Raw genomic sequence first — 114,227 nt, 5'->3', positions numbered from 1 at the left:
GGGTCCTCTCCCACAGGCCTGGAGGCCAGGTGGAGGCCCAGGGCGTACGAGAGGGCCTTCACGCCCTTCGCCACCCAGGACGTCCAGCGCGGCTCAGTGCCGATGCGCGCGCGCAACACCACCCGCTCCAGGTCGACCTGGTTCCTCTGCCTCGTCAGATCGACCTGATTGCGTCTGGCGGAAGCAATGAACGTATGGGTTTGCTTCATGAATCCCCCCGGCTCAGTGCATTGCAACCACCAAGCCGGAGTGGAATCCCCTGAAAGGCCAGCAAAGGGGTGCCACGCTGGGCAAAGCATTCCCAAACGTTGCCCTGGCGCTACCCGGAGAGGAGTGAGCGCGTCCCCCACAATCGCGAGCCATTGGATGATGGCCCGGCACTCCAGGGCAGAGCGCCGGGAGCGCACGTCCAGGTGTCACGAACGGAGCACGAACTCGCCTCGAAGGGCGAGGTTCTCAGCGTGAAGCGGACTTCGTCGGTCCCACCCAACCCGGGAGAACGGCCTCGTCGATTCCCGTCGCTCCATCCTGCTCCAGCCGGGCCTTCACCTTCGGAGGAGCCCCGACGAGCACGTCCCGCCCGCGCTCGAACCGTTGGGCCTTCACCAGCGCCAGGGTGGCTCGGTTCAACAGGAGCGCCCGGCGTGGAGACGGAACGAGCAGGACGGAGATGTCCTTCGTCAGCGCCTTCACCGCATCAGGCTTGAGCGTCCCATCGCTCCGGAAGAAGCGCGCCTGGACCTCGTCGTTGCTCCTGTAGTCGTCTCCTCCTCCCACCTGCTCGAGCCAGTGAGCGTATTCGCCCTGCCCATCGGCGCGCCTCGGCTCCGGGATGCCCTTCAGGCCCCCCTGTCCCCAATGGTACCAGCCAGCATGGAGGGCCGAGCCCGCGTCGAGCTTGCGCGCGAAGCTGAAGGTGCTGTCCGTGGTCGCGCCCACGCCGCCATGGCAGCCAATACAGGCAGTCGTCTCCTCGACGTTCTGGGGACGCAGCTCCCCACTCGCGTCCTCGATGAAGCCTTGCATCAACCAACCAGAGCCCGTGCCCACCCCGCGCTCCGCGTCCGCGAGCACCGTCTTCAGCTTGTCGGGGTGCTTCATCTTCTCCCGGACTTCCGCCTCGGCCGCCAATTGGAGATCGCTGTACGTCAGCCAGCGCGTCTTCCGCATGTAGCGCAGCTCCTTCATCCGAGCGGCCATGCGCACCTGCTCCCCGTCCACATCAAGGTAGCGCAGGCTGTGGAGGAACTCGGTGCCTCGCGGGTAGAGGCCGGCGGCGGGCCAGCCCTCCCGCGTCCGGTCCAGCGCGGACGCCTGTCCCACGTAGCCGAAGGGACGCTCGGGCTTCGGCGGCCACACAAAGGCCACGCGCGTCGCCGTTCCGAGCACGCCATCTCCGTCGAGGTCGGAGCCGAGCTCACGCTCGTCCGTGGGCGGCAGCGGCACGTCCACCCGGCGGATGAAGGCCTCCAGGATGGCGAGGTTGATGCGATATACGGCCGTGCTCTCGCGCCCCTCCCGGTCCCTACGGAACGCGTCGGGAAGCCGGATGAACACGTCTCCCGCGCTCCCGTTGGTGGGCCAGAACATGCCTGGGAACGGGGCATAGGCAAACGCGCGCCAGCCCGTCATGCGCCCGTCGGGTGAATGATCGAAGCCCTCGGTGTCTGGCTGGAACCAGCAGTCCGGAGTGTACCCCTCCCACTGGCCATTCCCGTTCACATCCCAGGCCGCGGGCGGATGCGCCAGCGCCGCGGCCAGCCGGAGCCCACCGCGCTCATCCACGTAGTTGCTCGACCGCACCCAGGCCAACAGCTCGGCCTCTGGCAGCTCGACGGGTGGCAGCGGCTGGAGCACGTTCGTCCAGCGATTCTCCTCGGCGGAACGCGCCACCGAGAGGACCGTCTGCACCTCGGCGTCGTCGACGAAGTTGGGCGCGCGGGGCGTCTGGTGACACGCGAAGCAGCCATTGTGCGTGCGGCCTCCGGGTTCATCCTGGGTGGCCGCGTAGCACTGCGCCGGCAGGTAGGCCGCCGGATTGGAGAGCCGGGGCGGCACGCGTGCATTCGCCGGCAGGGTGGCCGCGAGCGCCTCCTGTACCTGGACGACCGGGGTCGGCCCAGGCGCGGGCGTGGGAGCACGCGAATCACCCGAACGCCACACCACGGCCGCTCCCACCCCGAGCAACCCAGTCACCAGCACAATCCCTGTCGCCCTTCGGCGGCTCATGTCCTGCTCCCACGATGAACGCCGCGGGGCATTCCCAGGAGTCTCCTCCCGGAAATGCCCCACGACTGTCTGTGATACGGATGCGCGTGCTCAGTCCATCGCCGGGAACGGGCCGATGTACCCGGTATACGACTGCGTCACGTTCCTATCCTTCCCCACCTTGTCCGTGTCGGACTCGGCGTAGGGATGCTGCACCTGCGCCTTGATGTACGCGTAGCCGTTGATGTTCGGATAGAAGTAGACGCCCGTCGTCTCCGAGCCGTAGGGCGCGGAGAAGATGCGGGTCAGCTCACGCGTGACGACGTTGTAGGCCCACACCATGTCGTTCTGGTGGCCGTCGACGGTGTCCTCGCCGATGAGCAGCGTGTCATACCCGTTGATGAAGGACAGGTTGTCGGGATTGGCGATGCCATTCACGCTGCACACGTTCACGGTCGCCGGTTGGGCGACACCGAAGCTGTCCGGGAGCGTGAAGGTGGGATCGTAGTAGGGGCTGTTGTTCGGGTAGAGGCTGGCGCCAGGCGCCTTCAGCCAGATGCCCTCGATGAGCGGCGCGGCGGACTCGACGACGTAGTCACTCCCGATGGTCACGTTGGGCGAGACGACCATCTCGTAGACCGCGCCACAGTCGTTGCGGGCGACCTGGATGTGATTGGGCCCGCCGCGATCCTTGTTCTCCGGATCGCTGACCATCCCATGGTTCAACTCGCTGAAGGACACGTAGAGCCGGTGGGCGGTGGGGTTGAACGTGATGCCCTCCGTCTTCCGGAACTCGGTGGTGGCCCCGACGTAGGCCGCATACCGACGGCTCTCCAGGCGGGAGGCCGCCAGCTCCTGACCGGGCATCAGCCTCAGGCACTCGCGACCGGTCTCGGTGTTGATGGCGCGGAACCCAGAGGCCGCGCTCGGACAGGTGCCATCGGCGGCCTGGGGCTCCGTCTCGAAGATGTGGGAGAACTGGATGCCGCTGTCGATCAGCGCCTTCACCTCCGCGTCCGTTGCGCTGGGGCCCAGCGGCAGCCAGTAGATGTCCGCACGCCCTGAGGGCAGGCCCGAAGCGGTGGTCTGGAACCACCGCGCCGCGTAGAGCTGCCCCTCGGACAGGTCCCCCGGCCGCGTCGCCACGAACATGTAGAAGCCGTCGTTGCTGCCGTCATCGCTCAGGTAGACCGTCTTCTTATCCGGCATCACATACGCGAGCTCGAGCGCGCGCCGACCCGCCGCGTAGTGCTTCGCGACGGTGGTGGCGCCCGACTCGTCGACCGCGACCTCGATCACGTAGCCATAGCGGTACGGAGAGAAGACGGCCTTCGCCTCCTCGATGGAGGCCGTGGTTGGATCCAACCCCCAGTAACGCAGCATCGAGCGCTCCGCCGAGGTGAGGGCACTCACCGAGGTCGCGTTCTCATACACGCGCGCATCCGTCGGGTACTCCTCGCTGCTCAGGTTCGTGTTCCAGGGGGACACGCTGCCAGCGCAGGGCGTCCAGTAGCCCTCCACTCCCGAGAAGTCGATGGGCCGGGTATTGAGGACCGTGAGCTTGCCGTTGGACTCCTGGCGGAGCTCGGAGAGGTACATCGCCGCGGGTGTGGTCTCGAACTGGGTGAGCTCGAAGAGCTTGTTGCCCACCGGGATGAGCGCCGAGAAGTCGTTGGACGGGGAGATGAAGTCCGAGCCGTCCGTGTTCTTCACCGGCTTGCCGTCCTTCTGGACCATCCGGCCGAAGATGTGCTCCCCGATGGCCTGACCCGAGCGCATCACGGTCTCGTACTGGATGGCGACTTCCTGGCCGTTCACGTTTGCCTTCGGGCTGGCGTAGACGGCCCGCTTCTCGTCCTGCGTACGCGCGGTATTGACCGGCGTGAAGCTGAGCGACTTGCCCGTGCCAGGCGGGCCCTGCGGACCCGGTGCTCCCGGTGATCCATCCTCACCACTGCACGCGGAAAGAGCGAGCGCCGTCAACGACGCCCACGCCAGGCGCCCCGTGCGGCGCCCCCACCTCGAATGAACCAATCGCATCCTGTCCCCTCGTCTTGGAATGCTCTCGGGGCCGCTGTCGCCAGGCTGGCTCCGATGGCCGGCGGATGCTCCGGCGGCGAGTGACCTCCCTGCAAGAGGAAGCGTGACCTGTTCGTTACAAATGCATCCGTCCGCTCGGCGGCTCGCACTCGGAGTTCAATCGCCTTCTTCTCGCGGCTGGCCCATGACGCGGGGCGCAATCCATTGCAGCCCCAATTCTTTCCCCATCCTGTGAGTGACACGTCCATCGGATGGATTAGACAGGTGCCATGAGCACGCCCGTCCCCGAGTTGGAGCTCCTCCCCTCGCACGTCATCGCCGCTCGCCGCGGCATCTCGCCGTTCATCCGCCACACCCCGCTCGAACCCAACTCCACCCTCTCGAAGCTCGCGGGCGCCCCCGTGCTGCTCAAGCTGGAGAACCTCCAGGTCACCGGCAGCTTCAAGCCGCGCGGCTCGCTCCACAAGGTGCTCTCCGAGCGCGCCTCCCGGCCCGACACCGAGTTCATCGCCCCTACCGCTGGCGGTCATGGCATCGGGCTCGCCTACGCCGCCGCCACGCTCGGCGTGAAGGCCCATATCTACCTGCCTCGCTCGGCGGACCCCGACAAGCTGCGCATGATTCAGGAGTACGGTGCGCACCTCGAGTACTTCGACAGCGTGCCCCAGGCCCGTGAGGCCGCTCTCCGCGTCGCCTCCGAGAAGGGCTACACCTTCCTCTCCGCCTACAACGACCGTCACATGATGGAGGGCGGCGGCACCGTGGCGCTCGAAATCCTCGAAGACTGCCCCCACGTGGACACCGTCCTCGTCGGCGTGGGCGGCGGCGGGCTGCTCGCCGGCATGAGCGTTGTCTTCAAGGCCGTGAACCCGCGCATCCGCCTCATCGGCGTCCAGCCCGAGTCCTCCGCCGTGCTCGCACACTGGCACCGCGAGGGCCAGCCCGTGGACGTGAAGGACGTGCGGCCCTCCATCGCAGAGGGCATCGGCGCCCAGGTGGAGCGAGAGCTGCTCCCCTGGCCCTACCTCCAGCGCCACGTGGATGAGTTCGTGCTCGTCTCCGATGACGAGCTGCGCGAGGCGCTGCGCTGGTGCGTGGCCGACACGAAGTACATCCTCGAGCCCTCGGCCGCGGCGGGACTCGCCGCCCTGCGCAAGCTGTTGCCTCGCTCGCTCGGGACCACGGTGGTGGTGCTCACCGGGCGCAACGTCTCGTGGCGCCGCTTCGAGGAGCTGGTGCGGCCGTAGTGACTACGGCTGGGGCGGCTGCGGCTGCGGCTCCGCCTGGGGCGACGGTTGCGGTTGCGGCTGCGCCCGGCGGTACTCCTCGTAGCCCTTGGAGTAGGTGCCGCCGAAGAGCTTGTCCAGGTAGGAGAAGAAGCCGGCGTAGTTGCCGAAGAAACGCCGGTGGTGGAAGTCGTGGTAGACGGGCCCCTTGTAGAAGGGGACGAGCAGCGCCGGGTTCCACGGCACGTCGTAGCCCGAGTGCCCATCCGCCGCCTCGAGCTGCCGGAACACAATCCACGCCCACAGCGTCACCACATGCGCCCCCACCAGCGCGGGCCCCGTCATCACCAGCGCCGAGGTCAGCATGAACTCGACCGCGTGCATGTAATTGCCGGTGAGCGCGAAGGGCGTGGTGATGCGGTGGTGCACCGAGTGGATGTGTTTGTAGAGCCAGCGCGTGTGCAGCGTCCGATGCATCCAGTAATAGAGGAAGTCGTCCAGGACGATGAAGAAGGCAATCTGCCCGACGATGACGTACCAGGGCGGCAGCTCGCCAAAGTGGATGCCCGACATGCGGAGCAGCGGCCACGAGACCAGCACACTCATGAAGGACAACAGGTTGTTGAAGGCGAACCTTTGCAGCGAGGGCATAAACCAACGCTGCACAGGAAAATCCCTGCCCTGTACGCGGTACTTCTTCAGAGACTCGGGGTTCTTGTAGGCCACCCACGTCCAAGGTAGGGCAAACGCCAGGAACGCGGTGATGCTCAACAACGTGGAGCAGACGGCGATAAGGAAGAAACGCTCTTCCTGATACATCGCCAGGATTGTCTCGAGCGTGGTGTTTGAGCCGTCCATGCCGCCCTCCCGCGGTGACGCACACGGGAAGCGGGCGAGTTAGACATGCCGTGAAGCCTCCCTGTCGAAGGCCCCAGCTTAGCGGGTGAACGGACGGTCGGCGAGACGCTGACTCCACCTCCCCTCAAAAAAAGACTCAACCCGCCGCGGCACGCAGGGAGAAGCTCACCGGGATGACAAACTCGGCCGACTCCCGGGCAAGCGCCGAGGGCAGTGGGGAGAAGGGAGCGGCGGCCTCCACCATGCGCAGGGCCTCGGCATCCAGCACCCGGAAGCGAGAGGAGTCCTCCAGTCGAGGAGGCGCCGCCAGCGAGCCATCCCGGTTGATGCGGACGCGGACCCGCGCGGTGCCCTCCATCCCCAGTCGCACCGCCTGCGCCGGGTAGCGCCGCTGCCGGGTGACGTGGCGCGAGAGCCGCTCTCGGTAGGCCAGCAACTCCGAGTCCACCCCCACCCCCGACACGCCGCCTCCCGAGGAGGGGCCTCCTCCTGGGATAGTCCCTCCTGGAGCTACCTCGGAGGTCTCCACCGAGCCACTCCCCGGCGAGCCCTCCTCAGCGCCAACCGGGGCCGCCAGGACCGGAGCCTGAGAAGGCTCTCCAGCGGACGCAGGTCCCGGCGCCTCCGGTGTCGAAGGCGCGGGAGCCTCCACCCGGGCCTCCGACGGCGGTGGAGGCCCTGCCCTCTCTGAACGGGAGGTCGTCGCCTCCGTGCCCTTCCCGGGTGCCTTGCCCACCCGGCGCGACACACGCTCGGGCGGACGGGCTGGCGCGAGCACCTCCGGGGAGGTCTGCCCCGTCCCCTCGGCCCCGGCACTCCGCGCCGCCTCGCGCCAGACGAGCTCCACCTCGAGCGGCCCCGCCGGCCGGGAGCGCTTCGGCTCCGGCTCCGACGCACCGCGCCACAGGGCTCCCATGCCCAGCACGTGCAACACCAGTGAGGCCCCAAGGGCCAGGGAGACGCGCGACAGAGAGCCTCCGGGTCCCGCCCCTCGCGAGGCGACCCGCTGCGTGGCTCTGTCCCTGGCTCCCGGCGTCATCTCCCCGCAGCCTGTATGTCATGGCGCTCCGCCCATCAACCACCCCCGGAAGGCAGGTGAGCAGGCGAGCGTCAGAGGTACTTGCCGAAGAGCACCGTCACTCGCTCCGACAGCCGCTTGAAGAGGCCGCGCCGGCGCCATGAGTCCCAGCGGATCTCCACCGAGTGGCGCATGTCCTCCTCGAAGGCCACGGCGAGCTGCGAGGCCAGCGTCGCATCGTCCACCACCAGCGAGCCCTCCTCGGCGCTGAACGCCAGCGGATCCAGGTTCGTCGAGCCCACCATCGACAGCCGGTCATCCACCAGCAGCGTCTTGGAGTGCATCATGGATATCTCGTACTCCCAGATGCGCACCCCGTTCTCCAGCAGCCGCGCGTAGGTGGCCCGCTGGCCCTCGTGCACCGGGGGGATGTCGTGGTGTCGCCCGGGCGTGAGCACCCGCACGTCCACGCCGGCCTTCGCCTTGGCGATGAGCATGTCTTGGATAGGGCCGGTGGGGATGAAGTACGAGTTGGAGATCCACAGCCTCTTCTTCGCCGAGGCAATCGCGAGCAGCGTCATCCGCTCGGCATTGGTGAGCACGGGCGCGCCGGTGTGGGTGACGAAGCCCGCGCGGGCCTCGCCCGAGGGTGGGATGGGGTCCGGGAAGGCCTCGTCCGGGAGCATGCCGCCTCCAGCCTCCTGCCAGTTCTGCGCGAAGGCGAGCTGGATGCCGCGCACCGCCGGCCCTTGCACCCAGATGTTGGCGTCGCGCCACTCGCCCGGCTTCTTCCCGTTGCCCTCCCAGCTCTTCCAGATGCCCCAGCCCCCGGTGAGCCCGGACACGCCATCGCGCACGGCGAGCTTGCGGTGCAGCCGCGACTGGAGGCGCTTGAGGTTGAAGGAGGCGATGGTGCCCCGCAGCGGGCGGAACACGCGCACCTCGCAGCCGGCCGCCACGAGCTCGGGCCCCACATCCGCCTGAAAGCGCATGCTGCCCAGCGGGTCTACCAAGATGCGGCAGGCCACTCCGGGATGGCGCTCGCGCAGGGCCTTGATGAGCCGATCCGACGGGTCTCCCGCACGCCAGATGTAGACGAGGATGTGGATGCTGGAGCGAGCGGCGCGGATCTCCTGCTCGAGGATGTCGAAGACGTGGCCGTTGTGGACGAGCTGCACCTGGTTTCCCGGCTCCAGCTCCACGCCCACCGTTTGATACCAGGCGAGCGACAAGCCCTCGTGTGTCTCCGGCACGTCGTCGCGGATACGCAGCGCGAGCCGATGGTTCGGCAGGGGACAGCCCGCCAGCACAAGGGCGAGCACCAGCAGCGGCCAACAGTTCCTCACGCGCGCAAAGCTAGTCACGCTCCCGAAGACTGCCTTCCGGCACGCGCGCGCCGTCCACCTGTCGACAGGGAGGACCGCTCACTGTCCGCTGGGACAGGGCCGTTGGGGTGCACGGGTGGACGAAATGGGGGGGAGTCCCCATCCCTCCGCGACACACGGGTCTGTTCTCAAAACACCATGCGCTTGCCTGTTCGCCTACCCTTCTGTCTGCTCTCCCTCGTGCTCCTGGGAGCCCTGCTCGCGTCGCCACCAGCGTCCGGCCGGCCTCTCACGGACTCACACGAGGGGCTCCTGGCGGCGCGGGCCCGGGGAGTCCCCGTGGCGCTCTCCCTGCTCCCGGACCAGGGCGTCGAGTCCACTCCCCTCCCGGTCGTGGAGTCCGAATCACCCGCCGATGCTCCGCGACGCGAGCCACCCCAGAAGCACGCAAGCGCGCTGCCTCCGCGCCTGGAGAAGGATGCGCCTGTTACCGCCGGAGCCTGGGTGGCTTACGGCACGTTCGCGCTGGTACCGCTCGGGGGGGTGTATGGGGCGAGCCGCCTGGAGGGAGAACGGCTCTGGGTGACGGCGGCGGAGACAGCGGCCGGGGGCCTCACGGGCTCATTGGTCGGAGGGCTGCTGTTCCTGCAGCCGGCGGAGGCGGGCGGACGCTGGTCCGAGCTGGATGTGGCGGCCTTCGGCACGGGCCTGGTGCTGACCCCTCCCCTCGCGGCGCTGGGCACCTGGGGACTCGGCGAGCTGGCCTTCGGCGGCAGTCGGGACCGGGGACAGGCCTTCCTGGGCGCCTTGGGCGGGGCGGCCGCGGGCACGCTGCTCGGTGTGATTGCGCACGGGGTCCTCGAAGAAGTTGTGGGTAACCGCAGCACGCTCAGCTGGTTTCGGAAGACGATTGCCCTGGGCTTTGTCGGCTCGGGTGCCACCGTGGGCTACCAGTGGGCGGGCGGCGGCCCGCGCGGTCGCTCGCGTTGAAGCGCCTGGATGCGCGCCTCCACTGGTAGGCTCGCGCGCCATGAACCGACTGCTCCTGCTCGTCTCTACCAGCCTGCTCCTCCTCACGTCCGCGTGCGGCACGGACACGGGAGACCCCACGAAGGTGAAGTACGCGGCCTCGCTGGGCGTGGACCTCAACGCCATGAACCGCAGCACCTCCGGCCTCTACACCCAGGACCTGGTGGTGGGCACCGGCACCGAGGCCACGAATGGCCGCATCGTCTATGTGCACTACACCGGCTGGCTCCCGGATGGGTCCAGGTTCGACACCAGCCGTGACACCCCCGACAAGCCCATCGACTTCACGCTCGGCAAGGGCACGGTCATCGATGGCTGGGAGGAGGGCGTCGTCGGCATGAAGGTGGGAGGCCAGCGCCGGCTCGTCATCCCGTCCGAGCTCGGTTACGGCGAGGCGGGCTACCCCGGCGTCATTCCCGGGAACTCGGTGCTCGTCTTCGACGTGGAGCTGGTCAGCGTCCGCTGAGGCCCGACACCGCCATGACCGACTTCATCGAAGTCCACGACGGCGTCCTGTCGCCCGCGCTGTGCCAGGAAATCATCCAGCTCTTCGAGAAGAGCCCCCACAAGCACCGGGGCCAGACCGGAGGCGGCGTCGACCTGGCCAAGAAGGACAGCTACGACCTGCTGCTCAACACCCACCCCGAGTACCAGGACCTGCTGCGCCGCCTGCTGGACCACGCCTTCCCGCCGCTGCGGAGCTACCTGCGCAAGTACCTGTACTCGCTGATTGGCGCCGTCTCGCTCGCGATGAAGCACCCCACGACGGGCCAGGTGGTGACACTCACGCGGGAGAACTTCGCTGAAATCGGGGACCCGAACCTCGACCAGCTCATCGGCATGCTCTACCGCTACGGCAACCTCCAGGTGCAGAAATACCTGAAGGGCTCCGGCGGCTATCCGCACTGGCACTCCGAGGTGTTTCCGAAGGACGCCAGCTGCGAGCCGCTGCACCGGGTGCTCGCGTTCCAGTTCTACCTGAACGACGTGAGCGAGGGCGGCGAGACCGAGTTCTTCTACCAGGAGAAGAAGGTCGAATCGAAGGCCGGCCGCATGCTCATCTTCCCCTCGGGCTTCACCCACACCCACCGAGGCAACGTTCCGCGCTCGGGTGACAAGTACATCATCACCTCGTGGGTGATGTTCCACCGCGCCGAGACGATGTACGGCGGACGCCCTGGCCCGTGAGGCCCGGGCGCGCTGGCGGGCGGCTCAGGGCTTGGGCTTCCAGGAGGCGCGAAACGTCACGCCCTTCGGGTCGGTCTGGAGGAGCTCCACCTGGGGCTCCTCCGCGCCGCCAGCGCGCATGCCCGCGAGCACCAAGCCCGCGGTGAAGTGGCGCAGCACATCGTCCGTCTCGTTGAACCACAGGTCCATCGCCGTGGGCGAGACGTCCGTGGCGCGCACCTCCGAGTAGTTGTTGCCCGTCCGGAAGTTCTTCTGGGCGCGCTGCAGCATCCGCCGTGGTCCGAGGATGCGCAGCATGGAGAACATGGCGCCGCCGATCATCGAGTCCTGGTAGCCATCAATCATCCGCTCGCCCAGCATGCGCCAGGCCACCTCGCGGCGCTCATGCGGGAAGGCAAACGGGGCGCTGAACTCAATGCAGCGCGCCCACGTGTGCACCGGATAGGCGGGCAGCAGCGGCTTACTCAGGTCCACCCCCACCGTGAGCAGCTTCGCCTTCAGCTCGGCGGGGACCCCCGCCGGAAACGCGCGCGACAGCAGCCCCTGGAGCGAGTGATTGAAAATCAGCGGTGTGTCCGACATGCAGCGTCACCCTAGCGCGATGACCTGGGGAGTGGGAGGGAATCGTGGGCTCACGGCTCCCCCCCAGCCGAGACAGACGGCGCCTCCTCCTGGGAGGGCTCCGGATGCGGCTCCGGAGACGGGCCCCGGGCGCCCGAAGGCGCGTCCCACAGCGGCGGCGGCTCCGCCTCCAGGAACGCCGAGAGGTCCGCCAGCGCCTGGTCCGCCAGCGGGTGGCGGTTGGTGACATAGCAGCGGGCGCGCGCTTCCAGGAAGGACCGGTTCCAGTTGGGGTGGGGCTCGTAGGGCGCGAACGCCTCGGCGCACAGCCGAGGGGAGTCGAGCCGCTCGGCGAGTTGCAACCGGATGTCCATGCGCCGGCTATCCCCCGCCCGGTTGGAGAAGGGCCTGGCCAGCGCGGCGTAGAGGCGCTGCCCCAGCGCCGCGTCCTGACGGGCGATCTCCAAGCTCATCTGCATCGCGCTCTCGAGCAGCGGCTGGTGGGTCCACGGCGTGGTGTGGAGGCGGGCAAAGGCCCGCTCGAGCACCTCCGTCGCCTCGGCATACTTCGCCTGCTTCAACCGCAAACGCGCCAGCAGGGCCTCGGCATCGAAGGGCGACGTATCCCGGAGCTGCTCGATGAAGGGCCTGGCCGCCTCGTCACCCGTCTCCGCCAGCGCATGCGCCACCATGCGCGACTCGAGCAGGCCCCGGGGCTGCCATCCCCCCTCGCGCCACACACGCGCGGCGTCCTCAACGTTCCGGGAGTAGGCCTTCGCGAAGGCGGCTCGCTGCCGCAGGGAGAGCTCGGCCTCCCGGCTGTCCGGGCGACGGAAGGTGGGCTGGAGCGAGAGCGCCCGCAGCTGCTCCACCCGCCACCAGTCCGCCTCGCCGCGCTCCACCTCTGGGCGGTCCGCCTTCAGGTCCACTCCGGCGCGCTGCATCTCGGCGAGGGAGAAGCCCCTCTTCGTGCGCCCCACGCTGCGGGCGAAGGCGAACTCCAGATAGGACAGGTCATCCGTATTGACGAGCTCCTCCTGACCCTCGGCCAACGCCTTGCCCAAGACGGGGCCACCCACGTAGTGCGTGAGGACTCCTTCCAGCTCGCTCGTTGACCAGGCGGCAGCCAGGGCTCTCCGGTAGGGCTCCTGCGCCACCCGTGCCCGCATCCGCTCCAGGTCGTGCCGCAGCGGTGCCTCGGTCGCCACGAGGATGTAGTCCCCGCCCTGCGTCCGCCACGTCTCCACCGCGCCGAACTCGGTGGCCAGCGTGGCATAGACGCTGCGCACCGTGCGCGCGTCCACCTCGTACGTCTGCAGCCACTGGAGGAAGACCCCCCCGGGCGCCAGGCGCTGCTTCACCGCGTGGTAGAACTCGCGGGAGAAGAGGCTGGAGATGCCGGCCCGATAGGGATTGGAGGGCTCGGAGAAGATGATGTCGTAGGAGGCCTTGGAGGCGAGCAGCACCTCGCGAGCATCATCGAGGTGGACGTGCACCTTCGGGTTGTCGAGCACCCGCTCATTGACGTCCGCGCACTGACGCGCCACCTCCAGGATGGCGGGCTCGATTTCCACCACGTCCACCCGCTCCATCTCCGGCACGGCCGCGAGCCACCCAGCGGTGCTGCCCGTGCCCAGACCGATGACGAGCGAGCTGTGCGGCCGCGGGTGCACGAGCGCACCGATGAGCCCGCCCATGATTTGCGTGCCCGCATCCGCCAGGCTGTTGCCGTCCGACTTGCCGTTGACGAAGAACGACAGGCCATGGCCGCCGATGAGCCCCACGGAGCTCTCCACGCCGTCCACCTCCCACAGCAGCCAGCGTCGTGCGTCGAGGAACCAGTCACGCATGTCATTGGTGCTGGAGGGGGCCTGGCTGCGTCCGGCGCCGATGGGGTTGTGGCGCCAGGCGGCCGTGGGCCCCACCGCCCCGAGCAGCAGGACGGCCACCACGGCCGCGCTCACGGGAGCCAGCATCCCGCCCAGGGAGGGACGCGCCAGGCGTGCCGACAGCAGCAGCGTGACCACGCCCAACCCCACCAACACCGCGCCGACCAGTCGCCACACGCCGGGCGCGGTGAGCAGCGGCAACAGCCCGAAGCCTCCCGCCAGAGAGCCCACGATGGAGCCCACCGTGTTCCACGCGTACGCCTGGCCCACCTGGCGGCCCACGTCCTGGCCCCCACGCCCGAGCAGCGCCAGCAACAGGGGGAACTGCACGCCGGAGACGAACGCGGCCGGCAGCACCACCAGTGCGGCGATGAGCGACCAGCTCAGCACCATGCCCCCGAAGCCGAAGACGGACAGGGGCCGCGCCAGCAGCGTCAGCAACGCCACCTTGTCCCCCAGCGCCAGGGGCACGGCGAGCAGCAGCGCCTCCAGGAGGCACGTGAGCGCGAAGCCGCGCAGGGTGGCCGGACGCTTCTCGCCCCACGCCGCGTAGGCCGCGCCGCCCAGGCCAATGCCCGCCAGCGCCACCATCAGGATGAGGCCAAAAGTGAAGGTGGAGCCGCCCAGCAGGGGCCCCAACATCCGGTACCACACCATCTCCATGAGGAAGAAGGCGAAGCCCACCAGCGCCGCGGCACCCAGCACGAAGCCGCGCGGAGGCAGTGCGGCCGGTGCGGACACCGTCTCGGGCGCGGGCGTGGCCCCGGTCTCGGAAGCCGGAGCGGCGGAGCCCTCCTGCTCGGGGAGCCCGCGCGCCACCGTGCGCGCCACCAGGGCCACCAGGATGTTGACGAGGCACGCCAGCCACAGCGTGGTGCGGGTACCGAACACCTCGAAGAGGAAGAAGGTGGAGGCAGTCGCGCCCGCCACCGCGCCCAGCGTGTTGACGCCATAGAGGACCGCGAGCGCCCGGCGCCTCACGTCCTCGGGCGTCTCCGCCGCGCGCGCCGCCGCCGGCAGGGTGCCGCCCATGAGCAGCGTGGGCACCGCCAGCACCAGCGCGGAGAGCACCAGCCGCACCGCGGAGCCCAACCCCAGCCCCAGCGCCACCGTGCCGCCCAGGGCCACATAGAGGGTGCGCGCCAGCCACACCAGCAGCGGCGTCACGGCCGCGCTCACCGACACCAGCAACTCCAGGTTCGCGTAAAAAGCCAGCGGGCGCCGATCCCGGTCCACGCGCGAGCCCAGCAGCGCCCCGCCCAGCCCCAGCCCTCCCATGAAGATGGCCAGCACCGCCGCCGAGGCCGCCGTCGAGGCCCCGAAGATGAGCCGCAGCTCGCGTTGCCACGCCGTCTGGTACACCAACGCGCAGAACCCCGACCCGAACAGCAGGGGGGCGATTCTCCAGACGCGAGCGTTCATCGACACCTCGGTGGGTTGCGCGACAAGGGCGCGGATTGAAGCAGCGCCCCTCTCGGAGAGCCAGTTCCACCGCCGAGAGCGTTCCTAGACCAGGCGGGCCGACGGGCACTCTCCAGCCCCAACCCCCCCGCGCCACGAATCCGTCACGCTCTTCTTGACACGATGCGCTGGCACACAGCGTCGTGGGCTGAATGCATGGGAGACCCGAGCCTCCCCTTATGCCTGCCTGGTAGGGGGCCTTGTTGGGGCGAGGGGCAAGCCGTTAAGGGAGCGCCCCCCCAAACAAAGACGAAGCTTTCCCCCATGAAACAGTACGAGAAGAAGTTCGACGCGAACGGCCGCCCCTTCCTGGAGACGCACCTCACGGGGCTGGTGCTCACCCGCCTGCCCCTGCTCAACAAGGGCACCTCCTTCACGCTGGAGGAGCGGCGCGAGTTCGGGCTGATGGGCCTGCTGCCCCCGCACGTGTCCTCGCTGGATGAGCAAATCGAGCGCTCCTACGCCAACTTCCGCTCCTTCCGCTCGGACCTGGAGAAGCACGTCTTCCTGCGTGCCCTGCAGGACCGCAGCGAGGTGCTCTTCTACGCGCTGCTCAATCGGCACATCGAGGAGATGATGCCCATCATCTACACGCCCACGGTGGCGCAGGCGGTGGAGCAGTTCAGCCGCATCTACCGCTATCCGCGTGGGTTGGTGGTGAGCCCGGAGAACATCGGCGACATCGACGCGATGCTGGAGAACACGCCCTTCCCGGACGTGCAGCTGATTGTGGCCACGGACAACGAGGGGATTCTGGGCATCGGCGACCAGGGCTTTGGCGGCCTGGCCATCTGCATTGGCAAGCTGTCGCTGTACACGGCCGCTGCGGGCATCGACCCGGCGGTGACGCTGCCGGTGGAGCTGGACGTGGGCACCAACCGCAAGGAGCTGCTCGATGATCCGCTCTACCTGGGCGTGAAGCGCCCGCGCATGGAGGGCAAGGAGTACGACGACTTCATCCACACCTTCGTGACGGCGCTCAAGAAGCGCTTCCCCAACGTGCTGGTGCAGTGGGAGGACTTCAGCAAGCAGAAGGCCTTCGACGTGCTGGACCGGTACCGGGACGTGCTGCCCTCGCTCAATGACGACGTGCAGGGCACGGGCGCGGTGGTGCTGGCGGGCCTGCTGTCGGCCACGCGACGCAGCCAGACGACGCTCGGGCAGCAGGTGTACGTGGTGCACGGCGCGGGCGCGGGCGGCGTGGGCGTGGCGCGGCAGATCGTCCGCGGCATGGAGCGCGAGGGCCTGAGCACGAAGGAGGCGCGCGAGCGCATCTTCCTCATCGACTCCAAGGGCCTCATCCTCAAGGACCGCAAGGGACTGGAGCCGTACAAGCTGGAGTTCGCGCACGAGCCGTCGCGCGTGGCGGGCTGGAAGCTCCAGGGCGCGATTCCGAGCCTGCTGGAGACGGCGCGGGAGGCGAAGGTGACGGTGCTGCTGGGCCTGAGCGGCCAGCGCGCGGCGTTCGGCGAGGACGTGGTGAAGGCGGTGGCGGCCAACACGCCGTACCCGGTGGTGTTCGCGCTGAGCAACCCCACGGCTAACAGCGAGGCGGTGCCGGAGGACATCTACCGGTGGACGCAAGGCAAGGCGCTGGTGGCCACGGGCAGCCCCTTCCCGGACGTGGAGTGGGACGGGGCGCCGCACCCGGTGGGCCAGGGAAACAACGCCTTCATCTTCCCGGGCCTCGGGCTGGGTGTGCTGCTGACGCGGGCCAGGCGGGTGACGGACGGCATGCTGACGGCGGCGTCGCTCGCGCTGGCGGACTACACGGACGGCGCACGGCTGGCGCAGGGCGCGCTCTACCCGCGCATGGACCGGCTGCGCGCGGCGAGCCGGCAGGTGGCCATCGCGGTGATGCGCCAGGCGGTGAAGGAAGAAGTGGCCACACGCACGCTGCCCGAGGACCTCGAGGGCCTGCTCGAGGCCGAGATGTGGCGACCCGAGTTCCTCCCCCTGCGGCGCGTGCCGGGGAAGTAAAGCACCGGCTCGACCCGAGAAGCTCCGCGCTCCAGCCGCGCGTCAGTGGCTGGAGCCAGACCCGCAGGGCAGGCATACGGTGAAGGTGGTGCCCGCCTCGCCGGTGCCCACCTCCACCCGCCCTCCGTGCCCCTCCACCACCTGGCGCACGATGTAGAGCCCCAGCCCCAGGCTCCCTGCCGGCCGGAACTTCGACATCCCCCGGCGGAACGGCTCGAAGAGCACCGGCAGCAGCTCCTCTGGGATGGGCGCGCCCTCGTTGAACACCGACAACTCCACCTCTCCCTCCCGCGCGAGCACCCTCACGCGCACCGCCGTCCTCTCCCGTGCGTGCCTCAGCGCATTGGACAGCAGGTTGGAGAGCACCTGCCTCATGCGCGGCCCATCCCACAGCCCCTCGCACGAGCCATCGCCCTCCAGCCGGATGTCGCTGCTCGGGTGCGTCACGGAGAACTCGTCGATGACCTCGTGGCACAGCCGCACCAGGTCATTCGCCGTGCGCTCCAGGGGGATACCTCCGCCCAGCCGCCCCCGGGTGAAGTCGAGCAGGTCCGAAATCATCCTCCCCATGTTGTCCGCGCTGTTCGCGATGCGCCCCGTCATGCGCATCAACGCTTCCGGCGAGGGCCGCTCCATGCGCTGCAGCGTGCGCGCCCCCAGGGAGATGGCCTGCAAGGGATTGCGCAGGTCATGGCTCACCATCCCGAGGAACTGCTGCTCCAGCTCCGCCCGCTGCCGTGCCTCCTCATAGAGCCGCGCCCGTTCCAGGGCCTGGGCTCCCAGTTGGCAGAGCGACTCCAGATTCGCCCTCTCTTGGGGGCTGATGCGGCGCTGCGAGAGAAAGCTCAACCCCAGGACGCCCACCACCCGCTCGCCGTCCTTCAACGGCATGACCCCCCAAGAGCGGCGCGGACTCTCACTCAACCGCCGGGCAACGTCGGGAAAGCCTCGATCGAGGGACTCACGCGATTCGATCCACACCGAGCGTCCCGTGCGCACCGACTCCGCGAGGGGCGTGGGGTCCGTGATGGACATGACCTGGTACGCGCGAAGCAATTCCTCCGGGTAGCCCACGGCCCCGAGGATGAGCAGCTTCCTGCCCACCACCACGCAGACGGAGCCCGCCTCGGCATCCAACGACTTCAGGCCGTGCTCCACCAGCGCATCGGCCACCTGCTTCTGGGTCAGCGCGTGCGCGAAGGCAGCCGTGGTGGCCTGGAGGGCCGCGGCATGCTGCTCGGCCAGCTTGCGCTCGGTGATGTCCAGTACGGTGCCCAGAATGTGGACCCGGCCATCCGCGCGCACATGCACCCGGCCCCGCGAGGCCACCCACCGCAGCACGCCGTCCTGGAGCCCCACCGCCCGGTACTCGGCCTCATAGAGGCCGCCATCCTGGCCGGCGAACGCGCGACCGGAGCTTTCCGCCACCCACGCACGGTCGTCAGGGTGCACGCTCTCCATCCACATGTCGAAGGTCGCTCGCGCATCGGGCGGCAGCCCGAACAACTCCCGGGTGCGCGCGTCCCACTCCAGCTCCTGCACCCCTGGCGTGTAGCTCCAGACCCCGAGCGCGGCGGACTCCATCGCCAGGCGCAACCGCTCCTCGCTTCCCCGCAGCGACTCCTGGGTGGCCATCTGCTCGGTGATGTCCTCCACCGTCAGCACGCCGGCGACGATGGCGCCCTCCGCGTCGCGCACGGGCGCGGCACACGCCCGGGTGAGCCGGGTCGAGCCATCCTCGTGGCGGATGACGAACTCCTCCGACACCGTCTCGCCTCCGCGCAGCGAGCGCACCAGCGGCAACTCCTCCAACTGATAGGGCCGCCCATCCAGGTGCAGGACGCGCTGCGCGCGGTACTCCGCCGACATCTGATGCACGGGCGACCCCACCAGGGAGACCAGCCGCTCATTGCTCAGCAACGTCTGGCCCGAGGGCGCCTCGGCGATGAGGACACCCGTGGGCATCTGCTGCAACACGGCGTTGAGCAACCGCTCCTTGGATTCCAGCTCGGCCATGAGCTGCTTCAACTGGCGCTCGACCTGCCGACGCGCGGTGATGTCCACCACCACCGTCACGCCCCGGCGCGACTCGCTCTCGAACAGCGCGGAGCCGCGAATCACATCCACCCGCGTACCGTCCTTGCGCAGGTACTGCTTCTCCATCAGCTCGGACACGCCCGTCTCGAGCAGGGCCTGGACGTTGCGGTGATCCTGCTCGTGCCAATCGGAGGGCGTCAGCTTCCGCCAGTTGAGCAGGCCCTGCTCCAGCTCCTCGCGCGTGGCGCCCACCATCTCCAGGAAGGTGTCGTTGGCATCGAGGATGGTGCCATCCAGGTCCCAGTAGAAGGTGCCCACCACGCCGGACTCGGTGAGCCGCCGCGCGCGCGCTTGGGACCTCTCCAACTCGCGCTGGAGCCGCTGCTGCTCCGCCAGCGCCGTCTCGTGCTCACGCTGGCGGGCCAGCTCGCCCCGGCGCATGCGCACCAGGGCCCACGTCTGCGCCACCAGGTGCTTGGGTTCGATGGGTTGGGGAATGTAACCGTCCGCCCCATCATCGAAGAGCCGCGCCTCCAGCTCCTCGTCCCGCAGCAACGAGGAGACGTAGAGCACGGGGATGGCGGAGGTGGTGGGATTCTCCTTGATGCGTCGGCAGACGTCGAAGCCGCTGATGTCCGGCAGGCGCACGTCCAGCACCACCACGTCTGGCCCAAGCGCCACCGCCGTCAGGGCCTCCTGACCACTGGCCGCCTCCAGCACTTCCATCCCCGCCCGGCGCAGCGTCTTGACGACGAAGTACCGCTTGGCTTCCGTGTCATCCACCACCAGCACCCGTCCTTCGATCCGGGGGGTGGAGACCGGCTCCTCACGCGACACCCGCTGCGGAGAAAGCTCGGAGTTGCTGCTGCTCGACAAGATGAGGACTCCTCTTCGCCTGGGGGCAGGCGTGTACCCAAAAGTTCTGCCACGGACCGCCTCGGCGAGTCCTAACAGCCCGATCAGGGCTGTCCACCACCTTACGCGGCTGAGCCAGCCTCCTGCACCAGGAAGCGAGCAGGCAGCTAACAGCCCTTCGGGAGCCACACGGTGAAGGTGGTGCCCGCCTCGCCGGTGCCCACCTCCATCCTCCCCCCGTGCCCTTCCACCACCTGGCGCACGATGTAGAGCCCCAGCCCCAGGCTGCCCGACGGCCGGAACTTCGCCATCCCCCGGCGGAACGGCTCGAAGAGCACCGGCAGCAGCTCCTCCGGAATGGGCGCGCCCTCGTTGAACACCGACAGCTCCACCTCGTCCGGCAACTCCCTCGCCCGCACACACACCGCCGTCCCCTCCCTCGCATGCCTGAGCGCGTTGGACAGCAGGTTGGAGAGCACCTGCCGCATGCGCGGGCCGTCCCACTGCCCCTCGCAATGGGAGTCTCCCTCCAGGCGGATGTCCCGGCCTGGGTGCGTCACCGAGAACTCGTCGAGGACCTCCCGGCACAGCCGCACCAGCTCGTTGCGCTCGCGGACCAGGGGAATGCCTCCGCCCAGCCGCCCTCGGGTGAAGTCGAGCAGGTCGGAGATCATCCTCCCCATGTTGTCCGCGCTGCTCGCGATGCGCCCCGCCGTACGCATCAGCACTTCCTGCGTGGGCTTCTCCATCCGCTGCAACGTGCGCGCGCCCAGGGAGATGGCCTGCAAGGGATTGCGCAGGTCATGGCTCACGACCCCGAGGAACTGCTGCTCCAGCTCCGCCCGCTGCCGTGCCTCCTCCTTCGCCCGGCGCTCCTCGTCGTAGAGCCAGGCGCGCGCCAGGGCCTGGGCACACAGCGCACAGAGCGACTCCAGGTGCGCCATGTCGTGCGCACTGAAGCGGCGCAGCGAGGAGAAGCTCAGCCCCAGCACGCCCACCACCCGCTCGCCATCTTTCAGCGGAATGCTCAGCCAGGTGCGGCTGCGGCTCCCCTGGATGGTCTTGAAGAACTCGGGCCACTCCCACTCCAGGGACTCGGAGGCCTGGAGCCAGAAGGTCCGCCCCTCGAGCGCCGCCAGGGAGGAGGGGGCGCGGATGCCGAGCGGGAAGTGGCCGTAGTTCTGGGGAATGTGGGGGGGGTAGCCGAAGTGGCTGATCATCCGCAGCTTCCCGTCTTCCACCTGGCTGACGGCGCCCGCGTAGGCATCCAGCGACTTCAGCCCATGCTCCACCAGGGCCTCGGCCACCTGCCGCGGGGTGAGCGCATTGGCGAAGGCGGCCGTGGTGGCCTGGAGAGCCACGGCGCGCTGCTCGTTCAACTTGCGCTCGGTGATGTCCAGCCAGATGCCTGAGAAGCTAAGCGCCCGCCCCTCCTCATCGAAGCGCACCCGGCCCCGCGCGGACACCCAGCGCAGCATTCCGTCCTGCAGTCCCACCACCCGGAACTCGGTCGCGAAGAAGCCCCCATTTCCGCCCGACAGCGAGCGATCAACCGCCGCCATCACCTGTTCGATATCCTCCGGGTGAACCCCCGTCTGCCACACCTCCGGGCGCACGGAGGCATCAGGCGGCAGACCAAACATCTCCTTGGCGCGCGCGTCCCAGCGCACCTCCCCCGTGGGGATTTCATAGATCCACGTGCCGAGCTCGGCGGCCTCGAGCGCCATCCGCAACCGCGACCGGCTGGACTCCAGCTCCGACATGAGATGCTTCAGCTGGCGCTCGGCCTCCCGGCGCTCGGTGAGGTCCACCACCATCGTCACGCCCCGGTTGGACTCGCCCTCGAGCGAGGCGACCCCCAACATCACATCCACCCGCGTGCCGTCCTTGCGCAGGTACTGCTTCTCGTACAGCACGCTGACGCCCTGGGCCTGGAGCTCCTCGAATGCCCGGACGTCCGCCGCTTCCCATTCGGGGGGCGTCATCTTCCGCCAGTCGAGCGGGCCCCGCGCCATGTCCTCGCGCGTGTAGCCCACCAGCGACAGGAAGGTGTCGTTGGCATCGAGGATGGTGCCATCCAGGTCCCAATAGACGATGCCCACCATGCCAGACTCGGTGAGCCGCCGCGCGCGCGTCTGGGACTTCTCCAGCTCGCGCTGAAGCCGCTGCCGCTCGGCCTCTGCCTCCTCGCGCTCGCGCTGACGGGCCAGCTCCGCGCGGCGCATGCGCACCAGGGCCCACGTCTGCGCCACCAGGTGCTTGGGCTCAATGGGCTGGGGGATGTAGCCGTCCGCCCCGTCCGCGAAGAGCCGCTCCTCCAGCTCCTCATCCCGGAGCAGGGCGGAGATGTAGAGCACGGGAATGGCGGCGGTGGCGGGATTCTGCTTGAGCCGGCGGCAGACATCGAAGCCGTTCATGTCCGACAGGCGCACATCCAGCACCACCACGTCCGGCTGCGAGGCCGCCACCGCGAGCGCCTCGCCTCCGCTGAACGCCTCCAACACCTCCATGCCGGCGAGGCGCAACGTCTGCGCGATGAGGTAGCGCTTGGCCTCCGTGTCATCGACGACCAGCACCCGCCCGTCCAAACGGGGGGCGGAGACCAGTTTCGCGGACGACCCCCGTCGCGAGGAGGAGGCGTGGCTGCTGCTCGACAAGACGGGGGCTCCTCATTGCCTGGGGGGAGGCAGGCATCTGCAGATGGATTTCTGCCATGACCCGCCCGGGCCAGTCCCGAACACACCGGCCTGGGAGGAAACAGGTGTCGACCACCTTACGCGTCCCACGGTCGGCCACTCCCCCTCCAGGAGAGGGAGCCCCCCACAGGGAACACGTCACCCCGAGTGACGGGAGGAGCCTCCAGGCGTGTCATCCCCCAGGCCGGGCAGCTCCAGCTGGGCCCGAGCACGAGGCGCACGCCGCCAGCCGGGACGTCCCGAGGGCCTGCGAGGAGGAGCCTCCGTGGGCAGCAACTCCGTAGCATCCTTCCAACCGGCTTGGACCAGCTCCTCAAAGGAGGGGCCGGTGGTGACGGCCTCGAGCCTGCGTGCCTGCCGATCCAACTCGCGCAGGGCCTGGAGCTTCTCGTCATTGCCGAGCCTCGCCGCGTCCACCGCCGCGCGCAGGACACGCAGGGTCTCGTCGTAGACGTCGAGCCGCACCGGGAAGGGCTGCCGGTCCTTGCCGCCCTGGGCGAAGGCGAAGCGCGCCGGATCCGTGAAGCGCGCGGGCGAGCCATGGAGCACCTCCGCGACGGTGGCCAGCGCCGCCACCGTGCGAGCGCCTACGCCGGAGGTGAGGAGCAGCTCGGAGAAGTCCTTGGGGCCCTGCTCGGCCGCGGCGGCGAGCGTGCCGTGGAGCCTGCGCAGCAACACATCACCGGGCGCCACCTCCTCGTGCACGGGCATCTGCAGGTGGGGTAGCGGCGGGGTGTAGGGCTCGGGGGCGGGCTGGGGACGCAGCTTGCGCAGCGCGCCCAGGACCACGTCCGGCCCCTGGGACACGAGCTCCACCTGCGCGGCCCGAGCCATCGCGGCGCGCTTGTCCGTGAGGTTGAGGATGACACCCTGGTTGGGCCCGTGGATGGCGGCGTGAGGCGAGTCCACGAAGCTGCCGAGCCCCTCGGACAACCAGTGGTAGCGCCGGGCCTGCCGGGCCTCGGGGTTCATCCCCTGCTGCACCACGGCCCACGCGTTGTCGTCCGAGAGGATGAGGCTGTGGGCGTACAGCTCGAAGCCGTCCTGGACGGCGGCGCTGTCCACCTTGGCGGCCAGGCGGCTGGCTCGGATGAGGGCGTCGGCGTCGATGCCCACCCGGTCACCGATGATGCGCAGCTCGTCGGGGGTGCGGCGCGCCTGCACGCCCTTGCCGCCCACCACGTACAACCCGAGCTGACGGCCACCCGGGGTGAGCCCGCGCTTGAGCGCGCCGAGCACCGTGGTGGTGACGCCCGAGGAGTGCCAGTCCATGCCCATGACAGCGCCGAGCGACTGGAACCAGAAGGGGTGCGCGAGCCGGCGCAGCACCTCGTGACGGCCGTAGTGGAGGACGAGCGCCTCCACCAGCACGCGGCTCATGCGCGCCATGCGCTCGGCGAGCCAGTCCGGCACGCGGCCAGAATGGAGGGGAAGGTCTGCACTGCCCGTACGGTCCATGGTGACTCCAGAGGTAACCTCCAGAAGTCAACCTCTGGACTCGGGTGCTTCTTCACGAGCGGGCCCCTGTCGGCTCGGGGCAGGCCGCAGGGCGAGCGGGCACACGGCTCGGATGACGGGAGGGACCATCTGGAGTAGAGACACCGACGCCATGCCGCTCGTCGTTCATCCGCACTTCCACCGTCGCCGCACTGGAGTCACGGCGCACACCGAGCTCATCGTCCCCGAGCTGGCGCGCCTCATGGAGACGAGGGCGCTGGGCAAGCACCTGGCAGCGGACGTGCCGAGGATTCCGTGGGGCGAGCTGTGGAGGCGCCTGCGCGAGGAGCCGGTGGTGTGGCACGCGCACCGAAACAACGAGCTGCTCTTCGGCTTCCTGTTGAGGCTGCTGGGGAGGCAGGTGCGGCTGGTGTACACGCGCCACGGCCCGTACCCGCCGAGCTGGTTCACCCGCTTCATCGCGCGCTACGCCGAGCAGCTCGTCACGCTCAACCCGCAGGGCGCCGAGTGGATGGGGATTCCCTCGCGAATCGTGACGCACGGGGTGAACCTGGAGCGCTTCGTGCCTCCGGCGGACCGAGCGGCGGCGTGGAGCGCGCTGGGGCTGGGTGGGCGCTATGGCGTGGGGGTGGTGGGTCGGGTGCGCCCCAACAAGGGCCAGGGTGACTTCGTGGAGGCCATCCGCCCGCTGCTCTCCGAGTTCCCCGAGTGGAAGTCCGTGCTGGTGGGGCTGGCGAAGGGCAAGGACGCGGCGTGGGCGGAGAAGCTGCGCGAGTCCACGGGCGGAGAGCTGGTGCTCGCGGGCGAGCACAAGAACGTGGTGCCCTGGTACCAGGGGATGAGCATCCTGGTGCACCCCTCGTACGGCGAGGCCTTCTCCATGGTGCTGGTGGAGGCGATGGCGTGCGGGTGCTGCCCGGTGGTGACGCGGCTGCCGCATGTGCCGGCGGTCATCGAGCACGGACGCACGGGCTTCATGTACGAGCCCGGAGACGTGGCCACGCTGCGAGAGCTGCTGCGGATGCTCTTCCGCGAGCCCGAGCGCGTGCGACAGGTGGGGCTCAACGCGGCCGAGGAGGCCCGCGCGCGCTTCGGCGTGGCGCACGAGGCGCGAGCGCTGGCCGGGGTGTACCAGGCAGCGCTCGGGGGCTGAGCCAAGCCCCGCGCCTACTTCTTCGAGCGCGACGCGCTGCTCGACTTGCGCGAACGCGACGCGCTGCTCGACTTGCGTGAACGCGACGCGCTGCTCGACTTGCGCCCGGTGCGGCCACTCGCCGAGGTACGGCCACGGGACTTGCTGCCCGCGCTGCTACGCGAGCTACGAGCCGGCTTCGCCCGGCGCGACGCGCTCTTCGACGCACTCTTCGTCGAGCGCTTCGAGGTGCTCTTCGACGAGCCCTTGGTCTCACCGGCCTTCCGGCGCTGCTTGTTCACGACACGGGCCGCGAGCTCCTCGGCGCGCCCCTCGCTCGCCCCACGCTTGCGCGCGGACTGTTTGATTTTCGCGTACTGGCGCTGGCGCTTCGGGTTCTTCACTCCACGCGGTGGCATTCGTTCCTCCTCCATGTGTCGGCTGGCTTGCGACAACATGATGGGGATGCCCGCTTCCCGACGCTGGGGGCGTGCGGAATTTTACGAGGCCGAGCGTTGAACATCGTGCGCTCGCAAAGCCCTTGCCTCGCGCCAATGTCAGGCGGCTGACTGCTCGGGCGTGCCGGAGCCCTCGGCGACGAGCAGCGTGATGAAGAAGCTCGTGCCCTTGCCCTTCTCACTCTCCACGCGGATGTCCCCACCGAGCGAGGTGATGATCTGATGGCACACCGACAGGCCCAGCCCCGTCCCCACGCCAATGGGCTTGGTGGTGAAGAACGGATCAAAGATGCGCCGCAGGTGCTCGGGGGAAATGCCAGAACCGGTGTCGCGCACCTCCACGGTGACCTTGCCGGGGGTGGAGACCCGGGCCAGTACGCGAATCTCGTTCTCTGCCGCTCGGCCCGGCTCAATCGCATGCGCCGCGTTGATGAACAGGTTGAGGAACACCTGCCCCAGGCGCGCCGCATTGGCCTTCACCAGAGGCACGCCAGAGCACTCCTCCACCAGGTTCGCGCGATCCCGAAGCTCATGCCGGGCCATCTTGGCCGAGCCCCGAACCACCGCCGCCAGGTCCACAGGGCCGAGCGCCACGTCATCCGGCCTCGACAGCGCCTTGAGGTCCTGCACGATGAGGCGCACGCGCTCGGCGCCCTCGCTGGCCTCGGAGAGCGCCGCCAGCATCTCCTGCCGGGCCTCCTCTGACGGAGGGCCATTCGCATCTCCCAGCTCCTGCTGGACGTAGCGCAGGTTGCTGAGGATGTAGGCGAGCGGGTTGTTGATTTCATGTCCCACGCCCGCGGCGAGCCTTCCCACGGACGCGAGCCGATCCGCGAAGAGCAGCTGCTCCTGCGCGGCCTGGAGCTGATAGAGGCTGTCCTTCAAACGGTCATTGGTCTCAGCGAGCTCGACGGTGCGCGCGAGCACCGTCTTCTCCAGCAAGGACTGGTAGCGGAGGGCCTCACGCTCGGCGGTCTCGGCCTCGGCCTTGATGAGCCGCTGCTTCTCCTCGAGCAGGTCGCGCAGCTCGCGGGCCATCCGGTCAAAGGCGTGCGCCAGCATGCTCAGCTCGTCGAGCCCCGTGGCGGAGGTGCGGATGTCGAAGTCGCCCCGCCCGATGCGCTCCGCCACGGAGGAGAGCTCCTTGAGCGAGCGTTGCATGGGCGTGACAATGGCGAAGGCGAGCACCAGCACGAGCATGAGGCACAGGAGGGGGAAGAACATCGCCAGCAGCTGGCCGAACCGCACGCTCTCGTCCCACCGGCTCCGCAGCGCCTGCAGCTCGCCATGCTCCGCCCGCTGGAGGTCCTCGATGAGTGGGCCCACGCTCTGCTCGAACCGTGTGTACAGCAACCACTCCACCGTGGAGCCCACCGACGTGCCCTCCGGGAGGGCGCGCACCCGGGACTCCGCCCACGTCGCCCAGGCCAGCAGGGCGTCGCTCAGCGCCTGGAATTCCATGCGCTCTTGCTCGACGGTCCGGTCCTCCTCCCACCGGTACTGCCGGGACGAGCTGTCCTCGAGCCGCACCATCTCCAGCTCCACTCGCTTCGCCAGCTCGCTCCGCACGAGCGAGGTGTCCGCTCGCGTCAACCGCGCCTGGGCCAGCTGGTTCAGGTAGGGCCAGGCGAGCGCGTGCAACCGGTTGTAGCTATCGAGCTGCTCCTGGAGGGTGGTCACCTGCTCGCGCATCAACTGGCTCTGGTGGGCGCCAGTGAAGAGATGGAGCCCCATGAGGCAGACGAGCACGACCGCCATCAATGCGAACAGAAACACCTTGGCGCGAATCGTCATGGCCCAGCCCTGGGTCGACCCAACAACACCCGCGCATGCTCTCACGACCCCCGCCCCGGCGCGAGAGGCAGGGGACTTGCCGGGCCCGCGCCGCTTCGGCCTGCCTGGACAGGGGCCCTCAGGCTATCCTCCCACCCACATGCGGTGCGACCTTTGCTATCAGTCCGAGCCGACAACCTATGTCGAGCTCCATCACAACGTGGGGATGCTCCTCCTGCGCCGGGAGTACACGACCCAGGGAGAGCTGTGCCGCGGCTGCCTGGGCCGGGCCTTCTGGCACCACACCCTGCGGAACCTGACGCTCGGTTGGTGGGGGGCCATCTCCTTCTTCATGACGTGGTACTTCCTCGCCTCGAACCTCGTCTCGTACGTGCAGGCGCGTGGCGAGCTGGCGAAGGCCGCACCTCGACGGGCCGCGCCGAAGCCGGTGGCCTCGGGGGAGGAGGCCCAGCGCCTCCTCGAGCCGTTCGAGCACAACGTACGCATGCGGCTGCGCGACGGAGAGACGCCCGACTCAGTGGCCCAGGATCTCTCCCGCTACCACGGTGTCGAGCTCGTCTCCGCCCAGCGCTTCGTCGAGCAACTCCGCGAAGCCGCCTGAGCCCTCGGTCAAGGCGTTCGAGGCTTGGGCTCCCGGCGAGAGATCCGCCCCTGTAGGCGCTTGTAGATGTCGAGCACGAGCCGCAGCTCGTCCGCGGTCCGCTGCTCGATGGCGCCGTAATCACGACCCTCGTAGCTGTCCCAAACGCTCTTGCTGGAGCCCTTCCGCTCTCGCAATCCCAGACGCCCGGCCATCTCCCGAGTCGTCTTGGGATAGAGCACGGGCTCCTCGGGGAACAGGAAGCTGGCCTCGTTGGCGAGATCGATGGGACGCGCCTTGAAGAAGACCTCGAACAGCTCGGCCGGACTGGCAATCTCGTTGAAGAGGGAGCGGCAGTAGAGCGCCGGGAGATCAAACTTGGCGATCCCCGCGCCGCAGACGACGAGGTCCACCGCCGGCTTGCCAAGAATCCGGACGTTCTCCTCGCGCTGCCGCCGCCACTCGTCCTCGAAGCGCGCTTTGATGGCCTTGAGCAGGGCGGCCTCGGAGCCGAAGTTCCAGAGCCACAGCCCCTCGAGCGCCGGAGCCTCCGGGAGAGGGTCCGCGAAGCGCTTGCTGAAGAAACACCCGCCCAGCAACACGTGCCCCGGCCGAGCGGGATTGACGATGAGCGAGCTCAGGCTCGCGGTCCGCTCATCCGGAGGAGCATAGGCTTCCAGGTCGAGGAACAGCATGAGCCAGAAGGCTACCACCGCTCGTCAGGCGCCGCCGTGCGACGGACGACACTCGCGACGGTGGAGAGTTCCTGACATGGACACTCCCCCTGTCGAGCATGCGGCACCCGCGCCTGGAGCGCCGACCGTGCGGACCGAGAGGTGCTTGGATGGTCCCACGCGGAACCGCATTCCCAGGAGGGCTCCCGTGCCGACCCCCAAGCAGCTGTTCCATGTCGCTCTGGCGGCAGGGTGTTTCCTCAGCACCACTCCGGCCGAGGCCCGCTTCGGTAAATCGAGAGGCTCCAGCGGCTCCAGCTCCTCGGGCTCTCGCTCTTCCGGCGGCTCAGGCTCTCGCGCATCTGGGGGCTCTAGCAGCGGCTCCGGCTCTCGCGCGTCCGGCCGCTACACCGAGTGGAAGGAGCACGCCCACGGAGCCAGCAGCCAGGGCCAGCGGGTCCATGACGCCACACCGGTGGGCCAGGACTCCGATGACGACGACTCTCCGAACCCTGGAGGAGGGCGTCCGGACAAGGGTCCCCGGAGGCCCGTCATCGTTCCGGTCCCCGGGTGGATCGCCATCGACGGAACCTACATCCCATACCACCGTTACCGCCCGTATCCCGTGGCGACGCAGGAGCCAGACGAGCCGAGCCACCCGGTCATGGTGCGGATGGGCGTGGAGGGACACGCCGTGCGAGACGGTGGGTCGGTGGGCTTCAACCTGGGCTTCGAGGAGCGGCACTGGGGCATCTCCACACGCTTCACCGGGCTGTCGTTGAACACGGACGACGGCACGCCAGGACAGGACCACATCCACCTGGCGGAGGCACACGTGACGTTCGCCCCAGTCGTGGGCGAACGAGGCCGCTTGCGCATGGAGGGAGGCGTGGCCGCGGCGCGAGCGCCGGACGTCACCTTCATCGGACCAAGCCTGGCCCTGTCCTTCGAGCGCTGTCTGCTGGGGCCGCTGGATTTGGAAGGCCGGCTCCAGTGGGTGCCGGTACCGCACCTGCAGTTGGACGGACAGGCCGCGCTGGCGGTGCACCTGGGCGTGCTGACCCTGCGCGCCGGTTGGCGTGGGCTGCTGCTGGATGACCGCGGCCATGTGGACGGAGTGGTGCACCGGGACAGGATGGGCGGACCGTTCGCGGGCCTCGGCCTGAGCTTCTGACACTGCCCTCCGAACAGGGAACATCCTGGCGAGCGGCCAGAGGGCCAGAGCCCCTGCTGGAAGGGGAACTCCCGGAGCGGGGGCTTTCACGATATGTGAGGCGGAGCTCAGGAGTTCTGCCATGACGACCCACCGTCCCCCCTGTCGCCCGCTCCCCGCGGATGGTCGCTTCATCCAGGCGATCGGTCCCACGCCGCTGGTCCCCGTCCGCCTGGAGGCGGAGGGCCCGACCATCTGGTGCAAGCTGGAGTTCCTCAACCCGAGCGGCTCCACGAAGGACCGCATCGCGCGCTACATGCTGGAGAAGGCGTGGCGGTTGGGGGAGCTGTGCCCGGGTGGCGAGGTGGTGGAGGCCTCCAGCGGCTCGACGAGCATCGCGCTGGCGCTGGCCTCTGCGCAGATGGGCCTGAAGTTCACCGCGGTGATGCCCGAGGGCGTCACGGGCGAGCGCGTGCTCACCATCCGCGCCTACGGTGGCAACGTGGAGCTGGTGCCGCGCGAGGCGGGCATCCGAGGCGCCATCGCACGGGCGGAGGAGATCGCACGCGAGCGCAAGGCCTTCGCGCCGCGCCAGTTCGAGAACCCGGACAACGCGGAAGCGCACCGGGTGTGGACGGGGCAGGAGATTCTGTCCCAGGTGCCAGGCGGACTCGTGCACGCGGTGGTGAGCGGGGTGGGCACGGGCGGCACGGTGGTGGGGCTGTACCAGGCCTTCGCGGAGGCGGGCTGTCCGGTGAGCCCCTTCGTGGCGCGGCCCATCTCCGGGCTGGGCAGTGACATGGAGTGCTGCAGCTTCAGCTCACGCGTGCCGGGCGTGGTGGACGGCCTGTCGAAGCTGTACCGCGAGGCGGACCTGCCAGGGCTGGTGGAGCTGAACATCTCGGACGAGGTGGCGATGCGCACCGCGCGGGAGCTCCTGCGCCGAGGCTTCCCGGTGGGTCCCTCGTCGGGGCTCAACTACGCGGCGGCGGTAGAGGCGGCGAAGCGGCTGGGCCCCCATGCCCAGGTGGTGACGCTCTTCCCGGACCGGATGGAGCGCTACTTCTCCACCGAGCTCCTCCAGCCCAAGAGCACCCCCTGAGCGCAGCGCCACTACCGCGAGCGCACAGCGTCTGGCGGCACGTGCTGGCGGATGAGCTTCGTGGCCAGGCGAGGCACGCGGTGCAGGGGCAGGAGAATCACCGTCAACTGCACCCACACGAAGAACAGGGGCACGAGGCTCGCCAGGCTGGAGCCCTGCCGGTGCAACACGATGGCGCTCGCAACGAGGGCCACCGCGAGCCCCGCCACCACGAGCCACATCGACCTGGAGTCCCGCTTCGTCATCACTGACCTCATCGAAAGCACGGTCAGGAGCATTGCGATCCACGTGCCACCCGGCCCTGCCTTGGGAGGAAGAGGCCCCGAGGGACTTCCGAGGCGTTCCGCCACAGAGGCCGGTGTGGCGTTCTGGGAGGCTGTGGCGATACGCCACAGTCCCCCGAAGCAGGCCTGTCTGCCCTACGTGCGGAAGGGCCCGGTCACCTCGAAGGTGATGCCGCCGCTGCTGGAGCCCGAGGTGCCGCGCTGCGAGCTGAAATACAGCCGCTTCCCATCCGGGCTGAAGGCCGGGCCGGTGATCTCCGAGCTGTTGTGACCCACGAGCTGGAGGAGCGGGGCCACGATCCGATTGGGGGTGATGATGCAGATTTGGAGATCTCCCCCGTCCTCGGCCACGAAGATGTCGCCGGAGGAGGAGACAGTGACGTTGTCCACGCCCTTGAGGGGCGAGTTCGGATAGATGTTGTCGTCGTAGATGATCTCCAAGCGCGAGGTCTCCGGGGTGTAGGCCCAGACGCGGTTGTCGCCCTTGGTGGTGAAGTAGACGGTGCCGCGGTCATACCAGCAGCCCTCGCCGCCGTTGAAGACGGTGGTCTGCGAGGCATTGGACTGCTGGGAGGCGGGCTTGGAGGCGGACACGGGCACCCACGTCACGGTGGCGCCGGTCAGCGGATCGCCGGAGACGCGAGCGGCCTCGAGCGTGCCCGAGGCGAGCGAGGGATAGGAGGACGGGGTGAAGCGGTAGAAGCGACCGCTGGTGCTGTCCTCGGTGAGGTAGAGACGGTAGTCATCCGAGTCCACCGCGACGGCCTCGTGAGAGAAGGTGCCGAGCGCGGCGCGCAGCACGCCCTGGGAGGACTTGGTGGGGTCGCACTCCCAGACGCGACCACCGGAGTACTCCTCGCAGGAGAGCCAGGTGCCCCAGGGGGTGGGACCGCCGGCGCAGTTGGAGGTGGTGTTGGAGAGGATGCGGTAGGCGCCGACGATGGTGCCGCCGGCGTCGAACTTGATGGCCGAGGCGCCGCCGGTGCCCAGGGCCTTCTCGGAGTTGGAGGTGTAGATCCACCCGCCGCCCGAGACGGGGAAGCAGGCGCCCCCATCCGGAGCGCCGTGCCAGGTGTAGCCGGTGCTGGCCACCTTGGAGCCGGAGCGCGCGATGATGCGAGAGGAGAAGCCCGCGGGCAGGCGCACGCCGTTGGCATCGGCGGAGCCGGAGATAGCACCGTAGGGGCTGTTGCCAGGCTGAGCGGGAGCGGCGTAGGCATTGCGCCAGAAGGCCGGACCCAGGGCGAGCGCCGTTCCGCTCACGGCGGAGAGACGCAGGAAGTTGCGGCGGTTGAACGACATACGTGCCTCCGGTTGGACGAGGACGCGCACACTCACACGAGCCCGAGGAAAGTTCGGGTCAACTCCCCGCAAGCACTGGCTGACGGGAACGTCACGAGCACACGAGCAAGAGCCATGGCACCTGTATGGGAAGCGGACATCACCCTGACGCGAGAGGACGCCACCGGGCTCGTGGAGCGACAGTTCCCAGAGCTGGCGCCCGCGAGGATGGAGCCCCTGGGGACAGGCTGGGACAATACGGCCTACACGGTGAACGGACGCTGGGTGTTTCGCTTCCCACGCCGGAAGGTTGCCGTGAGGCTGTTGGAGCACGAGTCACGACTCCTGCCCCGGCTGGCGTCCCACCTACCGCTGCGCATCCCCGAGCCGGTGTGGCTCGGCCGCCCCGAGGAGAGCTACCCCTACCCCTTCGCCGGGTACGAGTTGCTGCCCGGAGTCACCGCGTGCGCGGTGACATGGACGCCCGAGGAGCGCCTGCGCAACGCCGCGACGCTCGGTAGCTTCCTAGCGGCGCTGCACGGAATCCCGGTGGACGACGAAACGCTGGCGAGAGGCCCGGGAGACGAGCTCGACCGCGCGAACCTGAAGAAACGCGCGCCGATGATTCTCGAGCGGCTCGCGAAGCTGGAGGAGGAAGGAGCGGAGGTAGACGGAGCAGCGGTGCGCGCCTGGATATCGAGGCTGGTGGATACGCCGCCCTGGAAGAGGCGGGCCTGCTGGGTGCACGGAGACCTCTATGCGAGGCACCTGCTGGTGGACGAGCACCACACGGTGACGGGGGTGATCGACTGGGGAGACGTGCACCTGGGGGATCCGGCGATCGACCTGACGATCGCCTTCACCTTCCTGCCGCCGGAGGCGCGAGGAGCATTCCGGGAGGCCTACGGGGAGATCGACGAGGCCACCTGGGACCGAGCGCGCTTCCGAGCCTTCCACTACGGAGTGGCGCTGGTGCAGTACGGGAGGAGTGAGGGAGACGAAGCCATCACGAGGGTAGGCCACGACGCGCTCCGTTTCGGAGCCACCCCCACCCCCTCTCCCTCCGGGAGAGGGCCGGGGTGAGGGTATCGAGAACCCCGAGCCCCCACCGAGCGCCCTCGAGCCTCACCCCTCCGAGCGCTGCATCTTCACCAGGTGGTCGCCATAGTCCTCGCGCAACTTCGTCTTCAAGAACTTGCCGGTGGAGGTGCGAGGAATCTGGGGGATGAAGACATAGTCATCCGGCAACCACCACTTCACGAAGCGCTGCTCCAGATGAGCGGTGAGCTCCTGCTTCGAGACAGCCTGACCCGGCTTGAGCACCACAGCGGCGAGAGGACGCTCGTCCCACTTGGGGTCCTTCGCGGCGAACACAGCAGCCTCGAGCACGGCGGGATGAGCCATGAGGGCGTTCTCCAGGGCCACGGAGCTGATCCACTCGCCGCCGGACTTGATGACGTCCTTGGAGCGGTCGGTGATGCGCACATAACCCTCGGCGTCGAGCGTGACGACATCGCCGGTCTTGAACCAACCATCCGGGGTGAACCGGTCGGCGCCCTCGCTACTGTAGTACGAGGAGGCGACCCAGGGCCCACGCACCTCCAACTCGCCCATGGTCTCGCCATCCCAGGGGAGCACCTGGCCCGAGTCGCTCACATGACGAACCTCGACGAGCGGGAGGGCATAACCCTGAGTGGAGCGGATAGCGAGCCGCTCAGCCTGAGGCAGGTGCTCATGCTGCCGACGCGGACGCGCGAGCGTGCCGACGGGGTTCATCTCGGTCATGCCCCAGGCGTGCGTGACGACGAGACCATGGCGGTGGAGGAACCCCTCAATCATCGCGGGAGGAGCAGCGGAGCCGCCGATGGCCATGGTGCGCACGCTGCGCAAATCCCAGCGCTGCGGCTCCTGGTCGAGCAGGGCGAGGATACCGAGCCAGATGGTGGGGACACCGGCGGCGAGGGTGACGCGCTCGCCGGCCATGAGGTCCAGGAGGGACTGCGGGTCGAGGTGAGGCCCGGGGAAGACGAGCTTCGCGCCGGTGAACACCCCTCCATGGGGTAGCCCCCAGGCAGCGGCATGGAACATGGGCACTACGGGGAGGACAGCGTCGGGCTCGCTGATGCCGAACGTGTCATTCATGCACAAGGTGAGCGCATGCAGCACGCAGGAGCGGTGGCTGTAGAGAACGCCCTTGGGATTACCGGTGGTGCCGGAGGTGTAGCAGAGCATCGCCGCGGAGCGCTCGTCGAGCGTGGGCCAGACGAAGGAGTCCTGCTCGGGCGCGAGCAGCGCCTCGTAATCAAGACGTCCCTGGGGGGTGGGGCCATCATCGGGGATGACGATGACGTGCTCGACAGAGGGCACGGCGGCGATGAACTTCTCGAGGAGCGGCAGGAGCGAGCGATCCACGACGATGATGCGATCCTCGGCGTGGCGAGCGATATAGGCGAGGTCGTTGGGGTGGAGGCGGAGGTTGAGGGTGTGGATGACCGCGCCCATGGAGGGGACGGCGAAGTAGAGCTCCAGGTGGCGGTGGTGGTTCCAGCAGAGCGAGGCCACGCGGTCACCGGGCTTCACACCAAGCCGGGTGAGGGCGTGAGCGAGCTTGCAGGAGCGCCGGTAGAAGTCGGCGTAGGTGTAGCGGTGGAAGGACTTGTCCGGCTGACGGCTGACGATCTCCGAGCGGCCGAAGTAGGTGCGGGCTCGCTCGAGGAAGTGAGTGAGCGTGAGCGGGAAGTCCATCATGCGTCCGGTGAGCATCGGTACGTCCCCCTATGCGTGGAGGGGGAGGATGCTAGCGAGTCCGCTCACCGGAGCGCACGAAGGGAAGTGGCCATGCGTGGGCACGGCGCACTGAGTCAAACACACGCGGCCTACGCCTGCCGCACGCGCAGCACCACCTTGCCCGTGGCCTTGCGCGAGTCCAGCTCACGCAGCGCCTGCCCCGCCTGTTCCAGAGGAAACACCTGGCCCACGAGCGGCTCCACGAAGCCCTTATCCGCCAGGGCCGCCAGGTCCTTGGCGATCTCCGCGGTGAGCTGGGGCTCCTGCATCACGAAGGCGCCCCATGCCACGCCTACGACGTCCACGTTCTTGAGCAGCAGCCGGTTCACCTTCACCTCGGGGATGCGCCCGCCCGCGAAGCCCACCACGAGCAGCCGGCCCTCGGGAGCGAGGCACTTGAGGCTCAGGTCGAAGATGTCCCCACCCACAGGGTCCATCACCACGTCCACGCCCCAGCCGCCGGTCGCCTCCTTCACCTGCGACACCCAGTCGCCTGTGGACAGGAACGCCTTGTCCGCGCCCGCGCTGCGAGCCACCTCCGCCTTCTCTTCGCTGCTCACGACGGCGAGCACCCGCGCCCCCGCGCCGCGCGCCACCTGAATGGTCGCCGTGCCCACGCCCCCCGCGGCGCCGTGCACCAGCAGCGTCTCGCCCTCCTTGAGCCGGCCCCGCCGGTGCAGCGCGAAGTGCGCCGTGTGGTAGTTCATCACCGTCCCCGCGGCGGCCTCGAAGCTCCAGCCCTCGGGCACGCGGAACGTCATCCCCGGAGGCGCCGCCACCACGTCGGCCCAGCCTCCAAACATGGTGAAGGCCATGACCCGGTCTCCCGCCTTCACCGCCGCGCCCGCCGGAGCGCTGCGCACCACGCCCGCCACCTCCACGCCCGGCACGAAGGGTAGCGGCGGCTTCATCTGGTACTGCCCCTTGGTCAGCAGCAGGTCCGGGAAGCTCACTCCGGCCGCCACCACGTCGATGAGCACCGCGTCTCCCGCCTCGGGCTCTGGCATGTCCACCAGCTTGAGACCCTCGGGACCCTCCAACCGCTCGAGCTGCAAAGCGCGCATGGTGATTCTCCTCGGCCCACCGACTCACGGGGCGCCTGAGTGTGGACTGAAGACGCTACACGGCACCGCGTTCGCGCAGAACTGCGCAGTGCACCGTTTCACTGTCATCCAGCCAACGTCTCAGCCGTCACGGTGGCCTTCTCGTGCATAGAGAAGAGGCCTCCCCTGCCCAGTCTCCAGGGGAGAGGGACACACAGGGGGACCCTCACGGATGGCACCGCCCACCCACGCCCACGAGCTCACCCGAGCCCAGAAGGTCGTCACGATGACGGGCGTGCTGCTCGCCCTGCTACTCGCGGCGCTCGACCAGACCATCGTCGCCACCGCGGGCCCCGCCATGCAGGCGGACCTCCACATTGACGCGGCCCACTACCCGTGGCTCGCCACCTCGTACATGGTGGCCTCCACGGTGATGCTCCCCATCTACGGGAAGCTGTCCGACATCTTCGGCCGCAAGCCCATCCTCGTCATCGGCATCCTCATCTTCGTCACGGGCAGCGTGCTGTGCGGGCTGTCGCGCACCAGCCTCCAGGTCATCCTCGCCCGCGTGGTGCAGGGCCTGGGCAGTGCCTCGCTCTTCACCTCGGCCTTCACCGTCGTGGCGGACCTGTTTCCCCCTGCCGTGCGAGGCAAGTACCAGGGCCTGATCGGCGGCGTCTTCGCCCTCTCCAGCGTGGTGGGCCCGCTGCTCGGCGGCTTCCTCACCGACGCGTTCAGCTGGCACTGGGTCTTCTTCATCAACCTCCCGATCGGCGTGGTGGCGCTCGTCTTCATCCTCCTCAAGATGCCCTCGCTGCGGCAGAGCATGGGGGGGACGCGCCCTCGGATCGACCTGGTCGGCGCCTTCGTGCTGGTGCTCGCCGTGGTGCCACTGCTGGTCGCGCTCAGCCTGGGCCGAGGCGGCTCCGCACCCGCGGGCGCAGGCGGCTACCCGTGGGGCTCGGCGCCCATCCTTGGCCTCTTCGCACTGTCGCTCGTGGGCTTCGTGCTCTTCGTCCTCATCGAGCGCCGGGTCGGCCATCCGCTGCTCGACCTGGGCCTGTTCCGCAACCGCATCTTCGCCGTGGGAAACGCCACCGTGTGCATCCTCGGGGCGGGGTTCCTGTCGGCGGTCGTCTTCCTGCCGCTCTTCATGGTGAACGTGGTGGGCCTGTCCGCCACGCGCTCGGGGCTCACGCTCACCCCGCTCACCCTGGGCGTCGTGGCGGGCAACGTGATGGCGGGGCAGCTCGTCTCGCGCATCGGCCGCTACCGGATGCTGATGCTCGGCGCGCTGGTGGTGCTCACCGTGGGCTACGCCATCATGGGCTTCACCCTCACGCCCGAGTCCACGCAGACCGAGGTCACGGTGAAGATGGTGCTGGTGGGCCTGGGAATGGGACCCACGCTGCCGCTGTACACGCTGGCCATCCAGAACGCGGTGCCGCCGGCGCAGGTGGGCGTGGCCACGTCGGCCGTCACCTTCTTCCGGCAGATGGGGTCCACCATCGGGGTGGCGCTGATGGGCACGGTGTTCGCCGCGACCCTGGCCTCGTCGATGATCGGAGGCACCACCGCCCGGCTTCCCCCCGAGGTGCGCGAGCGACTCCCGGCACCTGGCACGGGAGGGAGCGGCGGCGAGGAAATGGGAGCCGGACAGGCCTTCCCGGCGAAGCAGCTCGAAGCGGACCTGCGAGAAGACTTCGCGGCACGGCAGCGCGAGGTGGAGGCGAGGCTCGAGGGCTCCGCGAGGGCCGAGGCGCTCTCCCAGCTCCAGGCGGAAGAAGCGCGAGCGGTGGCCGCGGTGGGCGAGGTGGAGCAGACGCTGAAGGAGGGCTTCACCGAGGCCATCTCGGCCATCTACCGCATCGCCATCCTCATCTCGGTGTTGGGCTTCCTCCTGACGCTGTTCCTGCCGGAACAGCCCCTGCGCCGCACCAACGCGCCCGCCCCCTCGGAGTAAACCTCCACGGACAGGCAGCCAGGCGATCGGGCATACGTATGGGGCAGAGGGGTGCTCATCGCAGCTCTGGAAGAAGCACGCATTCAGGTCTATCTTCGGGTCATCCGGATGACCATTAGGGTGACCATGAAGCCGCTCCATATTTCAGAGGACATCCTGCCGATCGCCGACTTCAAGGCCCGTGCATCCGAGGTCGTCCGCCGCCTGCGGGAACACCGACGGCCGGTGGTCATCACCCAGAGCGGCAAACCCGCTGCGGTGCTCCTCTCTCCGGAAGAGTTCGACCGGCTCACCTACCGGGCACGGTTCCTTGATGCAGTCGGCGAAGGGCTTGCCGACGCCGACGCGGGTCGAGTGGTTTCCGATGAAACGCTCGGCACCTTGCTGGATGACGAGTTCGGGAAGCATGAGCCGTAGGGCTCGCGTCCGGTGGACCCACCGAGCGGTCGAGGACCTACGCGCTATCGGCCGCTATATCGCTGAGGATGATCCGCGTGCGGCACGACAGTGGATCGAGCGCCTACGCCAGCGAGCGCACGAGGCAGCCTCTACACCCAAGGCAGGACGCCGAGTACCCGAGGTCGACAGGGAGGACATCCGTGAGGTTCTCCTTCGCTCGTATCGCATCGTGTACCGGGTGGCCCGAGATGGCATCGAAGTGCTGACAGTCTTCGAGGGGCATCGGCTCCTGCCGGGTGGGGCCGTTCCAGAGGAAGACAAGGGCTGATGGCAAGAAGGGCTCACAGCGCCACGCGCTTCTTGCCGCGCACGAGCACGTCCCACCATTTGAAGGTCATGGCGAGGAGGCAGTCCAGCTCGCGCGTCTCGTTCGAGGGTGTGAGCGTCTTCGCGCCGGGCAGGCAGTAGGCCGCGATGGGAGACGCGGAGAGGATGTGCAGAATGCCCTGCGAGAAGCCGTCCCCCGCGTAGGAGATGCAGACGGGGATCCGCATGCTCTCCAGGTCCTGCAGGGCGAAGGGAATCTTCTCATCCACGGAGCCGACACTACCCTGGTACTTGCACTCGATGGCGAGCGCGGTGCGCGTGGCGGGCTCGAGCACGAAGACGTCGACGCGCCGCCCCCGTCCCGTGAGCGTCTTGCCAACGTGCACCTCGCGGTACACCTTCACCCCGCGCGAGGCGTAGTTCTTCACGATGTATCTGGCCACCAGGTCCGCGTATTCGTGTCCAGTCATCCGTGCCTCCCACGGCAGCTCGTTCACCCGCTTCGGGCCAAGAGCACCTCTCGCGTCTCCCCTGTCTCCTCGGACACCGCGCCCTCGGCACGCAGGCGTGCCTCCGTCACCGTCAGCGCCTCGTCACAGATGTCAGTGCCTCGAAAGTCGCGCCCGAGCCGCACCGCCGCCACGCCCACCGAACCCGAGCCCAGGAACGGATCCACCACCACGTCTCCGGGCGCACTGCTCTGCCGGATGAGCACCTCGCTCACGCCGGTGGGCTTCTCCGCCGGGTAGCCCCTGTAGACGCGCGGCACGGGGAGCACGTCCGCCACCCCCAGGTCGCTCAACCGCCGCCGGCCCTTCTCGAAGAAGAGGATGAGCTCGTAGCGGGAGCGGTAGTGGTAGCCCATCCCGATGTGCATCTTGTCCCAGATGATGGGCTTCCAGAACCGGAAGCCCGCCGCCTCCGCGAGCGGCTTGGCGATGAACATCGTCTCCGGATCGCAGAACAGATAGAAGTGCGAGTCACGCTTGAGCACCCGCCAGACCTGCTCGAACAGCTCGGGGAAGCGCGCGTTGGGGAAGATGCGGAACCACTGGTTGCTGGACGCCTTGCTGTGCTTGAGGCGCGTGGTGGTGCCGATGGCGCGGTGCTTCTCGAGCGACTCATAGGCAGGGTCGGTGATGACGAGATCCACCGAGGCGTCCGGAAGGCTCCGGAGCCACTCGACAGCATCGCTCTGCGAAAGGCGGTAGCGGGGCATGAGGGTGGGGCCAACCTACCCCGGCATTCTGACGCCCGCCGCGCCCGCCCGCCCCTGCGGGTCGGGTGAGATATCCAGGAACGAGCAGATGGGGCGGCTCAGCCCCCCGCCGCCACCCGGACCGGAGAGAGCCGCTGCGCGTTGCGCTCGAGCCACTCCGTCGTGGCGAGCACACCATTGTCCACCAACTGCTGCATCCGCTCATCCGACAGCGTGAAGTCCGTGGTGCCCACACCCGCGTTATCGATGAACACCGTGCGGCCCAGCGTCGCCTCGTCCACGTGCAGGAGACTGGCCGTGTGCAGCATGAAGCTGAACAGCGCCTGGGTGTAGCTCTTCATCCCCGTGATGGAGACCGGCAGCGGCCTCCAGTCCTGCCGTGCAGCGGAGATCTGCTCCTGGGTCCCCAGGAAGAAGCCCAGCGTCTCGGCAGACACGCCCACCTCGGGCGACACGGATGGGAGCCCTATCACGGGCTGGCGCTTCACCCCGTCGAACAAATCAATGGGGTAGTTCCACGAGACGCCCCCGTCCACGTACACGCCCTGCTCGAACTGAACCGCCTCGAAGAAGAGGGGGATGCTCATGGACATGCGCACCGCTCGCCACAGCGGCACATCCGGACGCGTGCTCGCGGAGAACACCTCTGGAAGCTGACGGCTCAGGTTCGTCGTCACCACGAACAGCTTGCGAAAGCGACCCGGCTCGCGCCGAGCCAAGGCCTCGAGCTGCGCGAAGGTGAGATCCGGCTGGGCCTCACCCAGCATCCGCTGGGTGATGTGGCCAATCTGCTGCCGGCACCACTGCTCGAACGCGTCGCCCTTGTTGACGCCGTAGTGCTCGAAGAGCCGGGCCGCGTCGCGGAAGATCCACCCGGGCCCATCCATGAAGGAGGCGAAGTCGGTGCTTCCCAGAACGGAGCGCAGCTCGTCTGCCGTTGCCCCCACCGCCACGAGCGCCGCGGTGATGGCACCCGCCGAGGTCCCCGCCACGTTCTCCACGTCGCGCATCAGGTCCCTCGCTTCCAGCACCTGGAGGGCGCCCACATAGGCAATGCCCTTCACACCCCCACCTTCGAACACGAGATTGCGCAGCATCATGGATGGCCCCCCACATCGGTCCGTGGAACGGAACACGAGTGGGGCCATGCTGCCTTGTGCACAAGCCCGGAGCAAACGAGCCCCGGAAAAGAGAAACGCCCCGAGCGGACAGCGAACAAGCGCCGCTCGAGGCGTTCAACTCCAGGAACGACAGGCCAACGCGTTCAGTAGGTGGTCGCGCGCACCGTCAGGCCCGAGAAGGCGGAGTAGCCCTGGACCGAGATGTACCAGGTCCCCGCCGCCGGGCTAGGGATGCTGCAGGACTCGTTGTTGCCACCCGCGTACGGCCGGCAGGTGTAGCTGCTGGTCGTCGGCTGGGCGCCCTGACGGACGTAGAGGTCGGCGTCACCGGTGCCGCCGGAGGTGTGCACGTTGAGCACCGTGGTGCCGGCCGGCACGCTCACCGTGTAGTGCTTCCAAGCGCCCTTGCTGGCCGACTGGCTGGTCGAGCTCAGGCGCGTGGTGGGCGCCTTGCTCAGGAAGGGGGTAATCCACGACTCGAAGGAGGAGACGCGCGCGTACAGGCCGGGGTAGTTGGGCTCCGCGCACCCCTCGCCCCAGCTCACCACGCCCGCGAGAATCTTGCCGCTGCCCTTGCTCACCACGAGCGGGCCGCCGCTGTCACCCTGGCACGAGTCCTTGCCACCCACGCCCATGAGGCCCGCGGCGAGCTGATCCGCGGTGATGGTCTGCCCGTACGCGGCGGTGGCGTCCGCGTTGGAGACGATGGGCACGTTCACGGTCTGCAGCGTGTCCGGCGACGAGCCGTTGGAGGAGAGCGCGCCCCAGCCCGTCACGGTGGAGACGACGCCCGCGTTCGTCAGGCCCGCGGAGGCATCGGCCGCGGTCGCCAGCGCGATGGCGGCCACGTTGCTGTTGAGGGTGAGCGGCGTGGACAGGTGCAGCAGCGCCACGTCCTTGCCGAGCGTCACATCGCTGTAGCCCGGGAAGGGGATGATGTCATCGACGGTGCGGATCTGCCCCGAGCTGCTCATGGTGCTCAGCTTGGAGCTGCCCGCGGCGATGCGCACGGTGGCCGGAGAGCTCGTGGCGTAGGCGGCCGACTCGGCCACGCAGTGCTGGGCGGTGAGGATCCAGTTCGCGTTCAGGATGGAACCACCGCAGAAGTGGAAGCCCGTCGAGTCCTGGAAGGAGATCTGCCAGGGATAGGTGGAGATGTTGGCATTGGTACCGCCGACGATCTCCTGGGTCTCCGCGCCGAGCTGCTGCTCGGGAGCGGCGACGTCCTCGGGACCGCAGCCGGCGAGCAGGGCCGTGCTGGCGGTGCCGAGAAGGAAGAACTTCCGGACGAAGTGACGCTGCGACATGGGGGACTCTCCTCTCACGGGGGTGAGCATCCGGGTGGGTTTGCCCGGTCGAAACGTGCTCCTCGCGGAGCACGAAGGAATCACGAGAGAAATGCCGACCCCGCCGGCACCTTCGCCGGTTGGTGACTGCCGAACCATTTCAGGGGTCCTGCCTCGAGCTGCAACCCACCATGCAACTCTTTCTCTCGGTCAGGAACGCGATACAGATAAACGTTTCCCTTTCAGGTTGTCAAGGAAGTCTCCGCCAGACACGCTCTCATGCCTCGGTATCCCCGACTCTGATGCAACCTGGTTGCAAATCAACACCTCATGGAGATGACGACATGACCCGTCCCCACACCGTGCTGCGTAGCTGCCTGATGGCGCTCACCCTGTCCGCGTGCGCCACAACCCCGCGCCCGAAGGACGACGCACCCGCGGACCCCGTCGAGGCCCCCGCCGAGACCCCCACCGAGACTCCCGCTGAGGCGCCCACCACGCCCCCCGCCGAGGTCCGCGCCGAGACCCAGGTGACGGGGAGCGTGACCTACCGCGAGCGCATCGCCCTCACCCCGGACGCCGTCGTCCAGGTGGAGGTGGTGGAATCCACGCAGGGAGGGGGCTCGGAGGCTGTGGTCGGAGAGCAGACCCTCCAGAGCCCCGGGCAGGTACCCATCCGCTTCTCTGTCTCAGTGCCCTCCGAGCGCATCCGCCCTGACGCCACCTACGTCGTCCGGGCGCGCATCTCGGATGCCGGCCGCGTCTACACCACGCCCACGCCCGTCCCCGTGCTCACCCAGGGCCACGCGAGCCAGGACGTGCAGGTGCGCGTGCGCGTGGGCGGCTGACACGCCCCGAGCCTCAGCCCTCGAAGCATGGGGAAGAGGGTGAGACGTGACCCGCTGGGTCCGCGTGCACTCCACCGGCATTGACCGAAAGTGGTCCGATCCAACGGTCGGGCCCACCCGTCCCTACCCAAGAAGTGAGCCCCTGCCCGTAGCTTTTCACTCTCACTGCGTCGGCCAATGGCTTGCATTGAGCTGAGGGCAGCAAAGCAAATCAGCTCAAGACAAGACGGTTATCGTCGATTATCTTGTCAAAACCGTGCACCCAGGCGATCCATCCGAGGAAGGGCCCCCTATGGCGAGCGCAGCCCGCACGCTCCAGTTCAATCTCGTCGCGCCGGAGAACCTGCTGGATCCGGTTCCCCTCTACAGGGAGCTGAGGAAGCACGACCCGGTGCACTGGTCGGACACGGTGCAGGCCTGGTTCATCACTCGCTATGACGACGTGTTCAACTGTTTCCGGGATCCGCGCCTGAGCGCCAACCGGCTGAAGTTCTTCGAGATGGTGGCCCAGGGTCTCGGAGGTCCGGAGGTGGTCAAGGACTTCATCAAGATGATCTCCGACCAGCTCAGCCAGCGTGACGGCCGCGAGCACATCCAGATGCGCCGGCAGGCCGCCGCGGGCTTCTCGCCGCAGGCGCTCGATGCCTGGCGCCCGAGCGTCCGCCGCATCACGGAGCAACTGGTGGCGGACGTGAAGGCCCAGGGCCGGATGAACACCGTGGAGACGCTGTCGAGCCAGCTGCCTCCGCTCGTCATCGCCGAGGTGCTCGGCATCCCCAAGGAGGACCGGGAGCGCTTCCTCGCGTGGGCCCGGCCGCTGGCGGACTTCAGCGCGCCCACGGCCGGTATGGATCTGCTGGACCTGGGGCGCCGAGCCAACGCGGCCACGCGCGAGCTCTACGAGTACCTGGGCGGCATCATCGAGGCGCGGCGCCGCGCCCCTGGCGAGGACCTGCTCAGCCAGATGATTCACTACCAGGAAGCGGGGCAGATGACCCCGGAGCAGCTGGTGTCCAACGCGGGCCTCATCCTCATCGCCGGCTACACCACCACGGCGGATCAGATCAACAACGGCCTGCATGATCTGCTGACGCACCCGGATCAGCTCCAGAAGCTCCAGGAGGACCGCACCCTGGTGAGGTCGGCGGTGGAGGAGATGATCCGCTACACGTCAGCGGTGCCCGTCACGCACCGTGTCGCCGCGGAGACCTTCCAGCTGCGCGGGAAGACCATCCGCAAGGGGGATGTGGTGTTCCTGGGCCTGGCGGCCGCCAACCGGGATCCCGACGCCTTCCCCGACCCGGACCGCTTCGACATCACCCGCGACGCCAACCACCAGAAGCACATGAGCTTCGGCTTCGGGCCGCACCACTGCCTGGGCTCGGGGCTGGCCCGCCGCGAACTGGAGATCGCCTTCGAGGTGCTGCTGGAGCGCCTGCCTGGCCTGCGCCTGGACGAGACGCAGCTCCCGCAGATCAAGTGTCACAGCCTCATGTTCCGCGGCTTCGAGTCGCTGCACGTCCGGTGGTGACACGGCGCGAGGCGCGAGCGTAGGCGGGAGCCCGTCGGCGCGTGAGGAGCACGACCGCGGCCAGCGCGAGGACTCCGGCCAGCGCGCTCGTGCCTCCGCTCGCGCTGCAGCCACCCGCCGTCGCCCCGTCTGCACCAAGGTGAAGCGCCTCGGGCCCCGTCTGTGACTCCTCCGGAGAGACCAGCGTCTCTGGCGCCTCAGGTGCAGCCCCTCGGCCGGTGAGCTCCTGGTAGCGCTGGATGAGGCGCAGGCGGGCACGCTCGAAGGCGGCACCGTCATCCGTCACCCGGGAAACGGTGGGGATGAGCGCCCGGGCCACCTGGCGCGCGAAGGCCGGCTCTCCCGCATCGCTCACCAGCTTCAGCCACTCGTAGTCCTGCACGCCCTGGCGGATCTGCATGGAGCTCTCACCCCAGATGGAAGGGCCAGCGGCCATGGCCGGAAGGGTGGTGAGGAGCAGGGCCAGCGAGCCGAGAAGGCGAATGGGGAGGTGCATACCCCGGTTGAACTGGTGCGTCGCGCCTGGGACTTCCCCGATGAAGTGAAGGCCTGTCAATGGCCTGCCCGCTCCCCTGCTATCGTCTCGCACCCCCTCATGAGAGTTCCGCTCGAGCTTCGCCGCGCCTACAAGTTGCTCAACCACGGCCCCACCACACTCGTCACGAGCGCCGCCCACGGTCGCACCAACGTGATGGCCGCTGCCTGGGCCATGCCGCTCGACTTCGATCCGCCCAAGGTCGCCGTCGTCATCGCCGAGGCCACCTTCACCCGAGAACTGGTGGAGGCCTCGGGTGAGTTCACCCTCTGCGTCCCCACGCGTGCGCAGTTGGAGCAGGTGTACGCGGTGGGTTCAGCGTCTGGCCGCGAGGAGGACAAGTGGGCGCTGTACAGGCTGCACTCCTCGCCCGCCTCGCGCGTGCAGGCCCCGCTCGTGGAGGGCTGCGTGGGCTGGCTGGAGTGCCGGGTACTCTCCGAGCCAGACGTGCAGCGCAAGTATGACCTGTTCATCGCCGAGGTCGTGGCGGCGTGGGTCGAGGACTCGGTGTGGAAGGGCACGGGGTGGGACTTCGGTGGCGCGGAGGAGCTCCGCTCCGTGCACCACATGGCCGGGGGTGTGTTCTTCACCACCGGAGAACGCGTTCAGGCACTGAAGCCCGAGAGGAAGTAGACCTTCACCCCAGCCCTCTCCCAGAGGGAGAGGGAGCTTCTCACGGGCCCGCGCTGTCCAGCGTTCCCTCCGCCGTCACCTCCGGTCTCTTGATGGGGAACTCTCGTGTCTCGCAGGGCTGGAGCAGGTAGCGCTCGCCTCGTAGCTCGAACTCCAGCGGCGTCGCGGAGCGCCACCGGCTGTTGAGCACCAGCTTGTCCTGGGTGATCTCCACCTCCACCAGGCTCTTGCGGTAGCGCAGCGAGAACTTCAGCCGCTTCATCCCCTCGGGCAGGTTCGGGTTGAAGTGCAGCACGTCCCCGCGCACCTCGATGCCCGTGTACGCCCGCTGCATCAAATCCACCGTGCCCGACATGGCGCCCAGGTGGATGCCCTCCGGCGTCGTCCCGCCCTGCACGTCCGCGATGTCGCTCTTCAACGCCTCGGTGAACAGCTTCCACGAGCGCGGCCGGTCACTGCGCGCCAGCACCCACGAGTGCACCACCCCGCTCAGCGTCGAGCCGTGTGAGGTACGCTGCAGGTAGTACTCCACCGTCCTTGGAATCATCCCCGCGTCGAACGGGTACCCCAGCCGCTCGAAGAGCTCCCGCATCTCCTCCGCCGAGAACAGGTAGAAGAGCATCAGCACATCCGCCTGCTTCGACAGCTTGTAGCGGTTGGGCGTGTCCCCTTCCGCCTCGAGGATTCGATCCAACCGATGAATGTCCGCGTAGCGCTTGCGGTACACCTCCCAGTCGAACTCCTCGAGCTGCTCGTAGCCCTCGAACTGGCTCAGCACACCGTCCTCGTGGAACACCAGCCGCATCTTCCGGCTGACGTCATCCCAGTGCGCCAGCTCCGCCGGGCTCAGTGACAGCGTCTCGAGCAGCTCGTCACGACGATCGCCGGGCAGCAGCTTCAGCACCTCCAATCCCTTGCACAACACCCACACCGCCATGAGGTTCGTGTAGGAGTTGTTGTCCAGCCCCGGTTCGGTCCGGTAGGGGTACCCCGTGTGGTACTCGTCTGGCCCCATCACGCCCTTGATTTCGTAACGCCGCAGCGACGGGTTCCACTGGGCCATGCTCGCCCAGAAGCGGGCCAGCTCCAGCAGCATCTCCGCCCCGTAGAAGTACAGGAACTCCGAGTCCGCCGTGGCCTGGTAGTACTGCCAGACGTTATAGGCGACGGCCGCGTTGATATGTCTTTGCAGCCACGTCACGTCCGGGACCCACCGCCCCGAGCGAGGGTTGAGGTGCAGTCGCTGGCTCTCCTCGCGGCCGTCACTGCCGCTCTGCCAGGGGAACAGCGCCCCGCGGAAGCCCTCCGCCCGGGCCGCCTCGCGCGCGCGCCGCAGCCGCCGGTAGCGGTAGCGCAGGAGTGCTCGCGTCAGGTCCGGCAACCGCAGGTTGAGGAAGGGAAAGACGAACAGCTCGTCCCAGAAGACGTGGCCCCGGTACGCCTCGCCGTGCCACCCGCGCGCCGGCACGCCCACGTCCTGGTCGATGGTATGCGGCGACACCGTCTGCAGCAGGTGGAAGATGTGCAGCCGCAGGGCCGTGTGGATGTGGTCCGTCTCGGTCAGCTCCAGGTCCAGGTCGCTGCGGCGCCACAGCTGGGACCAGGCCTGCACGTGGGTCGCCACCAGCTCATCAAAGCGCTCGGGAGCCACCCCCACCGCGTGCCGAGCCTCCATCGCGGCCTCTGACACCGCGTGGTCCCTCGACGAGTACAGCGCCACCACCTTCTCCACCGCCAGCCGTTGCCCTTCACGCAGCTCCAGCTCGAACTCGTGGGAGAGATAGCCCTCCTCCACGGCGAGCCCTCGCCTTACCCGCGCGGGCAGCCCGTCCACGTACAGCCGCGTGCGCGCCGCCTCCGCCACCTCCAGGCGCGACTGCACCGTCTCCACCTCCAGCAGCAGCGTCTCCGCGTCCACCTCCTCCGTCACCAACGTGCGCAGGTGCTTGCAGTTGAGCTGCCGGTAGCGCGGCACACCTCCGTTCACCACCCGCCCATCCAGCGCCGAGCGCACGTGAATCCGCCCGCTCCAGTTCTCTGGCACCAGCACCAGCTCCTGCCCCGCCAGGTGCTTGTCGCGCATGTGAACGAAGCGCCGCTGCTCCACCCGCGTGCGCCGTCCCCGCCGATCTTCAAAGCGTACCGTGCGCAGCAGCAGCCCCTGCGCCATATCCAGCACCTGCCGGTACTCCAGCAGCGTCACCGCGCGTGGGTTGAACCAGTCGCCGCCCTCGAGCCGGAAGGTGAGCGGCAACCAGTTGGGCATGTTGACCAGGTCCTCGTTCTCCACCACGCGTCCGACGAGGTCTGTCTTCAGCCGGTTGTACCCGCCTGCCAGATACGTCCCCGGGTAGTGCGTGTCGTCCGCCTCGGACTCCGGCGCCGCCCCGCGCGTGGCGAAGTAGCCGTTGCCGAGCGTGCAGAGCGCCTCGCGTAGGCCCTCCTTCGCTGGCTCGAAGCCCTCGTAGGTAAAGAGCCAGTGCTCCGGCTTCATCGGCTTGTGCCTCCGGCTCGGGCAATGAGCAGCTCCAAGAACCGGCGCACCTCCTCCACGTCCTTCAGCGCGAAGTCCGCCTCGGTGGGCCGCTCCACCTCACCTCGCACCACCAGACTCAGGCCCCGTCCCTTCAGTGTCTGGAAGGCGTCCTCGTCCGTGAGGTCATCCCCCGCGTACACCGGCAGCACGCCCTCGCGCGCCAGCCCCAGGGCATTCAACACCCACTCCACCGCCCGGCCCTTGTGCCAGTCGATGTCCGGCTGGCACTCGAACACCTTCTTCCCGCCGCCCTTGCGCAGCCGCGGATGGCGAGCGAGCACCGCGTCCACCACGCGCTCCACCTCCGGCCCCCGCGCCTCCTCCACGTGCCGCCAGTGCACCGCCACGCTGAAGCGCTTGCGCTCCAACCGGGAGCCCGGAATCCCCGCGAGCCCTACCGACAGCTCCCGCTCCGCCGCGTCCAGCTCGGGCAGCAGCGCCTTGCCTTCCTCCAGCTGGAAGCCACGCCCGTCTGGCCCCTCGATGTCGAAGCCGTGGCTGCCCGCGTAGGACACGCCCTCCAGCCGCACGAAGCCCTTGAGCACGGGCAGGTCCCGCCCGCTCACGATGGCCACCGGATAGCGCCGGGCCAGCTCCAGCAGCGTGGCCCGCATGGCGTCCGACAGCCGCGCTTCGTCCGGATTGGGCACGATGGGTGACAGCGTGCCGTCGTAGTCCAGGAAGATGGCCACCTGCCGGCCCTCCATCCGCCGCGACAGCGCCTCCCACTGAGCCAGCGCCAGGGGCACGTCCCGCATCGACCGCATTCAAGGCCTTCCTTCCTCCACCTGCACGGTGGACAGGTCCGTCACCTCCACGTCCGCGCCGGCCTCAACCAGCGCCCCCACCGGCCCCGCACGGCGCACGCCGATGACGTACCCGAAGTGCCCTCGCCTGCCCGCCTGCACTCCAGCCTGCGCGTCCTCCAGCACCACCGCGCGCTCCGGCGGCACTCCCAACCGCCGCCCCGCTTCCAGGAACGTGTCCGGGGCCGGCTTGCCCGGCAACCCAAGCTTCCCCGCCTCCACCCCATCCACCCGAGCGTCGAACAGGTGCTCCAGCCCGGCCGCTCGCAGCACCGCCACGCAGTTACGACTGGCTGAGACCACCGCCGTGCGGAAGCCCGCTGCCCTCAGTCGCTCCAGCAATTCCACCGCGTGCGCGAAGACAGTCACTCCCCGTTGCTCGAGCGTCTCGAGGAAGTAGCCGTTCTTGCGCTTCCCCAGTCCCTGCACCGTCTCCGCCTCGGGGCCATCCTCCAGCGCGCCCTCGGACAACGTGAGGCCCCGACTCTTCAGGAAGCAGCGGATGCCATCGAAGCGAGGCCGGCCATCCACGTACCGCTGGTAATCCTCCGCCGTGAAGGGCTGGAAGGGCTCGCCCGTGCGCCGCGCGTGCGCCTCCAGGTACGCGTCAAACAGGCGCTTCCACGCGGCGGCATGCACCTCCGCCGTCCGCGTCACCACGCCGTCTAAATCGAACAGGACCGCGTCGAAGTCGCGGCGGGACAACACGAGCGGGGTGAACCCGGGTGACTGGAGCGAGGGCATGACGGAGACTCCCGTGGAGGACCCATTACGTCCTACCTAGCGCCCTGCACACGCCATGCCCCTACAGTTGCAGCGCGTGTGCGCCTGGACTCCGGGGCAAACCCGTGTCACTTCCTGTTTACATCGGAAGTGTAGAAATTCACGGAGGGTTGACGGATTTCAGGACAACCCTCTACGCTGCACACTGTCGAATCAGGGGGATACGTCGTCTGAACAGTTGGTCATCCCCGGCTTCGTGCTGGCGCGAGGGTTCCCCTATCATGAGGGTCAGTCGGATGTCGATTCAGGGAGGGTCTGCATGAGGCCCGCATCTCAAGTAGACGTGACATCCAGCGAACCGCCCACCACCCCTTCGCAGACGCGCGCGGACACCCCACCCAATGGGTTGGCTCCGGCCGAGACTCCGCCTCCGATGCTGTCGGCGGGCGCGCTGACGACCACGGAGAAGCCGCTGGCGGTGGTGAGCCCCAAGGCGCCCGAGGGGCCGGTTTCGCGCTTCGCCCCGGGGTTCGCCGCGAAGATGAACATGGTGGCGGACCTGGCGCTGGTGGTGGCGGCGCTGCTCATCTCGACGACGATGATGGGTCACGATCTCCACCTGGAGCGCACGGACGTCTGGGTGCTACTGGGCGTGGGCGTGGTGTCGTGGCTGGTGGTGGGTACGGCGCTGTGTCTCTATGACGTGCGCTTCGCGGACCGGGAGCGGCTGGATGACCTGGCGCTCATCTCCATCCAGGTGATGGTTGTCACGGTGGTGCTCTTCCTCACACGTCTGGTGATGGGCACCGAGTCGTGGATTGTCGCGCTCAGTCTCTTTCCTCCGCTGTTGTGGCCCTCGGTGGCGCTGCTGCGCCTGAACTTCTTCCGGAAGCTGTCCGTGCAGGAGCAGCCGCTGGACGAAGTGCTCATCATCGGCGTGGGAGCCATGGGCCGGCTGACGGGCGAGGACCTGGGCTCCAAGAACCGTCGCAAGGTCATCGGCTACCTGGGCTTCAGCAACGAGTCGGCCTCGGCGACGCCGCCGGCGCCCGTGCTGGGGAGCGTGAAGGACCTGGAGCACATCCTGTGCACGGTGCCGGTGGACGAGGTCTACATCGCCGGCAACATGATGAAGCACTCGGCGGAGATGCAGGCCGCGGTGAAGCTGTGTGAGAACTTCGGCATCCCCTTCGCGCTGCCGGCGTACCACTTCCGGTTCGATCGGGCGCGGCCGGTGGATGACCATGCGGTCTCGGACGGCTACCTGCACTTCATGACGCACGCCTTCCAGCCGCACCAGATGGCGCTCAAGCGGCTCTTCGACATCGTGAGCTCGGCGGCGGCGCTGGCGGTGCTCTCGCCGCTGCTCATCGGAGTGGCGTTGGCGGTGAAGTTCACCAGCCGCGGGCCCATCTTCTTCAAGCAGAAGCGCGTGGGCCTGCACGGCAAGCCCTTCCACATGCTCAAGTTCCGCTCCATGGTGGTCAACGCCGAGGAGCTGAAGGCGAAGCTGGAGGCGCTGAACGAGCAGACGGGTCCGGTCTTCAAGATGAAGAATGACCCGCGCATCACCCGGGTGGGGCGCTTCATCCGCAAGTACTCCATCGACGAGCTGCCGCAGCTCATCAACGTGCTGCGCGGGGAGATGAGCGTGGTGGGGCCGCGGCCGCCGATTCCCAGCGAGGTGGAGAAGTACGCCGCCTGGCAGCGCCGCCGGCTGTCGGTGCGCCCGGGCCTCACCTGCATCTGGCAGGTCTCCGGCCGCAACCAGATTTCGTTCGAGGACTGGATGTACCTGGACATGCAGTACATCGACCACTGGAGCCTCAAGAACGACATCAATCTCATTCTCAAGACGGTGCCGGTGGTGATTACCGGCAGCGGCGCGAGCTGACGCGAGCCAGGCGCTGGGCCCCATGCTGGGGGCTCAGCGCACGGGCAGCTCGCGCAGGGAGAACTCCTCGAAGTTGAGTCGTCGCAGCGTGTCCGCGAAGCGCTCGCTGATCACGATGACGCTGGTGAAGTTGCGCAGCCGGAACACGTCCAGGTGCTCCGGCAGCGAGGCCCCGTCGAGCAGCGGCTTCTTGGGCATGGAGAAGTCATAGCCACTGCACGTCTCGCATGGCTCGGCCTTGCCCGGTGGCAGGCAGTCCGGATGGAACAGGCCGTACCTCACCACATCGAGCTCCATCAACTCGGGCGCGTTCCTCTGCCGGAAGCGCAGACCGGTGCGGCATCCCTTCAGGCCTCGTAGACCCTCTGACTGGAGCTGCTCCAGCGCATCACGCCGGATGATCACCCGATCTCCATACAGCATGTGGAGCTGCGCGAAGTTGCCGCGGGCAGAGCCCACGAGCGGACCGAAGCCGGCACCCGCCAACAGTGGAGCACCCACTGGCACCAGGGGCCGCACCATCTCTCGAAGACGCTTGAATCTTTCGAGATCCTCTTCCAACCAGGCTTTTTCGAGCTGCCTCGCCTCCGGCAGGCTCGACAGATCTACTTCTGGGTAGACCTCCGAGTCATCGACGACGCACCCGCCGCACGTGGGGCATTGAAGTCCGGGCAAGCCCCACTTGCGGTTGGCGCTGTACTCCCCCGAGTAGCGCAAACTCTCATAGGGGGCGGAATCCAACCTATAGAACCGCATTGCTCCTCAAAACTCGATGGGCGGTGGCAGCTGTGTCCGACCATAGTACGGCCGCAAAGGTGCCATCAGTCCGAAGCGAACGCACAGTTCCCCAGCGTACTTCCACATCTCTTCTTTCGTTACATTGGGGCCCCTCTCCTTTCTGAACTGCCTCCAAGCCGCATTCCAAGGGCCGCCGCTTGGCCCACGATGAATGCGTCTGTGCTGAGCTGTTTCGATGAGCATCGTCCATTGATGGATGTCGATGCCATTGCGCGTGAACCAGGCCCTGAACTCCTGCGGGAAGATGTGGTGCTTCTCGTGAGGCCGGCGCATCCGCAGCTCGGCCTCCTGGAGGAGCTGCTTCTGGCTGGGCAGCAGGTTGCGCAGGTGGTGGTTCTTCCAGGGGATGACGAAGATGGGCTCGCGGTCCTCCGGTAGGCGCAGCGGCCAGCCCCGGTAACGCATGGGCGTGACAGGCGAGGGCAGGCGGATGCCCACCGTTCCCGTGCGCGTGCGCACCACGCTCCCGGATTCGTCCTCCGCCTCGTCCGCGTCCTCGCTCGCGGCCACCGCCGCCGACACGTCCTCGCAGCGGAAGAAGCCGCACGCCTCCTCGTCGCACAGCAAGCTGAGGCACGAGCCCGTCTCTTCCCGCTCCGCCTCCACACAGGTCGTAGCGAGCGGCCCCTCCTCACGAAGCAAGGGGCTCGAGGCCGTACACCCAGACAGCACCACTGCGAGCAGCAGCCCCCAGAGTCTCCACGTCTTCATGAGGCGCATCCCCCCTCCAGCTTTCAGCTGGAGTCTTTCCGCGCAACCCGCGCTTTGCCTGAAGAATAGGAGACACGCCCGGCTGCCCTACAGACCTGTAGCCGTTTGTTTGACGGGGAAGCACCGCTGTCGTTCACTGCACACCGCCATACCAGTCGAGGACTTCGTCATCGAAACGCCCCCCACGAGCGCGGCGGCACCGCGGGCCGAGCCCGCCCAGGTGGACGCCCACACCTCTCTGCGCAACGCCCTCAAGCTGGGCGGGTCGCTGATGGTGACGTACGGCATCGCGCTCGCCATGCGCGTGGTGTTGCCGCGCTACCTGGGGCCGGAGAGCTTCGGTCGCTACAACTGGGCGGATGGCTTCTCCGGCGCGTTCTTCGTGCTGAGCGCGATGGGCCTGGACGTCTACATCCGCAAGGAAGTGGCCGTCCGGCGCGAGCACGCCAGTGAGTTCTTCGGCGGCACGCTGCTCTTGCAGGTGGGACTCGCGCTGGGGCTGACTGGCGCGATGCTGTGGGTGATGCGCGCCGGGGGCGAGCCGCCCGAGGTGCAAACCCTGGCGCTGCTCATGGGCGGCTACCAGTTCTTCTTCCGCCTCAACGCCATCCTCGCCGCGGTGCTGCACGCACGCGAGAAGGTGGACGGCCTGTCGGTGGCGCACGTCGCAATGAAGTGCATCTGGGGTGGCGGGCTGGTGCTGGTGCTGCTGTTGCGAGCGCCGCTGCCGTGGCTGGCCGCGCCCTTCATCGGCGCTGAGATCTTCAAGGCCGCGTTCCTCTTCCACCTCACGCGCAAGCACGCCGGGCTGAAGATGCGGCTGGACGTGCGCTCCACCGTCACTGCGCTGCTGGCCGCCCTGCCCTTCTTCATCAACGAGGCGGCGCTGGCCACCAATGGCCGCGTGGACGTGAGCATCCTCGGCCTGGTCGCCAACAAGACAGAGGTGGGCTACTACGGCGCCGTTTGGGGCATCGCCGGCATGACGATGCTGCTCTCGCCCATCCTCGGCTGGGTGCTGCTGCCGATGATGTCGCGCGCGGCAGCCAGCTCGCAGGAGGAGTTCACCCGCATCCTCCGCCGGGGGCTCGAGGGCGTCGTCTCTGTCTCCATCCCCGTGACGCTCGCGATGGCGCTCGGGGCGGAGACGTGGGTGAAGCTGCTCATTGGCGAGGCCTACCTGCCGGCCGCGCCGGTGCTGCGACTGCTCGCGCCCATCTTCGTGCTCACCTACGTGGCCACCGTGTGCGGCAGCTGGCTGATGGCCGCCGATCGCACCTGGACGGTGACTCGCACCTCGCTGATGGCCGCGGTGCTCAACCCGGCGCTCAACCTGTTGCTCATTCCGCTCTTCCTGCGCTGGCTGGGCCCGGCGGGCGGCGCGAGCGCCACCGCCATCTCGCTGGCCACCTGCGAGGTCCTCGTCACCCTCATCCTTGTCTCCGCCATCGGCTCGCGCGCCTGGGATGCGCGGGGGCTCGCCGTGCTGGGCAAGACGCTCGGCACGTGCGCCGCCGTCACCGCCCTCCACCTGCTGCTGGGCCACCTGGGGCTGGACTCGCGCGACCTGGTGCGCGGGCTCGCCCGCATGGTGCTGGATGGCGCCGCCTATCTCGCCCTCATCCTCCTCACCGGCGCGGTGCGCAAGGACGAGGTGCTCGGGCTGGTGCGCATGGTGCGCAACCGCCGCAAGCCTCAGTCCGCCACCGCAACGCCTCCCTCCGAGGCCCGCGCCGCATGAAGCACGCCCTGTCCGCCATGAGCCGAAACACCCTCCGCTCCCGCTCCCCGCTCCGCTGGCCCCTGCTGGCCACGCTCCTGCTGCTGTCCGCCTGCTACAAGCCGGGCCGCTTCGTCTGGGTGGACGACTACCGCGAGCCCCAGGTGCAGGGCGACGAGAACTACCTCATCCGCAAGGGCGACATCCTCAGCGTCAACGTGTGGAACCAGCGCGACATCTCCTCGCGCATCCGCGTGCGCGATGATGGCCGCATCAGCCTGCCGCTCCTCAACGACGTGGACGCCGCCGGTCAGACGCCTGCCGCGCTCGCCCGCGCCATGGAGCAGAAGCTCAAGGACCTGGTGGCCAACCCCGTCGTCACCGTCATGGTGGACGAGCCCCAGCCCATCAAGATCGCCGTGCTGGGCGAGGTGCGCAACCCGGGCAAGAAGCTGCTCGACCCGGGCGCCGGGCTGCTGCAGGCGCTGTCAGAGGCCGGCGGCTTCACCGACTACGCCCGCGACGATGCCCTCTACGTGCTGCGCCAGGAGCCTGGCTACCAGACCCCGGCGCGCATCCGCTTCACCTGGGAGGCGCTCACCCGCAATGAGGGCACGGCCTCCACCTTCCGTCTGAAGACAGGCGACGTCGTGGTGGTGGAGTAGCCGCATGGCGCTGCCCGCACTGGCCCTCGGCTGGCTGCTGGTGGCCTCCGCACCAGCCGTCAAATACAAGGCCTCGGCTCGCATCGAGACGATCACCCGCTCGAAGCTGCTCACCGAGCAGGTGTTCCCCGCTTCGACCAAGGTGCTCAACGACATCATCCTCGCGCCGCGCCTGGAGAGCACCCTCTACACCAACCTGCTCGAGGTGAAGTTCGTCTACGAGTCGCAGTTCCTCCTGCGTCAGGTGACCAAGTCGAACCGCGCACTCGAGTTCCAGCAGTCCGTCTACACCCGTACCGACTACAAGATCCGCCGCGACCTCACCCTGCTGGCCGTCCACACCACCACCCTGGGCAAGTTCCCCTTCGAGGCCTACGGCGGCGCGGGGCAGATCAATCTCCCCGTCAACCAGCCGACCACCAACGCCAATGCGCTCAGCTCGGGCAGCGCCTACATCTACACGGAGACCGCGGCGGGCTTCCTGACGTCGCTCGGCATCAAGCGCCTGACCATCGTCGGGACGCTCGGTTGGATCGTCAACGGTCTGTTGGATCCTCCGGTGCGCCCGCTGCGGCGAGGCAGCGCGGCCTACCCCCAGCAGCGCTACCCCGAGCTGCGCTTCCAGACCATCTACGGCGCCACGCGTCGCGACTACCTCTCGTTCTCGGTGTACGGCAAGGACGTGTCCTTCTCCACCGGCAACCGCGACGCCTACCTCCAGTTCGCACCGGGCCTCCTGCACCAGTTCTCCCCCCTGGTGGACCTGACCGTCGAGCCCGGCATCGCCCTGGGTAGGGTTTACCCCAGACGACCGGACGAGTTGCCGGAAAATCGGGTCATGCCGACCCTGGAAACCACGCTCAACGCGCCAGTCCCGATCGGTCACCACTGGCCGGTGAAGGCCAAAGTCCGCGCGCGTTACGTGCCCTACATGGATCCGCTCTCGACACAACTCATCCCTCGGGCCGATATCGGTCTAGACCTCGAGTGGAAGGGCCGACGTGAGGCCAAGATTCTCGGAAAGCTCCGTTACGCCCGTCCGCTCACTTCGGGCATCCACAGCGACGACGAGGAGACCAAGATGGAAGTCGAGCCGCTCTACCCGCTGCCGCTCTCTCGCTACCTCTTCTTGCAGGGGAAGGGCACATTCTCCTGGATCAATCACGCGGTCGTTGGCACCCAACCTGTCGTCCAGTGGTACACAAGCGTCGGATTGGTGGTGCGGTATGATCGTGGTAGGCTTTAGGCGTACCAGGCCATGAAGAAGTTCATCCTGATGTCGGTACTGTACGCCGCGATCGTGTTGCCCATCCTGGCGGCGCGAGAGCGCAACGCGGTCCGAGGCGTAAAACGGGCGGTGGCGATGTTCGTGGCATACAACTTCCTCTATGCCTTCCTCGTCCTGGTGGTCTGGACGTCGATGGAAGACTGAGAAAAGGCCTGAGAGATTTTATGGCGCAGCAACAGGGAACCGTCCTCGTCGTCGAGGACTCGCCCATGTTCCGCAGGATGCTGAGTGACATGCTCCAAGCGCTGGGCTTCACGACCATCCAGGAGGCCTCCAGCGGTCAGGCGGCCCTGGAGCGCCTGCAGCAACAGTCACCGGATCTCGTGTGCCTGGACCTCACGCTGCCGGACATCTCCGGCTACGAGGTGTGCGAGCACATCCGCGCCACGGAGTCCCTCCGGGACGTGCCGGTGCTGATGATCTCCGCGCGCACGCAGACCATGGACCGGGCGCAGGCCGAGGAGGCGGGCGCGAGCGGTTATCTCATCAAGCCATTCACCCCCGAGGAGCTCCGCCAGCAGGTGGAGCGGGTGATGGCGGCACGTCCTCGGAAGGAGGCCTAGCTCATGGCTCCGTCCCGTGACGAACTGCCCGAGGTCGAGCGGGCGCAGGCGAACATCTTCGACTGGGAGGCCCTGCGCGACTACGCCGGCTACCTGAAGAACGCGCTCCTGCGCCACAAGCTGCTGGCGCTGGGCACCTTCGTGGTGACGGCGGCGCTGGGACTGGCGCTCGCCAAGTTCCTGCCGCGCAGCTACTACGCGGAGGCCACGCTGCTGCCCAAGCGCGCCTCCACCATCGCCGCGCTGGTCAACCCGGACCGCATCGCCGCGTTGGATCCGGATCCCCCCAACCCGCTGCGCCCGCCCGGCGAGGTGGACTCGGTGACGCGCACGGCGGCCCAGTCGGTGATGCGGCGCGAGAACCTGGTGGCCCTCATCAAGCGGGTGAACCTGCTGGACCGCTGGGACGCCACGCGCGCCCCGCTGCTGCGCCTGAAGGATCAGGTGATGCACCTCATCTCCGGGCGCCCCACCGAGGACATCAAGCTGGACGCCATGGTGGGCATGCTGGAGAAGGCGCTCAGCGTGAACACCGATGACGGCAAGGTGGTCGTGAGCGTCATCTGGCCTGATCCGCAGCTGGCCTACGAGCTGGTGGATGCCGCGCAGCAGAGCTTCCTCGAGGCGCGCCAGAAGGAAGACCTCGCCAGCATCAACGACGCGCTCACCATCCTCGAGCAGCACGAGCAGCTCGCCTCGGAGAACTACAAGAAGGCCTTCGTGGACTTCGAGAAGATCTTCGAGCAGATCATGATTGAACGCCGGCGCGCGGTGGGTGACCCGCGGGTGGGCGGCTTCAACACGGACCAGCACCTGGCGCAGCTGCGCTTCCTCATCCGCGCCAAGCGGCGCGCCATCTCGGACTCCGAGGATCAGCACAACCGGCGCCTGGAGCAGCTGAACGCGGAGCTGGTGGCGCAGCGCAAGGTGTACGGGGAGAACCACCCGGCCATCATCGAGCTGCAGCAGCGCATCGCGGGACTGCGGGCGCAGGGCTCGCCGCAGACGCGGGTGCTGCAGGGCGAGGAGAAGGAGCTGAACAGGGAATACGAGCGCTTCGGCGGCCAGTCCGTGCCCTTCCCCGACGAGCCGATGCCGGACCCGTACGGCCTGGAGCGCGTGCTGATGGGCATCCTCCCGGCGGTGTCGGAGAACCCCAAGGCGGCGGTGTCCCTGGACGAGGTGCGCTCGAGGACCATCATCATGCAGCAGCTGCGCAAGCGCATCGACGCGGCGAAGCTGGAGCGCGACATCTCCCAGGCCTCCTTCAAGTACCGCTACACCCTGCTCACCCCGGCCGAGTTCCCCCGCAGTCCGGTGAAGCCCAACGCGAAGGTGATCGCCATCGGCGGCATCGTGGCGGGCCTCATCCTGGGCGTCTTCGCGGCGCTCGCGCGCGACGTGCTCAGTGGCCGGTTCCTGCAGGCCTGGCAGGTCAAGCGGGGCCTGGGGCTGCCCGTGCTGGCGGAGCTGGAGACGCCGCCTCAGTTGGAGACGCAATCGCAGTAGCGCGGAGCCCCCGCGACACCCCTGGAGTCTCAAGCCGTGATGCTGCTCGACCTGTTGCTCATCCTCCTGGCCCTGCCGGTGCTCGTCGCCGCGGGGTACCTGCTGCTGCTCACGCTCTTGTCGGGGCAGAAGGCGGCACCGCCGCAGGTGGCACCACGGCTCAAGTTCGACGTCATCATCCCGGCCCACAACGAAGAAACGGGCATCGCCCGCACGGTGACCAACCTCTCGCGGGTGGACTGGCCCGTGGAGCTGCGGCGCATCGTCGTGGTGGCGGACAACTGCTCGGACAGCACGGCGGACCGGGCACGCGAGGCCGGGGCCACCGTGCTGGTGCGCAACAACAAGGAGCTGCGCGGCAAGGGCTACGCCCTGCAGTACGCCTTCGAGTGGAGCCTGGCGGACGGCTTCGCCGACGCGGTGGTGGTGGTGGACGCGGATACGGAGGTGACGTCCAACCTGCTGCACGCCTTCGCGCTGCGGCTGGAGGCGGGCGCCCACGCGGTGCAGGCGCACTACGGCGTGCTCAACCCGAATGCCTCGTGGCGCACGAAGCTGATGGCCGTCTCCATGGCGCTCTTCCACAAGGTGCGCTCGCTGGGCCGTGAGCGGCTGGGCGTCTCGTGTGGCCTGCGCGGCAACGGCATGTGCTTCACCCACGCGCTCATCCGCCAGGTGCCGCACGACTCCTTCTCCATCGTGGAGGACCTGGAGTACGGCATCCGCCTGGGGCAGGCCGGCTACCGCGTGCACTACGCGTGGGAGGCCGAGGCGCTGGGCGAGATGGTGTCCAGCGAGAAGGCCTCGCGCTCGCAGCGCCGCCGCTGGGAGGGTGGGCGCATGGCGATGATGCGCAAGTTCGGCGTGCCGCTGCTCGCCGAGGGCCTGCGCAAGGGCGACAAGGTGCTGGTGGACCTGGCCATGGATCTGCTGGTGCCGCCGCTGAGCTGGGTGGTGCTGGGCGCGGGCGGGGTGACGATGGCCGCGGTGGCGCTGTCGCTGAGGCAGGGGCACCTGGCGCTGTCCGCGTACCTGGGGGCGGCGAGCGTGCTGGCGCTCGTGCTCTACGTGATGCGCGGCTGGTGGGTGTCCGGTATGGGACTGGGTGGGCTGATGGCCCTGGCTCGGGCGCCTTTCTATGTGGCGTGGAAGATCTGGCTCATGATGAGCCGCCCCGAGGAGAAGAAGGGCGAGTGGGTGCGCACCGCGCGCGAAACCCACAAGCCCTGAGTTGCTGGCGTAGGAGCGCCCGTCCCAGACGATGATTCAGGCCTTCCTGTCGCGTACGCCCGTCTTCATGTCGCTGCTGGCCCTGGTGGTGCTGGCAACGGTGGGGCTCATCATCTTCGCCCCGGCGCTCGCGATCCTTCCGGTGGGGGGCGCCGTCTTCCTGTGGTGGGTGTGCCGGCAGCCGCTTCGCACGTTGACGCTGGCGGTCTTCGCCGCGGCCGTCACGGTGGACCTCGTCCCCGAGGTCCCCTACGAGGGCGAGTGGAAGTCGCCGCTGTACTTCCCCGGCAAGCTGCTCTTCACCGTGCCCGGCATGAGTCTGCCGCTGATAGACCTCGCCGTGGTCGGGCTGATCGGCTTGATGGTCTACCGGCGCGCCATGGGCATCAAGATAGACCCACCCCCGCTTCCGATACCCAGGCCGTTGGTCCTCGCGCTGCTGGTGCTGCCGGCCACCATCCTCTGGCTGCAGGTGTGGGGCATCGTCATCAACGGCGGCGTCGCGCGCGTGGCCAAGGTGCAGTGGCACCAGATGCTGGCCATCCCGCTGATGGTGATGCTCTTCAACGCCGCCTTGCGCGGCCCCAAGGACTTCCACACCCTGGGGCGCATCATCGTCACGGCCTGCTGCACCAAGGCCTTCCTGGGCGCCTGGTTCATCGTGATGATCGCCCGGCCCCGAGGCCTGTACCACGAGTACGCCACCACGCACGCGGACTCGATGCTGTACGTGACCGGCCTGGCCTGCGTCATCTGGTCCTGGATGGAGGAGCCCACCCGGAAGCACTTCTGGAGGATGGTCGTTGTGTGCGCCATCATCTTCATGGGCATGCACTACAACGACCGGCGCATCGCCTACGCCAGCTTCCAGCTGGTGCTCATCTTCGGGTACTTCGTCAGCCCGTGGAGTGGGATGAAGCGCAAGCTCACCCGCATCGCCCTGCTCCTCTCGCCCATCATCCCCTTCTACATCGCCGTGGGATGGAAGAACCCCTCGGGCATCTTCGGGCCGGTGGGCACCATCAAGTCCATGTTGGTGGGCGAGAACCTCGCCAAGGGGCAGATGGACTACCGCGACATCGAGAACTTCGATGTCGTCCACACGTGGAACCGCAACCCCATCCTCGGCACAGGCTGGGGGCATACCTTCGACGAAATCCTCAAGCTGCCCGACATCTCCCACGCCTTCGCGGACTACCTCTACCACCCGCACAACTCGGTGCTGGGCATGTTCGCCTTCGGCGGCGTGGTGGGCTTCTCCGGGCTGTGGCTGTGGATACCCGTTGGCGTCTTCCTGGCCGTGCGCGCCTACCACCGCGCCCACGAGCCGATGCAACGCGCGGGCGGATTGGTGGCGCTGTCGGTGTTTGTGGTCTATACCCAGCAGTGCTTCGGCGACATGGCCAGCATCAGTTGGATGGGGAGTGTGCTCTCGGCGATGGCGGTGACCTGCGCCAGCAAGCTGGCTGTCGTCACCAACGCCTGGCCGTCCGCTCTGGAGGCGAGAAAGGAATTCTCGGTTCCTGAGAATTCGAGCAGTCCGGCAGGAAATCTGGTATGATACCGCACCGCAAACCGAAGAGGCCACGGAAAATTGACACTAAGGGCCCGATTCCGGCCTCTTCGGTGGTGCCAAACGCTCCGCGACGCGGTAACATGGGCTCGCCCATGTTCGAGCCTCACGACAAGAAGACGAAGGGTGGCTCGCGGAACGGAGGTCCGAATCCACCGGATCAGCGGCGCGTTGTGCAGCCGCTCTCGGTGATTCGTGGCAACCGGCCGCAACCCACGCCTCCGTCTCCTCCCGGTCCACCGCCCCCCACGGGTGACGGTGCCGAGGTCGTCGAGCAGGCCAGGCCCGTCACCGCCCCCACCAGCACGCTGCTGCACCTGTGGGCGATGCTCAACCAGCGCGGCCGTTGGTCGTCGCTGGTGGTGGTGCCCTCGCATGAGGGCGGCTCGGGACTTCAGGCGGCGCAAGCCATCCTCGAGGTGGCCAGCAAGCAGGGCTCCACGCCCGTGCACTTCCTGGATGCCGAGGGGCTGGAGCTGGGCGCTGCGCAGCACGTGGTGAACGAGATGATGGCGTACGTGGAGCAGGGGGACCGGGTGGTGGTCCTCATCGACTCCGTCGTCTCCAACCCCGTGGGCCTGGAAGTGGCGCAAGCGGCCGAGCGGGCGCTGCTCACCGTGGCGCTCGGCACCTCGGACTACACCTCGGCACGTCGTACGCTGGACCTGATCGGGAAGGAGCGCTTCATTGGAAGCGTTACCCTCCAGCCCACGTCCGGAGCCCCGAAGAAATGAGCGCAGCCCCCGGCGCCTCTGGCGCCGTTGTTCCACCTCGGCCCGTGGCTTCACGCCCGAGGCTGAGCGTCGTCGTTGCCACCTACAACCGCGTAGACCTCATCCAGCGCCTGCTCGAGCAGTTCGCCCGGCAGACGCTGCCCGCCTCGGACTTCGAGGTGGTGGTGGTGGATGACGGCTCGCGCGAGCCGGTGGCGCCCCACCTGGAGAAGCTGAAGCTGCCTTTCACGCTGCGCGTGGAGACGCAGGCCAACGCCGGTGCGGCGGCGGCCCGTCACCGCGGCGTGCTCGCGGCGCGCGGCGACGTGGTGCTCATCACCGATGACGACATGCAGGTGGCCGAGGACTTCCTCGCGAAGCACCTGGAGCGCCACCCGCCCGGCTCGCGCAACGTCGTCATCGGCAGCATCCGCCCGGACCCCGCCATCTCCGACATGCCGCTCTTCGAGCGGTGGTACGCGTGGTTCAACAACCGCATCGCCGCGAGCATGAGCGGCCCCAAGCGGCGCGCGCGTGGCTGGCAGCTCTTCACTGGCAACGTCTCCTTCCGGCGCGAGGACTACGTGTCCGCCGGCGGCTTCGACAAGAGCCTCGGCCAGTCCGAGGACATCGAGCTGGGCGTGCGCCTGGAGAAGGCCGGCTGCCGCTTCGAGTTCTGCACCGCGGCGTACGTGCTGCACGGCTCGGATCACACCAGCTTCGAGAAGTGGCTGAAGCGGGCGCACCGCTACGGCATCTTCGACTCGCGCGTGGCGGCTCTGCACCCGGACGTGCCGCAGGTGGACCCCTGGCGCTTCCTCTTCGTGATGAACCCGCTGGCCCGGCCGCTGCTGGCCGCCACGGTGGTGGCGCCCGAGGCGACCCGTCCGCTGACGGAGGCGGTGATGGGCGCGGCGAAGCTGGCGGACAAGGCGGGCCTGACGAAGGCGGCCTTCGCGGGCACCTCGGTGGCCTACGTCATGGAGTACCTGCGCGGGGCGCGCGCTGAGGCGGGCTCGCTGCCGAAGGCGGCTCGGCACGTGGCCCGCTTCGCCCTCACCGGCGGCAAGCCCGGTCAGGTGCTGAAGCTGGCGAAGGCGCTGAAGGAGGACGCGGTGCAGGTGGCGCGCTCCGAGTATGGCCAGCCTGGCTTGAAGGCCGTGGCCGCCATGGTGCTCACCTCGGACGGCTACCGGGTGCTGGCGCTGCAGCGGCTGCGCGAGGCGGCGCGCGGGCTGGGCATTCCGCTTGGCAACCACGCGCTGCGCGTGGCCCAGACGGCGGTGCTCGGCGTGGAGATTGGCAAGGACGTGGAGTTGGGCAGCGGCGTCTACTTCGTCCACAGCCTGGGCACCGTGGTGGGCGGCGACGCGAAGGTTGGCAACCGCGTGCGCTTCTACGGCAACAACACCGTGGGCACCGCTCGGGACGACGGCTACCCCGTCATCGAGGATGACGTGTGGGTGGGCGCCGGCGCGCGCATCCTCGGTCCCATCACCGTTGGTGCCCGCTCGCGCATCGGCGCCAACGCGGTGGTGATCAAGGACGTGCCCCCCGACAGCGTGGCCGTGGGCATTCCCGCGCGCATCATCCCACGCAAGGACGTGGACGAAGAGTGATGCGCCGGGCTGTCGGGAGCGGCGCACTGTGGCGCGGCAGGAGGGCTCGGACGGCCCTGCTGGCTGGCGTGTGCCTGGGCGCGCCCCTCGTGGGAGTGTCCCTCCTGGGGTCGTGCAGGCAGAGCTCCTCCCAGGCGGCTCCCTCCTCGCAGTCCTCCTCGCCCTCGGGCGTCTACAACATCCCCCCGCTCACCGAGACGGCCTATGCCGGCACCCTCCAGCCGGGTTGGCAGGACGAGGGCTGGTCCGAGCGCGAGCTGAAGGACATGAGCCCCGCCCGGCTGCGCATGGCCAACATGGGCGGGTGGATGCTGCACAAGACGGGCATCCAGGGAGAGTTCGGCGGGCTCGCGCTGCGCTACCGCGCGCCGTCAGGCTTCGGCGACTTCCTCGAGGTGCGCCTGGACTCGGAGGGCGAGACGCTCTTCCCCCGCGTGCGCGTGGACGCGAGCCACGTGGCGCGCCGCGAAGGCGACTGGGTGCAGCTCTTCGTCCCCCTCGAGCAGCTCAACCCGGAGAAGGTGCCCTTCACCCGCATCGTCATCCGCGCGTACAAGAAGGTGTCCAACGACTGGGTGGAGCTGGACCAGGTGGGCCTCACCGCCCCCGGTGGCATGACGCCCGCCGATGGCACCACCTTCGTACAGCAGTCGCTGCAGCCGGGCACGGCGGCCAAGGCCATCATCGAGCCCGTGGAGCTGGCCTATGACAACGGCCTGCAGGCGGGCTGGGAGGACCACGGCTGGTCCGAGCGCGAGCTGAAGGGGCCCACGCCCGCGAAGCTGCGCATGGCCAACATGGGCGGCTGGATACTTCACAAGAAGGACCTGCAGGGCGAGTACGGCGGGCTGACGCTGCGCTACCGCGCGCCCTCGGACTTCGGCGACTTCCTCGAGGTGCGGCTGGACTCCGCCAGCGAGACGCTCTTTCCCCGCGTACGCCTGTCAGACACGTACGTCACCGCGCGCGACGGTGACTGGACGCAGGTGTTCGTCCCCATGGACGAGCTCAACCCGGAGAAGAAGGCCTTCAGCCAGCTCGTCCTGCGCGCGTACAAGAAGGTGGGCAACGAGCACGTCGAGCTGAACCAGGTGGGCCTGGCCCGGCTCGTCACCCCCGCCGCCGTGATGCAGCAGCAGGCGCCCCCGGACGCGGCCTCCGTGGGCGGTGGCCGCGTGGCCTTCGGAGACGCCAAGGCGACCAAGGTGGTGGTGGACTGCGCGATTCCCAGCCACCCCATCAGCCCGCTCATCTACGGCATCGCCTTCAACAACCTGCGCGAGCTGAAGGACAGCCACCAGTGGGAGCTCGGCGCCACCGCGCGCCGCTGGGGTGGCAACCCCACCACCCGCTACAACTGGAAGCTGGGCAACGTCTGGAATACGGCCAACGACTACTTCTTCCGCAACATCGTCCTCGGCACCAGCCCCCAGTACACCTACGACACCTTCCTTCAGTCCAACCTCCAGCGTGGGATGCAGTCCGCGCTCACCGTCCCCATCATCGGCTGGGTGGCCAAGGACTCCACGTCCGTGAGCTTCCCCAAGTCCCTCTTCGGCGTGCAGCAGAAGATGGACCCGGACGTGACGGAGGCCGGCAACGGCATCTCCCCCTCGGGTGATGCCCTCACGCCGCCCCTGCCCACCCAGACGAGCGTCGAGGCCCCTCCCTCGTTCATCCACGAGTGGGTGCGCACCATCCGCGAGAAGGACAAGGCACGCGGGCGCAGCGTGCACATGTACATCCTCGACAACGAGCCGATGCTCTGGAACACCACGCATCGGGATGTGCACCCGGAGCCGGCCACCTACGACGAGCTGCTCGAGCGCACCATCGCCTTCGGCACCGCCGTGCGCCAGGCGGACCCGGACGCCGTCATCGCAGGCCCCGCCGAGTGGGGTTGGACGAACTACTTCAACTCGGCGGCGGACCTGGCCCCGGGCGGCAACAAGAAGGACCGCAAGGCCCACGGCAACATGCCGCTCCTGGCCTGGTACCTGAAGAAGCTCCACGAGCACGAGAAGCAGACCGGCACCCGCCTGCTCGACGTGGTGGACGTGCACTTCTATCCGCAGGGCCAGGACATCGGCTTCGAGGAGCGGGGCGCCACGGACCCGGACACCTCCGCGCGGCGCATCCGCTCCACGCGCGCGCTGTGGGACCCGAAGTACAAGGACGAGTCCTGGATTGATGACAAGATCGAGCTGATTCCCCGAGTCAAGCGGTGGATCGCCGAGAACTACCCGGGCCGGGGCATCTCCATCGGCGAGTACAACTTCGGCGCCACCGGCCACATGAGCGGCGGCCTCGCGCAGGCGGAGGCGCTGGGACGCTTCGCCGAGCAGAACCTCACCTCGGCCTTCCTCTTCACCTACCCGCCCTACCGCAGCCCGGCCTTCTGGGCCTTCCGCGCCTACCGCAACTTCGACGGCAAGGGCGGGCGCTTCCAGGACAACTTCGTGCCCTCGAAGTTCGACAAGGAGTCGGACACCCAGGGCATGTCGCTGTTCGCCTCGCGCAGTGACGACGGCAAGCGCGTGGTGGCCATTGCCCTCAACCTGGAGCCGGACGCGGCCCGCAACGCCCAGGTGGAGCTGCGCGGCTGCGGCAACGTGGCCAACGCCCGGGTGCTGGGCTACGCGGGCGAGCCCTCGGGCTTCTCCGAGCGCAAGTCCTTCCTCCAGTCCGGCAGCAACGTCCAGGTGATGCTCCCGCCCTGGTCCATCACCGTCCTGGACATCACGCTCGCCCGGCCCTGAGGGCGTCCAACAGGGGGCGTTCAGGAGGGGTTTGAGCCCCTTCCCGGCGCGACAGGTGCTATCACTCCAGCGCCATGTCCCAGCCCCCCTCCCCCTTGTTCGCCACGGTCCCCAACGAGATCGATTTCCCGGCTGACGAGCGCCGCACCCTCGCCTTCTGGAAGGAGCGCCGCATCTTCGAGCAGACGCTCCAGGGCCGGGAGGACGCTCCCGTCTTCGTCTTCTACGAGGGCCCGCCCACCGCCAACGGCCTGCCCCACAACGGCCACGTCCTCACCCGCGTCATCAAGGACCTCTTCCCCCGCTACAAGACGATGCGCGGCTACCGCGTCCCCCGCAAGGCGGGCTGGGACACCCACGGCCTCCCCGTCGAGGTCGAGGTCGAGAAGGAGCTGCGCATCCACGGCAAGGCGGAAATCGAGCGCTACGGCGTGGAGCCCTTCACCGAGCGCTGCATCGAGTCCGTCTTCCGCTACACCAACGAGTGGGAGCGCCTCACCGAGCGCATCGGCTTCTGGGTGGACCTCCCGGACGCCTACGTCACCTACCACCGCAGCTACGTGGAGAGCGTCTGGTGGGCGCTCGCCGAGCTGTTCCGCAAGGGCCTGCTCTACCGCGGCCATAAAATCGTCTGGTGGTGGCCCCAGGGCGGCACCGCGCTCAGCTCCGGCGAGGTGGGCATGGGCTACCGCACCGTGGACGACCCCAGCGCCTACGTCGCCTTCCCGCTGCGCGACTCGCCCGACACCGCGCTCCTCATCTGGACCACCACGCCCTGGACGCTCCCGTCCAACATGTACGCCGCCGTCAACCCCACGGTGGACTACGTCACCGTGGACGCCGGCGAGCGCAAGCTCATCGTCGCCGCCGCCCTGCGCGAGGAGCTGAGCAAGAAGCTCAAGAAGGAACTGCCCGTCCTCGAGACGTTCAAGGGCAGCGCGCTCGTGGGCCGGCGCTACACCCCGCCTTACGACGTGTACTTCAAGCGCGTGGGCGACACGGAGCTGCCGCTCGCCAATGGGGGCACGGACTCGCCCGCCTGGCGCGTCATCGGCGCGGACTTCGTCACCCTCACCAGCGGCACGGGCATCGTCCACATCGCCCCGTCCTTCGGCGAGGACGACTACGAGGCCTTCCGCCGCGAGCGCACCCGCTTCGCCAGGCCCGAGGCCCTGGAAATGTTCTGCGCCATCCGCCCGGATGGCACCTTCTCCGAGGACTTCCCCCACCTCGCCGGCCGCTTCGTCAAGGACGCGGACAAGGAGATTCAGCGCGAGCTCAAGGAGCGCGGGCTGCTCGCGCTCATCGAGCAGTACCGCCACGAGTACCCCTTCTGCTGGCGCGCCGATGACGACCCGCTCATCCAGTTCGCCCGGCCCGCCTGGTACATCCGCACCACGTCCGTGAAGGACCGGGCCATCGCCAACAACCGCGCGGTGAACTGGGTCCCCGAGCACATCAAGGAGGGCCGCTTCGGCGACTTCCTCGCCAACAACGTGGACTGGGCCCTGTCCCGCGAGCGCTACTGGGGCACCCCCCTGCCCCTCTGGGTGCACTCGGAGACGGGCGAGGTGGAGGCCATCTCCTCGCTCGAGGCCCTGCGCAACAAGCCCGGCAGCAACCTGGCCGCCGTGGAGGCCGAGCTCAAGGCCTTCCTCGCCACCCGCCCCACCGGCGCCAGCAGCGCCGAGCACCTCATCGTCCACAAGCCGTGGATCGACAAGGTCACCTTCGAGAAGCCCGGCACCCCCGGCCGCTTCGTGCGCGTGCCCGAGGTGGTGGACGTGTGGTTCGACTCGGGGTGCATGCCCTTCGCGCAGTGGGGCTACCCCCACGCGTCCGGCTCCCGCGAGAAGTTCGCCCAGGCCTTCCCCGCCGACTTCATCTCCGAGGCCATCGACCAGACGCGCGGCTGGTTCTACTCGCTGCTCATGGTCAGCACGCTCGTCTTCGACGAGGACACGCAGAAGCGCGAGGGCCTGTCTCCCACGCGCGGCTGGCCCATGCCCTACAAGAGCTGCATCGTGCTCGGCCACGTGTCCGACAAGGAGGGCAAGAAGGAGTCCAAGTCCAAGGGCAACTACACCCCGCCCGAAATCATCCTCGACGAGGTCCGCATGGACTTCGCCGTGCTCGATGACAAGACGGCGGGTGTCCCGGGCGTGGCCGGCGAGGCGCTCATCGCCCGCGAGGACCTCGAGGGCCTGGACCTGCAGGAGGGCGCCAAGGTGCGCGTCTTCCGCTCGGACGCGCCGGACAAGGCCGTCACCCTCACCGTGAAGGCCCACAAGAAGCTCAAGCGGCGCGTGGTGCTGCTCTCGAAGAAGGAGCTGGAGGCGCTCGGCGTGGCGCCCTCGGCGCGCGGCGCGGACGTGATGCCGGTGGAGGTGCCCCGGCTGGCCCCCACCGAGCGCGTGGTGCTCCAGGACCCGTCCACCCGCTCGCCGGGCGCGGATGCGTTCCGCTGGTTCTTCTTCGCGGCCAGCCCCACCTGGTCCAACACGCGCCACTCGCTGAGCAACGTGCGGCTCCTGCAGAAGGACTTCCAGGTCAAGCTGCGCAACGTCTACTCGTTCTTCACCATCTACGCGAACATCGACGGCTTCTCGCCGGCCCGCGGCAACGCGAACGCCACCGAGGTGCCCTGGCTCGCCATCCGCCGCAGCACCGGCTGGCGCGAGCTGAAGCAGCGCACGGTGCTGGACCGGTGGATACTGTCCGAGGTGCAGCTCGCGGTGCGCGACGTCACCCGGGCGCTGGACACCTACCAGGTGTACGAGGCGGCCCAGCGGCTGGTGGTGCTGGTGGACGCGCTCTCCAACTGGTACCTGCGCCGCAGCCGCGAGCGCTTCTGGGGACCGGGCCTGGAGCAGGACAAGCTGGACGCGTACTTCACCCTGTACGAGGCGCTCACGAGCATCGCCGCGCTGTCGGCGCCCTTCATCCCCTTCTTCGCCGAGGAGATGTGGGGCAACCTGGTGGGCCGTCCGTGGCCCACGTCGCAGCCGGCGAGCGTCCACCTAGGCCGCTTCCCCGAGGCGGACCTGAGCCTGGTGGACGAGGCGCTGTCCACGGAGATGGGCGCGGTGCGCGAGCTGGTGTCGCTGGGCCTCAAGGTGCGCACGGACAACAAGCTCAAGGTGCGCCAGCCGCTGTCACACGCGGACGTCATCCTCGCGCGCCGCGAGCTGCAGGAGCGCGTGGCCGTCTACAAGGACCTCATCGCGGACGAGCTGAACGTCCACGAGGTGCGCTTCCTCGAGGAGGGCCGGGAGGCGGACGTGGTGCGCTACAAGGTGCGGCCCAACCTGCGCGCGATGGGCAGCCGCCTGGGCCCCAAGCTGGCCCCGGTGCGCAAGGCGTTCGACGCCGCCGACAGCCGGCTGCTCCAGCGCGAGCTGACGCGCGAGGGCAAGGTGGCGCTCACCGTCGACGGAGAGGCCATGGTGTTCCCCGCCGAGGAGCTGGAGGTGCTGGTGGAGGCCAACCCCGGCTACGCGGCCGCGGGCGCGGGGGTGGGCGTGGTGGTGCTCCACACCGAGCTGACCGAGGCGCTCGTGGACGAGGGACTGGTGCGTGAGCTGCTCGCCCGGGTGCAGGCGGCGCGCAAGGACATGGCGCTCGGCTACACGGACCGCATCCGCCTGTGGGTGGACGGGGACGCCCGGGTGCGCAAGGTGACGCAGGAGGCGCGCGAGTCCATCTCGCGCGAGACGCTCGCTTCGGAGCTGAACGTGGGCCCCGAGGGTCTCACTGGTCAGGAGGAAGAGCTCTCCCTCAACGGCCTGCCCGCGCGTATTCGCGTCGAGCGCGCCTGACGGGAATAGGGGAAGGGGGCACTCCAGGATTGAAAGATGCCTCCTTCCCTCCACACAGAGCAAAGCATGCGGACTGGGCTTGCCCCAGTCAGGCCGGGCGGCCCGAGTTCCAGCGGATCCCAGATGAGCTCCTCGGTGGTCACCAGCGTCATGTTGGTGAACCCGTGGCGCTCCACGAAGCGCGCGAAGCTCTCGGAGATGACCCGGCGACCCGTCAGCCCCCGGGGGCGGAAGATGTCCTCTCCCCGACAGGTGCCGGGCTCCAGGGTGAAGCCGTGGATGGCGTTCTTGGTCGCATTACGAGATTCCTCGCACGTTGGCGGTTCGTCGGCGTAGCGGATGCGGCTGCGCGCCAGGTCCACCGCCGCGCCGCCGTAGCGAGCCGTGACGACTAGGTACTGGGCAACGTGGGCGGGCTTGGGGGGGTGGAAGCCCTCCAACCCTGTGAGCCCCTCCTCCCGGAAGACCTAGACGAACCGCTCGGACATGAGCAGTTCATGCCCCGTGGGTTCGATGAAGTCCCCGAGCTCATCTCCGTGCAGGACCAGTTCGACGCGGTAGGGAGGAAGCCACTGCCTCATTCCAATGGGGCCACCGCATCGCGAGCAGTCGGTCCCCACTCCGTGATTGACGGGCTCGAGCTGTTCGACCTCGACATCGTAACGAGACCAGAGCGCCCCCTTTTCCAGGACGAAGAAACGCGGAGAGGGAGCTGGCTCAGAAACCATTGGAGAACCTCGCGCGCATGGCGGCCCGATTGTAGATTTGCCGGAGGACGGCCTCGAATTGCTTCGGGGTGGCGAGCTCGTTCTCCTTGAGCCATTTGATGACCTCCGCATCCACATCCCGATGCTATTGCTGGTAGCCGCAATGGGCCTTCGCATCCACGGCCCGGGAGACGAAGCGAGGGTCACGCGGCTTGTACAGGCCGCGAAGCGTTCGATGTATCCCCAACGCCTTGGCGATGGGCCAAGAGATGACGTGGTGTAACTGGCCCTTGCACTCCTTGGGCTCGGAGCAATCGGCGGCGGATTCCTGCGCCTTGGCCTCGGTCCCCGTCGTCTGGCCTGCCTCCTCCGCCACCTCGGCTCGACGCGCGACTGCTCCAAAGAGATTGAGGAGCGCCTGCTCCTGCGAGGTCATGCTTGTCTCGCAGAGGCACTCCGCCGACGTCTCGTCATGCGTGGGGGGCTGCTGCGAGAGCAACACCATCAACAAGATCGCGAGCATCGAGCTCCTCCTGGCTCCTGACCGGTAGCAGAAGGCTCCTACCCACTTTCGCGGTCGAAGACGAGCGGCGTTCCCCAAGCAGGAGAGGCAGAGGCGAGAGTGGCGCTCCAGGTAGTGGCCAGCAAGAAACCGCTGAAGGAGAGGACGCCGCCAGTGGACCAGGCGGGGTTGCTGAGGAGAACGCTCGACTTCGACGTCTTCACCTGCGTGAGGTGTGGAGGCAGGCGGAGGGTCTTGGCGTACGTGAAGGGAGCACAAGGGGGGGCGGGCGATTGTGGAGCACCTGGGCTTGCCCAAGGCAGGTGCGAGCCTGGCCCCGGCGCGAGGCGCGAGGGCCACATCAGGCCGCGTGGCGTTGAGGCTCACGACAGCTGGAGGCCCAGGCCCCTGCCACGCACCTGATGGGAGCGCGGCCTGGGCAGGCGTGACCCCAAGGGGCTGCGCGGCCCTGTCCACCCGCCCGGGAGCATCACTCGGGTGGCCCCGTCAGCGGCCCTCCTCGGCCCCTGCGCTCCAGCCCTCGCCTTCCATCCGCCTCCCATCTTTCTTATGCTTAACAGGGCCCCATTCCCCTTATGCCCGAATGTTCGGATTAGGCAGGGCCGAACGGCCCACCCTCGACCGCCGCATGAGCCACGAGGGAAGCGCTTCAAGCCCCTTCATGAGACCTTTGCCGCAGAAGGCCACCATCGTCCACCTGCACACACCGGTCACTACGATATCCGTTCCAGATGTACTGCTCGCTTGATAACTTTGCCTGTGTAGTCCTCGCCCTCTAAAGAAGTACCGAATCGAACTCCACTGGCTGTCGTGACGCGAGCAATGCATGTCGACATCGAACATCTCAGCCACTCCTGGCCGACCCGCCTATCCACGGGTGGTCTCCGTGGTGAATCTCAAGGGAGGAGTGGGGAAGACGACACTTTGTGTCAATCTAGCCTACGGGTTGGCCTACTTTAAGAACAAGAGGGTACTGCTCGTTGATCTCGATCCCCAGGCCAACGCAACGCAGTATCTTATATCACAATACACCTACCAGAAGCTCTACTTGGCGGACCCTCCTACCAAGTTTACCGTGGTGGAAGTGTACGACGAGTTCAACCAGAGCAACCGCGTCAACTCTGCGCCCCCCAAGGATCCCCAGCGCTACATCCAGCGCATATACAAAGGCGACCCGGGCTATCTTGACCTCGTTGCATCGAAGCTCGAACTCAGCCTGCTGGCCTTCGAGGGAGGACAGGTCCACAAGAACAACCAAGTGCGTTGGCTCATAGAGTCCGTGGCGAAGCAGTATGACATCGTTCTCATTGACTGCCCGCCAACAGTCTCGCGCATGCTCATGGGAGGTTTTGACGCCTCAGAATATGTCCTGGTTCCCATGAAACCTGAGTTCCTATCGACCATTGGGCTCCCACTCCTTCATCGAATCATCACAAAGACATACAGCGAAGATATCGGAAAAAGAGCCAAATGGATGAATCCCGACCTGAGCGTCATCGGAATCATATATACGATGTTCAATTCACAATTAGTGATGACCAAGGAGAGTCTCGCAGAGATCCAGCGCGAGGCCACTCGCCTTAATTATCCCATCTTCAACGCATACATGTCTAATTCAACAAAGTTCGCTTGGAGCTCAAAGCGAACTTTGCCAATCTTTCGCACAGAGCCGAGCAGCCAGTACGCATTGGAAATGGAGCAAATCGTCACCGAGTTTCTCGCCAGGCTCCCTCAAGCTCCCGGTGGGGCCCTATGACCGCCAGTCAAATGTTCTCTTTGCTCTCAGAGATTTTCTCTCTTGCCGCCCGGCTGGAGTCCGGCTCAATAGAAGCCGCGCGCAGGTACATCCTTGAGAACTTCAAGGGGAATACTCACGATGGATTGTTGATGGTCCTCGATGGACTGGAGCAACTCCACGGAAAGCCCGAGACATCGGTGTCACCAGGGAGTTTCGTTGAGCCCCCACGCGAAAAAACTTCTATCAATGCCTCGGTGGAGGTACTGACACGCGAGTTCAAGGCCATGCTCTTGGATCCATCGTTTCTCCCCACCAAAGCTGAAGTCCTTGCCCTCACAAGGAGAGTGTTCGGGGACAGTCGTACAGCGCGCATGGGAGGTAAAGAGTCGCGACAGGAACTCGTCGATCGAGCCATTCGCATGTTCAAGGAACTAGAGGAGGAGGAGCGGCGCCACGCATTCCAGTATATAAGGAACATGTACCTACGGGGACGTCATTCGAGCCTTGAGCAGTGGTCGGATATCATCACTAAAGGCGAATAAAATCAGCTTGCAATGGTACCCAACGACCTCAATGGCAAGGACGGCAGTTCCATTGCACGGGAACTCTTTGGTCGGGATCCAGACGCCCCATCATGGTGGGACCTCGTGCGTCTTGACGAGCGGATTCTTGAGTGGAGAGACCTGCGCCTGGGAATTAGTTGGAAGGTGACTCACGGCTATCTCGTGGCTCTTCGCGAGGTGAGCAAGCCCGTTGAAGCTTCGAATTTCGCGGCCAAAAACAAGATCCGTCTTCTTCCAAATGGAGGATTCTACTTTCGAAACACAGCCGAACTGTATGTCCGATGTATCGGCTTACCGCCCCCCGAACAAATCGTAGACCAAAACGATCTCTATCGAATCAAAACGAAGGCGGAGTTAGAGGCCTCTGTCGGCTACTCATCGCAGCTGTTTGTACGGCTGGTCGGCTCTCCAGCGGCAGAGATCAACAAAGATGTGCCAGACCCCTACTCGCTAACGACCCTCGTCTTGTCGCCCGTGGAAAAAGATCAGGTAGAGGGGGCTGCGGAATTAGCTCTCTACCATCTGCGCAGGCAGTATCCGAGCTTGGAACTATCCTTCTGGCCGTTCAATGACCTGAACACAGCACCACGACTGCCGGAGCACGATCCCGTTGCTCCAGGTCTGGTTGATGCGCTCCCCGATATGGAGAGGACCGAGGCCATAGCCTTCTACAACAGAGCCATAGAGTCGCCCCCCATCCCCGGTTTTCTATACCTCTATCGAGTACTGGAATCGTGCTTCGATGACGTATTGAGCGCGACAATCAGTGCGTGGCGTCGCGACGCCACGTTGTCCGATCTCGACTTGCTTCAGAAAATCCGGAACATCCAGCGTAGTGAAGATATCTGGTCGCTGCGCCAAGTCCTACGTGAGATTGTGGACCAGAAATTGCTCGATGCGGCCCTGGGCGACGACATCATCGATAAGGCTGATGCCGATACGCTTGCGAGAGAGATCTACCTGCGCAGAAACAGCATTGCGCATGGACGTAAGGGTCAGCACAGGCGCGTCCTAGTTCCGCTAGGATACTCATTCGGTGATGAAGCGGCGAGAGAGCGAAACTGGTATCAATTGCTCAAAACACTGGCCGAAAAAGCAATGGAGAAGTGGCTCTTCTTGAGAGCATAGGACGAATAGCCTCTTATGCCAGGGTAGTTGACCTCTGGTGTCACCTCCAGGAAAACACGTGCAACGACACATAGGGGAGAACGGCCATGGGGTACACACTCAATGGTCCCCAAGGCTATCCGCGCCTCATGATTGGGCTCGACCTAGAGTGTCGGGTTGCTCTGCGTGGAACATTTCTGGTCCCCAAGCAGGAGAGGAGGGGGCGAGAGTGGCGCTCCAGGCAGCGGCCAGCAAGAAGCCGCCGAAGGAAGACGGCGCGAGTGCAGTGGGCCGAGTTGCTCAGGAGGACGTTCGACTTCGACGTCTTCGCCTGCATGAGGTGTGGAGGCAGGCGCCGGGCCTTGGCATGTGTGAAGGAAGCCAGAGGGGTGCACGCCATTCTGGAGCACCTGGGACTGCCCTCGCAGGCTCCGAATCGGGCCCCGGCTCGGGGACCCTCAGTTGGCGTGGTGCCGCAGAAGGTGTCAGAGGATTTGTACAGCACATCGCTGCCACGAACCGCATCCTTGACTGGAGGAGGACCGGCTCATGACCGAAGGTGCCTCTAAAACGGTAGGCGCCGATTCGAATTTTCTGACACCTTCTCTGCTCTCGACGACCCACCTCTAAACTTCCGTGAACATGCCTCCTGCGCACCCCGTCGCTTCCAGCGCCACCTTGACCTCTTCGTCAACGATGATGGGCAAGCTGTAACCCCACAAGCGGAAGACACGGGCGTCCCCCGCCTTCGCTGGGTCGATGCGCAGCCCACTAATGGCGTGATACTCCCCGACTCTGTCTGGGCGACCGTCTTCCGGCTTCCAGCGCTCCACCGACCGGCACGCTCGTTCGTCGACGGCATCGATAAGCCGAGACACATTGAGCAGGTAGTAGGGCACTGACTGTCCCTCAACCTCGACCGGGAAGAGCTGAACCGTGTCGGGTGACAGCTCTCGGAACACGGATGCGACCCTAGCACTCACAACGGGGCTCTGCCCCGCTCCGGCAAAGTCTATATCCAGCGGCTTGCCGGGCCTGGAGACAGGAACTTGCAAGCGCTCGGAGAGTTGCAGCGGCTTGCCCTCAACAAACTGCCAGATATCATCAACCTCCTGGCCGTCGATCTTCGCGGGCGCGGAGAGATACCACCGACCCGGCACATAAACGTCGATCTCCAACGCATAGAATCTTTTTGACATGACCTGCCCTAATCTCCGCCTTTCGTCAGGAGGTTACGCAGTTCGCTCCCTGGTGTCGAGATGAGCTGAGCGATTTTGCGAAGCTCATCAACCAGGGTGGCTTGACATTGCGCAGTGCCTTTACACCCTCGCATCCTGTCTATGAGCCGCTTAAAAACTATCTGATGATACTCGCGCGGATGGGGTCCCTGGTGCCCCTTGATACGCACCTTGTTCACGACGTGCTCCATCGACAGTCCCGCACGCTTGAACAGCTCTTCAAAGAGCGGTGTCCACGGGCCGCCTGACTTATCAGAGATCTCATTCTTGGTCGTGCAGATGTGGTGAATATCGCCGTCGGGGTCTCCCAGAATGGCGCTCTGTGCCCCAGCGTCGCCGTCACTTCCGGCCCCCATGGCTACTGCGGCAACGGCAGTCGGCGCGAGCGTAATGTTCAGCACGCCGCTCGCCGGGACGGAAATCGCTTGCACCTCGCCCGCGAACGCCGCGGACCACTGGAACCCGCCTTCGGCCTGCGCCCTCAATACAGCCTGAGCTGCGCCCGGCAACTTTGACGCCTGTCCAGCCATTGCGTTCTTTCCGCCGAGCGCTGCCAACGCGACGACAACTAGAACGCGAGCACCGTTGTCGCCGAGTATCTTCCCGAAACGGTGCCCCGCGTCCTCCAGCTCCGAAAAGTTCTTCGCGTCCTTTGACTCGTCCCACAAACGGCGGAATCCCTGCCCGAGATTCCACACAGGTCCGGTGCCGAGATATGCAACGAGGGATGCCACAATCGCAACCGCAATAAATTTCGTGATTGGCTCGGGTGCAACAAGCATGACAAGCGCGGTCCCAATCATTGTTGAAACCATCGCACGAAGTGCGGCGGGGTTCGCCAAGTCCTTTATCGCCTCTTCAACCCCTTCCCAGACGGTGTCGAGTGCGAAGTAGAGCGCAAGCATCCGCCGCTCCATTACGCCTAGCGTAAACCCACCTGAGATCAGGCTCAGGCAGCCATCGGGGTCGCTCTGCCGCTGACAAATCCGTTCGTAGGATGACGGCACCATGCGGCCCTGAGCACCGTCAACAATCCCCCCTGCGGAGGCGAGCAACGAACGCCCTTCGTCCCTTTCGGCCTCATTCAGTGCGACGTTCAGCTTCAAGTCGAGCACGAGCTGCGTGACCGCGTTCTTGAACGCCTCTTCGCTTATCTCGACCGGATCGGACTCAACCGGCGTGTAGACAATCGGCGCTCCCTTCCCGGTGTCGAGGTTGACAACCCTCGTCGTCGCGCATCCTGTCGCGAGCACGAGCAGCGCAACAATCCCGCAAACCTGCATGAGAGACCCCAGAGTCGATGCCCCTGCACATCAGGAACAAGGCGGCACATACCAGCCCAGTCTGACGACCTTCATGGTCGCTCATGAATTTTCCTACCCAAAACGTTCGCTCACAGCCGGCGACCGTGCGACTTCCGACATCCTCGATGGAGATGGCGGCACGGCGTGCCAGCTCCTGGACGAGGACAGGTCGGTGGGCCCATAGCGGCGCCCCGGAGTCTCGGAGAGGAGGCTGAGGAGCCGATGCGCTCGTCCTGACCGATGAGGGAGACGGCCATGGCGGAGCGGGGGCCAAAGGAACGCAGCCGCTGGACCTGCTCGGGGTCGTCGCTGAAGGCCCGGAAGTGCTCCTCGGAGAATTCGGGGACGAGCTGGGGCTGTCCTGTGCGCAAGGCCCTCACCCCCGGCATCTGCATGTCCCAGTGGGGAGCTCCTTCTCCAGGATCTCGCCAAGGAGAGCCTCCTTGGCGGGAGTGGCGCAGGCCCTGGCAACGCAGTGGATGGTCCGGGGCTCCTCCAAAACCAGGACCATGCAGCAGTCGGCGAGGGTGGGAACGGTGAGGAGTGCCACGCGCGCCAGGGTCCTCTCGTAGTCGAGAGACTCGGCCAGGGCGACGGAGGACTCGGAGAGGAAGCGGACCGCGCGCTCGGCGCGGCGGCGCTCCTCGACGTGGAGCTTCTCGAACAGCCGCAGAAGGTGTCAGAGGATTTGCACAGGTCCCAAGCCCTTCAGGTTCGCCAGCGTCTCCCCATCCTGCCGCAGATGATGACCATCTGTCAGGGTGTCAGACAACCTGTAGGGGGACTCGGCCGCGAGGTGTCAAAGCGAGTTCTTTGGAACCTTCCCTGGCGAACGGAGTAAGGACAAGGCCCCTGTGGGCTTCAGATTCCAAGAAAGCGTTAGCACAGTCATGAAGCACCAGAAAAGGCGTGCAGCTTGAATGCCCTAGGTACTGTCGCGTACGTTATTCCAGTAGTGAACGTTTCCCCTCCTGGAGTGATTCGTGAACGTGAGCAGGCAACGGTTCGTGGGTCTCAGTTCTTGCAATGTTGAAGAACTGGTCCGTAAAGGCATTGTTTTGTGTTGTTTGGTGCTGGGTCTCACTATGCCCGGTGCGGCTCATGCCCAGGCCGTGCTCGACATCTTGAATGTCGAAGTCGAGGAGTCGAGCACAGGGCAACTCCTCCTTTCCATCTACGGGACAAACTTCGGCAGCACACGTCCCGTCGTGCTGTTCTCAGGCTACCCTGCGCGCATCACCTCAAGCGGGAGCAACTATGTGTATGCCGAGTTGCCCATGTTCCCGCCGGGCTGAGGCATCCCCTCATTTAGCTAGCTGGCGAGGAGGGGGTCGGTAGGCTGTTTAGTTCGAGCAGTAGGGTCATGGACGTTACCGGAGAAGTGGGTACTTCAGCTATCAACGAGCAGCAGGTCCATGAATTCCTCTCCAGCCTCTTCGCCGAGGACGTCCACGCCAAGCGGGTGCTGTCACTGTCGCTGGCGACGCTGGGGGTCATCCACGCCGCGAGTTTGTCGGTGTACGCCATCGGGCAGGCCGTGGCGGTGGCGCGAGGCACCAAGGGCAAGCACGGGGTGAAGCAGGTAGACAGGTTGCTGTCCAATGCGGGCTTGAACGTGTGGCACCTGTTCAGTCTGTGGGTGCCGTACATGCTGGCCCAGCGCACCGAGGCCGTCATCGCCTTGGACTGGACGGACTTCGACGATGATGACCACACCACCCTGGTGGCTTCGCTGCTGACGAAGCACGGCCGCCCTACGCCCCTGGTGTGGCTGACAGTGCACAAGTCCACCCTCAAGGGCCAGCGCAACGACGTGGAGGACACCGTCCTGCTACGCCTGCGCGAACTGATTCCGGGCGAGGTGAAGGTGACGGTACTTGCCGACCGGGGCTTCGCTGACCAGGCACTGTATGCGCTGCTGGCGCAGTTGGGCTTCTCGTACGTGGTGCGCTTCCGCAAATCCATCACGGTGACGAACACAGACGGGGAGCGCAAACCCGCGGGGGAGTGGGTGCCGAAGTCGGGCCACCTGCGCACGCTCAAAGGAGCGCGAGTCACGGCGGACGAGACAGAAGTGGCTGCCGTGGTGTGCCTGAAGAAGAAGGGCATGAAGGATGCTTGGTGTCTGGCCACCAACCTGGTGGATGCCTCCGGTGCCGAGGTCGTCGCGCTCTACCGCCGCCGTTTCACCATCGAAGAGGGTTTCAGGGATGTGAAGGACTTGCGCTTCGGTATGGGCCTGTCTTCGGTGCGCATCGCCGAGACGGACAGGCGAGACAGGCTGCTGCTGGTCAGTGCCCTGGCGTGCGCGCTGCTGACGCTGCTGGGGCCGCGGGCGAGAGTCTCGGCATGGAGCGCTACCTCAAGGCCAACACCTCCAAGAAGCGCACCTACTCCCTCTTCCGTCAGGGATGTATGTACTACAAGGCCCTGCCCATGATGCGAGAAGCCGAGTTGCGTCCTCTCATGGAGCGCTTCGCCCAACTCGTCCGTGAGCAGCTCGTTTTCCGCGAAGCTTTCGGTCTCATCTAAAATGAGGGGATGGCTCAGCCCGCCGGGCTCATATCGCCTGACCGTCTCGTCGAGCTCGGATCCCAACCAGAGCGATGCCTTCGAGATTACCTTGGGGACGCAGGGACCCAAGGGGGATAAGGGCGATAAGGGAGACACCGGCCCGCAGGGTCCCCAGGGCGAGGTTGGTCCTCCGGGTCCTCAGGGTCCTCAGGGCGAGGTTGGTCCTCCGGGTCCCCAGGGTCCTATCGGCCCTCAAGGAATTCAAGGTGAGAAGGGAGAAAAGGGCGACAGAGGCCCGCAGGGAATCCAAGGAATTCCTGGCATGCAGGGCATTCCGGGCCCGCAGGGTCCCGCGGGTCCTCCTCGAACGATGTCATGCCGTTATGTGGAAGACGCCCCGGTGAACACCTACTGGGTAGGCGGCGAATCTGCTGCGGCTTGCGATGATGGGGAGTTCTTGACCGGGGGGGCGTGTTGGTCCGGTCAACCACATACCATTGGCACGACCAGTTCTGTGGGATGGGCGTCGTCTACTAACCGTTGGTCGTATTCCTGTGCCTTGAGAGGCCCTTCTTCGACAACGGCGACTGTGAAGGCCACTGCGATCTGCTGCAAGCTCGTTCCGTGAGCGCATAGGTTTCCCTCCGAACTGACAGTCGCGGGTGGTTGTGCACGAAACGGCTCGGGTTCGCACAAGAGCCTGGCCGTTGGTCTCAGTGGGTGGACGGCAATGCGCGGGTGCGCAAGGTGACGCAGGAGGCGCGCGAGTCCATCTCACGCGAGACGCTCGCCTCGGAACTGCACGTGAACCCTGAGGGCCTCACCGGCAAGGGCGAGAGGTGCGCCGGGACGAGTCCTTTGACACCTGTCCTGGCAGGTGCTCGAGGTGGACTACGTGCGCTGGTACGCGGGTCCGCCCACCAGTCCCTGAGCCGGACGCTCAGGCCACACGCGTCGCGCGCTGCCCCCGGAGGAACGACTCAACGTGAGCCCGCGTCTCCGCGTCCAGGATGAACAACTGGGTGCCCCTCATCCCGCGCGTGAGGAGCACCCGGTAGACGTTGCGCAGCTTGGTCGCGGCATCCTCGCCGCTCGCCCGGACGTCGCGCTTGAAGGTCTTATCCTTGTTCTTCGACAGGTCCGCCTCCCAGTGGTCCTTCCGCCAGACGAGATCCTCGCCCCAGATGACGCCCACGTAGTCGAACTCGAAGCCCTGCACCGAGTAGATGGACCCGACCTGCTCGTAATATTCGTCTTCGTTGGCCCAACGGTAGTACTGGTTCTCCAGGGGTTTGCGCCCCTGCCCGGTCTTCTCGATCCACGGCGCGCTCCACCCTCCGAAGCGCTTGTCCTTTACGTCTCGCACCAGGCGCTCGGGACCCGTGCCCACCGGTGACCACGGCCAGCAGTAGCCCGCGACGATGCGGCTGCGATACCCCTGGTTGCGCAGCACGCGCAGCCGCTGGTCCAGCTTGACCATGTCTGGCTCAACCTGGAGCGCATAGGCCCCCTGCTCCCTCCACGCGAGGTCCGCGCCCTCCCGAAAGCCCAGCAGCGCGTCCACCCACCGGACATAGCTCTCGCTCCCGCCGCAGCGGAACTGCAGATCCAGCTCCATCTCCACCAGCCGCACCCCGAGCCGCTTCGCGGCCTCGCGGACCACCGACGACTGGCCGATCTCCCCGGCTCGCACGGCCTGGTTGTCGTCGAGGAAGAACGCGGTGACGCGACTCGCGCGGATGAGCTCCTCGATCATCGGCGTGTCCGACAGCCGCCGGATCTTCCCGTTGGGGAACTTCACCCGGCGGTAGTCCCAGAGCCGGTGGGCCTCGTCAGCCACCACCAGGTCCAACACATCCGCCTGGCGCGAGCCCGCCTTCGCCACGTCCGCGAAGGTGCAGAAGATCTGCTCGACGGGCAGCTCCTTCTTGAAACGCACGCCCTGGAGCTTCTTGTGGAGCGCCTCGGAGAAGGCGATCGTCTTGCCCTGGAGGTTCGTCTGGAAGGCCTGCGAGCCCGTGGCATGGACCACGCGCCAGTGCTTGTTCGCGCCGTGCGCCAGGAGTTGCAGCGCGAGCACGCTCTTGCCCGTACCCGGGCCGCCCTTCACCAACACCACCGAGCGCGAGCCGTCCGCGCGGCCCTCCTCCACGACGGTGACGATGCGCAGGTAGGCCTGCCGCTGCACGTCGAGCAGCCGCCACTCGAACTCGCCCTGGATGGTGCGCACCACCATGTCGAGGAGCTTCTCCGAAGGCCGTGTATGCCCGGAGGCGATGAGCCCCGCGGCGCGGGTCCCCTCCCCGTGCCCGAGCTGATCCTGGAGCCAGTCGGCGAACCGTTGCTGCTCGCGCTTCACGAACAGGGGGTACTCGCGGAAGAGATCGCCGAAGGCATCGGGGTTTCTCAGCAGCGCGATGGACCGGGGATCGTCCATGCCGTGCAGCCAGACGCAGCCGGTGATGTGGACCCCGTCCTGGACGAAGGCGGAATGGTAGTAGCGGAGGAAACCGACGTAGTCCCGCACCTGGGCCGAGGGGTGGGGACGGCTGTCATTCATGACGGAGACTTCCTCGCGCCAGGGAGACTTGTCCACGCGCGTCCACTGCTTGAGCTCGACGACCACGGCCGACAGGTGGCCCTCAAGGTTCGTCCCGGTGAGCAGGGCGTCGCACCGCCGGCCGCGGATGGGCATCCACAGCTCGACGAAGATCTCCGAGCGCCGCAACCGCTCGTCGCGCAGCACCTCGGCGAGCGCGCGCAGGGAGTGCTTCCAGGCCGTCACCTCGCCCTCGGACGGCGACTCGCCCTCAAGCGCCTGGAAGCGAGCCTCGAGCAGTCCAGGCAGCGAGCCCGCGTCCACATCGTCGAGGAAGCGCGGGACGGGGGCGCGGTACAGGTGAGGAGTCCCCGGAGCCACGGAGTACGCCATGCCCGCGCGATCGGCGGCACTCGGGGTAGCGGGAGGCGAGGCCTCGGTGCGGGCCTCATAGGACACATCCTCGGATGCCGGCCGCTCGTTGCGATTCTTGCGTCTGCCCGCCACTGGCAACTCCCTGGGAAGTGGCTCGAGTCTATCCGAGCCGGCCAGGGGCGATACCTGGGGGAGACCCGCCGCGGCACCTTCAGTCCTCACGACCCCGCACATCGGGTAAAGAACAGGCGCCACAGAAGGTGTCAGAGGATCTGTACAGCACATCGCTGCCACGGACCGCCTCCTTGACTGGAGGAGGACCAGCCCATTGCCGGTAATGCCATCCTCGAAAGGCGGTAGGCGCCAAACTCAAATCGTCTGACACCTTCTCTGCGGCTGCCTCAGGCGCCACTCTTGCCGCCTCCTGCCTCTCTTGGGGAGCTGTGCCCCTCCAGCTACTCAAGTTCTTTGACACCCTCTCGGGATCACGTCCGCGCCGCCGCAAGTTAGGGCTCGGTGGGCCTCCACGCACGTGGCCGGCCAGCCGCTTCATCACCGCTATACTATACTCCCAGGGACGTCAGTTCCCGCCCGAGCGTCCGTCCAGCTCCGCCGTCACGGGCCCGGCGCGCAGGGCTTCGCTCAACACCGTGTGCGCGTCCAGCGTCGTGGTCACCGGGTTGGCGAAGCTGGCGAACAGCTCCTTGTAACCGGCGGCGACGAAGGCTTGGTAGTTGGTGGTGGCCAGCCGATAGCTGGCACCGGGCACCAGCGGCGCGTAGCCCACCTCGGGCCGAGCCGGATCCACGAGCACCTGTACCTGCGTGAGGTCGCCCTCCACCGCCCGGTAGCGCACCCCGGTCTGCTGGCTGAAGATGTCCGAGCCGCGCTTGGACACGCTCAGGCGCAGCCAGGCCAGGAGCTGCTCGCCGGTGACGTCGGCGGTCACCACGGTGTTCTTGTAGGGAATGGCCGTGTAGAAGGTCTCCACGGTGATGTCTCCGGGAGGAATGCCCGCGCGGAAGCTTGAGGCGGTGGAGAAGTAGGCGTGCGTGCCCGCGGCCTTGCGCAGCACCTCCGTCGCCCAGTTGCCCAGCACCGTCTCGTGCTGGGACAGGCCCTCATCGCCCAGCTCCACCAGCGCCCGTCCCAGCACCTGGAAGCGCTCCGGCCGCTTCGCCACGAGCTGATCCTGCAGCTGCCGCACCTGGGCCTCGAGCTGCTCGTCCTTCGGCTGGTTCTCGTCCATCTTCACCAGCTCGCCCGTCACCTCCACCTGCTTGCCCTGCCGGAAGCGCAGCCTCACTTGGGAGATATAGGTCAGGTACTGGTACGGAGAGATGAAGTACGTCTCCGTGCCGGGAATCTTCACCAGCTCGCTCTTGAAGTGCGAGTGCGAGCCGAGGATGAGATCGATTCCTGGCGCGGCCCTGGCCATGGCCTCGTCCTCCTCGCGGAACTGGTGGCCGATGAAGACCACCGCATCCACCTTCTCCACCTCGCGCAGCTGCCGCACGGTGGCCTGGGCCTCGGCGATGGGCTCCTTCCACGAGGCGCCCTCCGGTAGCAGGTGGGAGCGGATGAGGCGGGGGAAGTCCGAGCCGCCGAGCGCGAAGAAGCCCACGCGCACGCCCTGCACCTCGCGAATGACGTAGGGCTTGCCGTCCGGCCGCAGCAGGGGCTGGCCATCCGCGCCCACTAGGTTGGAGCTGATGAGGGGGTAGTCCACGCTGGCCGCGCAGCGCTGGAACTCCTCGGGGCCGTAATCGAACTCGTGGTTGCCCACGGCCATGATGTCCACCACGCCGTTGAGCCACGCCCACTCGATGCAGCGGTACTCATCGCTCCAGGTGGGCGTGCCGAGGTTGAGCGTATCGCCACCGGAAATCACAAGGGTGCCGGGCGTCTGGCGGGCCTTCTTGAAGTAGGCCATGGCGCGGGCGATGCCCGCCTGGTCATGCTTGCCCTCCGAGTAGAACGGCACGGCGTGGGAGTGGTAGTCGGACGTGCCGAGCAGGGTGACTACCACGTCCGGCTGGGTGGTCTGACAGGCCGTCTGGGCGAGGAACAGCAGGGAGGGGAGGAGGGATTTTTTCATGACTCGGAGGGTGTGGTGTGAGGGCAAGGCAACATCCGCCGCGCGTGCACGCATCAAACCCGGGGAGGTTCCGAGGCGTCCACTAAAAGCCTGGTTCGGTAGGACGTTCTGGCAACTCCCCGCCAGCGGAGCAGGCTGCCAGGGCTGAGACGTACCGAAACAGGCTCTTATGCTTTGAGGCACCGCACCTCCAGGTGGACGTCCACCTGGAGGTACCGCACGGGTCCTGCTCAGTCAGCGCGACCAGAACCAGCCCCTGGATGCTCATAGCCAAGTGTTGAGCATGTAGGGGACCGAACTCGGTCGGCGGAGTTAGAGACCCTAACAAAACCGCTTCGTCGGCAACTGCGTCCTCGGGCGTGCTGACTGCTCCCCTGGCTTTGTCAGGACCTCTTAGACGACTCAGAGCCCCTGCAGGGCAATCGTGGCCGACTGCGAGTTGGTGATGCTGTCAGCGTTGATCCAGACCCACTGCTGAGCGTTGCCGAAGATCGACTGAACGATCTTCTGCTGCGGCTGACCGCTGGGCGGCCTCATGAACTTGTACGGCACCGGATTGTTGTTGTCGGCCTGAACCACCTGCGCCTCCGCATAAGGCCCGGGGTTCAGGCAGTAGATGGTCAACGCGCTCCCGCCGGGGCCGAACTGGGCGCAGTAGAACTGGTAGACGCTGCTGGTCAGCGTCAGCTGGTACCAGGTGGAGCCGGGGACGTCGTAGAAGCGCGTGAACTGGGTGAAGTTCTGGACCGATCCATTTTCCGGCAGTTGCAGGTTCTTGATCCCGCTGGTGTTGATCGGGAAAGCCACGCTGCCGAGGAACGCCTGGACCTGGGAGTCCGCCGGCTGATCAGAACCCATGCTGAGCGTCACCGCGTTGGTGACCATGCCGTTGATCAGGACGAGGGTGGCCAAGCCTTTCTGGCTAGTGGTGCCCGGCACGGTGACGTGGACCGGCGCCGCGCTGTTGGAGGTCTTCACGGTCACGACGATGTCGTGGTCCGTGTTGGCCGAGTTGTACAGGAACAAGCAGGTGGCACTGTTCTGGATGTTGTTGCAGACGAAGCTGTTGCTCGACGGATTGGGAGTCACGGTCACCAGCCTGCCATCATCCCAGTTGCCATTAGTCAATGCTTCCAGGGAAATCGCCATGGGAGTATCCTCTCTTTGTCTGAAAATCCGGAGCGGAGTGCGCCGGATGACTCTTTGCGACAAGGCCTGCTCTTCCACCAGCGCGACGGCCTTACGTCTCGCTAGCTGGAGCAAACCTGCCACTCCCACGACCAAGGCGATGTGACGCGAGTCACACGCAAAGAGTGAGGCACGTCATTTGCCTTGCACGGTTCACCTGATGGGTCGCCGCTAAAAGCCTATTTTTGGTAGGAGAGCGTGGAACCAAGTGATGATGCCCAGGGCGAAGTGGAGCATCGCCAAGTACGTGTCCTCGCGCTTCTCCCAGCGCACCAGCAGACGACGGAATTCGTTGAATCCACCCGTGAGTGCGCTCCACCACCCAGCGCCGTGCCTTCTTGCCGCCCTCCAGCGGCTTGTCCTGCTCGCCACGCTGACGCAAGTGCAGGGTGAAGCCGTACTGCTGGGCCAGGGCTCGTACCTCGTCGTAGTCATAGCCCTTGTCCAGACACATCCCCTGCGGTGCGTGCGCACTGGGAGAGGGGCGCTCCACGGACATGGACTGGAGCGTGGAGCGCATCAGCTTGAAGTCAGGGACGTTGGCTCCGGCAACGGCCAGGCCCAGGGGAGCGCCGCGCCCATCGGTCAGCAGGCTCTTCTTGGTGCCCTTCTTGGCCCTATCCGTCGGGTTGGGGCCCGTCTTCTCCCCGCCCAGCGGTGCCTTCCCCATGGCCCCATCCATCGCCAGCCACTCCCAGTCGATTCCGGCCAGGGCGTCATAGGCCAACAACCCCTGGCGCCAGAACTCCCGGAACACTCCCGCCTCCAACCACTCCCGGAAGCGCCGGTAGGCCGATGAGGGGCCGCAGATGCCCGTGGCATTCAGCGCACGCCATTGCATCCCCGTGCGCAGCACCAGCAGAATTCCCTCCATGGCCCGCCGGTCGGGCGTGCGCGGGTTGTGGCACCCCAGCGGATGTGGTGGCCTCGGCGGCAGAAGCGGCTCCATCTTCGCCCACAACTCGTCCGGTAGACGCCAGCCGACATCTTGCTTCACAAGCCCCATGGCTCCGGTCTTCACCTCCCATCAGGGAGAACCACCAAAGTCATGTCTTCCATCCTACTTCCTCAGTCACCCAAGGCCCACATGCCCCGCTACTCCCTCGGCCGCTCCCGGGGCTGGTAGGCTCCTACCGAAACAGGTTCTAAGCGGTCCGCCATGGATGTTGTTCACTCTTCGAGGGATTGGATGGGGAAAATGCGCCATCTGGCCGCGGCGTGTGTCTTCGGTGAGCTGCATCCACGATGCGTCCCCATCCGAGAGGTCACCCATGCCATCCAGACACTCCTCACTCGCTCGCTTCTGGTGGACCGCCGCGCTCCTGACCGGAGCGCTGGGCTGCGTAGACGACGCGCCCTCGCAGCCGCTCGAGCCGCGGCGAGCGGAGCTCGCAGAGAGCAACCTCGTGAGCAATCCCTCCTTCGAGACCGGCACCGCGGGCTGGGCAAGCTGGCAGGGGACGCTCCTCCGTGAGACCTCGACGGCGGCGCCTGGCGGCAGCTACGTCGCGCGCGTCACGAGGAGCACCGGCACCCTCTACTCGCTGGATGACTCGCCGGACACGGTGCCGAGCGCCGTCGCGGGAACGAGGTATGAGGCCTCCGCCTCGGTTGCGGCCGGCAGCAGCAGCGCCGTCGGCAAGCCCCTGGTGATTGTGCTCCGCGAACGGAACGCCTCGGGCGCCATCGTGAGCGTCTGGGAGTCCGAGCCCGTGTCCCTGAAGACGACGTTCCAGACGCTTTCAGTCCAGGCCACGGTGCAGCAGACGGGCGACACGCTGGATGTGTACCTCCTCCAGGACAATGCCGTCGCGGGTGATGCCTTCCTCGCCGACGCGGTGAACCTGCAGAAGGTCTCGACCGAGCCTGTGCTCCTGTGGAGTGACGAGTTCGATGGGCCCGCCGGGAGCCTCCCGAATCCCGCGGTGTGGAACCTCGAGACAGGCGGCATGTGGGACCATGGCCGGACGCTCCAGCAGTACACCGCGCGCCCGGAGAACTGCCAGCTCGATGGCAACGGGCACCTGCGAATCATTGCCCGGCGCGAGCGCTACACGGGCGAGGACGGCGTGACCCGGGACTACACCTCCGCGCGCATCCAGACCCAGGGCCTGATGGAGCGCCGGTACGGCTACGTCGAGGTGCGGCTCAAGGCCCCCACCGGGAAGGGCACGTGGCCCGCGGCGTGGATGATGGGGAGCACGGGGGAGTGGCCGGCGAACGGCGAGTTCGACCTGTTCGAGGGCGAGGGGGATGCCCCGACGCAGGCGCACGGCACCTTGCACGCACCCGGACTCGCATACGGGTGGGACTCGAACGGGGGACTGGTCGACATGGCGCCCGCGAATGTCGGCGATGCCTGGCACACGTTCGGGATGTTCTGGGACTCGACGCGCGTGGAGTGGTACGTCGACCGCGTCAAGCGCATGACGTACACGAAGGGGTCCGGCGGGACCTGGGTCTTTGATCAGCCGAACTACGTGCTGCTCAACCTCGCGCTCGGCGACATCGGGGGAGATCCCTCGGGCACCACGTTCCCGCAGGTGCTCGAGGTGGACTACGTGCGCTGGTACGCGGCTCCACCCACCAGTCCCTGAGCCGGTCGCGCAGGCCACACGCGTCGCGCGCTGCCCCCGAAGGAACGACTCAACGTGAGCCCGCGTCTCCGCGTCCAGGATGAACAGCTGGGTGCCCCTCATCCCGCGCGTGAGGAGCACCCGGTAGACATTGCGCAGCTTGGTCGCGGCCTCCTCGCCGCTCGCCGCGCGGTGGGGAGCGCGTCCTCCTCGGGGTCGTGCCCCGGGAGCCTCATCGCGCGGGAAGGGCGGCCACCGCCTCGACCTCGAAGAGCATTCCATCGAGAGCCAGCCTCGGTACGGGGATCAACGTGCAGGTGGGCTTCGGTCCGTCTCCGAGCGCCTGCGCAAGCTCCGCCCCGAAAACCCGCAACTTCTCCTCGGTATGGTCCACCACGAGCACCGTAAGCTTGACGATATCGCTCGTCCGGGCTCCGGCGGCCGTCAGCGCCGTACTCAGGTTGCGAAAGGCTTGCCGAACCTGCAGCTGGAAATCCGGCTGGAGCGCACCCGCTTCGTTCTCACCTCCTTGCCCGGCGATATAGACGAGCTGTGTCCCAGGGGCGACCACCGCCAGGTGTGAATAACCATTGGGCGCTGGGTCGTAGAGGCCTGCCGGGTTCTTCAGCACAAACGAGGCACTCTGAGTCTGCTTTGACATGATGTTTCACTCCTTGGGGAAATGCTCGATAGCGCGCCCTGCGCCGCCATCCTCTCCGCACAAGCATCCTCTACCGGATGATACCGCGGCCTCGTTCCAGCGCTGCCGGGCGCGAGGACCGGTTCACCGCCGGAGACCTCATGGTGTAACCCGTCCGCTCGCGCGATGACATGCCGCCGTTGTCCGAGGCGCCCCACGGGGAATCGAAGCTGTCGCTGTCGGCTTCCTGACAGGCACATCGCGGGGCAGGGGCGGCCCCTCCTTCCGGCGGGGGTTACGTCGCCGCTGAGCTGCTACGTGAATATGAAACACTCTTACCTTCAGACGTGGGGGGTGACTTCGGTGAAGCGATCGGTGCTCTTCCTGGTGTTCTTGCTGATGTCGCTGGTGACGCCTGCCGGTGCGGCGGACCGCTTCTGGTTCGACGACGCAACGGTGCACGTCGCCGACGGTGCGTTCCGAGATCAGTACGGCCGTGAGGTGGTGCTGCGGGGGTTCAACGTCTCTGGCACGGCCAAGCTCGCCGAGTACCGGGGCCTGCCGTTCGCGAGCACGGCCGACGCCCGGTCCTCCGCTGCGGCGATGCGGCGGCTGACCGGCGCGAACTCGGTCCGCTTCCTGCTCACCTGGGCGTGGATCGAACCCGAGCCCCGCCGCATCGACATCGCCTACCTGGACAAGGTGGCCGAGCAGATCAGCGCGTTCACCGACCAGGGCATCCGCGTCCACCTGGACTTCCACCAGGACCTGTACTCGCGGTACCTGTTCAACCGCGACAGCTGGTACACCGGCGACGGTGCCCCGGAGTGGGTGGTGCGAGCGGGCGGCTACCCGCGCGAGTCATGCGGCCTGTGCTTCCACTGGGGCCAGAACATGAAGAACAACAACGCCGTCACCGCCGCCACCTATGACTTCTGGCACAACCGCGAGGTGACCACCTCCGCCGGGCCGATCCGCATCCGCGACGAGTTCCTATACGCGGCCGGCGAAGCGCTGGCGCGGGTGAAGTCGCGGCTGTCCGCCGACGCCTTCCGGCTCGTGGTGGGCGTTGATCCGCTCAACGAGCCCTACGCCGGCCGCTACGACTCCGGCCAGGACAGTATCGAGTGGGAGCGCGACCTGCTGTGGCCGTTCCACCAGCAGTTCCGGGCACGCATGGACCAGGTCGGCTGGGCGGACAAGCCCGCGTTCGTCGAGCCGCTGGTCTTCTGGAACCAGAACGTCGACTTCTTCGCCGAACCCGGCGGGTTCACCGACGTGCCGGCGCTCGGGCAGCGCTACGTGTTCAACACGCACTTCTACGACGGCAAGGCACAGTCTGGCGTGCTGATGCCCGGCAAGGCCAGCGACGGGCAGTACACCGGTGACTTCAACAAGATCCGCGACCGCGCGCGGGCCCTGGGCACGGCGGGCATCGTGACCGAGTACGGGCACCCGGTCGACGGCAACACCTCTGACAAGAAGTCCACCGTGCTCAAGGCCATGTACCAAGGCCTCGACTCGCGCCTGTCCGGCGCGCAGTGGTGGGCGTCGGCCGCGTCGTCCGGTCCGGTGCTGTCGGGCAGCCAGTGGCACTGGGACGTCAACTACGACCGGCACCACGAGCTGATGAACGACAACCCCAACAAGGTTCACACCGACGGAGACGCGATGAACGACGAGCACTTCTCCGCCGTGCACGTCGACGACAACGGCACCGCCGCCCTGACGGTGGATGAACGACTGGTAGACCGGCTGTTCCCGCGCGCCGTGGCGGGCACGACGGCGGCGTTCACCTACGAGGACCGGGCGCGCGACGGCAGCACCGTGCTGACGTGGAACAAGCTTCCCGACACGATGCCCGCGGTGCGCGCACTGGTTGGCACGGGGCAGTTCGGCGTGCTGGTGTGGCGGTCCAACGGCGGCACGGCGCCCACCGAACTCCACCTGCCCGCGTCGTTCGCGCCGGGCGCGACGACGGTGGTGAGCTCGCTCGGCTCGGTCAGGGGTGTGCCCGCGTACACCGGCGCCGAGTCGGTGGCTGCGGCGGCGGAACCGGGCGTCACGGGCGTGAACCGGCTCTTGCTCTCGACACGGGACTCCAAGCTCCACTTCGCGCTGGTGACCAACGGCGCGGGTAGCGCGTCATTGGAGGCAGCAAGGGCCGAACTGGCGGCGTGGGCGTCGGCCACGTTCGGCGGCTGACGCCCTCTGCCTTGGGACAGGAAATGGTTACGGAGCGAGCGCGCGATTGCGCAGCCGCTCCAGGGCCAGCCGGGGAGCCTGCACGAACCGGCGGCGGACGATGGAGGCGAGCAGGGACACCTTGCGGCGCACGTAGCCAAACTGCCCGCACAGCGTCATCACCACGTCGGCGCCCTCGGGACGGGCCTCCTTGAAGCGGCCGTTGACGAGCAGCGTGTCGAAGCCGAAGTCCTGGGCGAACGAGAAGCGCAGCGCCTCGCTCGACAGGATGACGTCCGCTTGCAGCATGCCGAGCGGCTGCACCTGCACGTCCTCCAGCAGGTCGACGACGATGAGGGAGCGGTGGTCGCTCAGCTCGAACACCGCGCGCGGCAGGCGCAGGCGCATGAGCGTGCGGTCCACCTGGGACACGCCGTTGCGCAGGCGCGCCAAGCCCGAGCGCACCGTGGCCACCACGTCCTCCAGCGGCACCGCGGCGCTCTTGCGCAGCGGCTTCTCGGCGCGGCGCACCGCCTCCACGGCGCCGTCCAGCTCCTTCGCGCGCGCGTCCGTGGCCACCACCGCCGCCTGCAGGCCCTCCGTGGACAGCTCCAGCGTGTCGCCGGGGCACAGCATGAGGGCGGGGAAGCCCTCCTCGCGCACGCGCGCCACCGCCATGGACGGCAGGTTTGCCCCGTCGTTCAGGTACGCGTTCTCCTCGTGCGAGAAGTACACGAAGGACGCGAAGGGCATCACGAAGCGCGGGCGCACGGTGCGCACCTGCATGGCCAGATGGTCCAGCTTACGCCGCGCCGCGTGCCGCCGCCGCTCCGTGTCGCCCGGGTTGCCCACCCAGTTGGCGTAGGAGAACTGCGTCGTCAGCAGGTCCACCTCGCCGGGCTTCACGCCCATGGCGTGCATCACGTCCTCCACCTCGGCGACGGACGTGTAATAGCAGTCGTTGAAGTTGAGGATGCGCAGCCCGCCCAGGTCCAGCAGGTGGCACGAGTCACCGTCGCGCGCCATCACCGTCGTGAGCGTCGCACCGTCACCCAGGTCCTTGCGCTCGCCCGAGCCCACCTCGATGACGCGGCCGTAGCCGTTGTTGCGCAGGAAGCCCACCACGCGCTTGTCGGCCGTCTCCTGGAAGAGCACCGTCAGCTCCGCCCGGCGCTCCGGCGGAATCGACTTCACGGCGGGGATGCTGAAGTGGTCTGGGTGCTCGTGGCTGAACCACAGGTGTGTCACCCGCTGCGGATCGAAGCGCTTCGCCGGCACGAGCTGGTCCCAGCCGTTGTCGAACGCCGCCCCGTCCACCCACGGGTCCACGACGAGATACATCGGCCCGCGCTCGATGACGTAACCGGCATGTCCGAGGAACTCCAGCTTCGCCCCAGTCTTCTCTGAACCCCTCATCTCTTCACGCTGACATACCGCTATCAAAAGGCCAAGCCCCCACGGGCCCCTTAGCGGTGGTTTGTGATTGTCAATTGCCTCAGGAGAGGGATGCGCAAGAATTGCGCGACGGCTCAGCGCGAAGAAGCGCGGCCCTGCTTCTTGATGAAGGCACAGGGCCCGCCAGACAACGACAACATGGCGCTACAGGCCACACAGCCCACTTGGGGTACACGCCTGCCCAGGCCCGGCTCGCCGCCTGAGCAACATCATGTTGCGCTGTTGCTCTCATTCCGTGGCATCAACGCTCGGTGCGCAGGATGACTTCATCGCCCGGGAAGAAGACTCCGGCGGTGCTTACCGCCAGCCGGCCGGTCACAGTGCGGTCGGGTACCAGCTTGACGGGGGCTCCTCCATCAAGCGGGCGCTTCCGGATGCCCTGTCCATCCTTGGATGGGTAGTAGAGCCATCCATCATGAACCGCCAGGCCCCGGGAATCATCGGGAAGCTCGTCGATGACCGTGAGGCCGCCCTGCCCCGGCTCGAGCGGAAGCCGGACCAGTGAGTACGAGGGCTCATCCCCGACACTCGTGAAGATTCCGTCCGGCGTGACGACCGTGGCCGAGGACATGAACGGACGGGCCCCATACTCCCTGCCCGGCCAGAGCACGACGTCTGTCGGAACGGCGGATGTGGCCGTGATGGGTACGCGGACCAGGGCGTTCTCGATGCCGGAGCCTGTCCGGTAGACTTCCATCCAGTACACATGGGTCGCGGTCGCCACCAGGTTGAACGCCGCCCAGCTGCGGGTCTCTGCGACCCGCTCGACAGTCCCCGAGCCGTCGAGCTTCAACCGGTAGAGTGAGGCGGGCTCATCCGGCCTGCCCCCCAACCAGTACACGTACGGTTCGGCCAGGACCAGGGTGCCATAATTGGACTTGTTCATCATGAATTGCCCATCGACCTCGGTGAGCTTCTCCTTCACGCCTCCCTTCTTGGGCACCCGCCAGAAGGACTGCACGTACTGGTAGCTGCCGGGCGCCCCGACGAAGTAACCGGCATCGGAGAAGTAGAGGTGGGTCGAGCCGACGACGAAGTCCGTTGTCGGCGCATCCGCGAGGAACGTCGGGTGCTCTTGAGGCTCCCTCACGCTCGCGCGGAACAGGGAGGCAGACACGGGCTCCGCCGTTGAATCCGATGAAGTCTTCGCGAGGAAGTAGACCGCCTCGTCGTCCGCCGCGAGCTGCTCGATGGTCGCTCCCTTGGGGAACCGTGTCAGGGTGAGGGGGTCACGCTCGGGAAGAGGCTTGGATTCTCCGCATGCTTCCAGACAGAGGACAAGCAATGCGCCGATGATGACTCGATGCAAGACGTTCATAGTGCTCCACCTGCGTTCGGGTACCTCGAGTGCCCGGGGCTGTTCGCTGCCATGTCGATACTACCGTGTCTCGCCTGAGCGTATCGCTCGGCTTCATCGCCAGGAGCAGGCACGTGGAGCTCCTTCGTGCAGTACCCACAAAGACTTGGGAGCGACCCTGCGGGTGCTGTTGGGTATCACCCTCTTGAGTGGCGAGGCCTGGTTGCGACGGCTGATTCAATCGCGCTAGACAGGTGTACATCCAATCGATGGGTTACCCTCCATGACAGACAAACAGGTCTTCCAGGACGCGTACTTCACCGTCCTCGTCGACGAGCAAAGGGGCATCGTCCGCACCGTTCGCAGCAGCACACCGTTCCCCTCGCTCGAGGAGCTCGGCGACATCTTCGCGCGGCTCGGTGACGCCCTGGATGCATTGGGGCGCTCGCGGTACGGACTGCTCGCCGACCTCCGGGCCGGCCCCGGCCGGAACGATCCCGAGTTCGAAATCGTCATGGAGCAGCGCCACCGCCCTCGTTGGATCGGCGGCTTCCGCAAGGTCGGCGTGCTCGTGCGCAGCACCGTGGGCGTGATGCAAATCCAACGTCATGCCCGAAGTGACGGCTTCGAACGGATGATCTCCAAGGATGAGGACGAGTTGCTGACGTACCTCACCGATGACGTTTCATCAGGTAAGAAAGGATGACAATGATTACCGTGACCGCGTTTCGCTGGGTGCCGCCCTTCGCCCAGGGGCTCGTGAGGGACCATCGGGTGCGCTGGGCACTCGAGGAGGTGGGCCTTCCCTATCAGGAGAAGTTGATTAGCGTCGGACCCGAGGATCAGGCCTCCGAGGCGTATCGCCGCCTCCAGCCCTTCGGGCAGGTGCCGGTCTACGAGGAGGATGGCCTGACGCTATTCGAGTCCGGCGCCATCGTGCTGCACATCGCGGAGAAGTCGGAGGTGCTGATGCCGCGCGAGCCCGCCGCCCGGGCACGCGCCATCACGTGGATGTTCGCGGCCCTGAACTCGATCGAGCCGCACATCCAGAACTTCACCGCCATTGACATCTTCTTCGCGAACGAGGAGTGGGCGAAGCTGCGTCGCCCGAGCGCCCTGCAGATGGCCGAGAAGCGGCTCGACGAGCTCGCCACGTGGATGAAGGGCCGGGAATGGCTCGAGGACCGGTTCACCGCCGGAGACCTCCTCATGGTGAGCGTGCTCCGCATCCTGCGTCACACGAACCTGGTCGCTGCCCGCCCGGAGCTCGAGGCCTACCGCCAGCGCGGCGAGGCCCGGCCCGCCTTCCAGAAGGCACTGGCCGACCAGCTGGCGCCGTTCGCGAAGTACGCGCCTCCGCGGACGTGAAGGCGGTACCCGCCCCTGGACTGCGCGGAGGGGCCGCCCCGCGTATCCGGGGCAACCCCACTCACTCAAGTCTTGTGCTCAATACAGCAGGGTGCGGACAGCGGTGGTCGCGTGCAAGGGGCTTCCACTGCCGAGCTGGCCATCGGAGTTGGAGCCCCAGGCCCACAGCGTTCCGTTGGAGCGCAGCGCCAGCGAGTGGGAATAGCCCGCGGCCACGGCCGTCACACCGCTCACGCCTTGCACCAGCATCGGGGTAGCGAGAGTGTCCGAGGTGGCATCCCCGAGCTGCCCGTAGTTGTTCTGGCCCCACGCCCAGGGGGAGCTGTCGGAGCCCGCCACCAGCGTGTGGGAATCGCCCGCGCTCACGGCCACGACCCCCGCCGGCCCTTGCACCTGGACTGGCTCGTAGCGAGTGCTCATGTAGCCGTCAGTGCCGTCCCCCACCTGGCCGTAGTAATTGTAGCCCCAGACCCACAGCGTCCCATTGGAGCTCAGCGCCATCGAGTGGGTACCACCCGCGGCCACGGCCACCACGTCGCTCACAGTCCACACCTTCACGGGCATGTAGGGGAGGCTGAACGGGCCGCCAACCCCCAGCTGACCGTAGTAGTGGGAGCCCCAGCCCCACACAGTGCCGTCGTTCCGCACCGCCAGCGAGTGGGAACCACCCGCGGCCACGGCCACCACCCCGCTCAGCATTGGCACCTGGACGGGCGGAGAGTTGCCGCTCGCATAGCCATCCACCTGACCGTCATAGTTGGAGCCCCAGGCCCACACGGTGCCGTCGTCCCGCACCGCCAGCGAGTGGTGACTACCCGCGGCCACGGCCACCACCCCGCTCAGTCCTTGCACCTGGGCGGGTGTAGCGCGATAGCCCGTGGTGCCATCCCCCAGCTGGGTGGAGGAATTGGAGCCCCAGGTCCACACGGTACCGTCGTTACGCAGTGCCAGCGAGTGGGAAACACCCGCGGCCACGGCCACCACCCCACTCAGGCCTTGCACCTGGACGGGCGTGGCGCGGTTGCTCGTGGTGCCATCCCCCAGTTGGCCAGAGGCGTTGTTGCCCCAGGCCCACACCGTGTTGTCCTGGCGCACAGCCAAGGAATGATAGGAGCCAGCGGCCAGGGCCACCACGCTCCCATTGATTCCCTGCACCTGAGCCGGTACGGCTCGCTTGCTCGGAGTGCCATCCCCCAGCTGACCGTTGACGTTGGAGCCCCAGCCCCACACGCTGCCGTCGCAGCTCACCGCCTGGGAGTAGAAACTGCCAGCGGCCACGGCCACGACCCCACTGAGTCCTTGCACCTGCACCGGAGCGGCGCGGGTGCTCTTGGTGCCATCCCCCAACTCGCCGTAGCCGTTATTGCCCCAGGCCCACACGGTGCCATTGGAGCGCAGCGCCAGCGAGTGGGAATAGCCCGCGGCCACGGCCACAGCCCCACTGAGTCCTTGCACCTGCACGGGTGCGGAGCGGCTGCTCGTGGTGCCATCCCCCAATTGGCTCCCGAAGTTGGAGCCCCAGGCCCAGACGGTGCCATCGCGGCGGATCGCCAGTGAGTGGGAAGAGCCAGCGGCCACGGCCACGACCTCAGTGAGTCCCTGCACCTGCACCGGTGCGGAGCGTTTGCTCGTGGTGCCATCCCCCAACTGGCCGTAGGAGTTTGCACCCCAGGCCCACACGGTGCCGTCGCCACGCAGCGCCAGTGAGTGGGAAGAGCCCGCGGCCAGGGCCACGACCTCAGTGAGTCCCTGAACCTGCACCGGTGCGGAGCGGCTGCTCGTGGAGCCATCCCCCAGCTCGCCGGAGGAGTTTGCGCCCCAGGCCCACACGGTGCCGTCAGCACTCAGCGCCAGCGAGTGGGAATAGCCCGCGGCCACGGCCTCCATGCCGTTCAGCCCTTGCACTTGGATGGGCGCGGAGCGGTTGCTCGTGGAGCCATCCCCCAACTGGCCGGAGGAGTTGGAGCCCCAGGCCCACACGGTGCCGTCGTTACGCACCGCCAACGAGTGGGAATTGCCCGCGGCGACGGTCACGGCTCCGTTCAGCTCCTGCACCTGCACCGGAACGGAGCCACCGGTCGTAGTGCCATTGCCCAGCTGGCCCGAGGCATTCGCACCTGCTGCCCAGACCGTGCCATCCGGGCGCACCGTCAGGGAATGATCCCCGCCCGTGGCGATACGGGCTCGCGCCTGACTGGCTCGCAGAGGAGCGCCGAGCGACTCCTGCTCCCCTGTTCCGCTAGGGGTCGTCTGCCCACAGCCGAGCACCAGCAATGCTCCGAGCCAGGCTCCCAGAGCCCAGCTCATTGACCCAGTTGAATTGTCTTTCATTGGCTTTCCTTGGATAAAATAGATGCTTCGAAGGCGATGTCCCACCCCTCGCGACCTTTCATGAGGCGGGGTCAGCCCGGTCAAGTTACATCACTGCCCTTCAAGATTTCGTTGAGTCCGGAGATAGAACGTTCAAGCCCATTATCGAATATCGCTGGGCGCGAATCGCTCCTTCTCCAAGAAACTGAGCTTGCTCGAATCTTTTACGGGCACTGGCCTTGTCGGCTGGGGCTGAGGGCCCATGTATAGCTCGTGCATACGAAGCCGGCTGCCTTCACGAAGAGTAGCGTTGTGCTCTGGCGCAACATTCACCTCGTGAGTACGGACGCGAACTTCAGCACGCTCCTGACCGACAACCTTGAAAGCCATTCAAGTCCAGTCGTTCAGGAGCCCCGAACCCCTCTCGTTGTTGGGGCCGGCGAAGCGAGTCAAACGCCTCTACCGGCGGCAGGGTTGGTGGTCCGCTCAGCGGCGCTTGCCGGCCTTCCGCTCGGGCCAGGCGAAGCTGTACTCGTGCTCCTCGCGCTCCTCCCGCACCTCGTCCTCCACCTGGAGCTTCGTCACATGAGCGGTGCGCACGCTGTAGGGACGCAGCGTGGCGCCGTCCGTCACAACCTCCACGGTGGAGACGCGGCGCGCCGACTTGAGCATCGCGTCGAAATCCGGCGGTGCCTTGCCCGGGGCGCTCGCGCCCTGAGCCATCTGCGCGACCATGCCCGCCATCGCCTTGCGGAATGGCTCGCCTTCGAGCACCGTCTCCAGCTCCAGGCGCACCGCGCCCTTGCGGTCCGCGTCCGGGCCCCGGTGGCGCACCGTCATCACGCTGTCCACCGACCCCGAGGGCAGCTGCATCGGTACCGTGCCCGAGCGCTCCTGGCCGGCGGCCAGGTCCAGGCCCGTCCACGCCCCCACCCACGCGTTCCAGAAGTCGCCCGCCTTCTGCTTCATCGCCTGGACCATCGCCGGCTGCGCGAGCACCTTGCGTATCTGCTCGCGCATGCCCTGCTCCTCGGGAACCAACGCGAGGCTGCGCTCCATGGTCTCCTCGAACCCCACGAGGTCCTCCACCTGGCCGTCGCTCGAGAGCACCAGCGTGGGGATGGCGCTGGCCAGCGCCGTGGCCGCCTTCAACCCCGGGGGCTGCTCGCCCTTCGTGACATCTCGCCCCTCCATCTCCAGGAACTGGAAGTTGTCGAGCTTCAGCTCGTATCCGCCGCCCTGACGTGCCGACAGCACCGCGTCGTAGCGCATGACCGCGCGTTTGCCCTTCTTGAGGGCTCGCTCGGTCACCGTCACCCGAGACGGCGTGGGCCACGCGAAGCGCAGCGCTGGCGCCGCGGCGGGAGCCTCCGCCTTCGGGGGGGCATCAGTGGGGCCGGCGAGGGTGGGGCCAGCCGTGAACAGCAGCGAGACCAGGGGGAGCGCGAAGCGCATCGTGACTTCCTTGGGTATGGAGTGAGCTCGCGTGTAGAGCCGGGCTTCAAGGGTGTCAAAGAATTCAAGCGAGCCGCGGACCGACACGCGCGGTCATGAGGCCTTGCTCACATGCAGGGAGCGCTGGGCTCGCAGGGGATGCGGACGACGACTTCGTAGGGGTTGGTGATCTTCGTGAACTGCTCGGTCTGCGTCCCGTCCGTGAACCGGATGAGACCGTAGCCCTTCGCGAACCACCACTCGTCCCCCGTCCCGGAGCCGCCCACGACCTTCAGCGAGAGGACGTCGTTGAAGGTGGTGGTCCCCAGCGTGCGCTGCCCGAGCAGGGTCGCCTGGATCTCACTGGAGGTCCAGCCCGCGTACTGGGCGTCGCACCAGCGCCCCTCCTGCGCGTTGTCGGTGGAGTTCGTCTTCCGCTCGACCCCCTGGATGTACTTCTGACCCGTGGAGACCTTCGCGCCATCGTCGATGAAGCGGGGGAAGTGCCGCCCGCCGCGCAGCCACTGGTTGTTCTCGTAGGTGAACAGCAGCATGCCCGCGATGTGGTTGTTGTCGGAGCAGCGCGACGTCCAGCTCGTGTCACGCACGAGGTAGATCCAGTTGGAGTCGTAGATCATCTGCTCGAAGTTCCAGATCTTCGAGGCGGAGTACGGATAGTCGATGGCGCCTTTGGTGATGAAGAACCCGTTGAGCCGCTCCCCCACGTTGCCACCACTGTTGGAGTAGGTCCGCCACGGATTGCCCTTGTCCGTGATGTTGGAAAACTTGATGCCCGTCGACGACGAGGGCCAGCCCGGCAGGATGTACGACAGCACGTCGATGCGCGTCGCCGCGTGCGCCGAGCCCGTGAGCATCACGCCCAACGTGAGCAGGCTTGCAATCACATTCCTCATGGTGTTCCCCCTCTCACTCGATTCCGAAATCGTGGTCTTGCCAGAACCCTGGCGAAACGAGTGAAGGCGGTTGATGAGACAAAGTCAACACAATGCCGCCAGCCGGCGCATTCGTGAGGGCCGGGGCGCTGAGACAAGAATGTCACATGAGCGGTGGGGCCAGGGGTGCGCGGGACGAGCCCCGTGCTCTGGTTTAGCCCTGGCCAGCTCGCTCAGCCCCGCACGAGCTCAATGCCCGCATGCGTGAGGGATTGGAGAACCTCGTCCGGTGCGGCGCTGTCCGTCACCAGTCGGTCTACAAGCGAGAGCGGCCCGATGAGGTAGGGCGAGGTGGTGCCCAGCTTCTCGCCCGCGGCGACCACCATGACCTCCGCGGCCGCCCCCACCATGGCGCGTTTGACCTCGGCGTCCTCATGAGCGAAGGCGCCCAGGCCGATGTCCGGGTGCACGCTCGCCGCCCCTAACACGCACAGGTCCGCGCGGATCCGCCGGTAGCCGTCCACTGTCTCGGCGCCCACCATGGCCTGCGCCTCCTTGAGCAGCCGTCCCCCCAGCACGATGACCTCCACCGTCGGATGCTCCGCCAGGACCGCGGCCACCGGCAGGCTGTGGGTGATGACGGTCAGCGCTAAATCCCGCGGCACCTGCGTCGCAACCGCCCTGGCCGTGGTCCCCGCATCGAAGAACACCACCTGCCCGGCTCGTAGGAAGCGCGCCGCGGTGGCGGCGATGGCGCTCTTGGCCTCCACCGACTCGCTCCGCCGTCCCGAGTAGGTGGGCGCGATGGGCGTCCGGGGAACCGCCCCCCCATAGACACGCCGCAGCAGCCCCTCCTCGGCGAGCTCCCGCAGGTCTCGGCGCACCGTGTCCTCCGACACGCCGAACTCGGCTGCCAGGGCGCTCGCCACCACCCGCTGGTCGCTCGCCAGGGTCTCCAGAATCCTCCTGCGCCGCTCCTCGGTGAGCATTCGTTTGACCTCCCACCTTCCTCATTCGGGCTTGAAGTCGCCGAATCGTGCATGTTACCTCCTGTGACTATGCACGATTCGGCAACAACAGGCACGCAGAAGTCGCACATCTACCCCTTCGCCGCGGTCCTGTTCGACCTGGACGGCGTCATCATCGACACAATGGAGTTGCATTACCGGGTGTGGGACGAGTTCGCGCGCGCACGCGGCTACGTCCCGAGCGAGGCCGAACTGCTCGCCACCAATGGGCGTCGCGCCGAGGACGTGCTGCAGGCCTGGTTCGGCGAGGGACGGACCAAGGCGGAGGTGGCCGCCCTGGTGCACGAGCGAGAGACGCTGTTCAACCGAACGCTCGAGACCGCGCCGGTGTCCGCGGTGCCCGGCGTGCGGGAGTTCCTCGAAGCCCTGCGGCGTGCGGGAGTACCCCGGGCGGTAGGGACGAGCGCGATGCCCATGAACGCCGAGCTCGCCCTGTCACGCCTGGGCCTGCTGGAGATGTTCGAGGCGCGGGTGACGGCGGCGGATGTCGTCCAGGGCAAGCCCCACCCCGAGGTGTACCTGAAAGCGGCCTCGGCGCTGGGGGTGCCGCCCACCGAGTGCCTCGTGGTCGAGGACGCCGTGCTCGGGGTCCGTGCCGCCCGAGCCGCTGGCGCCAGGTGCCTTGCATTGACCACCTCGTTCCCCCGCGACGTCCTGCTCAGGGAAGAGCCGCAGTGGCTCGCGGAGGACTTCCGAACGCTGCCCTCTCCTGTCGCCCTTTGAGAGAAGCCCGGAGGCTACGGACGTACCCCCCAGGACCAACAGCTCCCCGCGTACCAGCCGCCAGAGCCATCGGAGTGGGTCCAATAGCTCTGGGACTGGTCCGCGTTGTCACAGCAACGAACCCAGGTCGGGTAATACGGGTCACCGCTGCCGAGCGCACGACAAACAGAGGGAATATCCACTGTGAACTGGGTGCTGGCAACGCTGGTATAGCCGTTATCGAGCAGGAAGCGGAACTCGTAGACGCTTTCAGTGGTTGGCGCTGTGAAAGTGATTGAGCCGGAGGTCCCCAGCGACACGTACCCCCACTGGCTATACGACGTGTTGGGAGCTGCTGGCGTATACATGCCAACCCAATCGTCCGAACCATGAGACTCAGGCGCCTGCCAGGAGACGAACAGCCAACGCGAGTGTCGCACAAAGCCACTCGAAACGGAGTGCGCCTATTGCGCTACCCTCCCCTCCATGTCCCGAGCCGCCCGTCTGCTTGAGCTCCTCCAGTTGCTGCGCCGCCACCGTGCGCCGATCACCGGCCCGGCGCTAGCCGAGGAGCTCGGCATCTCCCTCCGCACCCTCTATCGCGACATCGCGACGCTGCAGGCACAGGGCGCCCATATCCAGGGAGAGCCGGGCCTCGGTTACGTGCTCCGCCCCGGCTTCACCCTCCCGCCCTTGATGTTCTCGGCCGACGAGCTCGAGGCCTTGGTGCTCGGTTCGCGCTGGGTCGCGATGCGGGGCGATGCGCGGCTCGGGGCCGCGGCGGGTAACGCCGTGGCAAAAATCCGTGCCGTCCTGCCTGACGACCTCCGCGAGAGCGTCGATGCCGCCACCCTCACCGTGCCGATGTTCCGCGGCGAGCCGGTCGCCATTGATGCCGCGGTGATCCGCGAGGCGATCCGCAAGGAGCAGAAGCTCCTCATCACCTACCGCGACAATGACGGCGCCCACACGACCCGTACCCTCTGGCCACTGCTGATCGGCTTCTTCGACAAGGTGCTGGTGCTCGCGGCCTGGTGCGAGCTCCGGCAGGATTACCGCGCCTTCCGTGTCGACCGCATCCTGTCAGTTGAGCCCAAGGACGAGCGCTATCCGCGCCGCCGTGCCGTGCTGGTCAAGGAGTGGCGGGCCAGGCAGAACCTTCCCGCTACTGCCGGAAACTGACAGTCGCAAGGTGCAAACCCTCTCCATCCACCCGATGGAGATGCCCATGCGTACCCTCAACTACCTGCTGCTGGCCGTCCGAGATCCGCTCAAGAGCGCCGAGCTCTATTCGAAGCTCCTCGGCCGCGAGCCGGTCGAGAAGACCAAGACCTTCGTTCTCTATGTCCTGCCGACCGGCTTGAAAATCGGCCTCTGGCTTGCCGACGAGGTGGAGCCGACACCGAAGCCCGCCGGAGGCATCGAGCTCTCGTTCAGCGAAGAGAGTCAGGACGCCGTCCGCGCGACCTATGCCGAGTGGACCAGGCTCGGCCTCAAGGTGGTGCAGGAGCCCACCGACATGGATTTTGGCTTCACCTTCGTGGTCGAGGACCCGGACGGGCATCGCCTCCGGCCCTTCGTCCTCGCCAACAATCCACGCTAGTTACCGCGAGCTCGTGCAGGACGGGCTGCTTTCAACAGCACGCCCTTCACCCCATCCATTCGATTGAAGCTGTAGCCTGACAAACAACAACCCCTCTCAAACCGGGGACCCATTTGAATCTGTAGCCTGACAAGCAACAACCCCTCTCAACTGACAAGAGTTGATTAAATATTTCGCAGCGTGTACAAGCCAGACAGTTCCCGTCTGTGGGGAAACCATGGGAGCCGGACGAATCCATCCTGGCACTCCGACGATCGCCAGGCGCAGCGTCGCGGCACGTCCCCAGGTCGTTCGAAGTAGCGGTCCAGGCCCAGCACCTCGTCTTCGGGGTGTTGGGTCGGCAGTCAATCACCAGCGTCTCACCCACTCACCAAGGAGCATGCACGCATGAGCACCGCACGAATTCTGGTTGTCATGGCCGCAGTGGTTGGACTCGTCGGTTGTGGCAACGCGACGGGGGATGGAACCACCGTGGATCGCTTCACGCCGGGGGCGCAGCAGCCGCAGTCCTTCCACCCGGACTCCCCGGAGCTGGCGAAGCACGACTCCGCCGCGGAGCAGGAAGCGTCCTCGACTCAGTCCACGGAGATCATCCAGGGCCCCGTGCTCGATAACGACACTGGCATCGGCGGCGGCAACATCAGCTGTTCGTCGCGGGATGGGAAGAAGGACTGCTACTGCTCGAACGGCTGCTGCCGCGATGAGACGAGCTGCAGGTGCTGCTAAAGCCAGGCTCCCTTCTCGAATGAAAAAGCCCTGTGGCGTCCCACCAGGACGCCCGGGGCTTTTTCTTTGATAGCACCCACCATCCAGCGCGGGAGCTTCTGGACCGGGGAGAAAAGCGAGCGATCGGGCCGTCGCCCCCAGAGGGACCCAAGGGCCCCCTCTTGCGCCCGCGCCCGCTCCTTGTTAGTTCCAGTACGAACCTTTCGGGACTGAACGATGCCGACGCACTACAAGGGCAGCGCGAGGGAGACCCGGGCGCTCGACACGTTCGTCAAGCTGACCCGAGCGGTGGAGACGCTGGGCAGCCACCTGCAGCGGCAACTCGCCAGCCAGGGGATGACGCCGCCCCAGCTCGCGGTGCTGGAGGCCCTCCTGCACCTCGGGCCCATGAGCCAGGGCGAGCTAGGCCGCAAGCTGCTGCGCAGCAACCCCAACATGACCGCGGTGCTCGACAACCTGGAGCGCAACGGGTGGATACAGCGCGAGCGCAGCCCAGAGGATCGCCGGGTGGTGGTGGTGAGCCTCACCCCGAAGGGCCGGAGCCTCATCGAGAAGGTGTTCCCGGCCCATGCCGCCCACATCGCGGCGCTGATGGGGGCCCTCACCGCCGAGGAGCAGGAGCAGCTCGGCGCGCTCTGCAAGAAGCTGGGGCTCTCCCTGTCCGGGGACTGAGCGGCACGAGGCCCCGCAACGAAGTTTCCGCTCGCGCATTTAGTTCCAGTACGAACCATTCAGGTTCGAACCAAATTGGAGGCAGTCATGTCCCAGGGAAAGAGCACGCGTTCCGTCGTGAAGGTAGTGCAGGCAGTGCAGACGCTGGAGGGCGAGGGCTTCCTGGTGCGCCGACCCTTCCCCATTCCGGGCTTCATGCAGTTCGACCCATTTCTCCTGCTGGATGAGATGGGGCCGGTGGAGCTGCCGCCGGGCGAGGCGAAGGGCGCGCCGGACCATCCCCACCGGGGGTTCGAGACGGTGAGCTACATCCTGGAGGGGCGGCATCAGCACCGGGACTCGGCGGGCCACGCCGGAGAGCTCGGTCCGGGGGACGTGCAGTGGATGACGGCGGGAGCGGGGGTGGTGCACTCGGAGATGCCGGCGCGCGAGTTCGCCGAGAAGGGCGGGCGCATGCATGGCTTCCAGGTCTGGGTGAACCTGCCCCGGCGCGACAAGATGATGGCGCCGCGCTACCAGGAGATTCCTGCCGGGCGCATCCCAGTGGCCTCGACGCCGGATGGCCGGGTCCGGGTGAAGGTCATCGCGGGCGAGTCGCTCGGCGTACGCGCGGTCATCGACACGCGCACGCCCATCCAATACCTGCACTTCACGCTCGAGCCGGGAGGCCGCATTGAGCAGCCGGTGCCCCGGGACCACAACGCCTTCGCCTATGTCTTTGAGGGCGAGGGGACCTTCGGCCCCGAGGCCACACCCGTGGTGGACGGGCAGGCGGTGCTGTTCGCCAATGACGCGGACTCGGTGGTGCTGGCAAACACGGGGACTGCGCCGCTCCAGCTCCTGCTCCTGTCCGGAGTCCCGCTGCGAGAGCCCATGGTGCGCTATGGGCCCTTCGTGATGAACACCCAGACGGAGATCATCCAGGCGTTCGAGGACTACCAGAGCGGGCGCATGGGCCGCATCCGGCCCTGAGTCACGGGGTCAGCGCTCGAAACGTCCGAGCTGCTCTCCCGGGGTGGTAGTCCCCGCCCTGGGGGAGCACCTCTGCGGCGAGCGCCTCCCTGCGAACCAGCTGTCAAAGGCTGTCAGGGCTGCACTTTGAGCAGGCGAATGTCCACCGCATTCGCTATGGCCTCGGCGCCCTCGTCACTCGGGTGCAGGTGGTCGCCGCTATCATAGGCTGGCAACAGGGCCAGGGGATTGGCTGGATCGCGCAAGGCCAGGTCGAAGTCAACCACACCATCGACTGTCGTGTTGGCGCGTACCCAGGCATTGAAGGCCTGACGCTTGGCTTCGCCCTCCTCCGAGTAATAGGGCACACCGCCGGCATCTGCCCCCTTCCAGGGCAGCAGCGTCCCCAGCAGCACCTTGATCCCCCTGACCTTGGCCTTGTCGATCAGCGACTGCGTGCCCGCGGTCATCTGCTCGACCGTCACGGCCTGCTCCGGAATGAAGGCCCCCGCGCCAATGTCATTGATGCCCAGCAGGAAGATCACATGGGTGACGCCGGTCTGGCCCAGCACGTCTCGCTCGAAGCGGGTGACGCCACTGGGCCCCAAACCGTCGTTGAGTATCCGGCCGCCTGAAATGCCCGCATTCAAGACGCTGACGGTGCCCGCACTCCCATCCGGTTGCAGGCGACGCGACAGGTAGTCGGGCCACCGGCGAGCGGTGTCCGGGGTAGTGCCCACCCCATCCGTGATGGAATCACCGAAGGCCACCACCACGTTGGCCCTGGCGCTGCTCCGCACATCAGCGCCCGAGATGAAGTAGTACGAGCTGCGTGTTTCAGCACCCGAGAGGGTTTCGGTGGACAGGGCATTGCCTGCGACCACGTAGTGGGTCTGCAGGCCATACGCGTGCACCGTGGACACGGCGGTTTCAGAGGCAAGAAACAGGCTCACCGCCAGCGCCTCCCCTGCCCCCACCTTCAGCTCCGAGGCATCACTCCACAGCTCGCCGCCCGCCGGAATCGTCACGGAAGCGTTCCCGTTGAAACGCAGCTCGGTGTCCGAGGCCGGTTGGATGCTGGAGCCGCCCGCGCTGAGCGCAATGCGTGCCCCATCGATCTTGAGCGGGCTCGTACCGAACAGGTTGGTGAAGCGTACGCGGACTTGATCGCCACCGATCGAGGTCCGCAGGGCTTGTCGGATCGTCTGGTGGTTGAAGAAGCTGGGCGGTGGAGGGACCGGGAACGGCTCGTTGTGGTCCTGCGGCGAAGCGCTCCAGCTTCCGTACCAGTGGGTGACCTTGTCGTCATCCTCGCATGCGGTGAGCACGCTTGCCGCCAGGGTTGCCGCGAGAGCGCCTCTCAGGAGATTGCGGCGCGTGAGGGTGAACCAGGCCAGACGTCGATCCATCCATGCATGTTTCATGATCATCACCAGGGGTTTCTGTCGGGGGAGGCTTAGCGCGATCTAGCAGCTTTTCGACCCTGCATCGGACCTGGAGCAAGCTCCTCTTGTGGATGGCTTCTCGTTGTGTGCACCGGCGCACGCGGACGTGCAGGGCAGGACGAGTGGGTCCTGGAATGCTGAGCACGCGTTCCCAATAGCCCAGTGGGAGACTCGCGCGGGTTCATCCCCGTGCGGGAAGTGCCGCGCCTTGGTAGAGCTGTCGCGGCACTTCCTACTCGGAGACGAACATGACGACCCCCAACGCGCCCCACATCCCCTGGTGGAAAGACGCCATCGTCTACCAGATCTACCCTCGCAGCTTTCAGGACAGCAACGGGGATGGGATCGGCGACCTGCGCGGCATCATCCGGCGGCTCGACTACCTCAAGCGGCTCGGAGTGGACGTCCTCTGGCTGTCGCCCATCTTCGCCTCTCCCAACGATGACAACGGCTACGACATCTCCGACTACCGCGCCATCATGTCCGAGTTCGGCACCATGGCCGACTTCGACGAACTCCTGCGCGAGGTCCACGCGCGCGGCTTGAAGCTCATGCTCGACCTCGTCGTGAACCACACCAGCGACGAGCATCCCTGGTTCGTCGAGTCCCGAGCGGACCCACGCTCCGACAAACGCGACTACTACATCTGGAGGAAGGGTCGGAATGGTCAACCGCCCACCCGCTGGCAGTCATACTTCAGCGGCTCCGTCTGGGAGAAGGACGAGCGCAGCGGGGAGTACTACCTGCACCTCTTCAGCCGCAAGCAACCCGACCTGAACTGGGAGAACCCCCGGGTGCGGCGCGAGGTGCACGACATGATGCGCTTCTGGCTCGACAAGGGCGTGGACGGGTGGCGCATGGACACCATCAACATGCTCAGCAAGCACCCCGACTTCCCCGAGGGCCGGCCCCTCCCCGGGACGAACCTGACCGATGGCCAGCCACACTTCCTGAACGGCCCGCGCATCCACGAGTTCCTCCAGGAGATGCACCGCGAGGTGCTCTCCCACTACGACGTGATGACGGTCGGCGAGACGCCCGGTGTGTCACCCGCGGAGAGCGCGTTGTACTGCGGCTTCGAGCGCGGCGAGCTGAACATGGTCTTCCACTTCGAGCACGTCTTCCTCGGCGACGATGCCGCCGAGCGCGGCAAGTGGAGCAACCCACCGCTGACCCTGCCAGCCATCAAGCGCGTGCTGGCGAGCTGGCAGACGGGATTGCATGGCCGTGGCTGGAACAGCCTGTACTGGGACAATCACGACCAGCCGCGCGCCGTGTCCCGCTTCGGGCACGACCGGGAGTACCGAGTGGAGAGCGCGAAGCTGCTGTGCACCGTGCTGCTGTTCATGCAGGGGACGCCCTACATCTACCAGGGTCAGGAGCTCGGGATGACCAACGTGTCCTTCGAGAGCATCGACCACTACAAGGACATCGAGACCCTCAATGCCTACAAGATGCTGCGCGACGAGCACGGCTGGGACGACGCGCGCATCCTCGCGAGCGTGCACGCTCGGGGGCGGGACAACGCCCGCACGCCCATGCACTGGTCCGGGGGAGCCAACGCGGGCTTCACCGAAGGCACCCCGTGGATCGCCCTGAACCCCAACTACCCGGACATCAACGCCGAGGCCGCCGAGGCAGACCCGAACTCCGTCTGGCACCACTATCGGGACACCATCGCGCTGCGTAAGTCCCTGCCGGTCGTACGGGACGGCACCTTCACCCTCCTGGATGCCGAGCATCCCACCGTCTTCAGTTACGTCCGGCAGGACGCACACACCCGGGTGCTCGTGGTCGGGCACTTCTGCGACCGGCCAGGCGTGTACCGGATTCCCAGTGAGTTCGTCGACGGGGAGGTGCTCAGCAACAACTACCCCACCCAGGAGCTCGCGCAGGAGTTGCAGTTGCGGCCCTACCAGGCGCTGGTCATTCGCGCTCGCAGAAAATCCTAAGCCAGTTGGACAGTGGTATTCCCCCTGTGCTTGAGGAGTGGCGTAAGGTGGGCTCCACGGCTCCCCTTCCCAAAGTCCGGCAGGCGTGGACTCCCTCCTCGGAGCCGAAGCTGGAGTGAGAAGCCATGCCGGAGCGTGACAAGAGACCACCGCCATACTGTGAGGACAGCATGGGCGAGTTGGCGCGCTCGCCGACCACCTCCAGTAGCGAGCCTGCCCCTCGCTTGATGAAAGGACGTGACGATGCGCTTGCGAACTTGGAGCGCACTCCTGGTGCTGCTCACCGCCTGCGCTAGCGCGCCCGCCCCGCAGTCGATGCCACAGCCCCACGCCTTCGCGTCGACTTCCACTTCGGGCCCACGCATCCGGCTCGTTTCCGCGCCGATGGAGCCGACACCGGCTCGGTCGTGGATTGGAAAGGCGGACCTGGACAAGGCCAGGGCACTGTTGTCTCGGGCGCGCAAAGACATCGAGCCGCGTCAGTGGGAACAGTTGGACCGCAAGCTCACCGCAGCGGAACGGGCCTTCGAGCGCTTCTCCCGCGCCGCGAGGACGAGCGGGCAAGCCGCTAAGGTGGTGAGGGGAGCCGAGGGCCTCGCCCAGGCTGGACGCGCAAGCGAGGCCCCTTTAGCGCTCTCCAGGGTGGGCCCGGTGCTCGTGGCCCTCGTCCTGCTCTGGCCCTCCAGCACCGCCGGGCCGGAGTCTGACAGCCGCCCGCCCTGGGTCGACGCTCAACGGGAGTTTGAGGCACGGCTGCGGGACGTCTCGGAGTCCTCGCGGCAACTCATGGTGGAACTTGAGGCCCAGCCTCGTGCGACGAAAGCACCGGCCCGGGAGCCGTCACCGCGAAAGCTGCCCGCGACCACCCTCTCCCAGGAAGAAGACGACCCGCGATGCAAGCCCATCCCCTTGCCGCGCCACCGTGGCGGGCATGACCCGCACAACGAATGCGCCGACAAGATGCCGGGCAACACCTTCCCTGGTGGGGATGTGTACGTGAATGGGAAGAACTTCGACGCGCTGCAACTGGCCACGCGCACGCTCTGGGAGGTCAAAACGGATGACTTTGAGAAACAACCGCCTCGCTCGCAGCAGTTCTTCGTCGAAATGAAGTTGCCGGAAATACAGCGAGAACGAAGGCTTGCCGAGGAATGTGGCTTCAAATTTGTCGTCGGCGTTCGTAGCGAAGCACACAAAGCAGCTCTGTTCCGAGCAGACCCCAGCCTTGATGTAGCAGTCATGAATTGGTGTTGAAATGTCAGACACAGAGAATTCCCTCACCCTCAATGTCTACGCGCCTTCGCTCATGAATCATGATGAGCGCAGACTCGCCATCGTTCATGGAATGGAACGAGCTTTCCCTGGTTTGCACCTGGGATGGACGATGTCCAAGGAAGAGGGACTCGTCTCTTTGCCCCAACGAGATGAGTGGGTCGAAAGAGAGAGAACAGATGGGGACTTCCCGTTCCTCTGTAATGACGATGACAACCATGTCGTGACGCTAGGCGGATGGGAAATCCCGGCGGGCCGTTATCCGGGCGCCCAGCCGCAGCTTCAAATCCATGCGATGTTGCCGCTGGAGGAAGCCGCTATCGCTGCCGCGGGGGGTGTATTGGCAGGTGTGGCAGAGGGTGCACAGGCTTTGTGGGGACATATAACGCCGGGAAACGTGATGCTTGTCATTGCGGAGCAGATGGGGCCGAAGATGTATGGGCCACCAAAGCCACCACGGGGGCTGCCAGTGCTCAAGCTCCCAAACGCCATCCCCGCGCCCGAGATTCCACATTGTCTCGGGTGGCTGAACTACTGGTCGGAAGCTTCCGCACGGGCCATCGGCTTTCCGGATCCCGCCCGCGACGCGGAGCTGCTTTCGCGCTCATGGAGTACCGCGACGGGCGGGTGGGTTGTCCGGCTCACCGAGGCTCCGCTCGACCTGGACAACCCCGCGCACCTGGACGCGCTGAAGCGGGCCTACGAACGCTTCCCCGAGATTGGCGGGCGCTCCACCCCTTGAGGCCAGGCACGGCTCGAAGTGGCCAGGCCCGCGCAGGCGCAGGGCCTACTCCTGGCCCACCCGCACCAGCGCGCGTCCGAAGTTCGTCCCGTGGAAGAGGCCCGCGAAGAGGCGCGGCGCGGCCTCCAATCCCTCTTCCACGTGCTCGCGGTAGCGCAGCGTTCCGTCACTCACCCCTCGCCGCAGCTCCGCGCGCGCCTCCGCGAAGCGCTCGGCGTAGTCGTACACCACGAAGCCCTCCATCCTCAGCCGGTGGGTGATGAAGAAGGGCGTATTCTTCACCCCCGCGCGCCGCTCGGGTGGCACGCCGTAATCGGCCACCAGGCCCGACACCACCACCCGCCCCCGCATCGCCATGCACGGCAGCGCCGCGTCCAGGACGGCCCCGCCCACGTTGTCCAGGAAGACCCCCACGCCCCCGGGACACGCCCGGCGGATCGCCGCCTCCAGGTCCGGCTCGGCCCGGTAGTCGATGGCCGCGTCGAAGCCCAGCTCGTCCAACAACCAGCGGCACTTGACCGGCCCCCCCGCGATTCCCACCACGCGCGCGCCCTGCCGCTTCGCGAGCTGTCCGGAGAGGGAACCCACTGCTCCCGCCGCCGAGGACACCAGCACCGTCTCCCCCGCGCGAGGCCTGCCCAGCTCCAGGATGCCGAACCAGGCCGTCAGCCCTGGGATGCCGAACACCCCCAGCTCCGCGGAGACCGGCCAGGCCCCCGCCTCCACCTTGCGCACCGTGCGCGCCCCCACCACGGCGTGCTCGCGCCAGCCCCACGCCCCCACCACCCTGTCTCCCGGGGCGAAGCCCTCGTGACGCGACTCGAGCACCTCGCCCACCGCCGCGCCCGTCATGGGCTCCCCGAGCCCAAGCGGCGGCGCGTACGAGGCCACTCCGCCCAAGCGCGAGAGGGCTCCTGGATCCACCGACGCATACAACGTCCTCACCCGCAGCTCGCCCTCACCCGGGGGCGGAAGCTGAACGGTCTCCAGGCGGAAGTCCTCCTCCTGGGGCAGCTCACGGATGTAGCGGGCCAGGACCCATTGGCGGCTCAGAACTGTAGAAGGCAATACCCACCTCAAATCCGTGTCGGCTGCTGGAGCAACACAAGCTACAGCGGTACGGCCGCCTACGTCATCTACCCGGTCACCTGAGGTCAAGCGCGCCCGGTGTCTCCACCGGGCGCGCTCCGGGCTACCCGCAGGTGATGGCCACGTTGTTGTAGCGGACGTTCGAGGTCTTGAAGACCAGGGTCCGCATGTCGCCCTGAGCGAAGTCACGCTCTCCGCAGGCGCAGGTCGACTGCGTCCCCGTGCACGACGTCCAGCTCATGGTGTCGCCGCCCGCGTCCACGCGGTACTCGGCGTTGAAGACCGCCTTGTTCTGGTTCGCGAACCAGGTCTTGTAGACCCCACACTCCTTGTACCTCTGGCACTCCTCGTTGATGGCGAAGTCGAAGGACGAGGCGAGCTGGGGAACCTGCTCAACGTCATTCTTCAGCGCGATGCCCAGACACTTGGCATGGGCCGTATCCGCGAGCCAGCGGTTGTAGGCGAGCTGGTCCGCAGCCGTGAGGCCCCAGCAGGCCTGATCCGTGCACGAGATTTCGTCGTTGTACGCGTAGCCATCGATGTTGTCCGGCTCGACCGCGTCGCACCCCTTGTCACGCGCCAGTTGCAGGCGCGCCTCCATCACGGTCCGCACCGCCGGCTTGCGGTGATCCAACCACCACTCGCAGCCCCCGCCGCTCTCGCACCAGTCGCCCATGATGTGGATGGACTCGTTGCAGTCCTCGCCGGGGCTGCAATAGGTGTCGCTCGGGAAGTCGTCGGCATCCTCCCGCCAGTTCTCGAAGGAGCCAGCACTGAAGTAGCAGACCACCTTCTTGCCAGCGTTCTTGTACTCCTGAATCTTCGCGCTCGTGGTCCCGAAGAGGTCCACGACGTAGACCTGGGCGTTGAGCGTCGTGGGGATGGAGCTGTTCTCGAGGTCCCAAATCCAGGTGGTTCCCTTGGGAAAGCTCGGAATGGTGCACGCCGCGCCTTCCACCCTGGGCAGGACCCTCTCATCCAGAGAGTCCTCTCCCTCCATGGGCATGCACCCGGACATGAGCAGCGCGGAACAGGAAAGCAGCTGGGTCAATCTCTTCAGCATGAGGTCTCCCTTGAATCGTGTGTTGGC

Annotated in this window: 94 protein-coding genes and 1 pseudogene (1 of these 95 cut by a window edge); 47 read left to right on the top strand and 48 right to left on the bottom strand. The window is 67.1% G+C overall.

Translation table 11 applies throughout. The features are described from left to right. From F0U60_RS01510 to F0U60_RS01500, 3 genes are all read right to left on the bottom strand, one after another. A protein-coding gene (locus tag F0U60_RS01510) for a polysaccharide deacetylase family protein (protein WP_395813142.1) crosses the window boundary here: on the bottom strand, positions 1–209 show its 5' portion. The gene continues 928 nt to the left of window position 1, outside the view; only the first 209 of its 1,137 coding nucleotides appear in the window; its start codon is at positions 207–209; the stop codon falls past the left edge of the window. Positions 210–456: 247 nt separating this feature from the next. Beyond that, complete coding sequence (locus F0U60_RS01505; protein WP_395813140.1) at positions 457–2,229, bottom strand: hypothetical protein; 1,773 nt, start codon at positions 2,227–2,229, stop codon at positions 457–459. Between the two features lie 90 nt (positions 2,230–2,319). Then, the gene (locus F0U60_RS01500; protein WP_395813138.1) at positions 2,320–4,248 is read right to left on the bottom strand and encodes an alkaline phosphatase PhoX; all 1,929 of its coding nucleotides are present in this window, start codon (positions 4,246–4,248) and stop codon (positions 2,320–2,322) included. A gap of 269 nt (positions 4,249–4,517) precedes the next feature. On the opposite strand from F0U60_RS01500, the gene F0U60_RS01495 reads away from it, so the two are divergent. After that, a complete protein-coding gene (locus F0U60_RS01495) occupies positions 4,518–5,495 on the top strand; it encodes a threonine/serine dehydratase (protein WP_395813136.1) in 978 nt (325 codons plus the stop codon). A gap of 3 nt (positions 5,496–5,498) precedes the next feature. Here F0U60_RS01495 and F0U60_RS01490 read toward each other — a convergent pair whose 3' ends face one another. From F0U60_RS01490 to F0U60_RS01480, 3 genes are all read right to left on the bottom strand, one after another. Beyond that, positions 5,499–6,332: a sterol desaturase family protein gene (locus F0U60_RS01490; protein ID WP_395813134.1), complete on the bottom strand. Its 834-nt coding sequence runs from the start codon at positions 6,330–6,332 to the stop codon at positions 5,499–5,501. A gap of 136 nt (positions 6,333–6,468) precedes the next feature. After that, entirely contained in the window at positions 6,469–7,371 is a 903-nt protein-coding gene (locus tag F0U60_RS01485; RefSeq protein ID WP_395813132.1) for a TonB family protein, read from the bottom strand. A 71-nt stretch (positions 7,372–7,442) separates the two neighbouring features. Continuing rightward, positions 7,443–8,696: a phosphatidylserine/phosphatidylglycerophosphate/cardiolipin synthase family protein gene (locus tag F0U60_RS01480; protein WP_395813130.1), complete on the bottom strand. Its 1,254-nt coding sequence runs from the start codon at positions 8,694–8,696 to the stop codon at positions 7,443–7,445. Between the two features lie 177 nt (positions 8,697–8,873). Between F0U60_RS01480 and F0U60_RS01475 the strand changes: the two genes are divergently transcribed. From F0U60_RS01475 to F0U60_RS01465, 3 genes are read left to right on the top strand one after another with little or no spacing between them, the layout of a single operon-like run. Further along, complete coding sequence (locus F0U60_RS01475) at positions 8,874–9,665, top strand: hypothetical protein (RefSeq protein ID WP_395813128.1); 792 nt, start codon at positions 8,874–8,876, stop codon at positions 9,663–9,665. A gap of 40 nt (positions 9,666–9,705) precedes the next feature. Then, positions 9,706–10,170: an FKBP-type peptidyl-prolyl cis-trans isomerase gene (locus F0U60_RS01470; protein WP_395813126.1), complete on the top strand. Its 465-nt coding sequence runs from the start codon at positions 9,706–9,708 to the stop codon at positions 10,168–10,170. A 14-nt stretch (positions 10,171–10,184) separates the two neighbouring features. Next, entirely contained in the window at positions 10,185–10,892 is a 708-nt protein-coding gene (locus tag F0U60_RS01465) for a 2OG-Fe(II) oxygenase (RefSeq protein ID WP_395813124.1), read from the top strand. Positions 10,893–10,916: 24 nt separating this feature from the next. On the opposite strand, the gene F0U60_RS01460 is transcribed toward F0U60_RS01465, so the two are convergent. Continuing rightward, positions 10,917–11,474 carry a DUF2378 family protein gene (locus F0U60_RS01460; RefSeq protein WP_395813122.1) on the bottom strand — a complete coding sequence of 186 codons (558 nt, stop codon included), beginning with the start codon at positions 11,472–11,474 and terminating at the stop codon, positions 10,917–10,919. 50 nt (positions 11,475–11,524) lie between these two features. Then, the gene (locus tag F0U60_RS01455) at positions 11,525–14,764 is read right to left on the bottom strand and encodes a fused MFS/spermidine synthase (RefSeq protein WP_395813120.1); all 3,240 of its coding nucleotides are present in this window, start codon (positions 14,762–14,764) and stop codon (positions 11,525–11,527) included. 303 nt (positions 14,765–15,067) lie between these two features. On the opposite strand from F0U60_RS01455, the gene F0U60_RS01450 reads away from it, so the two are divergent. Then, a complete protein-coding gene (locus F0U60_RS01450; RefSeq protein WP_395813117.1) occupies positions 15,068–16,783 on the top strand; it encodes an NAD-dependent malic enzyme in 1,716 nt (571 codons plus the stop codon). A gap of 42 nt (positions 16,784–16,825) precedes the next feature. Here F0U60_RS01450 and F0U60_RS01445 read toward each other — a convergent pair whose 3' ends face one another. From F0U60_RS01445 to F0U60_RS01435, 3 genes are all read right to left on the bottom strand, one after another. Continuing rightward, positions 16,826–19,696 carry a PAS domain S-box protein gene (locus F0U60_RS01445; protein WP_395813115.1) on the bottom strand — a complete coding sequence of 957 codons (2,871 nt, stop codon included), beginning with the start codon at positions 19,694–19,696 and terminating at the stop codon, positions 16,826–16,828. A 146-nt stretch (positions 19,697–19,842) separates the two neighbouring features. After that, positions 19,843–22,251 (bottom strand): PAS domain S-box protein, encoded by a 2,409-nt coding sequence (locus tag F0U60_RS01440; protein ID WP_395813113.1) that lies wholly within the window; start codon positions 22,249–22,251, stop codon positions 19,843–19,845. Between the two features lie 258 nt (positions 22,252–22,509). After that, on the bottom strand, positions 22,510–23,829 hold the full coding sequence (locus F0U60_RS01435) for a DUF763 domain-containing protein (RefSeq protein ID WP_395813111.1): 1,320 nt from the start codon (positions 23,827–23,829) through the stop codon (positions 22,510–22,512). Positions 23,830–23,980: 151 nt separating this feature from the next. Between F0U60_RS01435 and F0U60_RS01430 the strand changes: the two genes are divergently transcribed. Continuing rightward, entirely contained in the window at positions 23,981–24,982 is a 1,002-nt protein-coding gene (locus tag F0U60_RS01430) for a glycosyltransferase family 4 protein (RefSeq protein ID WP_395813109.1), read from the top strand. A gap of 14 nt (positions 24,983–24,996) precedes the next feature. Here the strand turns inward: F0U60_RS01430 and F0U60_RS01425 are convergent, their stop codons facing one another. Together F0U60_RS01425 and F0U60_RS01420 are read right to left on the bottom strand one after the other, a co-directional pair. After that, positions 24,997–25,380, bottom strand: a complete 384-nt coding sequence (locus F0U60_RS01425) for a hypothetical protein (RefSeq protein ID WP_395813107.1) — start codon at positions 25,378–25,380, stop codon at positions 24,997–24,999. A 138-nt stretch (positions 25,381–25,518) separates the two neighbouring features. Continuing rightward, on the bottom strand, positions 25,519–27,213 hold the full coding sequence (locus F0U60_RS01420; RefSeq protein ID WP_395813105.1) for an ATP-binding protein: 1,695 nt from the start codon (positions 27,211–27,213) through the stop codon (positions 25,519–25,521). A gap of 139 nt (positions 27,214–27,352) precedes the next feature. On the opposite strand from F0U60_RS01420, the gene F0U60_RS01415 reads away from it, so the two are divergent. Then, a complete protein-coding gene (locus tag F0U60_RS01415; protein ID WP_395813103.1) occupies positions 27,353–27,814 on the top strand; it encodes a hypothetical protein in 462 nt (153 codons plus the stop codon). A gap of 8 nt (positions 27,815–27,822) precedes the next feature. Here the strand turns inward: F0U60_RS01415 and F0U60_RS01410 are convergent, their stop codons facing one another. Beyond that, positions 27,823–28,488 carry a hypothetical protein gene (locus F0U60_RS01410; RefSeq protein ID WP_395813101.1) on the bottom strand — a complete coding sequence of 222 codons (666 nt, stop codon included), beginning with the start codon at positions 28,486–28,488 and terminating at the stop codon, positions 27,823–27,825. A 187-nt stretch (positions 28,489–28,675) separates the two neighbouring features. Between F0U60_RS01410 and F0U60_RS01405 the strand changes: the two genes are divergently transcribed. Together F0U60_RS01405 and F0U60_RS01400 are read left to right on the top strand one after the other, a co-directional pair. Beyond that, the gene (locus F0U60_RS01405) at positions 28,676–29,641 is read left to right on the top strand and encodes a hypothetical protein (RefSeq protein ID WP_395813099.1); all 966 of its coding nucleotides are present in this window, start codon (positions 28,676–28,678) and stop codon (positions 29,639–29,641) included. A gap of 121 nt (positions 29,642–29,762) precedes the next feature. Then, complete coding sequence (locus F0U60_RS01400) at positions 29,763–30,722, top strand: PLP-dependent cysteine synthase family protein (RefSeq protein ID WP_395813097.1); 960 nt, start codon at positions 29,763–29,765, stop codon at positions 30,720–30,722. Between the two features lie 11 nt (positions 30,723–30,733). Here the strand turns inward: F0U60_RS01400 and F0U60_RS01395 are convergent, their stop codons facing one another. Together F0U60_RS01395 and F0U60_RS01390 are read right to left on the bottom strand one after the other, a co-directional pair. After that, complete coding sequence (locus tag F0U60_RS01395) at positions 30,734–30,967, bottom strand: hypothetical protein (RefSeq protein WP_395813095.1); 234 nt, start codon at positions 30,965–30,967, stop codon at positions 30,734–30,736. Positions 30,968–31,141: 174 nt separating this feature from the next. Then, the gene (locus F0U60_RS01390; protein ID WP_395813093.1) at positions 31,142–32,308 is read right to left on the bottom strand and encodes an alkaline phosphatase PhoX; all 1,167 of its coding nucleotides are present in this window, start codon (positions 32,306–32,308) and stop codon (positions 31,142–31,144) included. Positions 32,309–32,422: 114 nt separating this feature from the next. On the opposite strand from F0U60_RS01390, the gene F0U60_RS01385 reads away from it, so the two are divergent. Then, on the top strand, positions 32,423–33,370 hold the full coding sequence (locus tag F0U60_RS01385) for a phosphotransferase (RefSeq protein WP_395813091.1): 948 nt from the start codon (positions 32,423–32,425) through the stop codon (positions 33,368–33,370). A gap of 42 nt (positions 33,371–33,412) precedes the next feature. Here F0U60_RS01385 and F0U60_RS01380 read toward each other — a convergent pair whose 3' ends face one another. Both F0U60_RS01380 and F0U60_RS01375 read right to left on the bottom strand, forming a co-directional pair. Continuing rightward, a complete protein-coding gene (locus tag F0U60_RS01380) occupies positions 33,413–35,050 on the bottom strand; it encodes a long-chain fatty acid--CoA ligase (RefSeq protein WP_395813089.1) in 1,638 nt (545 codons plus the stop codon). A gap of 113 nt (positions 35,051–35,163) precedes the next feature. Continuing rightward, on the bottom strand, positions 35,164–36,138 hold the full coding sequence (locus F0U60_RS01375; RefSeq protein WP_395813087.1) for an NADPH:quinone oxidoreductase family protein: 975 nt from the start codon (positions 36,136–36,138) through the stop codon (positions 35,164–35,166). A 211-nt stretch (positions 36,139–36,349) separates the two neighbouring features. On the opposite strand from F0U60_RS01375, the gene F0U60_RS01370 reads away from it, so the two are divergent. Genes F0U60_RS01370 through F0U60_RS01360 form a run of 3 tightly spaced genes read left to right on the top strand, consistent with a single transcriptional unit; the run spans position 36,350 to position 38,807 of the window. Further along, positions 36,350–38,080, top strand: coding sequence for an MDR family MFS transporter (locus tag F0U60_RS01370; protein WP_395813084.1), 1,731 nt, complete (start codon positions 36,350–36,352; stop codon positions 38,078–38,080). A gap of 51 nt (positions 38,081–38,131) precedes the next feature. Next, on the top strand, positions 38,132–38,497 hold the full coding sequence (locus tag F0U60_RS01365; RefSeq protein WP_395813082.1) for a type II toxin-antitoxin system Phd/YefM family antitoxin: 366 nt from the start codon (positions 38,132–38,134) through the stop codon (positions 38,495–38,497). Continuing rightward, positions 38,487–38,807: a type II toxin-antitoxin system RelE/ParE family toxin gene (locus F0U60_RS01360; RefSeq protein ID WP_395813080.1), complete on the top strand. Its 321-nt coding sequence runs from the start codon at positions 38,487–38,489 to the stop codon at positions 38,805–38,807. Before F0U60_RS01365 ends, F0U60_RS01360 begins: the two co-directional genes overlap by 11 nt. Before the next feature lie 13 nt (positions 38,808–38,820). Here F0U60_RS01360 and F0U60_RS01355 read toward each other — a convergent pair whose 3' ends face one another. The 4 genes from F0U60_RS01355 to F0U60_RS01340 form a co-directional block, all read right to left on the bottom strand. Further along, positions 38,821–39,276: a PD-(D/E)XK nuclease superfamily protein gene (locus F0U60_RS01355; RefSeq protein WP_395813078.1), complete on the bottom strand. Its 456-nt coding sequence runs from the start codon at positions 39,274–39,276 to the stop codon at positions 38,821–38,823. A 23-nt stretch (positions 39,277–39,299) separates the two neighbouring features. Continuing rightward, positions 39,300–40,025, bottom strand: coding sequence for a DNA-methyltransferase (locus F0U60_RS01350; protein ID WP_395813076.1), 726 nt, complete (start codon positions 40,023–40,025; stop codon positions 39,300–39,302). A gap of 98 nt (positions 40,026–40,123) precedes the next feature. After that, a complete protein-coding gene (locus tag F0U60_RS01345) occupies positions 40,124–41,125 on the bottom strand; it encodes a patatin-like phospholipase family protein (RefSeq protein ID WP_395813074.1) in 1,002 nt (333 codons plus the stop codon). A gap of 164 nt (positions 41,126–41,289) precedes the next feature. Then, complete coding sequence (locus F0U60_RS01340) at positions 41,290–42,453, bottom strand: trypsin-like serine protease (protein ID WP_395813072.1); 1,164 nt, start codon at positions 42,451–42,453, stop codon at positions 41,290–41,292. A 323-nt stretch (positions 42,454–42,776) separates the two neighbouring features. Here F0U60_RS01340 and F0U60_RS01335 point away from each other — a divergent pair, with 323 nt between their 5' ends. Continuing rightward, positions 42,777–43,280: a YbaY family lipoprotein gene (locus F0U60_RS01335; RefSeq protein WP_395813070.1), complete on the top strand. Its 504-nt coding sequence runs from the start codon at positions 42,777–42,779 to the stop codon at positions 43,278–43,280. A gap of 292 nt (positions 43,281–43,572) precedes the next feature. Continuing rightward, positions 43,573–44,811 carry a cytochrome P450 gene (locus tag F0U60_RS01330; RefSeq protein ID WP_395813068.1) on the top strand — a complete coding sequence of 413 codons (1,239 nt, stop codon included), beginning with the start codon at positions 43,573–43,575 and terminating at the stop codon, positions 44,809–44,811. Here F0U60_RS01330 and F0U60_RS01325 read toward each other — a convergent pair. After that, positions 44,771–45,307, bottom strand: a complete 537-nt coding sequence (locus F0U60_RS01325) for an MYXO-CTERM sorting domain-containing protein (RefSeq protein ID WP_395813066.1) — start codon at positions 45,305–45,307, stop codon at positions 44,771–44,773. The genes F0U60_RS01330 and F0U60_RS01325 overlap by 41 nt on opposite strands. A 99-nt stretch (positions 45,308–45,406) precedes the next feature. On the opposite strand from F0U60_RS01325, the gene F0U60_RS01320 reads away from it, so the two are divergent. Further along, a complete protein-coding gene (locus F0U60_RS01320) occupies positions 45,407–45,979 on the top strand; it encodes a flavin reductase family protein (RefSeq protein ID WP_395813064.1) in 573 nt (190 codons plus the stop codon). Between the two features lie 40 nt (positions 45,980–46,019). On the opposite strand, the gene F0U60_RS01315 is transcribed toward F0U60_RS01320, so the two are convergent. The 3 genes from F0U60_RS01315 to F0U60_RS01305 are packed head-to-tail and all read right to left on the bottom strand — an operon-like array spanning position 46,020 to position 50,065. Beyond that, the gene (locus F0U60_RS01315) at positions 46,020–48,473 is read right to left on the bottom strand and encodes a glycoside hydrolase family 65 protein (protein WP_395813062.1); all 2,454 of its coding nucleotides are present in this window, start codon (positions 48,471–48,473) and stop codon (positions 46,020–46,022) included. Beyond that, positions 48,470–49,282 (bottom strand): trehalose-phosphatase, encoded by an 813-nt coding sequence (gene otsB, locus F0U60_RS01310; protein ID WP_395813060.1) that lies wholly within the window; start codon positions 49,280–49,282, stop codon positions 48,470–48,472. The genes F0U60_RS01315 and otsB overlap by 4 nt, the downstream gene beginning before the upstream one ends. Beyond that, positions 49,283–50,065, bottom strand: a complete 783-nt coding sequence (locus F0U60_RS01305; RefSeq protein ID WP_395813058.1) for an HAD family hydrolase — start codon at positions 50,063–50,065, stop codon at positions 49,283–49,285. A 298-nt stretch (positions 50,066–50,363) separates the two neighbouring features. On the opposite strand from F0U60_RS01305, the gene epsZ reads away from it, so the two are divergent. Further along, entirely contained in the window at positions 50,364–51,938 is a 1,575-nt protein-coding gene (gene epsZ / locus F0U60_RS01300; protein ID WP_395813055.1) for an exopolysaccharide biosynthesis polyisoprenyl-phosphate hexose-1-phosphate transferase EpsZ, read from the top strand. Positions 51,939–51,971: 33 nt separating this feature from the next. Here the strand turns inward: epsZ and F0U60_RS01295 are convergent, their stop codons facing one another. After that, on the bottom strand, positions 51,972–52,694 hold the full coding sequence (locus F0U60_RS01295; RefSeq protein ID WP_395813053.1) for a double-CXXCG motif protein: 723 nt from the start codon (positions 52,692–52,694) through the stop codon (positions 51,972–51,974). A 6-nt stretch (positions 52,695–52,700) separates the two neighbouring features. Further along, complete coding sequence (locus tag F0U60_RS01290) at positions 52,701–53,447, bottom strand: TIGR02269 family lipoprotein (protein WP_395813051.1); 747 nt, start codon at positions 53,445–53,447, stop codon at positions 52,701–52,703. A 109-nt stretch (positions 53,448–53,556) separates the two neighbouring features. On the opposite strand from F0U60_RS01290, the gene F0U60_RS01285 reads away from it, so the two are divergent. From F0U60_RS01285 to ileS, 12 genes are all read left to right on the top strand, one after another. Next, a complete protein-coding gene (locus tag F0U60_RS01285; protein ID WP_395813049.1) occupies positions 53,557–55,188 on the top strand; it encodes a flippase in 1,632 nt (543 codons plus the stop codon). A 17-nt stretch (positions 55,189–55,205) separates the two neighbouring features. Further along, positions 55,206–55,832, top strand: a complete 627-nt coding sequence (epsY, locus tag F0U60_RS01280; protein ID WP_395813046.1) for an exopolysaccharide export protein EpsY — start codon at positions 55,206–55,208, stop codon at positions 55,830–55,832. A gap of 4 nt (positions 55,833–55,836) precedes the next feature. Next, positions 55,837–57,078 (top strand): hypothetical protein, encoded by a 1,242-nt coding sequence (locus F0U60_RS01275; RefSeq protein ID WP_395813044.1) that lies wholly within the window; start codon positions 55,837–55,839, stop codon positions 57,076–57,078. 12 nt (positions 57,079–57,090) lie between these two features. After that, a complete protein-coding gene (locus tag F0U60_RS01270) occupies positions 57,091–57,264 on the top strand; it encodes a hypothetical protein (RefSeq protein ID WP_395813042.1) in 174 nt (57 codons plus the stop codon). A 20-nt stretch (positions 57,265–57,284) separates the two neighbouring features. Then, entirely contained in the window at positions 57,285–57,683 is a 399-nt protein-coding gene (locus tag F0U60_RS01265) for a PleD family two-component system response regulator (protein WP_395813040.1), read from the top strand. Between the two features lie 3 nt (positions 57,684–57,686). Further along, positions 57,687–59,192 (top strand): GumC family protein, encoded by a 1,506-nt coding sequence (locus F0U60_RS01260; RefSeq protein WP_395813038.1) that lies wholly within the window; start codon positions 57,687–57,689, stop codon positions 59,190–59,192. A 39-nt stretch (positions 59,193–59,231) separates the two neighbouring features. After that, positions 59,232–60,422 (top strand): exopolysaccharide biosynthesis GT2 family glycosyltransferase EpsU, encoded by a 1,191-nt coding sequence (epsU, locus tag F0U60_RS01255; protein WP_395825927.1) that lies wholly within the window; start codon positions 59,232–59,234, stop codon positions 60,420–60,422. 31 nt (positions 60,423–60,453) lie between these two features. Beyond that, entirely contained in the window at positions 60,454–61,983 is a 1,530-nt protein-coding gene (wzy, locus tag F0U60_RS01250) for an exopolysaccharide repeat unit polymerase (protein ID WP_395813036.1), read from the top strand. A 107-nt stretch (positions 61,984–62,090) separates the two neighbouring features. Next, the gene (locus F0U60_RS01245; RefSeq protein ID WP_395813034.1) at positions 62,091–62,729 is read left to right on the top strand and encodes a hypothetical protein; all 639 of its coding nucleotides are present in this window, start codon (positions 62,091–62,093) and stop codon (positions 62,727–62,729) included. Next, positions 62,726–64,327 (top strand): exopolysaccharide biosynthesis glycosyltransferase EpsD, encoded by a 1,602-nt coding sequence (gene epsD / locus F0U60_RS01240; RefSeq protein WP_395813032.1) that lies wholly within the window; start codon positions 62,726–62,728, stop codon positions 64,325–64,327. Before F0U60_RS01245 ends, epsD begins: the two co-directional genes overlap by 4 nt. After that, positions 64,327–67,086: a glycoside hydrolase family 44 protein gene (locus tag F0U60_RS01235; protein ID WP_395813030.1), complete on the top strand. Its 2,760-nt coding sequence runs from the start codon at positions 64,327–64,329 to the stop codon at positions 67,084–67,086. Before epsD ends, F0U60_RS01235 begins: the two co-directional genes overlap by 1 nt. 74 nt (positions 67,087–67,160) lie before the next feature. After that, a complete protein-coding gene (gene ileS / locus F0U60_RS01230; protein ID WP_395813028.1) occupies positions 67,161–70,904 on the top strand; it encodes an isoleucine--tRNA ligase in 3,744 nt (1,247 codons plus the stop codon). Here the strand turns inward: ileS and F0U60_RS01225 are convergent. From F0U60_RS01225 to F0U60_RS01215, 3 genes are all read right to left on the bottom strand, one after another. Then, positions 70,844–71,344: a hypothetical protein gene (locus tag F0U60_RS01225; protein WP_395813026.1), complete on the bottom strand. Its 501-nt coding sequence runs from the start codon at positions 71,342–71,344 to the stop codon at positions 70,844–70,846. The genes ileS and F0U60_RS01225 overlap by 61 nt on opposite strands. A gap of 27 nt (positions 71,345–71,371) precedes the next feature. After that, positions 71,372–71,632, bottom strand: a complete 261-nt coding sequence (locus F0U60_RS01220) for a hypothetical protein (protein ID WP_395813024.1) — start codon at positions 71,630–71,632, stop codon at positions 71,372–71,374. 124 nt (positions 71,633–71,756) lie between these two features. Next, positions 71,757–72,134: a hypothetical protein gene (locus F0U60_RS01215; RefSeq protein ID WP_395813022.1), complete on the bottom strand. Its 378-nt coding sequence runs from the start codon at positions 72,132–72,134 to the stop codon at positions 71,757–71,759. An 826-nt stretch (positions 72,135–72,960) separates the two neighbouring features. Here F0U60_RS01215 and F0U60_RS01210 point away from each other — a divergent pair. Genes F0U60_RS01210 through F0U60_RS01200 form a run of 3 tightly spaced genes read left to right on the top strand, consistent with a single transcriptional unit; the run spans position 72,961 to position 75,563 of the window. Further along, positions 72,961–73,890 (top strand): ParA family protein, encoded by a 930-nt coding sequence (locus tag F0U60_RS01210; RefSeq protein ID WP_395813020.1) that lies wholly within the window; start codon positions 72,961–72,963, stop codon positions 73,888–73,890. Next, positions 73,887–74,414: a hypothetical protein gene (locus tag F0U60_RS01205; protein WP_395813018.1), complete on the top strand. Its 528-nt coding sequence runs from the start codon at positions 73,887–73,889 to the stop codon at positions 74,412–74,414. Before F0U60_RS01210 ends, F0U60_RS01205 begins: the two co-directional genes overlap by 4 nt. Before the next feature lie 12 nt (positions 74,415–74,426). Next, positions 74,427–75,563 carry a hypothetical protein gene (locus F0U60_RS01200; protein ID WP_395813016.1) on the top strand — a complete coding sequence of 379 codons (1,137 nt, stop codon included), beginning with the start codon at positions 74,427–74,429 and terminating at the stop codon, positions 75,561–75,563. A gap of 605 nt (positions 75,564–76,168) precedes the next feature. Here F0U60_RS01200 and F0U60_RS01195 read toward each other — a convergent pair. From F0U60_RS01195 to F0U60_RS01185, 3 genes are all read right to left on the bottom strand, one after another. Beyond that, entirely contained in the window at positions 76,169–76,720 is a 552-nt protein-coding gene (locus tag F0U60_RS01195) for an imm11 family protein (protein ID WP_395813014.1), read from the bottom strand. A gap of 29 nt (positions 76,721–76,749) precedes the next feature. Beyond that, positions 76,750–78,063, bottom strand: coding sequence for an AHH domain-containing protein (locus tag F0U60_RS01190; RefSeq protein WP_395813012.1), 1,314 nt, complete (start codon positions 78,061–78,063; stop codon positions 76,750–76,752). Between the two features lie 110 nt (positions 78,064–78,173). Then, on the bottom strand, positions 78,174–78,545 hold the full coding sequence (locus tag F0U60_RS01185) for a GAF domain-containing protein (protein WP_395825924.1): 372 nt from the start codon (positions 78,543–78,545) through the stop codon (positions 78,174–78,176). A 522-nt stretch (positions 78,546–79,067) separates the two neighbouring features. Between F0U60_RS01185 and F0U60_RS01180 the strand changes: the two genes are divergently transcribed. Continuing rightward, positions 79,068–79,379 carry an IPT/TIG domain-containing protein gene (locus F0U60_RS01180; protein ID WP_395813010.1) on the top strand — a complete coding sequence of 104 codons (312 nt, stop codon included), beginning with the start codon at positions 79,068–79,070 and terminating at the stop codon, positions 79,377–79,379. Between the two features lie 86 nt (positions 79,380–79,465). Then, positions 79,466–80,616, top strand: a pseudogene (locus F0U60_RS01175) (IS4 family transposase). A gap of 922 nt (positions 80,617–81,538) precedes the next feature. Here F0U60_RS01175 and F0U60_RS01170 read toward each other — a convergent pair. From F0U60_RS01170 to F0U60_RS01155, 4 genes are all read right to left on the bottom strand, one after another. After that, a complete protein-coding gene (locus F0U60_RS01170) occupies positions 81,539–83,644 on the bottom strand; it encodes a DUF2075 domain-containing protein (protein ID WP_395813008.1) in 2,106 nt (701 codons plus the stop codon). 448 nt (positions 83,645–84,092) lie between these two features. Continuing rightward, positions 84,093–85,610 carry a bifunctional metallophosphatase/5'-nucleotidase gene (locus F0U60_RS01165; protein WP_395813006.1) on the bottom strand — a complete coding sequence of 506 codons (1,518 nt, stop codon included), beginning with the start codon at positions 85,608–85,610 and terminating at the stop codon, positions 84,093–84,095. A gap of 402 nt (positions 85,611–86,012) precedes the next feature. Beyond that, positions 86,013–86,759, bottom strand: a complete 747-nt coding sequence (locus F0U60_RS01160) for a hypothetical protein (protein ID WP_395813004.1) — start codon at positions 86,757–86,759, stop codon at positions 86,013–86,015. Positions 86,760–86,969: 210 nt separating this feature from the next. Beyond that, a protein-coding gene (locus F0U60_RS01155; RefSeq protein ID WP_395813002.1) for an IS5 family transposase occupies positions 86,970–87,804 on the bottom strand; the annotation gives its coding sequence in 2 pieces (ribosomal slippage) (positions 86,970–87,092 and positions 87,094–87,804; 834 coding nt in all). A gap of 265 nt (positions 87,805–88,069) precedes the next feature. On the opposite strand from F0U60_RS01155, the gene F0U60_RS01150 reads away from it, so the two are divergent. Then, on the top strand, positions 88,070–89,395 hold the full coding sequence (locus tag F0U60_RS01150) for a glycoside hydrolase family 16 protein (protein WP_395813000.1): 1,326 nt from the start codon (positions 88,070–88,072) through the stop codon (positions 89,393–89,395). 211 nt (positions 89,396–89,606) lie between these two features. On the opposite strand, the gene F0U60_RS01145 is transcribed toward F0U60_RS01150, so the two are convergent. After that, positions 89,607–90,035 carry a RidA family protein gene (locus F0U60_RS01145; RefSeq protein WP_395812998.1) on the bottom strand — a complete coding sequence of 143 codons (429 nt, stop codon included), beginning with the start codon at positions 90,033–90,035 and terminating at the stop codon, positions 89,607–89,609. A gap of 303 nt (positions 90,036–90,338) precedes the next feature. Between F0U60_RS01145 and F0U60_RS01140 the strand changes: the two genes are divergently transcribed. Beyond that, the gene (locus F0U60_RS01140; RefSeq protein ID WP_395812996.1) at positions 90,339–92,219 is read left to right on the top strand and encodes a cellulase family glycosylhydrolase; all 1,881 of its coding nucleotides are present in this window, start codon (positions 90,339–90,341) and stop codon (positions 92,217–92,219) included. 27 nt (positions 92,220–92,246) lie between these two features. On the opposite strand, the gene F0U60_RS01135 is transcribed toward F0U60_RS01140, so the two are convergent. Both F0U60_RS01135 and F0U60_RS01130 read right to left on the bottom strand, forming a co-directional pair. Further along, positions 92,247–93,614, bottom strand: coding sequence for an MBL fold metallo-hydrolase (locus tag F0U60_RS01135; protein ID WP_395812994.1), 1,368 nt, complete (start codon positions 93,612–93,614; stop codon positions 92,247–92,249). Positions 93,615–93,894: 280 nt separating this feature from the next. After that, positions 93,895–94,971 (bottom strand): hypothetical protein, encoded by a 1,077-nt coding sequence (locus F0U60_RS01130; protein ID WP_395812992.1) that lies wholly within the window; start codon positions 94,969–94,971, stop codon positions 93,895–93,897. Between the two features lie 262 nt (positions 94,972–95,233). Here F0U60_RS01130 and F0U60_RS01125 point away from each other — a divergent pair, with 262 nt between their 5' ends. Together F0U60_RS01125 and F0U60_RS01120 are read left to right on the top strand one after the other, a co-directional pair. Then, positions 95,234–95,656: a hypothetical protein gene (locus F0U60_RS01125; protein WP_395812990.1), complete on the top strand. Its 423-nt coding sequence runs from the start codon at positions 95,234–95,236 to the stop codon at positions 95,654–95,656. Between the two features lie 2 nt (positions 95,657–95,658). Further along, positions 95,659–96,318, top strand: a complete 660-nt coding sequence (locus F0U60_RS01120) for a glutathione S-transferase family protein (protein WP_395812988.1) — start codon at positions 95,659–95,661, stop codon at positions 96,316–96,318. Positions 96,319–96,396: 78 nt separating this feature from the next. Here F0U60_RS01120 and F0U60_RS01115 read toward each other — a convergent pair whose 3' ends face one another. The 4 genes from F0U60_RS01115 to F0U60_RS01100 form a co-directional block, all read right to left on the bottom strand. Next, positions 96,397–98,625, bottom strand: coding sequence for an RCC1-like domain-containing protein (locus F0U60_RS01115; RefSeq protein WP_395812986.1), 2,229 nt, complete (start codon positions 98,623–98,625; stop codon positions 96,397–96,399). A gap of 489 nt (positions 98,626–99,114) precedes the next feature. After that, positions 99,115–100,083 carry a hypothetical protein gene (locus F0U60_RS01110; RefSeq protein WP_395812984.1) on the bottom strand — a complete coding sequence of 323 codons (969 nt, stop codon included), beginning with the start codon at positions 100,081–100,083 and terminating at the stop codon, positions 99,115–99,117. Between the two features lie 107 nt (positions 100,084–100,190). Further along, positions 100,191–100,976 (bottom strand): hypothetical protein, encoded by a 786-nt coding sequence (locus F0U60_RS01105; protein ID WP_395812982.1) that lies wholly within the window; start codon positions 100,974–100,976, stop codon positions 100,191–100,193. A gap of 212 nt (positions 100,977–101,188) precedes the next feature. Next, positions 101,189–101,944: a DeoR/GlpR family DNA-binding transcription regulator gene (locus F0U60_RS01100; protein ID WP_395812980.1), complete on the bottom strand. Its 756-nt coding sequence runs from the start codon at positions 101,942–101,944 to the stop codon at positions 101,189–101,191. Positions 101,945–102,013: 69 nt separating this feature from the next. On the opposite strand from F0U60_RS01100, the gene F0U60_RS01095 reads away from it, so the two are divergent. The 6 genes from F0U60_RS01095 (at position 102,014) to F0U60_RS01070 (ending at position 106,658) form a co-directional block, all read left to right on the top strand. Next, positions 102,014–102,706 (top strand): HAD family hydrolase, encoded by a 693-nt coding sequence (locus tag F0U60_RS01095; protein WP_395825921.1) that lies wholly within the window; start codon positions 102,014–102,016, stop codon positions 102,704–102,706. A 465-nt stretch (positions 102,707–103,171) separates the two neighbouring features. Beyond that, positions 103,172–103,867 (top strand): helix-turn-helix transcriptional regulator, encoded by a 696-nt coding sequence (locus F0U60_RS01090; protein ID WP_395812978.1) that lies wholly within the window; start codon positions 103,172–103,174, stop codon positions 103,865–103,867. A 46-nt stretch (positions 103,868–103,913) separates the two neighbouring features. Beyond that, positions 103,914–104,288, top strand: coding sequence for a VOC family protein (locus F0U60_RS01085; protein WP_395812976.1), 375 nt, complete (start codon positions 103,914–103,916; stop codon positions 104,286–104,288). 387 nt (positions 104,289–104,675) lie between these two features. Next, complete coding sequence (locus tag F0U60_RS01080; RefSeq protein ID WP_395812974.1) at positions 104,676–105,014, top strand: hypothetical protein; 339 nt, start codon at positions 104,676–104,678, stop codon at positions 105,012–105,014. 216 nt (positions 105,015–105,230) lie between these two features. After that, positions 105,231–105,686, top strand: a complete 456-nt coding sequence (locus tag F0U60_RS01075; RefSeq protein WP_395812972.1) for a MarR family winged helix-turn-helix transcriptional regulator — start codon at positions 105,231–105,233, stop codon at positions 105,684–105,686. 87 nt (positions 105,687–105,773) lie between these two features. Then, positions 105,774–106,658, top strand: a complete 885-nt coding sequence (locus F0U60_RS01070; protein WP_395812970.1) for a pirin family protein — start codon at positions 105,774–105,776, stop codon at positions 106,656–106,658. A gap of 113 nt (positions 106,659–106,771) precedes the next feature. On the opposite strand, the gene F0U60_RS01065 is transcribed toward F0U60_RS01070, so the two are convergent. Continuing rightward, a complete protein-coding gene (locus F0U60_RS01065) occupies positions 106,772–108,061 on the bottom strand; it encodes an SGNH/GDSL hydrolase family protein (RefSeq protein WP_395812968.1) in 1,290 nt (429 codons plus the stop codon). Between the two features lie 269 nt (positions 108,062–108,330). On the opposite strand from F0U60_RS01065, the gene F0U60_RS01060 reads away from it, so the two are divergent. The 3 genes from F0U60_RS01060 to F0U60_RS01050 all read left to right on the top strand — a co-directional run bounded on the left by F0U60_RS01060 (position 108,331) and on the right by F0U60_RS01050 (position 112,048). Next, positions 108,331–110,034, top strand: coding sequence for an alpha-glucosidase (locus F0U60_RS01060; RefSeq protein ID WP_395812966.1), 1,704 nt, complete (start codon positions 108,331–108,333; stop codon positions 110,032–110,034). A 273-nt stretch (positions 110,035–110,307) separates the two neighbouring features. Beyond that, on the top strand, positions 110,308–111,288 hold the full coding sequence (locus tag F0U60_RS01055; RefSeq protein ID WP_395812964.1) for a DUF6310 domain-containing protein: 981 nt from the start codon (positions 110,308–110,310) through the stop codon (positions 111,286–111,288). 1 nt (position 111,289) lies between these two features. Beyond that, positions 111,290–112,048, top strand: a complete 759-nt coding sequence (locus F0U60_RS01050; RefSeq protein ID WP_395812962.1) for a DUF5953 family protein — start codon at positions 111,290–111,292, stop codon at positions 112,046–112,048. Positions 112,049–112,093: 45 nt separating this feature from the next. Here F0U60_RS01050 and F0U60_RS01045 read toward each other — a convergent pair whose 3' ends face one another. Next, a complete protein-coding gene (locus F0U60_RS01045) occupies positions 112,094–113,116 on the bottom strand; it encodes an NADP-dependent oxidoreductase (protein WP_395812960.1) in 1,023 nt (340 codons plus the stop codon). Positions 113,117–113,240: 124 nt separating this feature from the next. Then, positions 113,241–114,200, bottom strand: a complete 960-nt coding sequence (locus tag F0U60_RS01040) for an endo alpha-1,4 polygalactosaminidase (RefSeq protein WP_395812958.1) — start codon at positions 114,198–114,200, stop codon at positions 113,241–113,243. Positions 114,201–114,227 lie beyond the last annotated feature (27 nt).

Origin of the sequence: Archangium minus (assembly GCF_044360475.1) — a bacterium.
Classification (GTDB): Bacteria; Myxococcota; Myxococcia; order Myxococcales; family Myxococcaceae; genus Archangium; species Archangium minus.
Note: the sequence above shows the minus strand (reverse complement) of the source record. Positions and strands in the feature narration are given on the sequence as shown.

What these genes read in the sequence shown, in the direction of transcription:
- F0U60_RS01090 (WP_395812978.1), top strand. Translation starts at nt 103,172, where the DNA reads ATGTCCCGAGCCGCCCGTCTGCTTGAGCTCCTCCAGTTGCTGCGCCGC.
- F0U60_RS01085 (WP_395812976.1), top strand. Translation starts at nt 103,914, where the DNA reads ATGCGTACCCTCAACTACCTGCTGCTGGCCGTCCGAGATCCGCTCAAG.
- F0U60_RS01215 (WP_395813022.1), bottom strand. Translation starts at nt 72,134, where the DNA reads ATGCTCGCGATCTTGTTGATGGTGTTGCTCTCGCAGCAGCCCCCCACG.
- F0U60_RS01340 (WP_395813072.1), bottom strand. Translation starts at nt 42,453, where the DNA reads ATGTCGCAGCGTCACTTCGTCCGGAAGTTCTTCCTTCTCGGCACCGCC.
- F0U60_RS01135 (WP_395812994.1), bottom strand. Translation starts at nt 93,614, where the DNA reads ATGAGGGGTTCAGAGAAGACTGGGGCGAAGCTGGAGTTCCTCGGACAT.
- F0U60_RS01295 (WP_395813053.1), bottom strand. Translation starts at nt 52,694, where the DNA reads ATGCGGTTCTATAGGTTGGATTCCGCCCCCTATGAGAGTTTGCGCTAC.
- epsD (WP_395813032.1), top strand. Translation starts at nt 62,726, where the DNA reads ATGAGCGCAGCCCCCGGCGCCTCTGGCGCCGTTGTTCCACCTCGGCCC.
- F0U60_RS01500 (WP_395813138.1), bottom strand. Translation starts at nt 4,248, where the DNA reads ATGCGATTGGTTCATTCGAGGTGGGGGCGCCGCACGGGGCGCCTGGCG.
- F0U60_RS01050 (WP_395812962.1), top strand. Translation starts at nt 111,290, where the DNA reads ATGTCAGACACAGAGAATTCCCTCACCCTCAATGTCTACGCGCCTTCG.
- F0U60_RS01485 (WP_395813132.1), bottom strand. Translation starts at nt 7,371, where the DNA reads ATGACGCCGGGAGCCAGGGACAGAGCCACGCAGCGGGTCGCCTCGCGA.
- F0U60_RS01455 (WP_395813120.1), bottom strand. Translation starts at nt 14,764, where the DNA reads ATGAACGCTCGCGTCTGGAGAATCGCCCCCCTGCTGTTCGGGTCGGGG.
- F0U60_RS01400 (WP_395813097.1), top strand. Translation starts at nt 29,763, where the DNA reads ATGACGACCCACCGTCCCCCCTGTCGCCCGCTCCCCGCGGATGGTCGC.
- F0U60_RS01275 (WP_395813044.1), top strand. Translation starts at nt 55,837, where the DNA reads ATGGCGCTGCCCGCACTGGCCCTCGGCTGGCTGCTGGTGGCCTCCGCA.
- F0U60_RS01100 (WP_395812980.1), bottom strand. Translation starts at nt 101,944, where the DNA reads ATGCTCACCGAGGAGCGGCGCAGGAGGATTCTGGAGACCCTGGCGAGC.
- F0U60_RS01245 (WP_395813034.1), top strand. Translation starts at nt 62,091, where the DNA reads ATGTTCGAGCCTCACGACAAGAAGACGAAGGGTGGCTCGCGGAACGGA.
- F0U60_RS01095 (WP_395825921.1), top strand. Translation starts at nt 102,014, where the DNA reads ATGCACGATTCGGCAACAACAGGCACGCAGAAGTCGCACATCTACCCC.
- F0U60_RS01330 (WP_395813068.1), top strand. Translation starts at nt 43,573, where the DNA reads ATGGCGAGCGCAGCCCGCACGCTCCAGTTCAATCTCGTCGCGCCGGAG.
- epsU (WP_395825927.1), top strand. Translation starts at nt 59,232, where the DNA reads ATGCTGCTCGACCTGTTGCTCATCCTCCTGGCCCTGCCGGTGCTCGTC.
- F0U60_RS01265 (WP_395813040.1), top strand. Translation starts at nt 57,285, where the DNA reads ATGGCGCAGCAACAGGGAACCGTCCTCGTCGTCGAGGACTCGCCCATG.
- F0U60_RS01220 (WP_395813024.1), bottom strand. Translation starts at nt 71,632, where the DNA reads ATGGTTTCTGAGCCAGCTCCCTCTCCGCGTTTCTTCGTCCTGGAAAAG.
- F0U60_RS01360 (WP_395813080.1), top strand. Translation starts at nt 38,487, where the DNA reads ATGAGCCGTAGGGCTCGCGTCCGGTGGACCCACCGAGCGGTCGAGGAC.
- F0U60_RS01345 (WP_395813074.1), bottom strand. Translation starts at nt 41,125, where the DNA reads ATGATGCTGCGCAATCTCGTGTTCGAAGGTGGGGGTGTGAAGGGCATT.
- F0U60_RS01070 (WP_395812970.1), top strand. Translation starts at nt 105,774, where the DNA reads ATGTCCCAGGGAAAGAGCACGCGTTCCGTCGTGAAGGTAGTGCAGGCA.
- F0U60_RS01450 (WP_395813117.1), top strand. Translation starts at nt 15,068, where the DNA reads ATGAAACAGTACGAGAAGAAGTTCGACGCGAACGGCCGCCCCTTCCTG.
- F0U60_RS01115 (WP_395812986.1), bottom strand. Translation starts at nt 98,625, where the DNA reads ATGAGCTGGGCTCTGGGAGCCTGGCTCGGAGCATTGCTGGTGCTCGGC.
- F0U60_RS01235 (WP_395813030.1), top strand. Translation starts at nt 64,327, where the DNA reads ATGCGCCGGGCTGTCGGGAGCGGCGCACTGTGGCGCGGCAGGAGGGCT.
- F0U60_RS01270 (WP_395813042.1), top strand. Translation starts at nt 57,091, where the DNA reads ATGAAGAAGTTCATCCTGATGTCGGTACTGTACGCCGCGATCGTGTTG.
- F0U60_RS01420 (WP_395813105.1), bottom strand. Translation starts at nt 27,213, where the DNA reads ATGACGATTCGCGCCAAGGTGTTTCTGTTCGCATTGATGGCGGTCGTG.
- epsY (WP_395813046.1), top strand. Translation starts at nt 55,206, where the DNA reads ATGAGCCGAAACACCCTCCGCTCCCGCTCCCCGCTCCGCTGGCCCCTG.
- F0U60_RS01385 (WP_395813091.1), top strand. Translation starts at nt 32,423, where the DNA reads ATGGCACCTGTATGGGAAGCGGACATCACCCTGACGCGAGAGGACGCC.
- F0U60_RS01465 (WP_395813124.1), top strand. Translation starts at nt 10,185, where the DNA reads ATGACCGACTTCATCGAAGTCCACGACGGCGTCCTGTCGCCCGCGCTG.
- F0U60_RS01065 (WP_395812968.1), bottom strand. Translation starts at nt 108,061, where the DNA reads ATGAAACATGCATGGATGGATCGACGTCTGGCCTGGTTCACCCTCACG.
- F0U60_RS01380 (WP_395813089.1), bottom strand. Translation starts at nt 35,050, where the DNA reads ATGCTCACCGGACGCATGATGGACTTCCCGCTCACGCTCACTCACTTC.
- F0U60_RS01190 (WP_395813012.1), bottom strand. Translation starts at nt 78,063, where the DNA reads ATGCAGGTTTGCGGGATTGTTGCGCTGCTCGTGCTCGCGACAGGATGC.
- F0U60_RS01125 (WP_395812990.1), top strand. Translation starts at nt 95,234, where the DNA reads ATGACAGACAAACAGGTCTTCCAGGACGCGTACTTCACCGTCCTCGTC.
- F0U60_RS01060 (WP_395812966.1), top strand. Translation starts at nt 108,331, where the DNA reads ATGACGACCCCCAACGCGCCCCACATCCCCTGGTGGAAAGACGCCATC.
- F0U60_RS01435 (WP_395813111.1), bottom strand. Translation starts at nt 23,829, where the DNA reads ATGGACCGTACGGGCAGTGCAGACCTTCCCCTCCATTCTGGCCGCGTG.
- F0U60_RS01140 (WP_395812996.1), top strand. Translation starts at nt 90,339, where the DNA reads ATGAAACACTCTTACCTTCAGACGTGGGGGGTGACTTCGGTGAAGCGA.
- F0U60_RS01315 (WP_395813062.1), bottom strand. Translation starts at nt 48,473, where the DNA reads ATGAAGCCGGAGCACTGGCTCTTTACCTACGAGGGCTTCGAGCCAGCG.
- F0U60_RS01205 (WP_395813018.1), top strand. Translation starts at nt 73,887, where the DNA reads ATGACCGCCAGTCAAATGTTCTCTTTGCTCTCAGAGATTTTCTCTCTT.
- F0U60_RS01210 (WP_395813020.1), top strand. Translation starts at nt 72,961, where the DNA reads ATGTCGACATCGAACATCTCAGCCACTCCTGGCCGACCCGCCTATCCA.
- F0U60_RS01040 (WP_395812958.1), bottom strand. Translation starts at nt 114,200, where the DNA reads ATGCTGAAGAGATTGACCCAGCTGCTTTCCTGTTCCGCGCTGCTCATG.
- F0U60_RS01505 (WP_395813140.1), bottom strand. Translation starts at nt 2,229, where the DNA reads ATGAGCCGCCGAAGGGCGACAGGGATTGTGCTGGTGACTGGGTTGCTC.
- F0U60_RS01305 (WP_395813058.1), bottom strand. Translation starts at nt 50,065, where the DNA reads ATGCCCTCGCTCCAGTCACCCGGGTTCACCCCGCTCGTGTTGTCCCGC.
- otsB (WP_395813060.1), bottom strand. Translation starts at nt 49,282, where the DNA reads ATGCGGTCGATGCGGGACGTGCCCCTGGCGCTGGCTCAGTGGGAGGCG.
- F0U60_RS01370 (WP_395813084.1), top strand. Translation starts at nt 36,350, where the DNA reads ATGGCACCGCCCACCCACGCCCACGAGCTCACCCGAGCCCAGAAGGTC.
- F0U60_RS01325 (WP_395813066.1), bottom strand. Translation starts at nt 45,307, where the DNA reads ATGCACCTCCCCATTCGCCTTCTCGGCTCGCTGGCCCTGCTCCTCACC.
- F0U60_RS01160 (WP_395813004.1), bottom strand. Translation starts at nt 86,759, where the DNA reads ATGGCGATTTCCCTGGAAGCATTGACTAATGGCAACTGGGATGATGGC.
- F0U60_RS01145 (WP_395812998.1), bottom strand. Translation starts at nt 90,035, where the DNA reads ATGTCAAAGCAGACTCAGAGTGCCTCGTTTGTGCTGAAGAACCCGGCA.
- F0U60_RS01490 (WP_395813134.1), bottom strand. Translation starts at nt 6,332, where the DNA reads ATGGACGGCTCAAACACCACGCTCGAGACAATCCTGGCGATGTATCAG.
- F0U60_RS01120 (WP_395812988.1), top strand. Translation starts at nt 95,659, where the DNA reads ATGATTACCGTGACCGCGTTTCGCTGGGTGCCGCCCTTCGCCCAGGGG.
- F0U60_RS01375 (WP_395813087.1), bottom strand. Translation starts at nt 36,138, where the DNA reads ATGCGCGCTTTGCAGCTCGAGCGGTTGGAGGGTCCCGAGGGTCTCAAG.
- F0U60_RS01110 (WP_395812984.1), bottom strand. Translation starts at nt 100,083, where the DNA reads ATGCGCTTCGCGCTCCCCCTGGTCTCGCTGCTGTTCACGGCTGGCCCC.
- F0U60_RS01475 (WP_395813128.1), top strand. Translation starts at nt 8,874, where the DNA reads ATGCGCTTGCCTGTTCGCCTACCCTTCTGTCTGCTCTCCCTCGTGCTC.
- F0U60_RS01430 (WP_395813109.1), top strand. Translation starts at nt 23,981, where the DNA reads ATGCCGCTCGTCGTTCATCCGCACTTCCACCGTCGCCGCACTGGAGTC.
- F0U60_RS01290 (WP_395813051.1), bottom strand. Translation starts at nt 53,447, where the DNA reads ATGAAGACGTGGAGACTCTGGGGGCTGCTGCTCGCAGTGGTGCTGTCT.
- F0U60_RS01460 (WP_395813122.1), bottom strand. Translation starts at nt 11,474, where the DNA reads ATGTCGGACACACCGCTGATTTTCAATCACTCGCTCCAGGGGCTGCTG.
- F0U60_RS01165 (WP_395813006.1), bottom strand. Translation starts at nt 85,610, where the DNA reads ATGAAAAAATCCCTCCTCCCCTCCCTGCTGTTCCTCGCCCAGACGGCC.
- F0U60_RS01105 (WP_395812982.1), bottom strand. Translation starts at nt 100,976, where the DNA reads ATGAGGAATGTGATTGCAAGCCTGCTCACGTTGGGCGTGATGCTCACG.
- F0U60_RS01075 (WP_395812972.1), top strand. Translation starts at nt 105,231, where the DNA reads ATGCCGACGCACTACAAGGGCAGCGCGAGGGAGACCCGGGCGCTCGAC.
- F0U60_RS01495 (WP_395813136.1), top strand. Translation starts at nt 4,518, where the DNA reads ATGAGCACGCCCGTCCCCGAGTTGGAGCTCCTCCCCTCGCACGTCATC.
- F0U60_RS01320 (WP_395813064.1), top strand. Translation starts at nt 45,407, where the DNA reads ATGAGAGTTCCGCTCGAGCTTCGCCGCGCCTACAAGTTGCTCAACCAC.
- F0U60_RS01395 (WP_395813095.1), bottom strand. Translation starts at nt 30,967, where the DNA reads ATGACGAAGCGGGACTCCAGGTCGATGTGGCTCGTGGTGGCGGGGCTC.
- ileS (WP_395813028.1), top strand. Translation starts at nt 67,161, where the DNA reads ATGTCCCAGCCCCCCTCCCCCTTGTTCGCCACGGTCCCCAACGAGATC.
- F0U60_RS01390 (WP_395813093.1), bottom strand. Translation starts at nt 32,308, where the DNA reads ATGTCGTTCAACCGCCGCAACTTCCTGCGTCTCTCCGCCGTGAGCGGA.
- F0U60_RS01335 (WP_395813070.1), top strand. Translation starts at nt 42,777, where the DNA reads ATGACCCGTCCCCACACCGTGCTGCGTAGCTGCCTGATGGCGCTCACC.
- F0U60_RS01470 (WP_395813126.1), top strand. Translation starts at nt 9,706, where the DNA reads ATGAACCGACTGCTCCTGCTCGTCTCTACCAGCCTGCTCCTCCTCACG.
- wzy (WP_395813036.1), top strand. Translation starts at nt 60,454, where the DNA reads ATGATTCAGGCCTTCCTGTCGCGTACGCCCGTCTTCATGTCGCTGCTG.
- F0U60_RS01260 (WP_395813038.1), top strand. Translation starts at nt 57,687, where the DNA reads ATGGCTCCGTCCCGTGACGAACTGCCCGAGGTCGAGCGGGCGCAGGCG.
- F0U60_RS01425 (WP_395813107.1), bottom strand. Translation starts at nt 25,380, where the DNA reads ATGCCACCGCGTGGAGTGAAGAACCCGAAGCGCCAGCGCCAGTACGCG.
- F0U60_RS01415 (WP_395813103.1), top strand. Translation starts at nt 27,353, where the DNA reads ATGCGGTGCGACCTTTGCTATCAGTCCGAGCCGACAACCTATGTCGAG.
- F0U60_RS01355 (WP_395813078.1), bottom strand. Translation starts at nt 39,276, where the DNA reads ATGACTGGACACGAATACGCGGACCTGGTGGCCAGATACATCGTGAAG.
- F0U60_RS01350 (WP_395813076.1), bottom strand. Translation starts at nt 40,025, where the DNA reads ATGCCCCGCTACCGCCTTTCGCAGAGCGATGCTGTCGAGTGGCTCCGG.
- F0U60_RS01200 (WP_395813016.1), top strand. Translation starts at nt 74,427, where the DNA reads ATGGTACCCAACGACCTCAATGGCAAGGACGGCAGTTCCATTGCACGG.
- F0U60_RS01150 (WP_395813000.1), top strand. Translation starts at nt 88,070, where the DNA reads ATGCCATCCAGACACTCCTCACTCGCTCGCTTCTGGTGGACCGCCGCG.
- F0U60_RS01410 (WP_395813101.1), bottom strand. Translation starts at nt 28,488, where the DNA reads ATGCTGTTCCTCGACCTGGAAGCCTATGCTCCTCCGGATGAGCGGACC.
- F0U60_RS01080 (WP_395812974.1), top strand. Translation starts at nt 104,676, where the DNA reads ATGAGCACCGCACGAATTCTGGTTGTCATGGCCGCAGTGGTTGGACTC.
- epsZ (WP_395813055.1), top strand. Translation starts at nt 50,364, where the DNA reads ATGAGGCCCGCATCTCAAGTAGACGTGACATCCAGCGAACCGCCCACC.
- F0U60_RS01130 (WP_395812992.1), bottom strand. Translation starts at nt 94,971, where the DNA reads ATGAACGTCTTGCATCGAGTCATCATCGGCGCATTGCTTGTCCTCTGT.